Raw genomic sequence first — 115,343 nt, 5'->3', positions numbered from 1 at the left:
CGCACCAGAATTTGAACGTGATCTGGTTCGTGCGCATGTGCTGGTGACGGCTTTGCCGAAATTTGCGCCAAAGGTTGAAACAGCATTACGCAGCATCATGGCGGTGCGTACATTGCATTCTGTCAGTGGCCATTTTGATATGATCGTCGTGGTTGAAGCGCCGTCCATTCAGGAACTCGATATCGTACTCGATAAAATCGGTGCGCTCGAAGGCGTTGAGCGCACCATGTCTTCGATCATTCTTTCGACAAGAATTGATCGGTAATCAGTCCTTTGAACTGCCTTCCCAGCCAGCATAAAAAACACCGTGCTGCGCTTCCATAAAATGCGCGACGGTGTCGATTTCTTCCGGCTCGATCGAGGTGCTGACAAGCGTTGCGAGTATTTCAACAGTCTCGGCGTTGCGATCCGTGAGCTCGACATCGCTGACCGGATACTTTGCCTCTTCGAGCTTTTCGACGAGCAATTCACGCATTTCCTCCATAACTGAATGCGAGGCAATCACGCGGACCTCATAAGTCTGTTCGAGTGCCTGTTCGCTGATGGGAATGCGATTGATGAGATTAACCAGTGGTCGTAGCAATGTATTGCCGAGCAAGACATAGACGGTTAGCAATGCCGCTTCCGCCAACATATCCGTACCTGCACAAGCACCGACCGCAGCCGAGCACCAGAGGGTTGCAGCCGTATTGAGGCCGCGAACATTCATGCCCTCTTTCATGATGACGCCAGCGCCAAGAAAACCAACCCCGGAAACCACATAGGCGATCACACGCAGCGATTCTGCACTGCCGGCTAGACGTGCAGCCAGATCAACGAAAGCGGCAGCGCCCAATGCTACGAGCGCATTGGTTCGCAGGCCTGCTGTTCGCTGACGGTACTGACGTTCAGCGCCGATCATGGTGCCAAAGATGAAGGCGGCGGTGAAACTCACCGCCGTATCGAGAAATGGGTAAAGATCAAAAGTGTTCAAAAACTGCATGGTATAAAATCCGATTTTTACCAGCGAGTTAGCAGTTCAACTTGAACCCTTTATGACAGTCGCATCGGTCCGATTAGTTCCCAACGAATTCAAACTTGTCGACATCGACAAGTCCGCGATCAGTGATCTTCAAATGAGGAATGACGGGTAGCGCCACAAAGGCCAGCTGCAGGAAAGGCTCTTCCAATACCGAACCGAGTTCTTCAGCCGCATGACGCAATTTGCGAAGCTGTTCCCGTACGGTTTCATAAGGTTCGATACTCATCAGTCCGGCAATTGGCAGCGGCATTTCGGCCAATATTTTACCATCACGAACTACGACAAAACCGCCCTCGATCTCGCCAAGACGGTTGGCGGCGGTAGCTATATCTTCGTCCGAAACGCCGACGACACAGATATTATGACTGTCATGGCTGACTGTTGAGGCTATTGCGCCCGCTTTCAAGCCAAATCCATGCACGAAGCCGGTGGCGATATTGCCATTCTTGCCATGCCGTTCAACGACTGCGATTTTGACGACGTCGCGTTCAAGGTCTGGCTCGACGCCATGCGGCCCCACTTTCAAATCGAACTCGAGGCTTTCGGTGATGATCTTGCCCGGAATGATGCCGATGGCGCGTGTTCTGCCGCTATTGGATTGCGATCTGAAACTGGATGCGCTGACTTTCGACGCTTTAACGCTGTTGCGACCAACTTCGGCTACCAACCGGCGACTTGAGAACAGCTCTTCCGAAACCACCCTGCCCGCCGAAAGCACGATTTCAGCATGACAGCCCTCAAGACTGTCGATGATGGCAAGATCGGCGCGTTGTCCTGGTGCGACCAGCCCGCGATCAAACAGGCCAAAAGCGCGCGCCGCCGAAACACTCGCCGCACGATAAATAGCGAGCGGCTCCACACCACCGGCGATTGCCGTGCGGATGAGATAATCAAGATGCCCCTGATCGGCAATGTCGAGCGGGTTGCGATCATCCGTACAAAGAGCGAGGAACTGTGAATGGCGTTCTGTGATGATTGGCATTAACGCATGAAGATCTTTTGAAACTGAGCCTTCGCGTACAAGTACGTGCATACCTTTGCGCAGCTTTTCAAGCGCTTCCTCAGCACTTGTCGCTTCGTGTTCAGTGCGAATGCCGGCAGCAATATAGCCATTCAGATCGAGGCCTCGCAAAAGCGGCGCATGACCATCGATATGGCGGCCCTGAAATGCTTTGAGCTTCGCAATGCATTCAGGATCTTTGGACAGAACGCCCGGAAAATTCATGAACTCGGCCAGTCCGATCACCTTGGGATGATCGGCAAAAGGCAACAGATCATCGATCAGAAGTTCGGCACCAGAGGTTTCCATATGGGTGGCAGGCACACAGCTTGAGAGCTGCACGCGAATATCCATGATGGTTTCGAGCGAACTATCGAGGAAATATTGCAAGCCTTCGATGCCGAGAACATTGGCAATCTCATGTGGATCACAAATCACCGTAGTTACGCCTTGCGGCAATACACAGCGATCAAACTCGTGCGGGGTCACATTGGATGATTCAATATGCAGATGCGTATCGATAAAGCCAGGCACAACGATGCGTCCGGAAATGTCGATCTCATGCTTGCCCTGATAGGTGCCAAAGGTGCCCACGATGCGATCGCCACAAATCGCAATATCACTTGAAACGAGTTCACCTGTAATCAGATCGAAAAAGCGGCCGCCTTTCAGCACGATATCGGCGGGTTCACGACCAGCACCTTGATCGATCATCTGTTCAAGCATTGGCTCACTCCATTCAAATCATTTTCGGAATCAATTTCCCGAAAATAACACAATGAAGCGCGTTCAACGCTGATATTCAATCATGCGGCTGCGACTAAGAACCAGTTCAAGACGATCTCTATTGAGCATATGGATACAGATACGCTTGCTCCATGGCCCGTCACGTAACGTGAACAGAGCACGCCCATTACCCAGATCTTCCAATGGCATGACCTGTCGTGTCGGGCCAATTCCCATAATGATATGGCCATTGTCGATGGTAAAGGAGGCACCATAAAGCGAAGCGCTCCAGTGACCGTCAAACTCCTTGCCTGCAGGTCGTGCCGTCACAGATTTCAGTTCGCGTGCTACATGACCAATTTCGCCTTGCAACACATCACCGGTCCAACACAACTTAATGGGTGATGATGGAGATAGCGATGAAAACCAGCCTTTGCCAATGTCGTAAAGGCGATCTTCAGCGCCAAGGTAATTGGCGACGCCTTTCCGCATCTCAATCCAGTATGGCCCTGTCTCAGATACATATAATCCATCCGGGATTGCGCAATTTGTATCGGGGAGTTCCGATCCATTGAGCGCTGCCATGCAGTCGCGCGCGATTTTGTAAGTATCAGTGTCTTCGCGATTGCTCACAACGATTATGCCGGTTTTCTCAGCGGGATCGAGCAGGAAATAGCTTTTGTAACCCGGATGCGATCCGCCATGACCAATGAAAGGCTTGCCGCCAATTTCATTCCAGCGCAAACCAAGACCATAGCGCGTTGGTCGACCATCATTGAGAAAGCGCTCTGCTGAAAGCATCGAAAGCAGTCCGCTAAATGGCCCCTTGTCCTCAAATAGCGCCTGTGCCCATTTTGTAAGGGCCATGCCACTGCCAGCCAGACTGCCTGAAGCAGAGAGTTGAAGCCCGGCGGCACTTTCCTGCCATTTTTGTTCAGATTTCCAGTAACCCGGTGCCAGACCCTTTACCGGATCGGCCCAGGCATCCGGAACTTCAATGAAGGTATCGAGCGGATCACTGATTTCTGATTTTACGAAGTCTTTGAAAAACAGACCTTTGCGTTCAAGCGCCGCTTCAACAAGCCTATAGCCCGTATTGGAATAGGAAACTTCGCTACCGGCACCAAAGTTCAGCCGGTTCATTGTTGAAAGAAACTCGAGAAGGCTTTCCGCATCGGTATGTGTATAAACAGACAGCCCCAGCAGCGTCAGGCATTCGCGCGCATCCGGCAAGCCTGATGTCATATCAAGGGCACGCCCGACAGAAACATCAGTCAGCGGGCTTTGCAATTCCGGTAGGTGATCACCAAGCCGGTCGTTAAGGCTGATCACATCAGCATGACGCAGCACCATGGCACAGAAGATATGTTTGGTTATGGATGCGTAGCGGACAACTGTGTTTGCTGTGAAAGGCACACCAGTCGCAAGGCTTTCCAGACCGCCGGCATAAGCAAACTTCACGCCTTGCGGATCAAAGCCGATAATGACGCCGCCGGGCTCATTCTTACCCCATGTTCTGGAATGGAGCTTTGCAGATAACGAGGCTGCATTCCAATCAGCGTGCCAATCAGCGTGAATGGGCATAAAAACTCCGTCATGCGGTTTTCGGAACAGTAACCTGCTCCATATATGCAATTACTCTCATGTATGCCTGCACGGATTGTCTATATGATGAGTACGACGAGCGGCAATCCCTTCAGGTTGGGAGCCACATAATTGGGATTCTCGTAGTCACGCAAGCCCCTGAGATTACTGAATTATACAGGATGTGCTCAATGATTGCCGGAAGGTTGCTCCAATTGCGCGGAGCATGTGTCGAATGCGGGGGCAATTTGTGAGGTGGCTAAAGGGTTAATGCCTGTTGTTGTTTGACTAAAGTGATCGCTTGGCAAGCTATCCACATCTTCTCCCCAATATTATCGATTCTTTTTCGCTTTTTTTCCTTTCAAGCATTAACATTTTCGGATTTATTCTATTATTGGGAATAGGAATTTGGTTCATAGCTAAATCGCAGTCATATAAGTGTAATAACTATAATGCAGTTTCCGGCATCCTGAGCGGAGAGTTCCACTCCTGATGTTAACGCAAACGCATTTCCGAGGAGGAAATATGCTTACCCGTCTGATCACGACTTCGGCGCTGACTGGCGCCCTTGCCCTTTCCATTGGTTCTCAGGCTTTCGCGCAGACGGAGCTTAGCTGGTGGCACGGTATGACCGGCGCGAACAACGAAATGGTCAATGAACTTTCCAAAGAGTTCAATGAAAGCCAGAGCGAATTCAAGATTGTTCCGGTCTATAAGGGCAGCTATCCAGAAACGTTGAATGCAGGCATTGCCGCGTTCCGTTCGAAGCAGCCGCCAGCAATCATTCAGGTTTTCGATGCCGGTAGCGGCGTCATGATGGCAGCTGAGGGCGCAATGGTCCCAGCCGCTGAAGTGCTCGAAAAGGGTGGCTTCAAATTCGATAAGTCGCAGTATCTGCCGGGTATCGTTGCTTATTATTCGAAGCCAGACGGCACCATGCTGTCCTTCCCGTATAATTCATCATCGCCGATCCTGTATTACAACAAGGACACCTTCAAGAAGGCTGGCCTTGATGAAAATACACCGCCAAAGACCTGGCCTGAAGTTTTTGCAGCAGCCAAAAAGATCAAAGCAAGTGGTGCTTCGCCTTGCGGTTTCACTTCGACATGGCTGACATGGATTCAGACCGAAAACTTTGCTGCCTGGAACAATGTTGCCTATGGCACCAACGAAAATGGTCTTGCCGGTACCAACGTTGAACTCAAGATCAACGAGCCGCTTTTCGTTGAACATTTCCAGGCAATTGCTGATCTCGCCAAGGATGGAACTTTCCGTTATGGCGGACGTGTTTCTGAAGCTAAGCAGCTCTTCACCTCGGGTGAATGCGCGATGCTGACGGAATCTTCGGGTGGTCTCGGCGATGTCATCAAGTCGGGCATGAACTACGGCATTGGTCAGCTTCCTTACTATGAAGGCCATGGCCCACAGAACACCATTCCGGGCGGCGCCAGCCTCTGGGTCTTTGCGGGCCTCAGCGATGACCAGTACAAGGGCATTGCTCAGTTCTTCAACTTCCTCTCGCAGACCAAAATTCAGCAGAAGCTGCATGAAAAGTCCGGCTATCTGCCTGTGACGATGGCTGCTTATGAAGCAACGAAGAACTCGGATTTCTATGAAAAGAATCCGGGCCGCGAAACACCGATCCTTCAGATGATGGGCAAGGCGCCAACGGAAAATTCCAAGGGTGTGCGTCTCATCAATCTCCCGCAGGTTCGCGATATCCTCAATGAGGAATTCGAAGCGATGCTCGGTGGTAAGCAGGATGCAAAAACTGCGCTTGATAACGCTGTAAAACGCGCAAACGAAGCGATTGCAGCAGCACAATAATCTGATGAATTAGAGCGTGCCGCCTGCCCTTGAAAGGGTGTGGCGGCATTGCTATCCGCAAGGAAACTTCCCGTGCAGAATGTCACGTTTCCAAACAAGATTTTACCCTACTTTCTGCTGGCCCCGCAGATCATTTTGACGGCGATCTTCTTCTTCTGGCCAGCAAGTCAGGCAATTTATCAGTCCTTCATGCGTGAAGACGCATTCGGATTGAAGTCCACATTCGTTGGGTTAGCCAATTTCACCACGGTGCTGGCTGATCCCAATTATCTGCATTCCTTCAAGGTAACGATTGTCTTCAATCTTCTGACCGCATTTGTAGCTATGGGCGCAGCATTGTTGCTTGCAACGGCTGCAGACCGTGTCATTCGCGGTAAGACCTTCTATCGTACTTTGCTGATCTGGCCCTATGCAGTGGCACCGGCAGTCGCGGGCATGCTATGGCTTTTCATGTTCAATCCTGCAATGGGCACGCTTGCTTATATCCTGCGTAACAACGGCATTGCATGGGATCCACTGCTGAATGGCAATCAGGCGATGGCCATGATCGTGGGGGCGGCAGCATGGAAACAGATTTCCTACAATTTCCTGTTCTTTGTTGCAGGTCTTCAGGCAATTCCAAAATCGCTTATCGAAGCAGCAGCTATTGATGGCGCACGCGGCGCGCGACGGTTCTGGTCGATTGTTTTCCCGCTATTGGCGCCAACGACGTTCTTCCTGTTGGTGGTCAACACGGTTTACGCGTTCTTCGACACATTCGGCATCATTCATGCCGTCACTGGTGGTGGCCCAGCCAAAGCTACTGAAACCCTGGTCTACAAGGTTTATAACGACGGCTTCGTCAATCTTAACCTCGGCTCCTCATCGGCGCAGTCGGTTATTCTGATGATTATCGTAATCGCCCTGACCGCATTTCAGTTCCGCTTCATTGAGAAGCGCGTGCATTATTCGTGAGTGAGGCGACTATGATTGAAAAACGCCCAGTCTCAAATCTGTTAGGCCATCTGATCCTGATCATCGGGATCATCGTGGTAGCCTTTCCGATCTATTACACCTTTGTCGCTTCGACACTGACTTCAGGCGATATTATTCGCCCGCCAATCCAGCTTGTGCCGGGCGGGCACATGATGGAGAACTATGGCGACGCCATTTTCGGTGGTGTTGAGCGTGTCGTTGGCGTCAGCCTTGAGCGGCTTCTGTGGAATTCGTTCGTGGTGGCTATGCTGATCGCGGTCGGCAAGATCATCATCTCTTTCATGTCGGCATTTGCGATTGTATTCTTTCGCTTTCCGTTCCGCATGTTCTTCTTCTGGATGATCTTTGTCACTCTGATGCTGCCCGTCGAAGTACGTATTCTGCCTACTTATAAGGTCATCGTAGACCTTGGCATGATCGACACTTACGCCGGCCTGACATTACCACTCATGGCATCGGCGACAGCAACCTTCCTCTTCCGGCAGTTCTTCCTCACCATTCCGGGTGAACTGGTGGAGGCTGCACGCATTGACAATGCAGGACCGTTTCGCTTCATGCGCGACATTCTGCTGCCACTGTCGAAGACGAACATCGCTGCCCTCTTCGTCATTCTCTTCATTTATGGCTGGACCCAGTATCTGTGGCCGCTGCTCGTCACCAATGACGCGAAAATGAACACCATCATCATCGGCCTGCGCCGTATGGTGGATTTCGCCGATGCTTCCACACCGTGGAATTACGTCATGGTTACGGCCATTCTGGCTATCATACCGCCGATCCTTGTGGTGGTACTGATGCAGCGCTGGTTCGTCAAAGGTCTCGTTGAAACGGAAAAATAATGAGCAAGATCATTCTTGATAATGTCCGCAAGAGCTATGGCGGCGGTATTGAAGTCATCAAAGGCGTTTCGCTGGAGATTGAAGACGGTGAGTTCGTCGTCCTCGTTGGTCCTTCGGGTTGTGGAAAGTCAACGCTTCTGCGCATGATTGCCGGACTGGAAGGCATCAGTTCCGGCACGATCACCATTGGTGATCGCGTCGTCAATGATGTAGAGCCAGCTGAACGTGATATTGCGATGGTGTTTCAGAACTACGCGCTTTATCCGCATATGTCTGTGCGCGACAACCTCGCTTATGGCCTTAAAAACCGAAAAACACCGAAGGACGAAATCGAGCGTCGTATCGGGAAGGCTGCGAAAGCTCTGGAGATCGAACAGTTCCTCGATCGTAAGCCACGTCAGCTTTCGGGTGGTCAGCGCCAGCGTGTCGCAATGGGCCGTGCAATCGTGCGCGAACCGGCCGCATTCCTTTTCGATGAACCCTTGTCGAACCTTGACGCCAAGCTCCGCGTGCAGATGCGCGTCGAAATCAAGCGCCTTCAGCGTTCGCTCGGCACAACCAGTGTTTATGTGACGCATGACCAGATGGAAGCCATGACCATGGCAGATCGTCTCGTCGTGCTCAACGGCGGCAATATTGAACAGGTTGGCACACCAATCGAACTCTATGAAAAGCCTGCTTCAACTTTTGTCGCGACTTTCATTGGTTCGCCTTCCATGAACCTGCTCGAAAGCGACGAGAAGAATGTCTGGCAGCCTGGCAAAGCTGTTGTGCTGCCTTCCACCCAATATACCTTCGGCGTGCGCCCCGAAGATATTCGCATCATTGAGAATGGCGAACCTGAAGCAGATGGTTTCAATGCAGAAGTTCGTATTGAGGCAATTGAGCTTGTTGGGGCAGAAAGTTATATCCATAGCTCGCTCACAGATGGCAAGCCGCTGATCTTCCGTGTTCAGGGCCGTTCGGCACACTCAGTTGATGAGGTTGTCAAGATAGGTGCCCCGGCCAAAGATATTCATATTTTTGGTGCCGACGGACGTCGCGCAGGCAACTAATTTCATTATCGGGCGTTCAGGATTTTGAGCGCCCGATACATAAGAGTTCACTTGATTTGTTCATTTTCGTTTTCTTTGTTATGCGCTACATCAAATAGAATATTTTTCTCTCCTCGAGGAATGCGCATTCGATGACCCATCAGCAGATACTGTCTTTCGCCGTGATTATTCTCATGATGGGAGCATTTATCTGGGGTAAGTTTCGTTACGATATTGTGGCGCTTTGCTCTCTGCTGCTGGCTGTCGGCGTCGGGGTTGTGCCATTTGATCGGGCTTTTACCGGTTTCAGCGACGATATCGTGATTATCGTTGGCAGCGCACTTATTGTTAGTGCGGGCGTTGCACGTTCCGGTCTGATGCAGGAGGCTGTGCAGCGGTTCCTTCCTGAGATGAACAGTGTGCGTTTGCAACTCGCCGTTCTTGTCGCGATTGTCACGGTATTATCCGCATTCGTGAAAAACGTTGGGGCACTGGCGATAATGATCCCGGTCGCTTTTCAGTTTGCCCGCCGTTCCAATGTTTCCCCATCAACATTCCTGATGCCGATGGCATTCGGTGCGCTTTTGGGTGGCTTGATGACACAGGTTGGCACTTCGCCCAATATCGTGGTTTCGCGCATTCGCGGCGAAATGGTTGGTCAGCCTTTCACCATGTTCGACTTCACGCCGGTTGGCGCTGTACTGGCGGTGGTAGGGCTCATTTATCTTGTCACCTTCTACTGGCTTGTGCCCCAGCGCACCCGCGAAAGCGTATCACTCGATGAAGCAATCAAGATCAAGAATTATGCCTCTGAAGCACGCGTTCTGAAAAACTCATCTATGGTCGGTAAACGCATCACCGATCTGATCAAGCCCGCCGAAGGTGAGGCCATGGTGACAGCAATCATTCGTAAGAAGCAACGGATGACACCTCTCCCCGATACCGTTCTTGTTGAAGGTGACGTGGTTTTGCTCGAAGGCGATCCGAAGGCACTCGACCTCGTCGTTAATTCAGGCAAACTAACTTTAAGCGAAAACCGCAATCCTTCCGACACAAGTGGCTCGACAGATATTGAGGTCGTGGAAGCTGTGATTGGCAAAAACTCCCGCCTCGTCGGACTTACGGCTCAGCGACTTGATCTCTATTCGCGCTATGAGGTCAATTTGCTTGCGGTCAGTCGCCCCGGCGAACGCATCACGGAGCGCCTAAGCGAAGTGATACTTGGTTTTGGCGATGTGATCGTACTGCAAGGAAGACAGGCCGCGCTGTCGGCTTATCTGTCAGAATTTGAACTGTTGCCTCTCGCAAGACGCAAACTTATGCTTGGTAGCGTGAGACGCGGCTTGATCCCCCTGGCAATTCTGATTGCGGCAATTGGAGCAACAGCGCTGAGCATTGTACCCGTGGCCGTTGCCTTCTTTGCGGCGGCAGTAGCCATGCTGCTCTTTAAAGTCATCCCCATTAATGAGGTCTATGACGAAATTGACGGGCCTATCCTTGTGATGCTTGCTGCCCTCATTCCTGTTTCGGATGCATTGCGCACCACAGGCGGCACAGAGCTTATTGCACAATGGTTATCCAGCATCGGCCATCAATTGCCGCCGGCGGGAGCGCTCGCCCTCATTCTGGTCACTGCAATGATGGTGACGCCGTTCCTCAACAATGCCGCAACTGTGCTGGTGATGGCTCCGATTGCAACAAGCTTTGCATCGGGCCTGGGGTTCAGACCTGAAGCGTTTCTAATGGCTGTTGCGATTGGCGCCGGTTGTGATTTTCTCACGCCTATTGGTCATCAGTGCAATACGCTGGTGATGGGACCGGGCGGCTATAGGTTCAGCGATTATCCACGCCTGGGCCTACCGCTTTCAATCATCATCGCGCTCGTAACAATACCGACACTCATGTTCTTCTGGCCGTTAAAGTAGATTATCTGCCTCCACGGTCGACTGGATCCAGTCAAGGCTTTCGGTTACAATTTTCTCAATTGGATCAGCAACATCGGCGTGGAATACAAAAGGCTCCCCGACAGGGCTTTCCAAGGTTGCAAGCTGACTTTCAAGCATTGTCACTGGCATAAAATGGCCGGTGCGGTGGCCCATGTGTTCGTACAACACATCGAAACTTCCATCGAGAAAAACGAATAGTAATCGGCCACCTGATGCATTGCGCAAACGGTCGCGATAGCTCTTTTTCAGTGATGAACAAGAGACAATGATGCCGCTTTCCGCTGCTGTAAGTTGTTCGCCAATTGTATCCAGCCACGGCCAGCGATCCTCATCCTGCAAAGGGATTCCGGAAGCCATCTTATCGACATTGGTCTTTGGATGCAGACTGTCGCCCTCAAGAAAAGGCAGATTAAGCGCTGCGGCCAATTTCTCTCCAACCGTCGACTTTCCGGAGCCGGAAACACCCATTACGATGATGTGCAAGTTCATTTTCCTCAAAATGTTTCGAGATGGAGATTAACGCGGCTTGCCGCACTAACAATGTGGTGCCGCATGACTTCGCGCGCTTTCAAAGGATCACGCAGCGCAATGGCATCTCGGATTGCCATGTGTTCAGCAATGGTGATTTCTACGATCTCTTCAAGCACAGCGCGTGCCCGTGCCGCTCGAATTGCCTGACTTATGCGCTCGGCGATGAAGCCGAGTACGAGCGGAAAATATTCATTATGTGTTGCAGCTGCGAGTACGCGATGAAATGTCAGATCGGCAGAAATCCCCTCGTCCGTCCATTTTTCAGACCCAGTCATCTCAGCCAGAGCGCCATCGATTTTGCGTATGTCCTCAGCCGTATGATGCACAGCGGCCAGGCCTGCTGCTTCAATTTCAAGGGCCATGCGTAATTGGAACAGACTTTGAAAATGATTTCTGTCGGCAAGTGTTTCGGGCTCAATGCGGATAGCATGACGACGATCTGGTTCGGTAACAAAAGCCCCGACGCCCTGCCGGGTTTCGATTAAGCCTTCATTGCGCAACTGTGCAATTGCCTCGCGGATAACAGAACGGCTGACACCAAAGCTCTCCGCGAGATTGTGTTCAGTGGGTAATTTATGCCCAGGTGGAAATCTACCTTCAGTTATCTGGCGCACAATCTCCGAAGCGATGCGGGCGGGCAGCTGCTCGTTGCGTCTGATTTCACCGAACACGGCTTGCTCCTCCCTATATACTCTCTAACACTGATTTGTCGCCAGTTCTGACCCAAGTCAAGCGAAAGCTGGTGTCCCCGGCTCATGATCGCATCTGGATGAATAAGATGCCTAAGCGCTGATTATCGGTTGCGATTCAGGTGCCAAAATCAATCAAATATCCTATTTCATTTCAATTATGTCATTCGCTGCATAAAAGAGTTTTCAACCCTTGCATATCAAGTTATCAGACAACCCAACAATACAATTTTGGAGGAGTTTGATTGTGATGCTTTCAGCTTGGCCCGACACGGCCAGCATTCGATTTAAGCGTCGTGACACCCCTGCGCTGCAAATCCAATCATTCACATTTTGAACTGAACGAACCGGGAGGAATATCCGTGCAAGACAAGCATACTCTGAACTCGTCCACCATCCTGCCAGAAGATAGTGCTTCGGCGGTGCTTATCGGACGGGTGTGGTCTAAGGCTGAAGATGGGCCCTGCCCCGTATTGATCGCGAACGGCCGCGTTCATGATCTTTCCAGTCTCTCTGCAACTGTATCGGGCCTGCTTGAACGCAAAGACTTGGTAGGCGAGCTGAAGGACGTAACTCGTTTTGCCGACCTTGGAGCGCTTGACGACTATCTGTCGGGTGAAAAGGGCGAATTGCTAGCACCGGTCGACCTGCAGTCAATTAAAGCAGCAGGCGTAACCTTTGCCGACAGTATGCTTGAACGCGTCATTGAGGAGCAGGCCAAAGGCGATCCAAGCCGTGCTCGCGAGGTTCGCGACCGGTTGGCACCTGTAATCGGTGACAGCCTGCGCGGCGTTGCTGCTGGTTCAGAAAAGGCAGCACAGGTAAAGGCACTGCTTCAGGAAATGGGCCTTTGGTCACAATATCTGGAAGTGGGTATCGGGCCAGACGCCGAAATTTTCACGAAGTCGCAGCCAATGTCGGCTGTGGGCTGCGGTGCAACTGTCGGCATTCTGCCAATTTCGCAGTGGAACAACCCTGAACCTGAAGTCGTTCTGGCTGTTGCTTCGGATGGTCGTATCGTGGGCGCGACGCTTGGAAACGATGTCAATCTGCGCGATGTGGAAGGACGATCTGCACTGCTGTTGGGCAAAGCCAAAGACAACAATGCATCTTGCGCTATTGGTCCATTCATCCGTCTGTTTGACGGCGACTTCACCATGGACGTTTTGCGCAAGCTCAAGCTTTCGCTGAAAGTAACTGGCACAGATGGCTTTGAAATGACCGGCGAAAGCCCGATGGAAGCAATCAGCCGTGATCCAGAAAATCTCGCCGGACAGATGATGAATCGCAATCATCAATATCCAGATGGCGCTGTTTTGTTCCTCGGAACCATGTTTGCCCCCGTCAAAGACCGTCGCGGTGCTGGCCAGGGCTTTACCCATGAAATTGGTGATCAGGTGGAAATTTCCACGCCAAAGCTTGGGCGTCTGGTCAACTGGGTGGATCGGACCGATAATTGCGCTGAATGGACCTTTGGTATTCGTGCGCTGATCCATAACCTTCAGAAGCGCAATTTGCTCGACAAGGTTTAGAGCGCTGATCTGTATCAATCAGATCGCAACGCGCTCTGAATGAAAAAAAGGCCGCTTATCAGTTCTGATATGCGGCCTTTTGATTCAAATATGTCGTGCTTACCGTATAAATATGACGCGCTTTAGCTCAGTGGTATTGCGTTTCCGTCTTTGGATGACTGGTATGTGCCAGACATTGCATCATATTTGGCGCGAATGGCTTCAAGCCTGTTCTCAAGGCGAGCACGGTCCGGTTCAGGGAGAGACGCAACCATTTTGGGAATTGAATGGCTGTGCCAGAAACTGTTGTCGCGATTATAGCCACCCGGTTCCAGTGTGAAGACCTCCTTGAGGATTTTCAGATCGTGCGGGATTGAAAATGCATCGCGCGAATCTTCATGGCTGAAGAGGTAATAAAAATTATCAAAGCCGCTCCAGGTGATCGCTGACAGACACATTGAGCATGGCTCGTGCGTTGAGAGAAAAACCATGTTCTTCGTATCAGGACGTCCCTGTTCCGGCATTTCATAGAAGCGCTTTAAAGTGTGCACTTCACCGTGCCAGAGTGGATTTTCGGTTTCATTGTTGGTTTCGGCGAGCACCAGAGACAAATCAGACTTGCGCAATAGCGCCGCTCCGAAAACCTTGTTGCCTTCTGCGACGCCCTGCTCCGTCAGAGGAATGATGTCCTGCTCGATGACATCAAAAAGCTTTTCGAGCAATTTCATTTCGTCCGGTGTCATACCCTCTACTCCCAAATAAGGCAGGCTGGTGGATTGACTTTGAGGTTTGAACCTTGACCGACACAAATGCTGTTTCAAACGTCAAACTCGAAAAATCCACTAGATCCATAAACTTGCTAGTGGTCCTTTTGATACCGACATTTGTCCAACGCCTTTAACCGAGGGATGCAAATGTCGGAATCATACCACCAGATAAAGCACAAAGAAAAACGCCGGGGTGTTGCCCCGGCGTTTGTTGTTATTCTGGGAAGAATGCGAAGCGGATCACAAACAGTGCCGCCACGATCCAGGTCGCCAGGTGCACCTCACGAGCCTTGCCGGTTACAGCCTTCAGGACAACATAGGTGATGAAGCCAAAAGCCAGACCGTTTGCAATCGAGTAGGTGAATGGGATTGAAAGCGCAGTAAGAGCTGCTGGTGCTGCTTCCGTGATTTCGTCCCACTTGATTTCGGAAAGCTCGCGCATCATCAAGCAAGCGACGTAAACCAGAGCTGGTGCAGTCGCATAAGCAGGCACAGAGCCCGCCAATGGCGAAATGAAGAGTGCGGCGAGGAACAGCAGCGCAACCACAAGCGCAGTCAAACCTGTGCGGCCGCCAGCCTGAACGCCGGAAGCGCTTTCAACATAAGCGGTCGTGGAAGATGTGCCGAGCAACGAGCCACCAAGAATTGCGGCGCTGTCTGCAAACAAGGCTTTGCCGAGGCGGTTTGGCCTGCCCGGTTCGATCAGGCCACCGCGTTTTGCAACGCCGATCAGTGTGCCGGTCGCATCAAACACTTCAACCAGAACAAAAACCAGAATGACGTGCAGGATGCCAGTGTGCAAAGCGCCCATGATGTCAAGCTGCAAGAAAGTTGGTGCAAGGCTCGGAGGAGCGGAGAACACGCCGCCAAACTGGGTGATACCGAGAGAAATCGATGCAATGGTTACAACAAGGATACCAATCAGGATCGCGCCGCGAATCTTGAGCGCATCAAGAGCTGCAATAATGAAGAAGCCTGCGATTGCAAGAAGGGGACCAGATTCACGCAGGTCACCTAGACCTACGAGGGTCGCAGGATTATCTACGACAACGCCCGCGCTTTTCAGCCCGATCAAGGCCAGGAACATGCCGATACCGGCAGCAATAGCGCTTCGCAAGGAATGCGGAATGCCTTCAACCAGCCAGCGCCGGATACCCGTTACCGTGAGGAACAGGAAGATAATGCCGGAAATGAAGACTGCACCCAGTGCTTGCTGCCATGAAAAGCCCATAGCGCCGACAACCGTGAAGGCGAAGAAGGCATTCAAGCCCATGCCCGGTGCCATACCAATCGGCCAATTGGCGACGAGCGCCATGACGATCGAACCCAATGCTGCCGCAAGACATGTCGCAACGAAGACTGCGTTGCGATCCATGCCCGTTGTGGACAGAATATCAGGATTGACGAAGATAATATAAGACATGGTCAGGAAGGTTGTCACACCAGCGATGACTTCCGTTCTCACCGACGTGCCATGTTCCTGCAATTTGAACAGCTTTTCCAGCATGGTCCCTCCAGGGCAAAAGCTCGCTTTAAAAGGCACCAATGATCAGCCGAGAGCAATTGCTTGCGATCGGCCGGTTAAAATCGGTGCAATCTATTGCGATTGCCGTATTTGTTAGCCGCCGTCGCATTTTGCGAGAGCGGATTTGTTCCCCATACACCCAACGCGATCAAAAACACAGTTCTGCCGCAAGAATGCCTGTTTATTAACGTGATTTAGTTTGGACTGACTTTTGAGCATACGCCAGTCACCTATTCAGGCTTTAATTTTTGAAAGAGCTTCAAAAATGGTAGCTGTCTAAGTTACAGCTATCAAAGCCATCTATCTGATTAAACGAGTTTATTCAGAAGAATAGCGGTCCCATACATGCCAAAGGCGAAAAAGGTATGCGCGACCAGATTGAGGATACGGACATTGCCGGCATTTGGCAAACGCGACGCTGCCCAACCGATTCCCAAACCCGGCTGCAGCAGAAACCAGCCAGCTGACACTGTGAGGATACCGAAGATCCAGGCCGGAAGGAATATGGGATTCGCAAACCATGCAGCACCGCCATAGAGCGCAAAGATGATGCCGTAGAGAACACCAACCGCATAATGGCCGATCCAGCCCAAGGTGACCTCATGCGCATAGGGCTTTGATGCCGCGATATCGTCATGAAAAATCTGGCCGTCTCGTAAATGCCAGAACCAGCGCCCTACAAGGCCCCAGTTTGGACGAGACTGCCCAGGAAACTGTGCGAGAACCAATGCCCAGATATCCATAATGATCGTCGCCCCGAGGCCGATCACAATTCCATTTATGATGAGGTTTAGCATGATCAGGTCCTTGTGCCGTCGGGCAGCCACATAACCGTGTGGCCACCCGACACGCAAGGCATATAATCAGTCTGAGCGAATGCTCGGCAATGAGGCAAGATGTAAATATGCTTCTCATTAACAGTCAAAGTAGCTTTCGGTCATAAAACTCTGGAGCATTTCCAGCAGAAATACGAAGCGATTTCGTATGAGGAAAATGCTTTAAAATGAATAACCAGAGCGGCTCCAAAGATGTAATCTCAACTAGAACCGCTCCAGATAATTTGGCGGCGATGAAGATCGATAAGTTGCCATAGACAACGGTTCAGATACCCATCTTCATCGCCAGCCCCCGCATCACATCAATACTCTGCAAGCCGTCTCACACTCAAGTGGCAGACGTCCCAAATTAAGTATCGTTTTGTCTCATTGGAGGTTGCTTAGCGCAAGCGCGAATAAATCTGTTGCGGATTGCAGATGGTCGGATTTTGAATAAAAGCAAAGGTAATTAAAATAGGGTTACGATAGAATAACTATTGTATATACACAAATAAAACAAAAGCGCCGGGACTGGAGTACCGACGCTTTGCTACATTATTTCAGTTTCACTTTCGGGGCGATCAATTATCAGCCGCGTCATCAGTGATTACTTACCGAAAACTGCGCTCTGGATCTGCGAACGCGATACACCGATATCGGCAAGAAGATGATCGTCCATTGCACCGAGTTCACGCATTGCGCGGCGGCGGGAAACGTACTGCTGGAATTTCTGACGAATGTTCATTTGTTTTCTCCTCGTTGGATGCCTGTTAAATAGTCTTTTGCACAAATTTCCACCACGGATATGATTGCAAATGAGGCATGCGTTTTCGATAGAGCTCAGCTTCTTGAAAGCGCCGCAATCGCCTACGCCATAAGGGATAGCGGCTGGTCATTTTTTTATTTTTTATAAAATTGTCTTTTGCCAAATCGTCTTTAATCGATTAATCCGGTCAACGGAGGAGATTATCTCTAGCCCATTGCGGATACCACCATGCTTTACGGTATTTTACTCGCGTTTGCGTCCTATGCTGCATTCGCTGTAAGCGACGCCTGCGTCAAGTTTCTCGACGGCACACTGTCGCCCTACGAAATCGCCTTTTATGGTGCTGTTCTGGGCTCTCTGGCCATACCCTTCGTCAAGAAACCTGAAGATCAGTGGCTCGATATGTTTCGAACTACAAATATAAAGCTCTGGTTACTTCGCACGCTCACCGCTGCAATGGGTGTGATTGGTAGTGTCGTAGCCTTCACGCATCTTTCTATGGCTGAAGCTTTTGCGCTTATCTTCCTGCTCCCAACATTTGTGACGATACTCTCGGTGATTTTCCTCAAGGAGCAGGTTGGCTGGCGTCGATGGTCGGCGGTCGTCATCGGCTTTATCGGCGTTATGGTTGTTCTGCGCCCCGGCTTTCGTGAATTGTCTATTGGTCATCTGGGTGCACTCGGTGCAGGCTTGGGCGGTGCATTCAGCATCATTATTTTCCGTGCAATGGGCAAAAAGGAAAAGCGCATCTCGCTTTATACGGCCGGGCTTGTCGGACCGATCCTGATCTGTGGCGTGCTCATGATCCCAAGCTATCAGACCCCGTCTGTCGTTCAGTGGGGCTATCTTGCCGGTTATGGCCTGCTTGCGGCGCTGGCCAACATTTTGCTGATGCTTGCAGCGCATCGTGCACCTGCAAGCGCGATCGCCTCGCCACAATATAGCCAGATGCTCTGGGCAATCCTGTTTGGCTATTTCATCTTCCATGACCATATCGATCTGCCGATGCTCATTGGTATCATACTGATCACGATTTCAGGTCTGTTCACTTTCGTGCGCGAACGTCAGCGCGGCGTTAAAGGCCCGGCTGCTGTTGCCACGTCTGATCCGTCTCCTGCTCTGGCGGAAGAAAAATAAACAACCACGCATCTCGTAGTCGTGATTTTTTTGAAGATATGCAGAGCCTGAAACTGGTTTCCAGTTTCAGGCTTCATGCTATAACATGCTCGCAATTCCCTCCCGTACTCGCGCGTCTTCCAGAAAAGTAATCTGATATCGAAAGCGTTGAACGCGGGTCTATGCGGAAGAACGAGATTTAAAAGGACGAAGAGAATGACTGAGAAACGGGCAATGTGGACCTACTACAAGGGTGAATGGCGTGAAGGCGATGTGCGCATACTTGGTGCCGCATCGCATGCAACCTGGCTCGGGTCGCTCGTTTTCGATGGCGCTCGTCTATTTGAAGGCGTCACACCAGATCTCGATCTCCATGCGGCACGCGCCAACGATTCAGCCCGTGCACTCGGACTTGCTCCTACACTTAGCGGCAATGACATCGAAGCGCTGGCCCGCGAAGGCCTGAAGAAATTTGCTCCCGGCACGGACGTCTATATCCGCCCTATGTATTGGGCTGAAGAAGGAGATGCCAGCACAGTTGCAGCTGCTCCTGAATCGACAGACTTCGCACTTTGCCTCGAAGCCATTCCGATGGTTGAACCAAAAGGTTTCACCGTTACAACGACATCTTTCCGTCGCCCGTACCTTGAAGTTATGCCTGTCAATGCCAAGGCTGCATGTCTTTATCCGAACAACGCCCGTATGTTGCGCGAAGCGAAAGCCAAAGGCTTTCACAATGCGCTCGTTACCGATGTTCTCGGTAATGTTGCAGAAACAGCCACCTCGAATGTATTCATGGTTCGTGGTGGTGAAGTTTTCACGCCCGTTCCAAACGGTACATTCCTTAATGGCATCACGCGTCAGCGCGTTATGAAGCTTCTGCGCGAAGCTGGTGTCAGCGTTCATGAAACGACGCTTAAGGTTCAGGACTTCCGCGAAGCCGACGAAATCTTCTCAACCGGCAACATGAGCAAGGTTGTGCCTATCATCGGTTTTGATGAACGCAAGCTGGAATATGGCGCCGTCACCAAGCGCGCACGTGCGCTTTATTGGGAATGGGCCCATAGCTGATAGAAGCGCTGATAAGCCTTTGTTTTCTTTTTATAACGGTAACTGTCTGAATGCTTGAACATACCCCGTTGTTTATGACAGTTGCCGTTATCGCGGCTTTTCTGGTTGGGTTATCGAAAGGCGGATTGCCGTCGGTCGGAACACTTTCAGTCCCGCTGATGGCGTTGGTTATATCGCCTGTTACAGCCGCCGCTCTTCTGCTGCCGATCTATGTTGTCAGCGATATGTTCGGCCTATATCTCTACCGGCATCATTTTTCGGCGCGAAATCTGGCGATCCTTACCCCTGCCGCTATTGTCGGCATCGGTTTGGGTTGGATGTTCAGTTCGCATCTTTCCAGCACGTTCATCGGTATGCTTGTGGGTCTTGTTGGTCTTTTCTTCTGCTTTAACGTCTGGGTTGGTGCTAAATATCGCCGCCAGGCGCGCAAAGCAGATATTCCCGGTGGAACGTTCTGGGGCATTCTGACTGGCCTCACCAGCTTTGTTTCGCATTCAGGTGCCCCGCCTTTCCAGATGTATGTATTGCCGCAACATCTTGAAAAGCTTGTCTTTGCTGGTACGTCGACCATCCTTTTTGCAATAGTCAATGCGGTCAAGCTGGTGCCTTACTGGCAGTTGCAGCAGTTCTCTAATCTCGACTGGTCGCTTGGGCTGTGGCTTTTGCCTGCTGCCATCATCGGGACATTTGTCGGAGCAAAACTCACTCGCATCATGCCTGACGGTCCGTTTTTCCTGTTGGTACAGCTCACTCTTTTCGGACTTTCGATCAAGCTGATCGCTGATTGGGTGCTACCCTTTTTCAGAGTTTAAGAAGGCCTTGCCAGCAGCATTTGCATAAGCCACTCTCCCGACGAGGGAGGATGCGGGTATGAAGAATGCGGATGCGATTATTATCGGTTCAGGTTTAGCTGGGCTTGTTGCCGCTCATGAACTGACGAGCGCAGGACGAAAAGTCATTCTGCTCGAACAGGAAGGCGAAAATTCAGTCGGCGGACAAGCATTCTGGTCGCTTGGTGGTCTGTTCATGGTCGATAGTCCCGAACAGCGTCGTCTCGGCATAAAGGATAGCCTTGATCTGGCGCGACAAGACTGGCTTGGATCAGCACAATTTGATCGCCCGGAAGATTATTGGCCCAAACAATGCGCTGAAGCCTATCTGCAATTTGCGGCTGGTGAGATGCGCTCATGGCTGCATAGTCTCGGTATGCGTTGGTTTCCTGTCGTAGGTTGGGCAGAACGTGGAGGCGCGCAGGCTCATGGACATGGCAATTCCGTTCCGCGTTTTCATGTGACGTGGGGCACTGGCCCCGGTGTTGTTGCTCCCTTCGAGCGCCTGATGCGAGAGGCAATTTCAAATGGCTTGCTGACATTGAAGTGTCGCTACCGTGTGAACGAGATCGTCATGACCAACGGACAGGCAAGCGGGGTCCGGGGTGATATTCTCGTACCCTCTTCAGTTGAGCGCGGACAATCGTCATCACGTGAGGTCGCCGATCAATTTGAACTTTCAGCCAATTGTGTGATTGTAACATCCGGCGGTATTGGCGGTGATCCGGAACGCGTTCGCAAAGCATGGCCGCGCGAAAGGCTCGGCAATCCACCTGAAAACATGGTGCTTGGCGTTCCGGCCCATGTGGATGGTCGCGGTATTGACATCGCCGTTGCAGCGGGCGGGCATGTTATTAATGGCGACCGTATGTGGCACTATACGGAAGGCCTTCGCAACTGGAACCCCATCTGGCCCAATCACGGAATTCGTATTCTGCCGGGACCGTCATCGATGTGGTTCGATGCTGAGGGCAACCGCCTGCCCTCGCCCTGTCTGCCCGGCTTTGATACGCTGGGTACGCTCAGGCATATTCTGGCAACGGGCCATGATTATTCATGGTTTATTCTAACCGAGAAGATCATTCGTAAAGAGTTTTCCCTCTCGGGCTCCGAGCAAAATCCAGACCTTACGGGCAAGAACTGGAAACTTCTGATCAAAAGTCGCCTCGGCAAAACTCCACCGCCACCGGTCAAAGCATTCATCGATCATGGCGAGGATTTCATCACTGCGACCAATCTTGAAGATCTTATTGCCAGGATGAACCAGTTGGCGGGGCAAAAGCTGCTAAATCTCTCTCATATGCGTAATCAGATTGAAGCGCGCGACCGTGAAGTTACCAATCGCTATTCAAAAGATGCACAGATTACCTCTATCCATAATGCACGAGCTTATATTGGCGACCGGCTGACGCGGGCTGTACCACTTCACGCCTTTCTTGATCCGGCAAACGGCCCTCTGATTGCAGTCAAACTCAATATTCTGACCCGGAAAACCCTTGGTGGATTGCATACTGATCTGAATGCAGCTGTTCTCAACGAACAAGGTGAGCCGGTTCCCGGACTTTATGCAGCAGGCGAAGCGGCAGGCTTTGGCGGAGGCGGCTATCACGGGTATAATGCATTGGAAGGAACCTTCCTGGGAGGCTGTATATTCTCAGGCCGTGCTGCGGGCAGAGGTGCTGCACGCTCACTGTAAAAATCCAAAGCGGAACAAGACCTGTCGTCCCGCGTTCGGTTAGTAATGAATGACGTTAACGGAGGCACATCATGGTCGAGCTGGTCAATAATATCGGGAATATCGAATTCATTATCTCCAAAGCGCGTGAATATGACGTTCAGGTGCCCGCAGTTGACGAAGATTCCGGCTCAAATGCCTCTGATGACGGCGATATCGACATACTTGATGCATCTCTTGATAATCCCACGCGTAAAGAACTGGTGGCAGCCATTCGTTCTCTGAATGAAGACGAAAGGATCGAATTGCTGGCTCTGGTATGGGTCGGGCGCGGTGATTTCAGTGCCGAAGAGTGGGATGAAGCTCTCTCTACGGCAAGTGATCGCCACAATGGGCGCGAAGCAAAGTACCTGCTCGGCATTCCACTCTTGGGTGATTACATTGAAGAGGGGCTGGAAACGCTCGGTGTCGAATTTGAAGCTTACGATAATGAATAAGAAAAATTGATACTCCCATCGAACCTTCTGTTTTGACGCAGCCATTGATGGCGGTTAGTCTCCGCGCAAATCAGGGAAACGGGTGGAATTTCGCCCCACAAAGACAGTATTCATGGAGGACTTGATCATGCTTCAGAAAAATCTGGATCAAAAGACGGATTTCTACATCGACGGCGCGTGGCGCTCCCCACTTGAAGCAAAATCGATTGAGGTCATCAACCCTGCAACCGAAAAATCTTATGCGGTAATTTCTGCTGGCTCGGCCGCTGATATTGATCTTGCCGTTGCAGCTGCTCGCAAGGCGTTCCCATCGTGGAGCGAAACGCCTGCTGAAGAACGCATCGGCTATATCCGTCGCATCGTTGAAATTTATGAGCGCCGCCTTGAAGAGATGGCTCAGGCCATTTCCAAGGAAATGGGAGCGCCGATCAAGCTCGCACGTGAATCTCAGGCAGCTGCAGGCCTATCGCATACCAAGGCCTTTATCGCAGCTTTTGAGAATTTCGAGTTTGAAGAAATTCTGTCGCCAAAGCATTCCAATCAGGCCATCGTGCGTGAACCTATTGGCGTTTGTGGTCTGATTACTCCTTGGAACTGGCCGATGAACCAGATCGCGCTCAAGGTCATTCCTGCGATTGCAGTTGGTTGCACTGTCATCCTCAAGCCTTCTGAAATCGCACCGATGTCAGCCATGCTTTTTGCTGAATTTGTCGATGAGGCAGGCTTACCGAAGGGCGTGTTCAATCTCGTTAATGGTGAAGGCCCGGTTGTAGGCGAAGCAATGTCGCAGCATCCGGATATCGACATGATGTCATTCACCGGTTCGACCCGCGCCGGAACAGCTGTTTCGCGCGCAGCTGCTGCAACCGTCAAGCGCGTTTCGCTGGAGCTCGGTGGCAAATCGCCAAACATCGTGTTTGCGGACAGCGACCTTGAAAAAGCCATCGAACGTGGTGTGAACCATTGCTTTGAGAACACTGGGCAGTCCTGCAATGCGCCAACGCGTATGCTGGTTGAGCGTTCAGTTTACGAGAAAGCTGTCGAGTTTGCCAAAAAGGCAGCGGCCAAGACCACCGTCGACGATCCGGCCAAGGACGGCGAACATATCGGTCCACTCTCCTCATCAATCCAGTTTGGCAAGGTTCAGGCGCTGATTCAGAAGGGCATCGATGAAGGTGCCCGTCTGGTTGTCGGCGGCACAGGCCGCCCGGACGGCATTTCGGAAGGCGATTTCGTCAAGCCAACGATCTTTGCTGATGTGAACAATGAGATGACAATCGCGCGCGAAGAAATCTTCGGGCCTGTGCTGGCGATGATCCCCTTCGACACGGAAGAGGAAGCCATCGCTGTTGCCAATGACACACCTTATGGTCTCGCAGCTTATATCCAGACCGGTAGTCCTGAACGTGCGAAGCGTGTAGCACGCAAGCTCCGTGCCGGTATGATCCAGATTAATGGTACGTCGCGCGCGCCGGGAAGCCCGTTTGGTGGATATAAACAGTCGGGTAACGGCCGCGAAGGTGGCAAATGGGGTCTCGAAGACTTTATGGAAGTGAAGCTCATCAGCGGCTGATAGGTCTTATCAAAGTAAGAAAAGCGCCGGTTTCGGCGCTTTTTTTATGTGCAATTTCTGCCAGCTTACATAATGGGCGTACCTGTCAGACTATATGGCTGTACCCCCGGACCTGTTCCTTGATCACTCAGATGCAATCCTGCAATGAACGTCAGGGAACGGGTCCAATCAGAAAGCAGCGGCTCTTAATAAGCCGAACCGAGTTTCAGGCTGGCAAATTCCGGGGAATCCAGCAGATCCTGATGATGGGCGCGCGCAACATCAGGATGCGAGCGCAAGCGGCTCTTTAGGTTGTTCTGGCCTACTTCGCGGAAAAGCGTGTTGAGCGGATCGACTGTTACGCCACGCTCTTTCGTCTTCAGTTCTTCTGGCAAATCGATGACCGGAATTGTCGCGTCGTAGCGCGCACCAAGGAAGAAGGCGACGGAAAAGCGTTCTGTTCCGGCAGGTGGTGCGACAACACCATGAACATCGGCTTTAACGAAGCCGTTGGTTGCCAGCTCGAGAAGCTCGCCAGTATTGATGACAAATGTCCCTGGCACTGGCGGCGCATCAATCCAGACGCCATCCTCGCGCTGCACACGCAAACCCGGCACAACGTCCTGAAGCAGCACTGTCACGAAGCCACCATCCTTATGCGCACCGACGCCCTGCTCGCTTTCAGCGACGTCACGACCCGGATAACGGATGATCTTCAGAAGCTGGGATGGATGTGGGTCGTAAATCTGCGCGAAGAAATCTTCGCTCTGGCCAAGCGCCTGAGCTATTGCCTTAAGCACATCGATACCAACACGTGTGACCTCCGCCTGATAAGCAAGCAATAGCGGCTTCAATTCAGGCAATGCTTCTGGCCACTGATTGGGACCAATCAAACGCTTCCATGCTGGACTGTCGGGACCCAGTTCGGCCGGCTCTGCTTCAGTGTTGATATCAAGCTGCTCGCGCCAATCCTGCTCGCCGCGGGTGCGTTCAAGGCCCGCTCGATTATAACCACGGAAATGCGACGTATTGATCATTTCGATCTTGAGCTTTTCCTCCGTCGGCAAGGCGAAGAAACGCTTGGCTGTGGCTACAACCTCAGAGATAAGTTTGGGGTCCACGCCGTGGCCTGTCAGGTAGAAAAACCCATGATCATGAAGTGTGCGGCGAAGCTCTTCGATGAAGCTCTTCCACTGTTCAGGCGTGCCATTGTAGCGGGATATGTCCAGTAATGGCAGATTGATGGGATGCGTGTGGACGGTCATTATATGTTTCCTCTGATTTTAGCGTGAACGGCGACTGCGCGCCACACGATGATTGACGATCCGGGCGGCATAGTCGCCCGTGACCTGAATGGACTGAACGATGGCAACGAGAATGATAACGACGGCGATCATCACTTCCGGCATAAAACGCTGATAGCCAAAGCGAATTCCGAGATCGCCAAGACCGCCACCTCCGACGGTTCCAGCCATTGCCGAATAGCCAACAAGGCTGACAAGCGTGACGGTTTGGCCTGCAATAATGCCCGGCAAAGCCTCAGGCAGAAGAACCTTGAAAATAATCTGCAACGGTGTTGCCCCCATACTTTCAGCAGCTTCTATAAGACTTTGATCTACTTCACGCATTGCTGTTTCTGCGAGACGCGCATAGAGCGGAATGATTGCAACAGTCAGCGGCACAACGGCTGCATAGGTCCCGACTGTGGTTCCCGCCACAAGGCGTGTGAACGGGATGATAGCTACCATCAGAATGATGAAAGGTGTGGAGCGCGCCAGATTGATGACTGTGCCTGCAACGCGGTTGAAAACTGGTCGTTCAAGAAACTGCCCGGGAGCCGTCACAACCAAAGCGATGCCGAGCGGCAGACCGATCAGCGTCGAAAGAACTGCAGAAGCAGCCACCATCATAATCGTCTGCTTGAGCGACTCTAGCAGGAGATTGACGAGCGCAGGTGAAAGCAGATCAGACAACATGGCCGAGCACCTCTCCATGAAGATCGAGCGAAGTAAGATATGCGAGGACTTCAGCGAGGTCAGGCTCGCCGTTTTCCGCAATCAGCGTCATGATGCCGAGCGGCTTTCCACCAATGTAATCGATGCGGCCATGCAGAATATTCGGGTTGATACCGAAGCGCTGTACAAGTGTCGCAACGATCGGCGAATGCGCAGCCTCGCCTGAAAAGATAATCCGCAATACCGGATTTGACCCCGGAACGGCTTGTGGCAAGAGTTTGTGTGCAACCTCGGGCGGTAAATCATGCGCCACAATGCTGGACAGGAACGAGCGGGCGATACCCGATTTAGGGAATGCAAAGACATCGAATGTCGAACCCGTTTCGACCACGCGCCCACCCTCAAGTACAGTCACATGATCCGCTATCTGGCGCACCACATCCATCTCATGAGTTATCAGTACGATGCTCAAGCCAAGGCGACGGTTGATATCCTTGAGTAGAGCCAGAATTTGCTCAGTTGTTTCTGGGTCAAGCGCAGATGTAGCCTCGTCTGATAAAAGGACACTTGGCTCTAATGCCAAAGCACGTGCAATGCCCACCCGCTGTTTCTGCCCCCCGGACAATTCTGACGGATAAGAGTCGGCCTTTCCGTCCAGCCCGACCAGATCAAGCAGTTCAGAGACGCGCTTGCGGATGGTTTCGCGTGGAACTCCAGCCAGCTCCATAGGAAGAGCTATATTAGCTGCAGCACTTCGTGAGGAAAGAAGACTAAAATGTTGAAATATCATAGATATATCGCGCCTGGACTGACGCAATTGACGTCCTTTAAGCTGGTTTATCTGTCGCCCCGCAACGAAAACCTCGCCACTGGATGGTTGCACAAGCCCATTCAGGCAACGCACCAGTGTGCTCTTGCCAGCACCTGAACGCCCGATGATGCCATGAACAGATCCCTTGCTGATCTGTAACGATACATTGTCTAAAACCGCACCGGCTTTTGGATCGTAGGTCTTGGTCAGCGACTTAACCTCGATGATAGGCGGTGCGGAACCAGCATGGTTCCGCGCTGTTTCAGCTATGCGAACCGAAAGGTTCATCTCACCATCCCGCAATGATATTGCCATCGAACTTCTGTTCGATGAAGGCTTTGACTTCTGGCGACTTGTAAGACTCGATCAGGGTCTGAACCCAGGGCGCATCCTTATTTTTTTCCGCAACTGCGATGAGGCAGAAATAGTCGGACAGCTGGTTTTCAATCAGGATTGCATCGCGGCTTGGAACCAGACCGGCGCTCAGTGCGAAGTGAGATGTGATCACCGAAAAGTCGACGTCCTCCAGTGAACGGGCAAGCTGCGCCGTTTCCATTGGAATGATTTTTACCTTCTTCGGATTTTCAACAATGTCGAGTTCGGTGGCATTGAATGTCACGCCGGGGGTGAGCTTGAGAACGCCGCTCTTTTCAAGCAGCTTAAGCGCACGTCCGGCATTGCTCGGATCGTTCGGGATTGTAATTTGTGCACCTTCCGGCAGATCAGCCAGCGCCTTGAATTTATGTGAATAACCAGCCATCGGCAGCAGAACAGTGTTGCCGCCAACCGCTACAAGATTAAGTCCGCGATCCTTGTTCTGCTGGTTCAGATATGGTGTGTGCTGAAAGCCGTTTGCATCCAGATCACCATCATTCGTCGCTGGATCAATCATCGCGCCGTCGGAAAACTCGACGATTTCGATTTCGAGGCCCTTGGCCTTAGCAATTGGAGCTATCGCTTCAGCAATCTGTGCATGCGGGCCGGAAGTAACACCGAGGCGGATTTTTTCGGCCAGCGCTGGCGAAGCTGCCAACATGCTGAACATGACAGCAGATAGAGCGCCACGAATGAAAGGGGTATATTTCATGCAAATGTTCCTCGAAGAGATTTTTGGGCGACGTATTAAGCCGCTGTTTTTACGCATGTCTTTATCCCAAAGCCGGTTCCCACTTTTGGGAGACATGCTTCAGGAAGCAGCGCGCCAGTTTTGTTTTGCTGACCATTGAGCAAGTCGGTCGACAGCTTCTGAAAGGGTTGCTTGCTTCTTGGCAAAGCAGAAGCGGACGTGGCTTTTTATGTCGCGCGCGCCGTAAAAGGATGAAACCGGTACCGGCGTCACCCCAGCTTCAAGCGTAAGGCGGCGGCTGAAGGCGAGATCATCGCCATCTGGATCAAGCGCACTGATATCGGCCACCGCAAAATAAGTTGCCGGAGCATCCGCGATTTCAAAGCCAGCATTGCGTAATCCGCCGACGAGCAAATCGCGGCGGGTTGCAAGTGTCTCACGCAAATCGATGAAATAGCTGTCGGGTAATGAGAGACCGACAGCCACTGCGGCCTGTAAGGCTGGTGGCGTTGTAAAGGTCACGTATTGATGGGCGCGGGCAATTGGAGCGAGGAGTTTCGCTGAAGCCGTGACATATCCGACCTTCCAGCCTGTAACTGAAAAGCTTTTTCCTGCAGAGCCAATCCGCACAACACGATCCCGAATGCCCGGCACGGCAAAGAGTGAATGAAACGGCCTTCCGTCGAAGATCAGGTGTTCATAGACTTCGTCTGAAACGATTGTCAGATCATGCTTGATCGCAAGGGACGCCAGAAACTCCAACTCTTCAGGATCGAAGATCTTGCCAATGGGGTTCATGGGCGTGTTGACGACAATGAGCCTGGTCCTGGAAGTAATCGCTTTTTCCAGCGCTTCACGTGGCAGTTCCCAATGAGGGGGTGTCAGGCGAAGCGGCACAACTTTGCCGCCTGCCCGGCGGATAAGCGTGGCATAGGCGTCATAGGCGGGTTCAAAGAGGATGACTTCATCATCCCGGTCAAGCAATGCCAAAAATGTATCAGTCAGGGCTTCCGTGGCTCCTGATGTGACAAGAACCTCGCTTTCCCAATCTATATCCAAGCCAAGAAAACGGCGCGCGTTGTCTGCCACTGCTTTGCGCAAAGACGGAAGCCCCAGCATCGGCGGATACTGATGAGGACCATCACGTAAGGCTTGGATTGCCGCTTCAACAAGCTCCTGCGGCTCAAAACCTTCCGGGAACCCCTGCCCTAGATTTATCGATCCTGTATCCGCAGCAAGGCGCGACATGGATTCAAAAATGGATGTGCCTGTTGCACCGAATATAGCATTGACCATCAAATCGCCCCGCTGCGTACTATGTGTTACGGCAGAACGATAGGGCTTATGAAATCAGCAAACAAAGCATCGACTTGCTGTTCTACATCTGCGAGCGGAATGCTTTTTCCTCAAATGGCATAAGTAGAATAGTTTTCGACGCCTGCTTAAAAACTGATCACAAAAACATCGGCATTCAGTGTTGGTGACGAGCCTTCCAAAGTTCTTCGGCCTTTTTGTAGAATTGGCCATAGCTGTCATTATCGGCTGCGAGCACAGTCATCAGCGCCATTGCAGTTGAGGCAATCACCGTCAACTCAGCCCGTTCATCGGTAGCAGCGCCAGACCAGACGGCAAGCCAATATTCAAATGTTGTGAGACTTGCATGTTTATCAGTCCCGGCCTTCGACAGGGTGGGCAACATCAGTTCTGACTTCTGACTGCCAAACCATCTGTGAATTGTATGGGCGTGGTGTGGCACCAGCTCGGCCACATCACGGCTTGTCGAAACGACTGAAACCGATGGGCAATCAAGCAATGCACCGGCATCGCGATGCAACTCGCGATAAGCAGGCTGTGTCACACCAAGGAAAGATGCCGAAAGACCCATGGGGTTGAGCAGATGCGCAAGACTGTTAACGGACGATCTTGAATCAAAAAGCGGATAGAGCGCGAGCAACGCATGAACCTGCGGCGCAAACCCGGCAACCGGCATGAAGCAGATTCCATGGGCTTTCAAAGCACTTTCAGCAAGCGAGAGCGAACTCGCAACTGGCATATTGAGCGCTTCGGAGGCCAGTTCAAGCTTGCCGGAGAGATCGCCAGTACCGCAATTGCCGTGAATCGCAACCGGATAGCCAGCTCGTGCAACAAGAATTGCCGATAGCATGAACCACGGTGCTTGCTGAGAATTCGGTGAAAGATACGCAGGCCAATCAAGCGCAGGTGAGCGAACATTTGCTGATGTCGCGTAATATTTACGTGCTGCGTGCGTCATGCCTGCCAGCTCAGGTGCTGTTTCGCCACGATAATGGATCAGCCGCAGCAAGGCACTGATTTGCATGGGATCTGCTTCCCCGGCAAATATGGTGTTAAAGGCATCTTCCGCTTCATACATTTCCAATGGACGAGTATAGCCAACCTTTCGCCCGGTAATTGCAATATATTTTGCCAGTCGCCTTAACGGATCATTTTCATCCTGAATATTGGCGAACTGCGCTGCAAGTTGTTCCGGTGTTGGGTGATTTTCAAGCTTTACAACTCTGCGGATACCAAGCGGCGGCGGTGCCACGATAGCACTTGTACGCGCCCAGCCATGTCGGCCTTTGCAATGGGCTTTCGACGTGTCATCGCCATTGAAGCTCATCAGCGCTTCAGTTTCATTTGCCAAACGACGCAAACGCCCACGCAAAGCCTCTGCTTTGGGAGTAGCAATCATGTTGCGTCCGGAACGGATGAAAATCGGATCGTCAAATTTCTCGCGTATCTGACCAAGCAGTCGGCTCATCGCGGCCATGCTCAACCCCATCTGCTTGGCAGCGCCACCAACGCTTCCTTCCACAAGAAGTGCGTCAAGCGCTATCAACAGACGCAACTGACCAAGTTTCAGGCTTTCGCCCTCGGCAATTCCCTCCTCATTCAGTGATTTCATGCGCTTGCCAGCCATTGCTGCTTCATCCGTTCAGTTGCGTTTTATGAAACTTGGAATCATTATAAAAGATGACCGTTGACGTCATCTTATTGCCATACATAAGGAGAGCAGAAAACTCAACTTTAAGGGTGACATTAATGACCAGCTTGTTTCGGGGATTGCGCGCCGATAGTACGCAGAACAGGCAATTGGCCAGCAAATCGCTTTTCGCAAAAGCGTTTCTTGCGGGTACCTGCCTTTCGACTGCACTCATTCTGAGCGGGACGGGTTCCCTCGCACAGACGACCTCAGCAGAGGAAGAAGCCGCAAAAAAGAAACAGGCAGAAGTGCAAGCGGCAGAACAAGTGAACGCTGACGGCGGCATTAAGCTCAACCAAATCGTGGTATCTGCAACGGGGTTTGAGCAGAACATCACAGATGCGCCCGCAAGCATTTCGGTCGTGCCCGGTGAAGAACTGGAAAAAGGCGTTTATCGTGATCTGACCGATGCGCTGAAGGGTGTTCAGGGCGTCGCAGTTACGGGACCTGCGGCTGAGCGTGATATCTTCATTCGCGGTTTGCCGGGCAGCTATACGCTCATTCTGGTTGACGGAAAGCGCCAGAGCACACGCGATGCCCGCACCAACGGCAATTCCGGTTTTGAACAAAGCTTCCTACCACCAGCCAATGCGATTGAGCGTATCGAAGTTATCCGCGGGCCGATGTCTTCGCTTTATGGCTCAGACGCGATGGGCGGCGTTATCAACGTCATTACCAAGAAAGTCGCTGATAAGTGGAGCGGCTCGATCAGCGTTGACACGACTCTTGAGCAACATTCAAAATTCGGCAATTCACTTCAAGGCTCTTATTATCTGACAGGCCCTCTTGTGCCGAACCTTGTTGGTGTTCAGGTGTGGGGGCGCGGCCTCAAGCGTCAGGAAGATCAGATCACCAGCGGCACGCCTGAACAGCGTGATGTCGATATTACCGGTCGTGTCACCATCACGCCGAATGAAGACCACGACATCATGCTCGAAATGGGCAAGACAAAGCTGCGTCGCGATTCCACAGTTGGCAATACTGCTTCATCGGGAACAGATGCCTATAATCTGAATGATCGTACACATTGGTCGATCAGTCATACGGGTCGCTGGGGACCGACAACTTCAGATTTTTCTTTCATGCAGGAAACTGCCGAGCGCACAAACTTCAATTGGAATGCTGCTCGCGCCACTTATGATGAAAATCTTCGTTCTCCCCATATCCGCAATTCCATTCTCGATGGAAAATTCACGACGCCATTCGAGCTTTACGGCAACCACACGCTGGTTACGGGCGGTCAGTTCATCGAGTCGGTCCTGACCGATCAGAATCCGGGTAATCGTACCGGTCTCGATGAGGAGTTTTCTGTCAAGCAATGGGCACTTTTTGCTGAAGATGAGTGGTGGCTGACGTCTGATTTTGCCCTAACGGGTGGTCTGCGTATGGACCATCACGAAATCTATGGCGCTCATTGGAGCCCGCGTGGCTATGCTGTCTGGCATGCCACTGAACAGCTTACTTTCAAAGGCGGCATTTCCACCGGTTTCCGTGCACCAGAAATTCGCACGATCGCGCCGGGCTATGCTTACACAACCGGTGGTGCGGGATGTAGTTATGGTCCAACCGGCACCTGCGGTGTCATTCTTGGTGCACCTGGGTTGCAGCCGGAAAAGAGCACGAGCTATGAAGCAAGTGTGCTCTGGGATAATCAGTCCGGTCTGCGCCTTGGCGCAACTTACTTTTATACGGACTTCAAAGACAAGATCGCAAATGAACTCGTGACCGATCCTGCAACTGGTCTTCCAGCACGTTGGGAACAGGATCCAAACTACCGCTTGTGGCGCAGTTTCAATATTGATGATGCGGTTATGCAGGGCGTAGAGCTTACTGCCGATTGGGAAGTCACCGATACGATCACTCTGCGGGGTAACTATACTTATACCGACTCCGAGCAGAAAACAGGTACATATGCCGGGCTGCCACTCGCTCGTACACCTAAGCATATGGCCAGCCTTCGTGGTGACTGGGAAACCCCGGTTGATGGCCTCAAAGCCTGGGCTGCCGGTAATTACCACGGCGAAGAAACCAATGCAGGGGCACGTATTGGCACTGCAGGTACGCCAGTCTACGCGGCTGACGGAAGGACCGTAATTGCGCGCAAATACAAGGGCTACGCAACGTTTGACCTTGGTGGATCTTACGACTTCAGCGAGCACGTGACGCTCAATGCGGCCGTTTACAATCTCTTCGATAAGAAGATCGGCGTTGACGAATTCAACAATGTTGTTGAAGGCCGTCGTCTCTGGCTCGGTATGACCTCGCGCTTCTAAGACTACTTATGACGCCGGCTGCTTTTGGCCGGCGTCATTTTTATGGAATGGATGCTCTCGTGAGCAAGACAAAAAATATACTTTTGAAGGCTTGCCTCATGATTGGAAGCATTCTTCTGAGCGCCACCGCGCAGGCAGAGAAACCGCAAGTCGGTTCTTTTGACATGCGGGCAAATGGTATCGACTATCGGATTTTTGTGGCTGCACCGGCCGAAAAAGCGCCTGCTGAGGGCTTTCCAGTCGTTTATATGACTGACGGTAATCGTATGCTTCCGATTGCTGCCAGGTTGATGGAAGAAAATCCGAAATTCAATGCCGTTTTTGTTGGCGTTGGCTATCCGACCGAAGACAAGGATGAGATCGTCCGTCTTCGCTATTTCGATCTCACACCGCCCACACCCGATGATTTGATCCCGGTCAAGTTCAATGTACCCAAGACCGGTGGGCGCGATGCCTTTTTTGATTTTTTAGACCACCAGGTTAAAGCGGAAATTGAGGGCCGCTTTCCTATCGATCCAACCAAACAAGCTCTGTTTGGCCATTCGCTTGGCGGTCTTTTTACGCTCTATGCGCTATTTAATCACACAGATTCTTTTCAGTCCTATAGCGCCGGTGATCCGTCAATTTGGTGGAACGATCGCGCTATTCTTGCTGATAAGGATCAGTTTGTGGAAGCTTTCAAGGCTGATCCAAAGCCTCTCCGTCTCCTGATAGAATCCTCTGGTAAACAAGGCGAACGCTCCGGCCAATCGCAAGAGGAAACAGATCGGTTGAAGACGTTGCGCGGTGGACCATCTGGTGCCGACATTCAGGAAGAGCTCAAGAAATTGCCCGGCTTTGATGTCACATATCGTCGTTTCGACAATGAAAGCCACGGCTCAATGATCCCGCTAGCCGTCGAAGACAGTCTGAAGTTCATACTGCTGCATCAGGCTCCAGACACGCAAAACAACTGAACCATGACCTTCCGGTTTCGACTGGAAGAAAACCAGACTATAAAGCACAAGATTGACGAAAGGATTGAACACCATGCTGAAATTCAGCCAGCACTTCTCCCGTCTTTGCGGGGCAGCACTTGTTGTTACCGCCCTCGCCTCTGGTGCCCATGCGGCCGACGTGACGATCAAACATGCGCAGGGCGAAACAGCGGTTGCGGCCAATCCTGAAAAAGTCGTGGTGTTTGATTTTGCAACACTTGATAATCTGGACCGTCTCGGGGTCAAGATTATCGGCGTTCCCGGTAGCATCGCATTCCCCGAATATCTCAAGAAGTATGATGGTGCGGATTACGCCAAAGTCGGTACGCTTTTCGAGCCTGATTACGAAGCCGTCAACGCCGCTGAGCCAAACCTCATTATCGTAGGCGGGCGCTCGGCTGCAAAATATGGTGAACTTGCGAAGATCGCCCCAACGATTGACCTGACCGTGCCAGCGAAAGAATTCATTTCCGGCACCGAAGCCAATGTCGAAAAGCTTGGCCAGATTTTCGGCAAGGAAACAGAAGCGAAGGCAGAAGTTGAAAAGCTCAACGCTGAACTAGCCGCGCTGAAAGAAAAGGCTAAGGGCAAAGGCAAGGGCCTGATGATTTTGACATCAGGCGGCAAAATGAGCGCTTACGGTCCCGGTTCGCGTTTCGGTGTTATCCACGACAGCTTTGGTGTTGAACCTGCGGCCCCTGATCTGTCTATCGGTAATCATGGTCAGCCTATCAGCTCCGAATTCATCCTCGAAACCAATCCAGATTGGCTTTTCGTGATCGACCGCGATGCAGCCATTGGGCGCGAAGGTAACTCCGCCAAGCAGGTTCTCGACAATGATCTCGTGCGTCAGACAACCGCCTGGAAGAAAAACCAGGTTGTCTATCTCAATGCGCAGAACTGGTATCTCGTCGGTGGCGGCCTCGGTGCGTTGCACAACACCATCCAGCAGCTTTCAGCAGCCTTTGATAAAGCGAACTAAAGCACGATCCCGAAAAGTGTGAAACGCATTTCGGATCAAAACCACTCTGATGTATACCGACCCAGTCTTTTTCGGGCCACTGATTGAAGTGGCCCGTTTTAATGACAAGGCAAGAGTTTAGGAATGAAGCGTGAAGGCACTCGCCGCAGCTATAATGATTGTCGTCATACTGGCTTTCATCAGCCTGTTTATCGGCGTCAGTGATGTATCGCTCAGCACGCTTTTCGGTGCAGGCAGCACCGACCGCGCCACTGAAGTTCTAATCATTAGTCGTATCCCGCGCACACTCGCAATCATTCTTGCCGGAATGTCGATGGCAGTTGCGGGCATGATAATGCAAATGCTCACACGCAATCGCTTTGTAGAGCCTTCCACGGCTGGTACGGTTGAATCGGCAAGCCTTGGCATCCTGCTTGTAATTCTGTTTGCACCTGAGACGCCAGTTTTCGGTAAGATGCTTGTGGCTTCAGTTACAGCTCTTGCAGGCACAGCTCTCTTTATACGCATCCTGCGCAGCATTCCGCTGCGATCCGTTCTTGTGGTGCCGCTCGTGGGCATCATGTTGGGTGGCGTCATCAGCGCGATCACCACATTCATTGCCTATCGGTTTGATTTGCTGCAGTCACTCAATTCATGGACGACAGGCGACTTTTCAGGCGTCCTGCGAGGGCGTTATGAACTTTTGTGGCTTTCTTTCTTCCTGACCGTCATTGCCTATGTCGCTGCGGACCGTTTTACGGTCGCTGGAATGGGCGAAGATTTCACCACAAATCTCGGCCTCAACTATCGCCGCGTCGTAACGCTTGGCCTTATCATTGTTTCGATGGTCAGCGCGTCTGTCGTCGTGACGGTGGGCATGATCCCGTTTCTTGGCCTGATCGTGCCCAATGTTGTGAGCATGTTTATAGGCGACAATATGCGTCGCGCTGTGCCTTGGGTCGCAGTGCTGGGTGCCGGACTGGTGCTCGTCTGCGATATCGCGGGCCGCCTGATCCGCTTTCCTTATGAGATTCCGATTGGCACGATGATGGGCGTCGTTGGCAGCGCTATTTTCCTCTATCTGCTTTTGCGTAAGGGATCGCGTCTTGCTTAAACGTCCCGGCTTCATCATTGCATTACTCGCAATTCTCGTCCTGGTTTCCTGCATCGCCTTCATGACACTTGGTGCTAAAGGAAGCTGGTCGTTCATCCTGAGCTTTCGTGGCACGAAGCTCGCGGCAATGGTTCTCGTTGCCTATTCGATTGCCGTCTCGACGGTGCTGTTTCAAACAGTCACCAATAACCGCATCCTAACGCCCTCAATTATGGGTTTTGATGCGCTTTACATTCTGATCCAGACCCTCGCGGTCTTCGCCGTTGGTGCAATTCACGTCAATGGGATTGGTCCGAATACCCGTTTCTTTGCTGAAACGACAATCATGGTCGTCTTCGCAAGTACGCTTTATGCGTGGCTATTTTCGGGGGCAGCCCGCAGCCTCCATCTCATAATGCTTGTCGGCATTATATTTGGCGTGTTCTTCCGAAGCCTCTCAAACCTTATGCAACGCATGATCGATCCAAATGAGTTTGCAATCCTCCAGGATCGGTTCTTTGCGAGTTTCAACAGCGTCAATGCTGATATTCTGGTTCTAGCCGCAATCATCGTGGTGGCGGTAACGCTCTATGGAATGCGATTTTTGAGCGTATTTGATGTTTTGTCGCTCGGACGCGATCCCGCGATAAATCTTGGCGTCGATCATCGCCGCGTTGTGCATCGTATTCTTCTGATCGTGACTATTCTGGTTTCGGTCTCGACCGCACTTGTGGGACCTATCACTTTCTTCGGCCTGCTTGTCGCCAATCTGGCTTACATGCTCGCGGGCTCTTCAAAACACCGCGTTGTGCTGCCGATTGCCGTATTGCTGGCAATCCTCTGTATCGTCGGTGGACAAACCATCCTTGAACGCGTCTTCGCGTTTAATACCGCGCTGAGTGTCATCATCGAGTTTCTCGGTGGGCTCGTCTTTATTATCCTTCTCGTCAGGGGGAACGCACGTTGATCGAAATTAGCAAAGTCAGCAAATCCTACAGCGACACAATCGTGGTCGATGATGTAACGCTGCAGTTGCCAGCCGGTGGCATAACCTCAATCATTGGGCCGAATGGCGCTGGTAAATCGACATTGCTTTCCATGGTGAGCCGTCTGCTGCCAATGGATAAAGGCTGTGTCACTGTAGATGGGCTGGATGTTTTAACCACGCCGGGCGACGTGCTGGCAAAACGCCTTTCGATCCTGCGACAGGAAAATGCGATCAATTCACGCCTGACCGTGCGCGATCTGGTGACGTTCGGCCGTTACCCGCACTCCAAGGGCCGCCCAACCCGCGAAGACTTCAATCACGTTGAACAGGCAATCGGTTATCTCGGGCTTGAAGAACTGGGCGAACGCTTTCTGGACGAACTATCAGGCGGGCAGCGTCAGCGCGCATTCGTGGCAATGGTTCTCTGTCAGAACACAGATTATGTTCTGCTGGATGAGCCGCTTAATAATCTGGACATGAAGCATTCAGCTTCCATGATGAAATTGCTGCGGCGTGCGGCGGATGAACTAGGCAAGACTGTGGTTCTTGTCCTGCATGACATCAATTTCGCATCCTGCTATTCCGACCATATCGTTGCCATGCGCAAGGGCAAGGTCGTTCATCAGGGATCGCCGGAAGAAATCATTCACCCGGATATTCTGCGTGATATTTATGAAATGGATATTGCCGTCGAAATGATCGGCGGCAATCGTATTGGCATCTATTACCTTTAGAGCGGCTCCGGTTAAAACTGAATTGTTGAAACCACTACGCACTGTTGCTGGAAATGCTTTAATCAGGCAACAGGTGTGGTCGGCAATAAGAGTTGCAAGGCATCGTAAGCCGAGAGAACGGTTTCCATCTGCGCGGTATGACCTTTCACAAAGGCGTCGCCATAAATGGTTTCGTCCGGATACTCGGTGATCAGCGTCAACGGCACTGTATGGCGGTCATCAATACCGACCATGCAGGGAAACCCGTTGATGATACGAAAGCCAGTCTCACCAGCATGTTGCTCGAAAAGCTTGATCTGGGCATTGTTGTAATCAAGAAGCCCATCGATAGTGCCGAGATGCCGGGTCACATGATCCATAAGCTGCTCGGCTTCTTTTTCCCATGATGCGTGATGGCGGATGATAAGGAAAAATCCTTTTGGCAGCGTCCACATCGCAAAAGAACGTGGAACATAACCCGACAATGGTCGCGCCCATTCATGCGATGGATAGCCATGCAGATTGACATGCAGCTTTGCATTTGTACGAGCTTCCGCCTCTACACGAATAGCCTTCTCATACAGGCCCGCGCCGCTGCGATACTCAAGATCATCGCCCAAAGCTGTGTAGCGGGCCGCATGGTGCATGTGATGTGGTTGCAGCACACAGAGACGCTTGTGGACCTCATAGCCGTCGGGATTTTCCTGCGGCGAGATCGTGAAATGTGCGCCGTTCCGTTCAACAAGACGATTTGCTGCACGCAATGCACCGACAACGCCGGTTGTTTCATTGGCATGTTGACCAGCACTGATCATCATCGGTGCGTCACTGCCTTTAACAAAAGTTGCACGGACAGCGCGCCCTGACCGGGTTTTAGCCTCGAAATGTTCACCACCAAGCTTTGCAATTTCCCGGCGGATCTGATCGGCGGACAGCGGTGCTTGAGCCGTTTCCAGTATCTGCTCGGCAGTCAGGGCATCGGCCGTTGAAAGCGGGCGCGTTTCGATTTTTACTGATGCCTCAGCATCACGAAAGCGCACTTCCGGAATAATCTGCCCCGGCTGCAACCCACGATCACCAACAGGACGACCCGACTTTTTCTGGAAAACCTCGAGCAGCGAGAAGTAAATATCCTCGTGCAGAGCTTCGGTAAGGCTCACCGCCTCTTCGTCATATGGTAAGCGGCGATCGGTGATAGGCAGGCCAACAGCAATGTTCAGCTCGTCAAAATATGGTTCACCCCTGCCCCAGTCATGAGAAGCAATCGTGGAGACCGTGTCATGAAACAGCTTTTCATATGACGTCTCAAAGCGCGCACTTTCGGCCTTGCCTTCGTGCTCGACAATTAGCCATCCGGTGGGAGAAACCAGTGTCTCGCCGATGAAGTCTTCGTGTAACCGATTTGGTGCGAAAACCCTATGGCTCTCCTTGCGGCCATCGGTAAAAGTAAGATCGACTTCATAAAAGAAATCGTCTTTACCTGATGCTGCAAAGCTCACCTCAGTTTGCTGTAACAGAGCCGAAAGGGGATAAGTTTCGAGGAGAAAACGGTTTTCCACGCAGGCATTATGACGCGGATAACGAATTGAAACTGCTTTCAGCGCCGCGCCATCGACTTCTTCAAGAAAGAAATGCAGAAGTGGCTTATAGGCCGAGCGCAGCTTTGCATCGATCCCTGCTTCACGAAGTCGGGCTTCCGCCGCGTAGCGACTTGGTTGATCATCGAACAGCCAAGCCTCGACCGTTGCACCGCGCATTTGCGGCTTTGCGAAGCGTTCAATCAGGGCATTGATCGAACGCGGGTAGGTTTTCTCGAAAATCACGTTCATCGGGATGTCCTGCCGGTTGGGTCGAGACTATCACGCAGCCAGTCACCCAGAAGGTTCAGACCAAGCACGGTGAAGAGAATTGCAAGACCGGGGAAGAGGCTTACCCACCATGCTGTCTGGAGATACGTGCGGCCATCGGCAAGCATGCCACCCCAGCTTGGAATGGTTGAATCGATACCAAATCCAAGGAACGTCAGGCTTGATTCCAATAGAATATTGTTGGCGACATTTAACGTCATCAGAACGATGATTGGCCCCAGCAAATTGGGCAGCAAATGCTGGAAAATGATGCGCCAGTCCTTGACGCCAATCGCACGCGCCGAGAGGATAAACTCACGTTCACGCAGTGACAGTACGGAACCGCGCACCAGTCGGGCATATTGCACGCATTGCGAAACAATCAGCAGAATGATCGTATTGAGCAGCCCACCGCCGAGAATAGCCATGAAGGTGATTGCAAGCAGAATGAACGGCATCGCCAGCTGCACATCGACAAAGCGCATGAGCGCCATGTCCCAGAAGCCGCGATAATAACCTGCCACCAGTCCCATTATCGTTCCGATGACCACGGAACCAATCACTGAAACGAAACCAACGAAGAGCGAAATCTTCCCGCCGATGATTACGCGCGCGAGCACATCGCGCCCAAGCGGATCCGTACCGAAGATATGCGCTGGATTGACGAATGGTGGTGTCAGACGCGCCATCAGATCGATTTTATTCGCACCCGCCGGGAAGAGATAGCCAGAGAATATTACCGCAAGACAGATTGCACCAGTCAGTGCAAAGCCGATGACAAACTCCAGGCTCGCAAATCGCGAAAACATGAGGCTTGATGTTTTGGAAGCCGTTTTCGTCGCCATGGGCTCTACTCCGTCCGAATGCGCGGATCGACAAGGCCATAGGCAATGTCTACCAGAAGATTGACGCCGATAATCAGCATCGACAGAATTGCGATTGTGGCCTGCAAGACCGGATAATCGCGACTTGCGACGGCTTCAAATGCAAGCGTACCCATGCCGGGCCAGTTGAACACGCGTTCAACCACAACGATGCCACCGAGAAGCCCGCCGAACTGGAGTCCGATATAGGTGATAAGCGGAATGGCGCAGTTACGTAGCGCGTGCTTGTAAAGCACTTTATTCTCGCTCAAGCCCTTGGCACGGGCGACCATAATGTATTGCGATTGAAGGGTTTCGAGCATTGAGGTGCGCACGAGACGCACATTGGTTGCTGTCAGAATGATACCCATTGTCATGGCTGGCATTACAAAGCTTGCAATGCCGCTCATACCGCTCGGCGGCAACCATTGCAGATAGATGCCAAACAACAGCACCAGCATGGTGGCCAGCCAGAAATTTGGAAAAGAAAGGCCAACAAGCGAGCAGATACGGATGAGCTGATCTGCCCATTTGCCACGCGAAACCGCAGCCTTGATACCAAGTGGTACCGAAATCACGATAGAAACGAACAGCGAGGCGAAAGCCAACATCAGCGTTGCAGGCAGTGCGCTTCCGATAAGAACTGAAACCTGGGTGCCACCAAGGAAGCTGCGCCCGAAATCAAGCGTGAACAAACCTTTGAGGAACTGCCAGTACTGCACGAAGAATGGCTGATTCAGGCCAAGCCCTTCCCGGATGCGCACAAGATCGGCTTCAGTAATGCTGCCAGCACCTTGCGTCAGCATCAGTGCCGGATCGCCCGTGAGGCGGATCGCAAATGCGACAAGCAGCGTCATCGCTATAAGCACAAACAACGCCTGCAAAATTCGTTTTATGAGAAATCCGGCCACCAGAGCGCCTCCGAAAATGCTGCGGCAAGCCGATGTAACCGGCTTGCCGTATTAGTTACTACTCAACAGTTACGTCGGTCAGACGCAGACGGCTGTCTGGAACGGGAACGAAATTCTTCACGCGCTTGTTGACGCCGAAGATTGCCTTCAGGTTGTACAATGGCATTTCCAGAGCCCGGTCAGCTGCGTAATGTGCGATTTCCTGAAGCAACTTTTCACGCTCGCCACGGTCGAGAACCGAACGCTGTGCTTCCAGCATCTTGTCGAGCTTTTCGTCCTTATCGTACGGGTTCCACTTTTCGCCCGAATGATACATCGAGTAAGCAGTGTTATCGTAATCGAAGGTCCAGCCGCCCCAGGCCTGCTGGAACATTGCGCCGGTCTTGCCCTGCGGAATGATGTCGTTGAGCAGAACGTTGGTGTCATAAGGCTTGATGGTCGCATTGATGCCAACCATCTGCAGGAAGCTTGCGACTGCCTGTGCAACTTCGTTGAAGCTTGCATCCTGACCACGCACGTCAATCTGCACTGTCGCGCCCGGCTGCACGCCTGCTTCTTCCAGCAATTTCTTTGCCTGTTCCGGATCGTAAGGCAGCGGCTTCATGTCTGGATCAAAACCAAACGAAAGCGAACCCTGGAAACTCGCAATGGCTTCAGCCTGTCCTGCGAGGATCGACTGAATGATCGCATCGCGATCCACAGCCATGATGAGCGCCTTGCGGACGCGTTCATCCTTGGTGATACCATCAGCAGTGTTGAAACGCAGAGCGTAAACTGTTGGACCCGAGGTGGTTAGGAGTTCCAGCTTCGGATCGCCTTCAATCGTTGGTATCATGCCAATTGGAATTGTTGGCGGAATAACGAGATCAACGCGGCCAGCCTGCAGTTCGGCGACAGCAGTCGATGGCTCCGTGATGAAGCGATATTCAACTTTCGACAGCTTAGGTGCGCCGCCCCAATGGTCAGCGAAAGCTTCGAGCTTGATGTTTACCTTCGGCTCATAAGAAACGAACTTGAATGGGCCAGTACCAACTGGATGCGTATTGAAATAGTCATCACCCTTTTCGGTGATATATTTCGGCGGAACGATCATCGCGCCATAACCGGCGAGCTTGGTGATCAGGACCGGATCAGGTGTCTTTAAGTGGAAGTCGACAGTCTTGTCGTCGATAACTTCAACCTTTTCGATTGCGAGATAGTTGGAGCGCTGCGGACCTTTCGCGCCATCATCACCGAGCAAACGCTCAAAGGTGAATTTCACAGCTTCTGCATTGAATGGCTCGCCATCATGAAACTTTACACCTTCACGCAAGGTGAAGCGAATGCGCTTGCCTTCGTCGAGCTCTTCCCATGAAGTTGCCAAACCCGGTACGATTTTCAGGTCAGGACCGCGATAAACCAGACCGTCGAAAATATTGGTGGCAACCGACGCCCAGTTAACGAGAAACGTATCAATAGGATCCCAGCTGCCCGGGTCCTGCGGCGATGAAATGGTCAGTTTGCCAGCGGCGAAAGCCGGAGCAGACGCAAACACAGCCGCTGACAGAGCGGAAGCCAGCAGAGCGGCTTTCAGTGTTTTCTTTATCATTATTTTTCCCCTTTGGGTTTGATGGAGCATTTCCGGCAAAAATTTGAAGAGGTTTGCGTGGGATAATGCGACGAAAGTATTTTGGTTGGTCAGGCGCTTTCGGCGACGAAATGCCCGGACGCAACCTCGCGATGATTATAGATTGTCGGCTTGTCATCGATACGACGCGTGGTGCTTGGAATTTCGCCTTCCAATGCAGCGCGCTCAGTCCGAACCGAGGGATCGGCAACAGGAACAGCCGACAACAGACGCTGCGTATAAGGATGCGATGGTGTCTCGAAAACCTGCCTGCGCGAACCGAGTTCCATGATTTGTCCCAGATACAGAACAGCAACGCGGTGGCTCATTTTTTCGACCACAGCCATGTCATGGCTGATGAAGAGATAGGCCAGTCCATGTTCTTTCTGCAGGTCCATGAACAGATTGATGACCTGAGCCTGAATGGAAACGTCGAGTGCGGACAGCGCTTCGTCGGCGATGATCAGTTTGGGCTTCGAGGCCAGAGCACGCGCAATACAGATGCGCTGACGTTGTCCACCAGAGAACTCATGCGGGTAACGCGATGCATATTCTGATCCGAGACCTACGCGCTCAAGCAATTCGTGCACGCGTGCATTAATGGCCTTGCTGTTATCGAGAAGGCCGTGAGTACGGATGGGCTCGGCGATTGAAAATCCGACTGTCTTGCGCGGATCGAGAGATGCGAACGGGTCCTGAAAAATATACTGAACTTCACGGCGCATTGCATAGCGCTCGGAAGAGCTCATCTGAGAATAGGCTTTTCCGTTAAAACGGATATCACCAGCCAGCGGCGACTGAAGCTGCTGGATCGTGCGCCCAATGGTCGACTTGCCTGAACCGGACTCGCCAACGAGCGCCAGCGTTTCGCCGGGATAGATATCGAAACTCACTTTCGATACGGCGTTGCAGACATGGGTGGTTTTACCGAAAAGGTTCTTCTTGATCGGAAAGCGCACATAAAGATCGTCAACAGCCAATAGCGGCTTGTCGCTATAGCTCGCCGTATCCTGAATGCGTTCCTCGCCAGAAAGAACAGGAATGCCATCACGCATCATCATGACTGGCATGCGCTTCGGGAAGGCTTCGCCTGTCATGCTGCCAAGCTTGGGAACGGCAGACAGAAGTGTCTGTGTGTAAGGGTGCTGAGGTGCTTCAAAGATACGGCCCACCGGCCCCTCTTCGACCTTATTGCCTTTCCACATCACGACGACATCATCGGCCATTTCTGCCACCACGCCCATGTCGTGCGTGATGAAAATGACAGCCATTTCAAGCTCTTTCTGCAAGTCCTTAATAATATGCAGAATCTGCGCCTGAATGGTCACGTCAAGCGCCGTTGTCGGCTCATCGGCGATCAGAAGCTTAGGACGACATGCAAGTGCCATCGCAATCATTACGCGCTGGCGCATACCGCCTGAAAGCTGATGCGGATAGCGCTTGAGCAGCCCTTCCGCATCAGGCAACCGCACCATTTCCAGCAATCGTTTGCTTTCGGCCAGAGACGCGCTCTTCGACGTGCCTTCATGCAGCATCAGCACTTCGCAAAGCTGATTGCCGATAGTGAAGACCGGATTGAGCGATGTCATCGGCTCCTGAAAGATCATCGCAATGTCTTTGCCGCGGATACCGCGCATGGCTTTCTGATCGGCTTTCAGAAGGTCCCGTTCGCCATCAGGCCCATTGAAAAGAATGCGCCCGGCAGGAAATTTTGCGCCGCTCATGTCGGCGAGCCGCATGATCGAGAGAGACGTGATCGACTTGCCCGAACCCGATTCACCCACAACTGCCAAAGTGCGTCCGGGCGCGACAGAAAAGCTGAGATCGTCGACCACTCGACTGGAGCCGAATTCGACACTGAGGCCCTCGACCGTCAGCAGAGGTTTTGAAACAGATAAGTTCAACTCGGTTCCGTTCAAAAGCGTAACTCTCTTATAACGTGATGGCAGACCGTGTGGCCTGATTGAATGCACCGGACATGAAACGCAACAGCGCTGCCACTTCAGACAAGGTCTCTTCCGATGGACGAGCATTCGCTGTGGAATCGACGAGGAGACGTTCGCGGATTTGCGCATAGCGGGCGCAGGCTTCCGCACCCTTCTCCGTGATCTTGACCGTCTTTTCCTTGGATGCCTTGCCGGTTGTCAGCAGCCCGGCCTTTTCCAGCTTACGGATAGCGTAAGTTGCGATGTGCGTGTCTTCGATATCCAGCACAAGGCAGATATCTGCGAGCTTCTTCTCGCGTCCGCGATGGCGGATCGAATGCAGGATCAGCACTTCAATGGGAGAAAGCCCTGGCAAACCCGCTGCCGCCATGCAGCGAACCATCCAGCGTGAGAAAGCATGTGATGCCAGAATAAGGCCATATTCTACCTCGGACATACCGGGAGAGCCGCCTTCGGCGAGATGGGCAGACGAAACAATAGGACCGAGAGAAGCAACAGAACGCAGATGCTTTGGCAGAGAAACTTCATCGAAGCCCTGCTCTGGCATTTCTGCCGCTATTTCCGAGTCTCTCTTATTCCCCATTATTGCTGCTCCCTTATTTATGTGAATTTTATGTCACCATCTTATCGACATTTTGTCAATAAAGTGGGAGTATGAAATTCTGAAAAGATTTAGAAATACACTATCTTCATGCACGAGGGAGCCTAGAATGAGCGGAACGGGAAGCGGGGTGTGGGACTTCTGGATCGACCGTGGCGGCACATTCACCGACGTCATTGGACGCGACCCGCAGGGCACTCTTCATGCACGCAAGGTTCTCTCCGAAAATCCATCAGCCTATAAGGATGCAGCCGTTCACGGCATCCGTTTGCATCTTGGTCTCGCAACCGGTGAGCCAGTGCCTGCCGGGCTGATTGGCGAAGTGCGCATGGGAACGACCGTTGCGACTAATGCGCTGCTGGAGCGCAAGGGCGAACGGCTGGCGCTTATCACAACCAAGGGCTTTCGTGACGCTCTGCGCATCGGTTATCAGGAACGCAAAAACATCTTTGCGACCGAAATCATCAAGCCTGAGGCACTCTATGACAGTGTGACCGAGCTAAATGAACGCGTTCGTGCAGATGGCACAGTCGAGAATGCGCTCGATCCTGCTGAGGCTGAAGCTGTTCTGCAATCTCTTAAAGAACAGGGCTATAAGTCGATTGCAATTGCGCTCATGCATGCCTACAAGTTTCCGGCGCATGAGGCTGAAATCGCTCGCATTGCCCGCGAGATTGGTTTTGAACAAGTATCTGTCAGCCACGAAGTCTCGCCGCTTATCAAGCTGGTCGGGCGTGGCGATACCACCGTGGTAGACGCTTATCTTTCACCTGTTCTTCGTCGCTATGTGGCACAGGTTTCCAATGAACTCGACGTTGAACGCACCGGCGCCCGCGTCATGTTCATGATGTCGTCGGGCGGCCTTACCGCTGCCGATCTGTTTCAGGGCAAGGATGCAATTCTGTCCGGTCCGGCCGGCGGTGTTGTTGGCCTTGCTCGTACCGGCGAGACGGCTGGTTTCGGACAGGTCATCGGCTTTGATATGGGCGGCACGTCTACCGACGTCGCCCATTTTGATGGCGAATATGAACGCGCCTTCGAAACAGAAGTCGCAGGCGTGCGCGTCCGCGCTCCGATGATGCTGATTCATACGGTTGCAGCTGGCGGCGGATCGATCCTGCATTATGACGCGGGACGCTTCCGCGTTGGACCAGATTCGGCTGGTGCGAACCCCGGCCCCGCTTGCTATCGCAACGGTGGACCGCTTGCTGTAACAGATGCCAATGTCATGCTCGGTAAACTGATCCCGGATTATTTCCCGGCGATTTTTGGACCTGAACAGAATCAGCCGCTCGATGTCGAACGGGTGCGTGAGCTGTTCACGACCTTGGCCGCTGAAATTGGCGACGGTCGTTCACCGGAGGCTGTTGCAGATGGTTTTATCCGCATTGCAGTGGCCAATATGGTCGAGGCGATCAAGAAAATCTCCGTGCAACGCGGCTATGATGTCACCCGTTATGCGTTGAGCTGCTTTGGTGGTGCTGGCGGCCAGCATGCCTGCCTCGTGGCCGACGCACTTGGCATGAAGAATATTCTTCTTCATCCAATGTCGGGTCTGCTTTCGGCATACGGCATGGGCTTGGCAGATATTCGTGCAACCCGTCAAAAGGCGCTTGGCGTATCGCTGGATGCTTCCGCACCCGCAGCGCTCAATACGCTTGGCGAAGAACTGGCACAGGAATGTGTGGCGGAACTCACGACACAAGGCATCGAAACCGATGCCATCAAGCGGCATCTGCGCGCGCATATCCGCTATGCCGGTACGGATACAGTTCTCTCTATTGAAGCCACTTTCCCTGCTGAAGATAACGCCGAACGTTTGCGTTCTGAGTTTGAAATCGCCCATAAGCGTCGTTTTGGCTTCATAGCTGAAAATAAGGCATTGGTCATCGATGCCGTTGAAGTCGAAGCAGTTGGCGGTGGTGCGGGCGAAACGGAAACGAGCCTGCCTCTCGAAAGCGATCTGGAAGCAGAAACCGCGAAGCGCTCGCGCTTCTTCTCGCATGGCGAATTCCATGAAGCAGGCGTTGTTCTTCGCGAGAAGATCCAGCGTGGCCAGACTGTTACCGGCCCTGCGATCATCATCGAAAAGAACCAGACGATTGTGATTGAAGATGGCTGGCAGGCACGCCTGACCCAGCACGATCATGTCGTTCTGACACGTATCAAGGCGCTCCCTCTGCGCACTGCGATTGGTACAGAAGCCGATCCGGTCATGCTTGAGATTTTCAACAATCTCTTCATGTCGATTGCTGAACAGATGGGCGTAACGCTCCAGAACACGGCTTATTCGGTCAACATCAAGGAACGTCTTGATTTCTCCTGCGCCGTGTTCGATGCAGAAGGCAATCTGGTCGCTAACGCGCCGCATATGCCAGTGCATCTTGGCTCCATGGACGCATCGGTTGCAACGGCTATCCGCGAGAACAGGGATATCAAGCCGGGTGACGTATTCCTGATCAACGCGCCTTACAATGGCGGTACGCATCTTCCCGATCTGACCGTCTGCACGCCGGTGTTCGACGATGAAAATCGTGAAATTCGGTTCTGGGTTGCCAGCCGTGGTCACCATGCCGACATCGGTGGTATTGCGCCCGGTTCAATGTCGCCGCTGGCAGTTAATATTGAGCAGGAAGGCGTCTATATCGACAACTTCAAGCTGGTTGATCGCGGCACTTTCAGCGAAGATGCTCTGTCAACACTTCTGACAGGCGCCACCTACCCTGTGCGCAACCTCACGCAGAACGTCAACGATTTGAAAGCGCAGATTGCTGCCAATGAAAAGGGCGTGGCTGAGCTTAAAAAGATCATTGACCTCTTTGGCGAAGATGTCGTCAAAGCGTATATGGGCCATGTTCAGGACAATGCGGCTGAAAGTGTGCGCCGCGTACTCGATAAGCTACCAGACGGTCATTTCACATACGAAATGGATCAGGGTTGCCAGATCGAAGTTCGCGTCACAATCGATCGCGATAAGCGCGAAGCAACGGTCGATTTCACAGGCACCTCAGAGCAGCGTCCGGACAACTTCAATGCGCCAGAACCCGTAACACGCGCCGCGGTACTTTACGTGTTCCGTGTGCTTGTTGAGGGCGACATTCCGATGAATGCCGGTTGCCTGCGTCCGATCAGGATTATCGTTCCGCAAGGCTCGATGCTTTCGCCGCGTTTCCCGGCAGCAGTTGTTGCAGGCAATGTGGAAGTCAGTCAGGCCGTTACCAACTGTCTGTTTGGTGCGACGAAGGCAATGGCGGCAGCGCAAGGCACCATGAACAATCTGACATTCGGTAATGACGAGTATCAGTATTATGAAACCATCTGCTCGGGTGCTCCCGCTGGTCCGGGCTTCAATGGTGCCGATGCGGTTCATACGCATATGACCAATTCACGCCTCACCGATCCGGAAATTCTGGAAACACGCTTCCCGGTACTGCTTGAAGACTTCCATGTCCGTGAAGGCTCTGGCGGTAAGGGAAAATGGCATGCAGGCGATGGCACAAAGCGCACGATCCGCGCGCTTAAGACACTCGACTTCGCCATCCTGTCCGGTCACCGCCGCGTGGCGCCTTTTGGTCTGGAGGGCGGCGAACCCGGCCAAACCGGACGCAATGAAGTGCGTCGTAAAGATGGCTCTGTTGAAGTGCTTGGCAATTGCGATCAGACAGTACTCGAACCGGGCGAAGCCTTTACTGTGATAACGCCAACCGGCGGCGGTTTTGGTAAAGCCTGATTACTGAGGCAGTTCTACACATATAGCGCCGCCGAAAGGCGGCGTTTTTCATTGTGGTTTAGAACCAGAAATTGCCAAATACCGATATACGGATTCAGATTGCCGTAATTGATAATAAAATAGAAATAATTTCTTCAAGTGAGGCTAAGGCTGTGGTTTTCGACGCTTCATTAGAATGAAATTCCTGTATTTTACGTCTCACCGAATAATTTTACAGGTAGCCTCAAAATGAAGTTCGCAAAAATCCTTGCCACTGTGGGTGTTCTCCAGGCAGCTTTACTCTCTACCGCTCTGGCCGGTGAGAACCTCGATGCCATCAAATCGGCAGGCGTGCTCAAGATCGGCACAGAAGGCACCTATGCGCCATTCACTTTCCACGACAAGGAAAACAAACTTGTCGGTTTTGACGTGGAAATCGGTGAAGCTGTGGCTCAGAAGCTCGGCGTGAAGCCAGAATTCGTTGAAGGCAAGTGGGACGGTCTTATCGCCGGTCTCGACGTCAAGCGCTATGATGCGGTCATCAACCAGGTTGGTATCACTGAAGAACGCCAGAAGAAGTTCGCCTTCTCAAACCCATATATCGTTTCTAAGGTCGTTCTTATCGTCAATGACAAGGACGATACGATCAAGGATTTTGCCGACCTCAAAGACAAGAAGTCTGCTCAGTCTCTGACCAGTAATTATGGCCGTATTGCCAAGGAAGCCGGTGCAGAACTGGTTGCAACCGATGGCTTCGATCAGTCGATCCAGCTGGTTCTGACAGGTCGTGCTGACGCAACACTCAATGACAGCCTTTCCTACCTTGATTTCAAGAAGCATCAGCCAAACGCACCTGTGAAGGTTGTTGCTGAAAAGGAAAATGCGGATGCTTCAGGCATCATCGTTCGCAAGGGTGATGACGACCTGGTAGCTGCAATCAACAAAGCTCTGGATGAAATCAAGGCTGACGGCACTTACGACAAGATTTCGCAGAAATATTTCGGTCAGGATGTTTCCAAGTAATCTGGGACTCAGTTAAGTTTCGGATTATTGCGATTAGAGTATTTCCAGCAAAAGTGCGTAGCGGTTTTGCGTAGAATAATACGAAAAAGCAAATGTTCAGAGCGTTTCTCCTGTTTGAATCAAATTAAGAAACGCACTAAGGGAGCCGGGACATGTTTCCGGCTTCCTTTTGTTGTGCCTATATACCATTCCTAAGCGCATCTATTTCTGGAATCTCCCATTTTAAGGACAGAACACGTGCCCGATTGGCTTCAACTCATGGCGGATTCCTTGCCCACCCTGCTTTGGGCCGGGCTGATGTTCACCATCCCTTTGACAATTCTGTCCTTCATTTTTGGACTGTCCCTCGGACTTCTCACTGCGCTGGTACGCCTGTTCTCGCCAGTATCGGTTTCGCTCATCGCGCGTTTCTACGTGTGGATTTTCCGCGGCACGCCGATGCTGGTGCAGTTGTTCGTAATCTTCTACGGCTTACCGAGCGCGGGCATTTATCTCGATGCCTTCACGGCCGCGGTCATTGGCTTTTCGCTCAATGTCGGCGCCTACAGCTCCGAAGTCATTCGCGCTGTCATTTCCTCAGTGCCAAAAGGACAATGGGAAGCTGCCTATTCGATTGGTATGAGCTGGCGTCAGGCACTGATCCGCACGATCCTGCCACAGGCCACCCGCACCGCTGTACCGCCGCTATCGAACACTTTTATCTCGCTGGTAAAAGACACCTCGCTTGCCGCAGCAATTACGGTGCCAGAGCTTTTCCAGTCCGCACAGCGCATTGTGGCAACCACCTATGAGCCGTTGATTCTCTATATCGAAGCCGCGCTGATTTATCTTGCGCTCAGCACAGTCCTGTCCCATCTTCAGGCCCGGCTCGAAAAGCGCTTCAGACGCTATGGCGGAACATTGGAGACTAACGCATGATCGAGCTCAAAAATATCGTAAAAAGCTTCGATAACGTTGTTATCCTCAATGATATCAATGTGAAGATCGCCGAAGGCACAGTTACGGCACTTGTCGGCCCATCGGGTGGTGGCAAGAGCACCTTGCTTCGTTGCATTAATCTGCTCGAGATTCCAACTTCCGGCACATTGGTTCTTGGTGGTCAAAGCATCACTCTTGATCCGGGCCGGAAACCGAGTTGGCAGGCAATCCAATCGATCCGCCGCCAGACCGGCATGGTGTTTCAGAATTTCCAGCTCTTCCCACACCAGACAGCCATCCAGAACGTAATGGAAGGCCTCATTACAGTCCTGAAATGGCCAAAGGCAAAGGCACAAGAACGGGCAATGGAACTGTTGACAAAGGTCGGAATGGCCCACAAGGCCGATGCTTGGCCTGCTACCCTTTCCGGCGGACAGCAACAGCGTATCGCCATAGCGCGCGCGCTCGCACCTTCACCGCGCGTACTTCTGTGTGACGAGCCGACATCGGCACTTGATCCAGAATTGGCATCTGAAGTTGTAGATGTGTTGAGCAAGCTCGCCAAGGAGGGCACGACAATGGTCATAGCAACGCATGATTTACGCCTTGCTTCCAAGATCGCGCAGAATGTCGTGTTTCTGGAGTCGGGCAATATTATCGAAACGGGCAGTGCGCACGACGTGTTCGTCACTCCGGCACGCGAACGCACCAAGCAGTTCGTGGCCACGATCAACGCGGCACATAGCTACGATATCTAGAGCGCGCTCCGAAAAGTGTGAAACTATACTCGGATAAGATGCGCGTTAAAACAAAACCAGGGGCTTTTGCGACCAACGAAAGCCCTTGGTCATATGGTCCTTAATAAAATCATTAGTAGTTTTATCAATTTTCCAATGACAGTTCCCTGCCTGCCCCTTGGTAAATGCCCAAAGCGCTGTTACATTAAGGGCAACGTAAAAATTGAAGCGCCTTGCTTGCGTCCTTTCAGGTTCGCGCGGCGCCATAAGGATAAAAACCTTGAAGAACCCCGAGGAGCGCCCTGCAGGAATGGCGCAACAAGGGGCGTCCGGTGGACAGACGGGCAATCTACAGACCCGGAATCCGCCCGAGAACGGCAAGCGCAAACCGCGCAAGGAAGCCGTTTCAGAAGTCGGCAAGGCACCCAATGCCTCCGATTCAGGACGCTCAGATACGGAAAGCAAGGGCTCGCAAAGCCAGCGCAAGCGTGCACGCCGTCGCAATCGTGGGAAAGTTTCTCGCGGTGCGGAGGCGCTTACGCAAAAACCAGCCGTTGCTGAAATTCCTGTGGCTGATGCCAAATCTGCCGATGGCAAGCCAGCCGGAAAGATATCGAATCGCCGTCGCCGCGCCCGCAAGAAAAAGCAGGCCCGACAGCAGAGTGGCGTGCCTTCACACCCGGACAATGTAGCGAAGGCCCAAAATGCCACTCCCCGTTCGGACGGCGCTCAGGGACAATCACAGCAACCCAAGCGTAGCCATAGTGGAACGCATCATCCGCGCAGCAATCTCCAGGAAGCACCGCTATATGCGGCGCTGGATCTTGGCACCAACAATTGTCGCCTGCTGATCGCGTCGCCCACACGTCCGGGGCAGTTCCGCGTGGTGGATGCATTTTCGCGTATTGTGCGCCTCGGTGAAGGCCTCAGCGCATCCGGGCGCTTAAGCGAACACGCTATGCAACGTGCAATTGATGCGCTCAAAATCTGCCGCGACAAGCTTGCCGCCCGCAAGATCAGGCGCGCGCGCCTGATCGCAACAGAAGCTTGCCGCTCTGCCGCCAATGGCGAAGAGTTTCTCGCCCGTGTCCTTGAAGAAACAGGGCTTGAGCTGGAAATTGTCGACCGCCAGACAGAAGCACGCCTTGCTGTTTCAGGTTGTGGAACGCTCGTAACACGTGAGACCGATGCGGTTGTACTTTTCGATATTGGTGGCGGGTCGTCAGAAATCGCGCTGATTGACGTATCCCAACGCCGTTCGCCGCGTCTGGCTGAGCATATTACCGCGTGGACTTCCTTGCCTGTCGGTGTTGTGACATTGGCCGAACGCTTCGGCGGACGTAACGTCACACAGGAAAGCTTCGACGCCATGGTCGGCCATGTCACGGAACTGCTTTCCGGTTTTTCCGAGCGTAACTGTCTCGGTCAACTCGCAGCAAGTTCACGTTTTCATCTGCTTGGCACATCGGGTACAGTCACCACACTCGCTGGCATTCATCTCGGACTGGAGCGCTATGATCGACGTCGCGTCGATGGTATGTGGATGGGATCAGACGAGGTGACACAGATGACAAGCCGTCTCCTATCATGGGATTTTGACGCGCGGGTTGCTAATCCTTGTATTGGTGCAGACCGAGCCGATCTCGTGCTTGCGGGTTGTGCTATTCTCGATGCTATACGTAATGTCTGGCCGAGTGAAAAACTTCTTGTTGCTGATCGCGGTCTGCGCGAGGGCATATTGACCGAACTCATGTCGCGTGACGGTGCCTGGCGCCATAACCGCGCCCAAACCGTCAAAACTGGCGGTAAAACAGACCTAAGAAACAGGCATTGAAGATGAGCAAAGCAGGCGGAAACAAAGGCGGCACGAAAACCGGTGGACGCGGCGGTGCTGGCACAAGCAATCTTCGCGTTCGTGTGAAGAAAAAAGCGGGCACGATCAAGGAATCCTCACGTCGCTGGCTGGAACGTCATCTGAACGACCCATATGTGCACAAGTCGAGGAAAGACGGCTATCGCTCGCGCGCGGCTTATAAGCTGATTGAAATCAATGATCGTTATGACCTTCTCAAAAAAGGCCAGAAAATCATTGATCTGGGCGCCGCACCTGGTGGTTGGTCGCAGATTGCAGCCAAGATTGTCGGTTCAACAGATGAAAAACCGCAAGTGGTTGGGATCGACTATTTGCATGTTGATCCGCTGCCCGGCGTCATTCTTCTGGAAATGGACTTTCTCGACGATGCAGCCCCTGAGAAGCTGATGGAAGCACTCGGAGACAAGCCTGATCTGGTGATTTCAGACATGGCGGCACCGACAACCGGCCACCGCCGTACAGACCATTTGCGCACGGTGCATCTTTGTGAAGTGGCGGCCGACTTTGCAGTATCCGTACTGAAACCAGGTGGTCACTTCCTCACCAAGACCTTTCAGGGCGGCACGGAAACCGACCTGTTGGCCATGCTGAAGCAGAAGTTCCGTTCTGTTCATCACATCAAGCCGCCAGCATCACGTGCTGAATCTGTCGAACTCTATCTGCTGGCTCGCGACTTTAAAGGTTGAGCATAAGTTTTCATAAGACGATGAAATGGCGGTCTTCTCGACCGCCTTTTTATTTGCCGTTGGCAGAGTCTGTAGCCTCCAGGGCTGCACGCTCTTTGCTCTTGGATTTGATGGTTGCGGGACCAGAAAGCTCACGGCCTGCATCTGGTGCCAGTTTTGCAAACCAGAAAAAGGCTGTTGCGGAAACTGCTGCGACTACGAAGAAACCAACATGGAAATCTGCAAGCTGTAGCGGAGCTCCTCGTAAAGCCATACTGATTTCAAGAATCCCACCAGCCATCGCGACACCAAGTGCAATAGATACCTGCTGCGCGACAGCTGTAATCGGTGTTGCCTGGCTTGTCTTTGCATCCGGAATTTCTGCAAAAGCCAATGCATTGACGCCGGTAAAGAACATTGATCGGAAAAATCCGCCAATCAGCAAAAAGCCGATGATGAAGCCATAAGGTGTTTCAGGAAAGAAAAGACCATTTGCTGCGATAAATGCAGCAGAAATCAGCGAACCATACATCAGTGTTCTGCGGAAACCAAAGTAGCTGAAGACGCGCTTGGCCCCAAACTTCATGCTGATAGCACCAATGGCGGAAACGAATGTCATCATACCTGATTGAAACGGTGACATGCCGAAGCCAAGCTGGAACATCAAAGGCAGCAAAAACGGAATAGCGCCGATACCCAGTCTAAATACGCTGCCGCCGAACACGGCAGAACGGAAAACCTGATTATCGAAGAGTTTCAGATTGAGCAATGGGTCGCTAACGCGACGGGCATGCAAGATGTAAAGCACTGAACAGACCAGCCCAACGGCTAAAGTCGCAACACCGATCACCGGTGGCAGCGCTGGAAGGCTTACAACTGATAGGCCGAACACCACGCCCGACATCGCGATGCCGGACAAGAAGAAGCCCGGCCAGTCGAGAGGCTTGATGATCCGTTCGTCATTGTCGGGCAAAAATCGGGTCGCAAACCATATCCCGATCACCCCTATGGGCACATTGATCAGGAAAATCCAATGCCATGAGAAGAAAGTAGTTATGAAGCCGCCAACAGGGGGCCCGACCAACGGTCCGACCATCGCGGGAATTGTCAACCACGCCATGGCGGAAACAAGTTCGCTTCTGGGTGTCGAACGTATGAGAACCAACCGCCCGACGGGCGTCATCATCGCGCCGCCCATCCCTTGCAGGAACCGCGCAACAACGAAAGCAGCAAGCGAATTGGAAGCGGCACAGGCAAGCGAGCCAACAACGAAAATTGCGATCGCGGCCCGGAAGACATTCTTGGCACCGAATCGGTCTGCCATCCATCCGCTTACTGGAATAAAAACCGCAAGAGAGACGAGATATGCCGTCAATGCGAGTTTTAATGCAATCGGGCTCGTTCCGATATCAGCAGCAATTGCTGGCAGCGATGTCGAAATAACGTTCGAGTCCATTTGCTCCATGAAAAGAGCAATTGCGAGTACGAGTGGAACGATCCGGTTCAAGATGAAAATCCGAATAAAAGCAGAGAATTAAGGACGACTTTGTCAGTCATTCATCACTGATGTTTTATGTAGCGTCTCTATAGAATTTGCCAGTTAATTTCGCGTCACAATGCGGTGACTGACTTATAGATGAACCAATTGCGCGGACTTTGGTATTTTCTCACGGCCTGTTACAGTCGTTCACATTTATGTAAAATGGGTTGCGCTAGGCGTAACAGGCTGTTACATTTTGTTACAGTTCTCGAGCTTTAGAATCCGATGTGGAGGCGTCGCGGTTCAAGGAGGTAGAAAAATGAGCGATATTACTAGAACAGCGATCGTCTACGGAATGATGATCATTTCGCTGAATACCGCACTGGCAATCGGTCTTCTTGGGTTGGACTTCCTGCGTTAGACGCGGCATCCGCACTATAGAATTTTGCCCTCCAGGCAAGCATGAAAAAGGGTGTTCCTATTTTTGGGAGCACCCTTTTCATTTTCTGAAAGGGGCCGTTCAATATTGAAGCTGGCCAGTCAGAAACTCACTGAGATTCCATCACCCAATTTGCATCGGAATGTTTTGATGTTCATTACCAGATCAAACGTCTTGGGCAAGATTGTTTGCATGGTAACAACCACTGTGTCGTCAGGCATCACAACGTAACGTGTAAAAACGATGAGCGGCGTATAATCCTCAGCGATGACGAAATTGGTGCTTGTAAAGACGATCTGATTGTCTGTGGCTGGTAAGCTAAGCTTTGACCAGACAATCGGTGACTGCAAAATGCCAGACGATTGAAGCGTGAACCCAGATATTTGCCTGCACGCATTCAGATTGAGTTTTGATATTCCCTTATCCGCGAATGCTGAGTGTTCTTTCAGCGCCTGATAACTTGCCCCACTTTCCGCATGGGCAGTACTCGCGATGCCAGTAGCCACCATTGCCCACACGAGAAATCGCCAAGCAATGATGAAAATGTCTCTCTCTTCGCCAACCATGGACTGAAGGCTAAGCTACCTTCCGTATAAAACCAGTCCAAAAGACGGATCGTAATTAATTGCCCCTACAAAATACGGGCCTGGCTCTCAGGATCAAAAAACACCGACTTGTCCAGATTGAAAGCAAGCTGCGACCTTTGTCCTGCAACGATGCGCGCATCTGCACGCAATCGTGCAACAACCTGCTTGCCGCCAATACGCGTTACGGCAAATGTGTCCGAGCCGGCAGGCTCCACAACGTCAATCAGGCACTCGCCTTCGACCACCGAATGGGCATTTCGATCTGCGCCATCAGGATCAGTCAGCGCTTCAGGTCTGATTCCGAAAATCACTTGCTTGCCCACATATTTACTGAGGCTTTGCGGTGCAGCTTTCAGCGGGAGTTTCAACGTTTCACCCTCACCCTGCTCAAGCACCACCGCAAGCTGAGAACCATTGTTCTCAATGGTCGCATGAAGCAGGTTCATCGCAGGCGAGCCCATGAAATCTGCAACGAACATATTGGTCGGATTGTTGTAGATTTCAGCCGGAGTACCAAATTGCTGCAACATGCCGTCCTTCAGAACAGCTATTTTCGTCGCAAGCGTCATAGCTTCAATCTGATCGTGCGTAACATAGACAATTGTTGTCTTCATGCGATGATGCAGACGCTTTATCTCAGTCCGCATATCAACGCGCAGCTTGGCATCAAGGTTCGATAGCGGCTCATCAAACAGAAAGACTTGCGGATTGCGCACCAGAGCGCGCCCCATTGCTACACGCTGACGCTGTCCACCAGAAAGCTGACTTGGTTTGCGGTCCAGCAGATGGCCGATCTGTAGAATATCCGCGACTTCCTGAATGGCTTTCTCGCGCTCAGGCTTTGGTACCTTACGAATTTCCATGCCGAAAGCGATGTTTCCGCCCACGGTCATGTTCGGATAAAGCGCGTAGGACTGGAACACCATCGCGATATCGCGTTGCGAAGGATGCAAGCCAGAAACGGAGCGGTCATTGATCAGAATATCGCCAGACGTAATCGGCTCAAGACCGGCAATCGTATTCAACAAGGTGGACTTGCCGCAGCCCGAAGGGCCGACGAGTACCAGAAAACCGCCTTCTTCGATCTCTATATTGATATCCTTCAAGACCGAGACGTTGCCGTAGGATTTGTAGAGATCAGTAATTTTCAGAAATGACATGTCAGACTTATCCCTTGACGGCACCGGACATTAGTCCGCGCACGAAGTAGCGCCCGGAAACAATGTAGACGATCAGCGTTGGCAAGGCCGCCAGAATAGCAGCTGCGAAGTGAACGTTATATTCCTTGACGCCTGTGGAGGAGGAAACGAGGTTGTTGAGTGCTACCGTCATAGGTGTTGAATTTGCACCAGAGAACGAAGCACCGAAAAGGAAGTCGTTCCAGATATTGGTGAACTGCCAGATGACCGAGACAACGATAATTGGTCCAGAGGATGGCAACAGAATACGCCAGAAAATCTGGAAGAAGCTTGCCCCATCAATCTGCGCCGCGCGTACCAGTTCGGTTGGAAACGCCTCGTAATAATTACGAAAGTAAAGCGTCGTGAAGCCGATACCATATACGACGTGGACAAGGATCAAGCCCCAGATTGTACCCGCAATACCAAGCATTCCCAGAACGCGCGCCATCGGAATCAGTACAATCTGAAAGGGAATGAAGCACGAGAGCAGCAAAAGACCGAAGAAAATATTCGAGCCGCGAAAGCGCCATTTGGTCAGTACATAACCGTTGAGCGCGCCAATGACCGTAGAAATGGCAACGGCAGGAACGACCATCAGGATCGAATTGATGAAAAACGGTTTAAGGCCCGTGGGCTGCACGCCGATTTGTGCTGTAGACCACGCCGAAAGCCAAGGTTCAATCGTCCATTGCTGCGGCAGGCCCAACATGCCGCCCTGACGAATTTCCTCAAGCGGCTTGAATGAATTCACCAGCATCACATAGAGCGGTAGCAGATAGAAAATTGCGAATAGCATCAGCGCAGAATAAATCAAAGCGCGTGTCAGCTTGCCACTGTTGATGGCATTTTCCTGGGTCTGGGCGCTCATGAACGCGACCCTCCGCGAATTTCCGAATAGAGATAGGGAATAATGATCGAAAATATCATCACAAGCATAATGATTGCTGACGATGCACCGATACCCATCTGATTGCGCGTAAATGTATAAGAATACATGAAGGTTGCAGGCAGTTCTGTCGCTTGTCCGGGTCCGCCACCTGTCAGGGCAATGACAAGGTCATAGGCCTTGATTGCAAGATGTGCGAGCACCACAAAAGCCGAAAGGAACACCGGCCGCATTAATGGAATGATGATACGGCGATAGATAGTTCCGGTCGAAGCGCCGTCGATCTGTGCCGCCTTGATAATCTCATTGTCGACGCCGCGCAGACCAGCAAGAAACATGGCCATGACAAAACCTGACGATTGCCAGACAGCAGCAATCACCAGACAGTAAATTGCCATCGTGTTGCTCTTGATCCAGTTGAAGGTGAAACCTTCCCAGCCCCATAGTCGAACTGTGTGCTCAAGACCGATACCCGGATCTAGAAACCATTTCCATGCCGTACCCGTCACGATGAAGGAAAGCGCCATCGGATAAAGGTAAATCGGACGCAGAAAGCCTTCTCCGCGGATCTTCTGATCGAGCAGGATTGCCAGAAACAAACCGATAACTGAACAGATGATGATGTAGAGCGAAGCGAAAATCGCAAGATTTGTTACCGCACGCCACCAGTGTGGCAATGCCCAGAGCTTTTCATAATTTGACAGGCCAACAAAGCCGTAGGACGGCAACATACGGCTGTTTGTGACAGAAAGAACGCCTGTATAGATAATGAATCCATATACAAAGACGAGAACAATCAAGAAGCTCGGCGCGAGAACCAGCTTGGGCACCAGTTCTTGTAGTCGGCTGTTACGCTGCATCTTTGCGCCATCCTGTTTAAGCTACCGCTTCCTGCTGTCGGCTTGTTTAAGAGCGCATTCCGAAAAGTACAAAATTATTTTCGGATCAGATGTGCGTTAAAACAAGATCTTCAAGCGCAGGTATTGTGGGCGGTTTTAAGCCATTATTTTCAATGAATTATAGCGTATGCAATGAGAGCATCCGGGTGTATCCCGGACACTCCCCAGACGATCTCTGTCTGCTTATTTCGCGCCTTCAACGGCGGTAACCAGTTCCTTGACAGCATCTTCAGAAGAAAGCTGGCCATTGAACTGACGGGTTACGACGTCATAGATCGCATTCTTGACTGAAGCCGGGTTTGCATAGCCGTGAGCCATTGAGCCGAGCATCGTGCCCTTCCCTGCAGCTTCCTTAACGTCGGCGATAGCCTTCTTGCCGCAAGCGTCGAAATCGGTGTCAGGCACATCGGTACGTGCAGGAGCCGAACCTTTGACCACGTTGAAGGCCGACTGGAATGCTGGGCTTTCGATGGCCGAAGCCATTTCGAGCTGTGCAGGCACCTTGTCGTCGGCAACCTTAAACATTGCAAACATGTCGGAGTTGAAGGTTACAGAACCCTGCGTTTCCGGGTAACGCATGCAGACAAAATCTTCGCCCGGCTTCTTGCCAGCCTTGATGAATTCGCCCTTTGCCCAGTCACCCATGAACTGTACGCCAGCCTTGCCTTCGATAACCATTGCCGAAGCAAGGTTCCAGTCACGACCGGAGAAGTTGTCGTCCACATAAGAACGCAGCTTGGTCATGCGGTCGAAGGCTTCCTTCATCTTATCACTACCCAGAGTTTCCGGGTCGAGATCAACGAAAGCCTTTTTGTAGAAGTCAGGACCAAACGACAGCACGACAGCATCAAAAATCGTTGCATCCTGCCACGGCTGACCACCGTGAGCGATTGGGGTAATACCCTGTTCCTTGAACTTGTCGAGGAGCGCTACGAGTTCATCCCAATTGGTTGGCTCTTTGCCGCCAGCCTTATCGAGCGCTGCCTTGTTGATCCACATCCAGTTGGTGGAGTGAACGTTTACAGGCGCTGCAATCCAGTGGCCATCATATTTGGCAAATTCCTGCAAAGGTGCAGGGATAACCTTGTCCCAGCCTTCCTTGCTGGCAACATCATCGAGATTGCCAAGCGCGCCCTGCTCTGCCCAGTCGCGAATATCGAAGCCCAGCATCTGAACAGCTGTCGGAGCGTTTCCTGCCGTAACGCGGGCACGCAGAACGGTCATGGCTTCAGTACCGCCGCCGCCTGCAACTGGCATATCCGTCCAGCTGATGCCCTTGCTTTCAAGGTCCTTCTTCAGAACATCAAGTGCAGCAGCTTCGCCGCCTGCTGTCCACCAGTGCAGAACCTCAACATTCTGCTTGTCCTGCGCATTGGCCACAACCGGTGCCATTGCTGCAATCATTGAACAGGCAGCCGTGCCCATCGCGGCCATTTTAAAAAATTTATGCATATGTCTACCTCCCGTAGAACTCTACAAAACAAAATTTCGTCGGATGCTGTTGTCAGGCATCAGGCCCACACACCCAGAAGAGCGTTCAATCTGCTTTGAGACCTCCATCCCACTCTGTTTCTCGCAGCTCCTCTTGCGATTGACAACGTTGTCTTTTTTGAATGAAAATCATCTGCAAGACAAGATGTGTTCTTAGGATAGGCTCAAATACGGGATATGTGTCAATATGGATGGCGTGAGAAAAATTGCGTCATTCAGTTCGGACATCTGAAAAGTAGGAAAAATTCGCCAAATATCCCAGTGAAATTAAATACTTGGTTCGTTCATCATATTTCTGATGACAAAACTTGGCTCAGTTCGGAAAATCAGCAAAATCCTGCGCTTCTCGCTTTTCAAAGCAGTATAAAATTCCCGTGAACAGACTAGACATTGTCCTCCGGAATGCATAATTTCCGTTCGCTCGCACAATGGTGTGCGGGTTTGTTCTCGGGGCGGGGTGAAACTCCCCACCGGCGGTATGAAGAGTGATCTTCGAGCCCGCGAGCGCCTGTAACGGAAAGCCGATTCGGCTGTTTGTTTCAGGGTCAGCAGATCCGGTGAGATGCCGGAGCCGACGGTTAAAGTCCGGATGGAAGAGAGCGAAAGAACGTTTGGCTGCGCTTGAGTTGGCGTGGCTTGTGTTCCTTTGTGCGCCCTGATTCTAGTTTCGTGAGGAACCTATGAACCAGAGCTATCCGAACAAGACATCCTTCAAAATTGCCTTCATTCAGGCTCGCTGGCATGCGGACATCGTTGACGAAGCACGTAAGAGCTTCATCGCCGAACTCGCCGCCAAAACAGGCACCAACGTGGAAGTTGAAGTTTTCGACGTACCCGGTGCTTATGAAATCCCGCTTCATGCAAAGACACTTGCCAAAACTGGCCGCTATGCTGCCATTGTAGGCGCAGCATTTGTGATCGACGGTGGTATTTATCGCCATGATTTCGTTGCAACTGCGGTCATTAACGGCATGATGCAGGTGCAGCTTGAAACCGAAGTTCCGGTGCTGAGCGTATCGCTCACCCCGCATCATTACCATGACAGCAAAGAGCATCACGACTTCTTCTTCAACCATTTCAAGGTAAAGGGTGTCGAAGCAGCACATGCAGCTTTGCAGATTGTTAGCGAACGCGCCCGTATTGCAGCGCTTGTTTAAATAATGACTGGCCGGCCTCGTATCTGACAGGCCGGCTACTCAAATAAGAATACGCTCAGGATGGGTGTAGACGTCGAAATCTTCACCTCTGACGAGCGCCACAAGCGTCAGATTGGCCTCTTCTGCTGTGCAAATGGCAAGAGCTGTCGGGGCGGAAATAGCTGCAAGCAGCGGCGCTCCGAGAATAACGGCCTTCTGCACCATCTCGACTGATACACGGCTCGTAATGGCCACCAATCCATTATTTGCTGGCCTGTTTGCCCGGGCCAGTGCGCCGATGAGCTTATCGAGCGCATTATGTCTGCCCACATCCTCGCGAACTGCAAAAAGCCCCTCACCCGGCACAAAAAAACCAACGCCATGCACTGCATGCGTCTGCGCATTCAATTGCTGTGCGTTCCCCAAGGCATCCATTGCAGCAACAATTGATCCGGCTTTCAACTGAAAGCCATCGGCCTTGATCGCTGATAATGGACGTATTGCCTGATCAATGGAATCGATCCCGCACAAACCACAACCGACCGGCCCGGCCATAAAGCGGCGGCGTGCAACGAGCATTTCATCCCGCTGATCGACAAGCCGCATCTGAATATCGATGCCTTTGCCAAAGACCTCAATGTTCAGATCTTCAATTTCCGAGATGTGTCCTATGATCCCTTCGGTCAGGCTGAAACCCACCGCAAAGTCTTCGAGGTCATTGGGCGTCGCCATCATGACGGCATGTGTCGTGCCATTATAGCTCATGGCCACTGGCACTTCTTCGGGAACATCACGGCTACTCTCGTGAAAACCTGCTTCACGACGGGCAACGTGCGGAACACGTTGGCTGGTCTTCTGCATCGTCATGTCGGTTTTGCTGCCTGTCATTCCTGCCCCGCCCCCGCAAACATTCCCTTACGCTACACCACTTCGCACTATTGAAGGAAATGTTCTAATTCGAACATATTGAGGTTTGGCTAGCCTTGAAAGTACCAAAGCCGCGCCAATCACCAACTCTCAAACCTTAATCAACCATTTGTTTGTCGTCACCGAGCCCAATGCAACAATGCATGTAAAAGACGGAAAAAATGGCGGTATTTCCTTAGAGACCACTCTAGGAAGAGCGGGAATAGCTCACCAATAAGATGCGGTTAAAGCCAGGCATCAGACCGGTGTTTTAAGAATAAGCCATGAAACCCACCCAGATCAGTGGCGAGACAAGCAGCAATGCGATGCCGAGAGCAACGATGCGCCAGACCGTGCGATCCGTCATAATGAAGGTAGAAGCTAGCAGAATTATAGCTGCGGCAACGGTTATATGCCAATAAACGATCATGACGACGATGATCGCTTCCCACCAGGTAAATGTAATCATGCTGGTTTATTATCCAACACCTGGAGAGCAGACAAGCCACGTGCTGAACACTTGCGGATCAACTCGATAACGAGCTATACCCGCTAACCGGAAATGGGCTCAATTCCAAACGAAATGGCCTTTCAGCGGCTTATATTATAGGTGGAAAAAGATGGATATTCGGCAGATCGACGACAATTACTCAGTCACTGGGCAAATCTCACCGGATGACGTGCGTGATATTGCAGCCGAAGGTTTTCAGACAATCATTTGCAATCGTCCGGACGGCGAAGGCGGCGAAGATCAGCCTGGTTTTGCCGAAGTTGCAAGGGTCGCTGAAAAGGCTGGCATCAAGACCTATTATATTCCAGTTGTCGGCGGTCAGCTGACCCAGGAGAATGTCGATGAAATGGCCTCGGCTCTCGCTGAAGCCGAAGGCCCTATTCTGGGCTATTGCCGCTCCGGCACACGCTCAACGAATATTTACGGTATCGTCCAGAACCAAAAGCGCGGATAAAGAACGACCGCAGACTATGTGGACGGTGTTGCCGCAGAGGCATGTTAACAGTCTTTGCAAACATGGCCATCACCGTCCAGAAACACGTGGGCCAGAAACGCGTGCACCTGCAAAACGCGGATTGGTAAACTTGGTACGGCGAACGTTATGCGCCGAATATTGGCGATAATAGTTCAAGCCTGTACGAATAGTTGTTGCGGCAACACCGGCAGCAACCATCAGCCAACCAACAATCATTGGCCAGTTGAAGCTTTCAATTCCGCTGCTCAGAGCGACGATGACAACACCCGCCCAAAGAACTGCCGCTGTTCGGCGCCAGAAAACGGGGTTGAGTTCATCAAAGACCGCCTTCCACAAAGAGTGCACAAGGCAGGCGAAGAAAACGGCGGCAGCCAAACCAATATTCAGCAACTCGACCGGGAGCCATTGTTGCGTATCCAGCATTGTTTTCATCATCCAAGTCATGCCCGGAGTTTTTAAGACCAGCCCGTATGGCTATCGTGTCTAAATCCGAGACGTTGTTTCCATGTGCCCATTCAGCTTTCGCTTTGTGGCTTCAACGTGGTAGAAGCATGGAAACCCCTTCATAATACAGTCACATATTATTGCGTTCACGCGAAATATCGTGTTGAAATCATTGGGGTATCTGGGTCGCAGTACTCACACCAACCCCTCCAAAGCCTTTGATAGAGCTAGACTTTTTCGATTTATGGAACTTCAGTATCGAACGAGCATTGCCATGTTAAAGTCGCGTTACATAACGACTCTGTAACAATTTGATATTGCAGAACTTCCACTATTGAAGCGGTTCCAGCTGTTACTGGATTGTTGGAACAACGCCAACTATCTGGCGTTAAGCATTGCCAAACACAAATCCGTTTCGCACTTTTGCTGGAAATACTTTCAGCTACGTCCGCCGCCGAAGCGGCGTCCAACGCGTGCAAGCAGAATGACCGGCAATATGCCTACTGCAACGATTGCCAATGCTGCAACGGAGGCTTCCTCATAGGTGCCTCGCGCAGCTTCACCATAGAGATGGGTAGCAAAAGTCTCGATATTAAGCGGGCGCAGAAGAAGTGTTGCAGGCAATTCCTTCACACAATCGACAAACACCAAAAGTCCAGCGGCAACGATAGCTGTTTTGGAAAGCGGCAAATGTACCTGCCAGAATGTGGTCGTCACCCCTCGCCCCAGTGTGCGCGAGGCGTGATCGAGAGATTGTGGAATGCGTTCGAGCCCTGCATCGATACCTCCGGCAGAGATCGCCATAAAGCGCGCGACATAGGCGTAGATAATTGCGGCACCCGTGCTAATCAGCAGTAGCCCCGTCGACAAGCCAAAGAAATAACTGAAGATCCCATCGAACAACCGATCAACAGCGCCTGAAACAATCATGATGCCAATTGCTATTACCGTGCCCGGTGCTGCATAGCCCATCGTTGAGAAACGGTAGAACCAACGGGAGGCCGCGCCCGGAAACAGCCGCATTGCATAAGCCACCACCATGCCAAACAGCAGAACCAGAATGGTTGCAACCGAAGCGAGCATCACCGTATTGAACGCTTCCCCGGCAAGACGAGGCGATATGCCCGCAAAGCGCATCCGCTTGACTGCTTCTATGACGAGATAGATCGCCGGCATCAGGAAGCCGATAATAATCGGCACGACACAAAGGATAAACAGCCAGAAACCTTTGATTCCGCTTACCTTGAGCGGCTCAAACCCGCGCGAATGGCGAATATTGGATGAAAAGCGCTGTTTGCGCCGGGCCCAGCGTTCAATTGAAACAATGGCGACGACGAGCAATAAAAGCGCCAGCGCCAGCTGCGCTGCTCCCGGAAGATCAAAGCGCGTGACCCATGTTGTGTAAATCGAAACCGTCAGCGTTCGGACACCAAGAAACTCGGCAGCCCCCACATCGTTGAGCGTTTCCATCAATGCAAGGCTGACACCAACGGCCACGGCGGGACGTGCAAGCGGCAACGCTACGCGCCAGAAAATCCCTTTGCGGCTGACGCCCAACGTCCGTGCAGCCTCAATCAGGCTTGCCGACTGTGTGAGGAACATAGCTCGTGTTGGGATATAGACATAAGGATAAAGCACAAAGCCGAGCAGAATAATGCAACCGGTCATTGATCTTATATCTGGCAAGCGGAACTGACGCGGCGTCTCATAGCCAAGAATAAATCGGATTGCGCTTTGCACTGGCCCAATCGGGTGCAGAATATCGAGATAGGCGTAGGCGATGATGTATGTAGGCACCGCCAGCGGCAGCAGAAGAGCCCATTCAAGCACGCCACGCCCGCGAAAGTCGTAAGCCGTTACCAGCCATGCAGCTGATGTGCCCACCAATGCTGTAATAAAACCGACGCCTGCCAGGAGGATCACCGTATCGGTGAAGGCTGTGGCAAAAATCGTTGAGAAAAGATGGCCCCACAGGCCGGATGATCCACGCAAGGCTTCTATAACTAGTGCGAGGACCGGCAGGCAAACCAGCAGTGCGATTATTCCTGAAAGCCACAACCAGCTTCGCCCCGAGCGGGTGCGGTAAGGCATGGATGACGATGCGGCTTGCATAGGTTCCGGCATGCTTGTTGTCGACCTTCATATTACAACGCCGGCGCAATAGTTTTTGCACCGGCGTCATATCTACAGTGATAATCGACTTTTAGTTATCAAAGCCAACTTTGTCGACCAGTTCGCTGGCCTGCTTGCGATGCTTGACGATTTCCGAAAGTGGAACAGTGTCGATCTTCAGTTCGCCGAAGGATTCGACGATTGGATCAACCGAAGCGCCAGCCTTTACCGGATATTCGTAGTTAGCCTTCGCATAAAGCTGTTGGGCTTCGTCCGAAGCAAGATACTCAAGAAGCTTGACGGCTTCGTCCTTGTTTGGCGCATTTTTGGCAACAGCTGCACCGCTGATATTTACCTGCGTGCCGCCATCCTGGAAGGTTGGAAGAATGACCTTGATGCCGTCGCCCCAAGCCTTCTGCTCGTCGCCGCTCTTGCCCGAACGCATCAGACCGACATAATAAGAGTTAGCGACTGCGATATCGCAGATTCCGCCAACGATATCCTTGGCACCGTCGCGATCACCGCCAGCAGCCTTACGTGCAAGGTTAGCCTTGAGGCCCGTCAGCCACTCTTCTGTCTTTTCGGCGCCGTGATGGGCGATGTAATCGGCGATCAGCGCTGTGTTATATGGATGCTGACCTGCGCGAATGCAGATTTTACCCTTCCACTTTGGATCAGCCAGTTCTTCATAGGTGATCTTGTCGAGTTCGAGATCCTTGTCTGCATAGACGACGCGAGCGCGCATCGACAGACCGAACCAATTGCCGTTGGCATCACGAAGCTGTTCAGGCACGGCATCTTTCAGGGCCTGGGAATCAACCGGCTGGGTAAGGCCTTTGTCGACGAGATCAACAAGATTGCCTGCATCGACAGTCATCAGAATATCTGCAGGAGACTTGTCGCCTTCAGAAGCAACGCGTTCAGCAAGACCATCCTTCAGGAAAACGGTATTTACGGTTGTGCCTGTCTTTTCCTTGTAGGCATCCAGCAGAGGCTGGATCAAGCCAGGTTCACGCGTCGTATAAATGTTCACCTCATTTGCATTCGCTGCACCTGAGAGAAACGTCGCTGCCATAAGAGCCAGTCCAGCACGCGCGATCTTGGGCATTTTACCTCCGGGATAATTTGGTTCATTTGAAACTATGAGTAATGCAACCAGACTATAGGAACTGGTATATTCAGGGTCAATAATTCGCGTCATAAAATATGAGTTATTTACTCATTTTTTGTAAAAACCAGTGCCTTGCTCCAGTCGATCCGGAGACAGACATCCGTCGCATCAGCATCAACATGCTGATCTGTCCGAACGCGAAGGCAGAGATTCTGATGATCGAGCTGAACTGTCAGCTCTTCCGTTTCACCCAAATAGGTGCGGCTTGCTATGCGTCCGCGCAATACATCTTGCGCGGAGGTTTCACTGGAGACGATAGCAATATCGCGTGGGCGCAGATAGACGGCAACATTACTCCCTGATCGCACATCACCTAGCGTTTTCAACATACCAACCTGTGTCTTTACGGCAGCGCCATCCGCCTTGCCATCAAGAGCATTAAAATCACAGAAGAAATCCGCAGCGTAACGCGTTGCAGGCTGGTCATGGAGTGTGCGGGCAGAACCGGCCTGAACGATCTTTCCAGAACGCATCAACACCACACGATCCCCCGTAGACAAAGCTTCCTCAGCCTCATGGGTTACGATTATGACCGGCGTACCCAATGCGCGCAGCAGAGCAATGGTTTCACTTCTCACGCGTGCGCGCAGACCGCGATCAAGATTGGAGAAAGGTTCATCCATAAGCAGAAGATCGGGCTTCGGAGCCAACGCTCTGATAAGAGCGACGCGCTGTTGTTCGCCACCCGAAAGCATATGCGGATAGCGATCTGCCATCGGGGTGAGGCCAACCAGTTCAAGCAGTTCAACGACCCGCGCCGTCGCTTCATCCTTACGCATCTTCCGCAAACCGAACAGCACATTTTCCCTGACTGTCAAATGCGGAAACAGCGCATAGTCCTGAAACACGACCCCAATGTTGCGCTTTTCAGGCTCAACAAAAACCTTTGGCCCCACCAGTGTACGACCACCCATAGTGAGCTGACCTTCATCAGGTGCATCGATACCGGCTATAATCCGCAGAAGGGAGGTCTTGCCACAACCGGAATGTCCGACGAGACAGATGATTTCCCCAGACCGAACATCAAGCGAAATATCATCAACAGCACGCACTGTCCCGAACTGACGACCGATGCCTGATAGCGTCAGCGCCGGAGTCTGATCTTTATCGAGTTTCGTGTCCTGCAGAGTGCGTATGTCCATAGATGAGGCCGAGAGTCCTGTTATCATCAGAGGCATATAAATGCACTTGAACGACTTTGCCAATAAAACCCGACAAAAGGTGTCAGGCATTTGCCGAAATACGCTTGAAGGCGTAATAATTTGCTACACTATCCAGTTGAAAAAGCTCGAAAATCGCGCAATGTTGCTTCCGTCTTAGTTTGATATTCGCATTGCAGGAGTCTGATGATGGGGCCGATCACCGACAAGGTGGCAACCGCCGAGCGTTTGCCACAGGGAACAAAGATCGCCGTTATCGGCGGTGGAGTTATCGGTGTATCAACAGCCCTTTTCCTGGCAGAGCGTGGCATTCCTGTCGCCTTGTTTGAGAAAGGCGAAATTGCAGGCGAACAATCAAGCCGCAATTGGGGTTGGTGCCGCAGAACCGGACGCGACAGTCGAGAAATGCCGCTGATCGTTGAGAGTATGCGCCTCTGGGAAGGTATGAATGAACGTACCGGACGCGAAACTGGCTTTCGTGTTACTGGCATCGCCTACACTGCTGAGAAGGAAGAAGAGGTCGAACGCTACGCTCAATGGATCAAGATCGCGAGTGAACACGACATCAAAACCGAACTCCTTAGTGGTGGGCAGGCAGCGAGCCTTGTCCCTGGCCTCACCCGTCCACTCAAAGGAGGGATGATCACTCCGCTAGACGGACGTGCAGAACCGCAGCAAGCAGTTCCTGCCTTCGCAGCGAAAGCACAGGAACTGGGTGCCACCATTTTGCAAAACTGTGCCGTGCGCGGCATCGAGACAACCAATGGTCGCGTTTCAGCAGTTCTGACCGAAAAAGGCCGCGTGACTTGTGAGGCCGTTGTGGTTGCTGGCGGGGCTTGGTCAAGGTTGATCATATCAGACTTCAATGCACGTCTTCCGCAACTCAAAGTCAAATCTTCTGTATTTCGCACAGCGCCCATCGAGGCAAAAGTTGATCCGGCAATCGCTTTTTCGGATTTTGCAATCCGCAAACGGCTGGACGGCGGTTATACAGTCGCAAGCCTTGGTGGCTCGATTGCTGATATCGTGCCTGACAGTTTCCGTTTTTTCCGTGATTTTATCCCATCGCTTTCAACTGAATGGCGCTCAATACGTTTCCGGTTTGGAGAGCGCTTTTTCCAGGAGGCCTTTCAATGGAAGCTTCGTCCAGCGGATCAGCCTTCGATCTTTGAAACTATTCGCACACTCGACCCGGAGCCGCATCGCGCAGCAAATGCGGCAGTCCTCGCAAAGTTAAAGGCGGCAATTCCTTCCTTCGCTTCTGCAACCATCGCTCAGGAATGGGCAGGCCTCATCGATACCATGCCGGATGTCATTCCGGTTATTTCACCCCTGCCCGGCATTGAAGGTCTTATCGTTGCAACCGGATTCTCAGGGCATGGATTTGGCATTGGCCCCGGTGCTGGAAAGCTGGTTGCTGATATGGTCAGCGGCGAAACGCCAGTTGTCGATCCGTCGCCATTCCATATTTCGCGTTTCTCTGACGGTTCAAAAATCCGCATTGAGAATTGGGGGTAGAGCAATTCCAGAAAAAGCAAATTAAACCGTTCCAACGGCTGCTTTTGACTGGAATTGCCGCGTTTTTATTCGATTAGCCCGCAAGCGAACCGGGCTCCGCCACCACCAAGCGGCTTGGGTTCGTCAGCGTAGTTGTCGCCGCCCATATGGACCATTAGCGCCCGACCTTTGATTTCATCCAACGACTTCAGGCGCGGCGCAACGACCGTTTCACTGACCTTGCCAGATGCATCCGCCTTCAAGAGCGGTAGATCACCCATATGACCATGGCCTTCTGGCCCCATATGGTGTTTGGAACCTTCCGGATCGTAATGGCCACCGGCTGCCTGTGCAGGAACCATCTTTCCGTCCTGTTCTGCAGGCGCGCAGCTGCCTTTTTCATGAACATGGAAGCCGTGTTCACCTTCAGGCAATCCATTCAAATCCGCTTTGAACGAAAGTCCGTCTGCACCCTGGGACACCGTTACGGTTCCCATCTCTTTGCCTTGACCTGTTTCCAGGGCCTCGTACATTTTAACTGTTGCGTCTTGGGCAAAAGCTGGTGCTGCGATAAGCGCTAAAGTTGAAGCTAGAACGAGTGGTCGCATTATCTCCTCCTCTTCATTGGTTTGGGGATAAGCGGTAAACGCACAACAACGCAAATTGTTCGAATTTATAAAACTGCGCGCCAGTTTGAATGGCGCGCAGAATATTTGACGATCAGACCGTTACGAATTGAGCCATCATGCCAACGTCTTCATGTTCCAGCACATGGCAATGAAACATGAATGGATGATCGCGGCTGGCCTCGCGATCGAAATGCACCAGCACTTCCGCCTTGCCATTGATCAGCGCCGTGTCCTTCCAACCTGACTGATGGACTGGCGGTGCCTCGCCATTCAGCGAAAGAATGCGGAATGACGCACCATGGATATGGAACGGATGCGCCATTTCTTTCGTGGTCAATTCCCAGATCTCCCATGATCCGAGTTTAACTTCCGCATCAATACGGCTCATGTCGAAAGGCTTGTCGGCTATGGCCATCTGAACACCAGATGTGAGTGCCTGCAAAACGGGGCCAGTATCGGCATTGCTCCGACCCGAATGCATATCATGATCGCTCATCGCCGGCATATTATGCCCGGCATGAGGATCGCTCGACATGCCGCCCATCATGAGCTTCATGTTTTCAGCCATACGTTCATCGAAGAAGTAAGACCGCTTGCGCACCGAGAGATTCTCGTCCGGTTTCTCCGGGCCATCAAGTGTGGTTGGCAACGTTTTAATCGGGCCATTGATTTTGTCATCCACGATGAACTGCATCAAAGACTGATCATCGCCTCCACTGTCATCGCTGGCTGTAAGCAGATCAAGTGTGCCGTTCATGACTGAGAAATCGACCAGAACCTCATAGCGCTCTCCCGGGCTGATCGTCAGGCGTTTAACCGGATCGAGCTTGCTTATATAGCCGCCATCCGATGCAATCACATGCAAAGGGCTGCCATCGCTCAAACGCACATGGAAGTTGCGCGCATTGGCCCCATTCAGAATACGCAACCGCACAACAGATGCAGGAACATGCGCTTGCGGTGCAATCACGCCATTGACGATCAGTTTATCGCCGCGAAAGCCATGCATCAGATCCATAATATCGGGCTGATAGACCTTGTCGCCATCAATGACCCTGCGATCCTGTAACACGAGCGGGATATCATCGACGCCATAGCCAACAGGCAGACCGCGTTCAGCATCCTTGCCATCACTGACGATCATCAGTCCGGCAATGCCCATATGCGCCTGTCTGGCAGTATCGCCATGCAGATGCGGATGGAACCAGTTAAACGATGCAGGCTGGTTGACCGTAACTTTCGGCGCCCAGCTGTTGCCTGCGGCAATCACATTATGTGGGCCACCGTCCAGAACAGAAGGAACGAAAAGACCGTGCCAATGAAGGGTTGTGTCTTCGTCCATTCCATTTTCAACAGATAGCGTCACCGTCTCCCCGTTTTTCAAACGGACAACAGGACCAAGATACGTGCCGTTAATTCCAGCAGAAGCGGCATTGCTTCCTTCTGTGAAGGAATGGCGGCCTGTCTGAACCTTCAACTTTACGATACCCGCAGCATCCGGCTCGATTAATGTCGGAATGGGTAAAGCCTGTGCTTTGGCTGCACCATGCTGCATATGTTGATGCGCATCCTGCGCAAATGCCTCAAAAGGCCGAACAACAGTTAAAGCAGCCGCGCTTGCACCAAGCGTCAGCAGACGACGGCGAGTCATACTCGTCATGATCGTTCTCCAGATAAGTCTCTATCAACGCGCATTCCGACATCCCTATGGCTTTCGGAACGCGCCAATTGCCACCATGGAACTGGCAGCGTCTGAACAGATTAAAGCTGGGAAGATATCGGAGGACGTAAGACGCCGAATGGATCATTGCTGTTCAGCGTTGCCACGCGTGGCGGAAGACCAAACTCATGATCGGGCGTGAACAAGGCAACATCTGAAGCAAGTTGGATAATACCGCCACAACTCATCATAACACACGCGACGGATGCTTTCTTGCCATGATCAGTCGGAGCTGAATGTCCCATGTCATGCTTAGCGACCTGAACAATCGAATGGCAGTCCGTAACTGCGACCGTCTGTGGAAGATCATGCGCCATTGCATAACAAAGCTGAGTGGAAACCAGGAACAGCATTGAGAACAAAGCAATCAACATGCGTGATGGCATCCGCAAAACAGAATGTTTGCGAAAGTTCATGCCAACCTTACCGTTACCGAAAGTCCACGCAGTCATTGTGATTCCAAGTTGCAGAATTCAGCTTAAGGCTGCCTTAAGGCAATTGAAAGGCCTGTGAACTTATCCTTCAATCTACCTCGTATGTTCATTTTGTTTCGAAAACACCACAATCGAAATCAGAAAATTACGCGAAAGCCCTTTTAAGCTTGCGGTTTCGTATTTTGTGGCACTAAGAAAGCAATATCTCGGGCTTCCCCCAATGCAGAGCCCACAAATATGGATATGAATCAATGACTGTCGCTCAAGCAGTTGTTCCGAAGAAAAACTCCGCGCGCCGCGTATTGGCTGCGAGCATGATCGGCACAACAATCGAATTCTTTGACTTTTATATTTATGCAACAGCCGCGGTAATCGTCTTCCCGCATCTCTTCTTTCCGGCAAGTGACGGCAACTCTGCGCTGCTCCAGTCACTCGCGACTTTCGCGATTGCCTTCTTCGCACGTCCAATCGGCGGCGCGTTGTTCGGTCACTTCGGCGATAAGGTTGGCCGCAAGGCGACACTCGTCGCAGCCCTTATGACGATGGGCATTTCCACCGTCGCAATCGGTTTCCTGCCAACATATGAATCCATCGGCGTATGGGCAGCTCTACTGCTGGCACTCTGCCGTCTGGGTCAGGGTCTTGGTCTTGGTGGCGAATGGGGCGGTGCAGTCTTGCTCGCAACCGAAAATGCGCCTGAAGGCAAGCGTACATGGTACGGCATGTTCCCGCAGCTCGGCGCACCCGTCGGCTTCATCCTCGCAACAGGTATCTTCCTGATCCTTGCTGAGTTTCTGACCGAAGAACAATTCATGTCTTTCGGCTGGCGTATTCCTTTCATCGCCAGTGCTCTTCTGGTTGCTGTTGGCCTCTTCATTCGTCTGAAGATCGCTGAAACGCCAGAATTCCAGAAGGCAATCGACAAGGCCGAACGCGTTGAAGTTCCGGTTGCAACCCTGTTCAAGAAGTACAAGGCGAGCCTGTTCCTTGGCACTATCGGTGCTGTTGCAACTTTCGTCCTGTTCTACCTCATGACCGTGTTTTCGCTTGGTTGGGGTACACGTGCGCTTGGCTATAGCCGCGAACAGTTCCTCATTCTGCAAATGGTTGGTGTGATCTTTTTCGGCCTTACCATCCCGATTGCAGCGCTGCTTTCCGATAAATACGGCATGCGTCCTGTCATGATCGTGGTCACAGTCCTTATCGGTCTGTACGGCTTCATCATGGCTCCACTTTTCCTTAGCGGAACTGCTGGCGTTCTCGCCTTCCTGATCATTGGCTTCGGTCTGATGGGCTTGACCTATGGTCCAATCGGCGCAGCTCTTGCTGAACCATTCCCGACCTCGGTTCGCTACACCGGCGCATCGCTTACCTTTAATCTCGCGGGCATTCTCGGCGCGTCGGTTGCGCCTTACATCGCAACCTGGCTGGCAACGCATTATAGCTTCGACTATGTCGGCTATTATATGTCTGCCGCAGCAGTGGTCTCGTTGATTGGCTTTGCCTTCATCTCGTTTAAACGCGACGAATAGGCAGCGTTGAACACCAATAAAAAAGCCCGCGTGGAGCAATCCACGCGGGCTTTTCTTTTAGTCTCAAATTGACCAAACCTTATTCGGTGTCGGCTGCTTCGAGTGCGATCGCGACTGACTGGATGATCGAGGCAAAACGCGCTGCCGTCTGGATCACTTCAGTCGATGCACCAGCCTTGCGCAGCACGTCTTCATGCGCATCAATGCACATACCACAGCCGTTAATTGCCGAAACCGCCAACGACCAGAGTTCAAAATCAACCTTGTCCACACCCGGATTGCCAATCACGTTCATGCGCAGCTTGGCTGGCATGGTGCGATAATCCTTATTAGTCGCCAGATGCACGAAGCGATAATAGACATTGTTCATACCCATGATCGACGCTGCCGACTTTGCTGCCTGCACAACCGATGCATCAACCTTGCCGTTTGCTTCAGCAACAAACGCCTTGCGTACATCCGCGTTGCGTGAGGCAATACCGCAGGCAACGAACAAGCCATATTTCTGCTGTGGTGTCAGAGTTTCATCGCTCGCCATGGACGAAAGATTGAGACGAACATCCTTGGCAAAATCCGGAATTTTTGACTTCAGATCATCAATGGACATGGAACCCTCTTTATCTGCTATTTTGGGTATTAGATAAAACAAAGGCGGGTCTTAACCCGCCTTGTCTCAAACAATCGAGGACTATTAAGCAGCCTTGAGCGTCTCGCCACCGACTTCGCGGTTGCATGGGCAAAGCTCATCGGTCTGCAGAGCGTCGAGAACGCGCAGCGTGTCCTTAGGAGCGCGGCCAACATTGAGGTTGGTTGCGTAAACGTGCTGGATAGTATTGTCTGGGTCAACAACGAAGGTGTAACGGTAAGCTACGCCATCTGGCGAACGAACGCCGAGGCCGTCAACGAGCGAGCCGTTGGTATCAGCAAACGACCAGATTGGCAGCTTGTCGAGATCCTTGTGATCGCGACGCCATGCGAGCTTCACGAATTCGTTGTCGGTCGAACCACCGAGAACAACTGCGTCACGGTCTTCGAAATCTGAAGCGAGGCGTGCAAATTCAGCGATTTCAGTTGGGCAAACAAAGGTGAAGTCCTTTGGGTAGAAGAAGATAACCTTCCACTTGCCTTCAAAGCTTGCTTCGGTGACTTCTTCAAAAGCCGAAACGCCGTTTTCTTCGTGAAAGTTGAAGCCAGGCTTAACGCCAGTTACTTTGAAAGAAGGAAGCTTGTCACCGATACCGAGCATCTCATACCTGCCTGTAAATTCGTTGTTATGCAGAAAATTCAGAAGTTTCAGAATTAACTGCTTGCGAGTCATATATAGGCACTCTACATCAATCGGTCAAAGCGATTAAAACGATCCAATCCATCGATTTTAACGATGGGGATAAGTTTCAGGCCGAAGACCGTGCTCAATATCAGTGTCCGACAACTTCACTATTTTATAGCCCTCGTCAAAGCGGGTTCTTTCTCGCGTGCAGCGGAAGCTGTGGGCGTTACGCAATCCACTTTAAGTGCAGCCATTCAGACGCTTGAAGCAGAGATTGGCGTTACCTTGATTGATCGCACCGGGCGGCGAATGCAATTGCTGCCAGCCGGCGAAGATTTTCTCAACCGCGCGCGCGAGATTGTAGCCTCGATTGAAGAATTGCCGGAACATGCAAGGCAGGCTGAACGTCCACTAACCACGCGTCTTCGATTAGGTGTCATTCCGTCTATTGCGCCTTTCCTGTTGCCGAAAGTATTGCCGACGACTGCGAAGGCATTTCCAGAACTGAAATTGAGCGTTCGCGAAGGGTTGACCCGGACTCTCTTGGACAGCCTTCGCTCGGGAGCACTTGATGTAGCGCTGGTCGCTCATCCTTACGATCTCGATGACTTTGAAGTTGCCGAGATAGGCAAGGATCCGTTTTTCCTTGCTGTGCGCAGAGATCACGCACTCGCAAATCGCGACAGGATTGATGCAAGTGACTTGCAGGATCAGCCGTTTCTCTTGCTGGAAACAGGTCATTGCCTGCGCGAACACGTGATGGCTGCTATCGGCTCAAAGCCCGCACATACTGGCGGTGATGTGCATGCAACAAGCATCATGACACTGGTACAGCTGGTTGAGTTTGGTATGGGGGTTACGCTGCTACCAGAGGTCGCCATCAAGGCCGGCGTCACACGCGGCAGCGAGATAAGCATCGTGCCCTATGAAGGGCAGAATAATTTCCGCTCCCTCGCTCTCGCCTGGCGTGCAAATGCAGCAAGACGTAACGAGTTTCAGTTATTTGCTACCCATTTGCGCAATCATTGTATGAAGAAATAGGATTATAGAATGCCCCAGGCGCGGAACCGTCCGCGTCCAGTTATTTCCCGAAGATTGAGATCGGAAATCAGCTTCAGCGCGCCCTGCTGCGTAACTTCGAGTTCCTTCTCGACCATCTGACTTGAAACCAGCGGGCTGCGCATCATCATGTCGACCAGTTGCGGCAAACGGGAATTGGAGCGACGGCCTTTAAGCTTGCGCTGCATTTGTTCGCGCACAAGCATGAGGCGATCATGCTCTTTCATGCTCAACTCTGCCGCATCTTCAATCGCTGCAAAAAAAGTCTTGAGCCGGACCAATCTGTTTGTTGAACGCCGCTCATCCGGCCTTTTTGTACGAAGACCAATATTGAGCGCAGGCAGATGATTGGCTGCAATACCCGACTGGCGTAAATATGCGGCGCTTAGCAAGCGCCCTATCCAACTGGATCGTTGCACCACCTCAAGCGAAAACCACGCATCATGCATAAGTGCGGCGCGCAGAAGCGGTGGAAGGTGGGCCGTCTTTGCAACAAGATCACGCCACTCCTGCAAGCGGGTGTCTTCATCCCAATCATCATCGTAAAGAAGCGGATCTGTTTCTACTGACTGCGGTTTGGGCTGTTCTTTGACAATGCCTTTCAGCAGAGCGTCTGTACGCGCGAGCAAGGCATCCACATCGTCGAGCAATGGGTCGTTATCGTCTTCGTCCAGTTGACTGTAGTCACGCGTGTCTTCACTACGAACATCGATGTTCCGGCCCAATAGCTGTTGCATGCCCGCCGGACTAAGTGCCCAACCTGGAGCGCGACTGAAAATCTGTCGTCGCAAACGCAACACCGAATGAGCAATGGTCAACGCGTGACTGGGCGTCCGGCTGTCCATCAGAGCGTCATGCAAAACGATATCTTCAAGGTGTACCAATTCACCCTCAAGCCACATGGATGCGACCGCGTCATGCATATGCATACGCTCCAGCATACCATCGCGGATTGGTGAACGTGCAAGCCGCTCGTCAAGTCTTGTCAGTGCAGCTGTGGCATTGGCCACAGGCACAAAAAACTCTTCGAGCGGCAGCTTGTCGATTTCATAAGCCATGCCCCGCATATCGCAGTCGATTGCAGAGAAAGGCAAATGAAAATGAGTGCTTAAGCCAGAACTTCCGCAACTTTCACAGTACGACCTTCTTTGACGGAAAGAAGAGCTGCTTCAGCGAGCGCCAAAGCCTGCAAACCGTCTTCAGCCGATGGTGTTGGAGCCTTGCCGCTATCAATTGCATCAATGAAAGCTGCAATCTCCGCAGCGTATGCATCGGTATAACGGGTCATGAAGAAATCATGCAGCGGCGGACGCGTATAACCGTCCTTGGAAGCGACCTCGATGGACACAGGGCGCTGATTTTCAGCTGAAACAGCACCTTCCGAACCATGCACTTCGATACGCTGGTCATAACCATAAGAAGCACGGCGCGAATTGGAAATAACGCACTGACGGCCCGATGCAGTGGTCAGGATCACGCTGGCACTGTCATAGTCGCCCAGTTCGCCGATCTTAGGATCGACAAGAACGGAAGCGGCAGCCGACACGGTTTCGATTTCCTCTCCGAGCAGAAACCGCGCCATGTCAAAATCATGGATGGTCATGTCGCGGAAGATGCCGCCTGAGACCTTGATGTATTCCGCAGGCGGTGCACCGGGATCGCGGCTGGTGATCGTGACCATTTCGACCTTGCCGATACGACCATCATTGATCGCCTTGCGAACGGCGACAAAGTGAGGATCGAAACGGCGATTAAAGCCAAGCATGACTTTGCCGCCTGTTTCCTTGATGACACCAAGACAAGCCCGAACACGCTCGATATTCAAATCAATCGGCTTTTCGCAGAACACGGCTTTGCCTGCACGCGAGAACCGTTCGATCAGATCGGCATGCGTGTTGGTTGGCGTGCAGATCAGCACAGCGTCCACATCCGCCGACTTTTCAATCTCGTCGATTGTACGAACTTCCGCACCGGCAGCATCGGCGATAGCACGTGCTGCATCCTGATTAGCATCTGCCACCGCAATCAGTTGCGCACGCCTGTCGGAAGCGATTGCGCCCGCATGTACTTTTCCGATACGACCAGCACCAAGCAGAGCAAGACGTGTAACCATTGCCTTCATCCTCCCAAAACGGTCAATGACGATTGACCGACAAAACAGATTCTCTATTCCGTTCTACGCATTTCCTGATTATGTCACGGATGCAAAGCGCAATGGAATATTTATTCTATTTTGCTAGATTGTGATATATGGGATGTCAAGAGAACGTTTCTGAAAGGATGGCAATGGACACCGAACAAGCTGTTGCTGCACAAGCCAATCTATCCGCCAGTGTGCCAGCGAATGTAAAAGAATTTGAGGCAAGACTGCTCGAAGTCGCGGACCGCCTGCCTAAGCGTCTGAAACAATGCGCTGATTACGTTGCAGCTAATCAGGATCGCATTGCGGTGTCCACAGTGGCCGAAATGGCTGAAGGCGCTGGCGTTCAAAGCTCAGCCTTCATGCGGTTTTGTCAGATACTCGGCTTTTCGGGCTTCTCAGAAATGCAGAAGCTTTTTCGCGAATCCTACGCAGGCGGCTGGCCCGATTATTCGACCCGCCTCGAACACTTACGCGAAACAGCCGCAGGCAGCGCTCCGGCCCTATTGGCCGAATTTGCCGAAGCCGGACGCACATCGCTTGAAGGCCTTTTGAAGACGATTGAACCAGAGGCACTCGAAAAGGCAGTCAGACTGTTGGCGACGGCCGAAACCATCCACATCATCGGTGTTCGCCGCGCATTTCCGGTCGCGAGCTATCTAGCCTATGCACTTGAAAAGATGCAGGTTCCGGCCATGTTGCACAGCACTGTTGGTAAACTTGAAAACCAACATGCAATCCGCAAGGGCGACGTTCTGCTCGCTATTTCCTTTTCGCCTTACTCGCCCGAAACTATTGCCATGGCGGAAAATGCAAGTGAACGCGGCATCGATGTTATCGCCATAACCGACACAATCGTCAGCCCGATGAGTAAATTTGCACAGCAGTCATTGCTCGTCTCGGAAGTGGACTTCGGCGCGTTCCGCTCTCTTTCCGCAACACTTTGCCTTGCCATAACGCTCGCCGTCGCTGTTGGTACCGAACGGCAATCCTAATAATCATTGAGCATTCTATTTTTCAGTTGAAATGGAATAATAAATCCATTTTAATTGGAAATAGAATGACTGCTGCGCATCTTGAATCGGAAGCGGTCTCTCCAAGCTAATAAAAAGACGCATGCACTAAGGGAGAAATGGGATGAAGCGGCTTGATTTGATTACGATTGGCCGATCTTCGGTAGATCTTTACGGCGCGCAGGTCGGTGGTCTTCTCGAAGACATGTCATCCTTCAATAAGTATGTCGGCGGTTCTCCCACCAATATCGCAACCGGAACGGCCCGACTGGGCCTCAAATCTGCACTCATCACCCGCGTCGGCGACGAGCATATGGGGCGTTTTCTGTTGCGCGAACTCGCTCGCGAAGGCGTGGACACACGCGGCATCGTCACCGATCCTCAACGTCTGACGGCACTCGTCATTCTAGGCATTCGCGATCAGGAACATTTCCCGCTGATCTTCTATCGTGAGAACTGTGCTGACATGGCACTGTGTGAAGACGATATTGATCCCGATTTCATCGCTGAGGCTAACTGCGTGCTCGCGACGGGCACTCACCTGTCGCATCCGCGCACCGAAGCTGCAGTTCTAAAAGCACTCAAGCTTGCGCGTGAAAACGATGGCCGTACCGTGCTCGACATCGATTATCGTCCTAACCTCTGGGGGCTTTCCGGACACGGTGATGGCGAGAATCGCTTTATCGAATCCGCAGCCGTAACCACCAAACTGCAATCCACACTGCATCTCTTTGACCTTATCGTGGGCACCGAAGAAGAGTTTCACATCGCCGGTGGATCGACCGATACACTCGAAGCACTGAAAGCCGTTCGCAAAGTCACAAAAGCAGCTCTTGTCTGCAAGCGCGGCTCATTGGGCGCTGTCGTGTTTGATGGCGATATCCCAGACAATCTCGACAAGGGACAATCCGGACAAGGTTTTCCAATTGAAGTATTCAACGTGCTTGGCGCAGGTGATGGCTTCATGTCTGGCCTGTTGCGCGGTTGGCTCAAGGATGAAGACTGGCCAACCAGCCTGAAATTCGCCAATGCATGTGGGGCCTTTGCGGTGTCGCGTCATGGCTGCACACCCGCTTATCCAAGCTGGGAAGAACTGCAATATTTCTTCAAGACTGGCATTCGCGACAAAGCACTGCGCAAGGATCTGGCGCTTGAACAGGTGCACTGGTCAACGAACCGTAATGGTGAATGGCCGCATATGCGCGTCTTCGCTTTTGACCATCGTATCCAGCTTGAAGAGATGGCACAGGAAACTGGTTCCGCAGATGAAAAGATCGGTGAATTCAAGGAATTATGCCTGAATGCTGCATTAGAGGTTTCGGGCGGAAAAAATGGCTATGGCATTCTGTGCGATGGTCGTCTTGGACGCGATGCGCTTTACCGTGCCGCTGGCACAGGCCTGTGGATCGGACGCCCAACCGAGTGGCCCAGCTCGCGCCCTTTGGAGCTTGAACCTGAGCTCGGTCCCGATTGCGGTGGACTTGTTGAATGGCCCGTCGAGAATGTTGTGAAGGTTTTGTGCTTCTATCACCCCGACGACAGCGTCGAAGTGAAAGCACAACAGGAAGCCACAGTGAAGCGGCTTTTCACGGCAGCTCGCCGTAACCGTCTTGAGTTTCTACTGGAAGTCATTCCATCTAAGGTCGCACCCGTCGATGATATGAGTACGGCGGCAGTTATTGAGCGCTTTTATGAAATCGGCGTCTATCCAGACTGGTGGAAACTTGAACCGCTGAAGACAAAAAACGCGTGGCAAAATGCTTGCGACGCAATCAATCGCAACGATCCTTATACACGCGGCATTGTGGTTCTGGGGCTCGACGCCCCTGCAGAAGAGCTCGAAGCGAGCCTCAAGATTGCTGCGGACTTTGATCTGGTGAAAGGCTTTGCCATCGGACGCACCATTTTGGGCGACGTTGCCCGCCAATGGCTCGCAGGCAAGATGAGTGACGCCGACGCAGTTGCTGAAATGGCAAAACGTTATCGCGATTTCTGCGATCTTTGGGATAGGCTGCGACAGAAATAAACGCATCTCTGGCACAGGTGGAGGCCTGTCCTTTGAGTTTGTGAGAATGCGGATTTCCGCCGGGAGGAAAGATGAAGACCGTTCGACTGACAGCGGCACAGGCTCTTGTGCGCTACATCGCCAACCAGATGACGCCCGAGGGCGAACCGTTCATCGCTGGTGTCTGGGCTATTTTCGGTCATGGCAATGTGGCAGGACTTGGCGAAGCACTGCATGGCATTCGCGATCAGCTCGTTACCTGGCGCGGGCATAACGAACAAACCATGGCGCATGCCGCCATTGCATACACGAAACAGCTGGGTCGAAAACGTGCCTGCGCTGTCACCTCCTCAATTGGTCCCGGCGCGACCAATATGGTGACTGCTGCAGCGCTGGCTCATGTCAATCGTTTGCCGGTTTTGTTCATCCCCGGAGACGTCTTTGCCATTCGTGGCCCTGATCCCGTGCTTCAGCAGATCGAGGATTTCAACGACGGCACCATGAGCGTCAATGACTGCTTCCGCCCCATTAGTCGCTATTTTGACCGTATCACCCGACCTGAACAGCTTCTGACTGCGTTGCCGCGCGCCTTCCGCACCATGACTGACCCGGCTGATTGCGGACCTGTGACACTGTCCTTCTGTCAGGATGTGCAGGCGGAAGCGTATGACTGGCCGGAAGAGTTCTTTGCGCCCAAAGTCTGGTACTGGCGGCGTCCGCCAGCGGACGAGCATGAGCTTGCAACTGCAATCGCTGCCATTAAGACAGCGAAGACTCCGGTTATCGTTGCAGGTGGTGGCGTGCATTATTCCGGTGCGCATGAAGCCCTCACACAGTTTGCAGAAGCACACGGTATTCCAGTCATTGAAACACAAGCAGGCAAGTCCGCTTTGCCATGGGATCATCCGCTGAACTTCGGTCCGGTGGGCGTCACGGGTGCCGATTCAGCAAATGCAATCGCCGCTGATGCCGATTTGGTTATAGGTGTCGGCACACGTTTTCAGGACTTTACGACTGGTTCATGGGCGCTGTTCAAGCATCCGGACCGGAAGCTCCTGTCGCTCAATGTTCAGCCTTATGACAGCCACAAACACGGCTCTATCTCGCTCGTGGCAGACGCAAAGGTTGGACTTAATGCGCTTTCTGCGGGATTGAGCGGATATAAACGTCAGTCGGTCGATAGTGACCTCAAGTCAAAATGGTTTGCGGCAGCTGATCGTTTCACTGCCTCTCCCACGGACGGAAATGCACTACCTACCGACATGCAGGTAATTGGCGCTGTGCAGCGACAGGCGAAGGAAAACACAGTCGTCATGTGCGCTGCAGGCACCATGCCGGGCGAGCTGCACCAGCTCTGGAAAGCTGGCCGTCCAATGTCCTATCATATGGAATACGGCTTTTCCTGCATGGGCTACGAGATCGCAGGCGGTCTCGGCATCAAGATGGCAGAACCAGATCGCGACGTGGTCGTGATGATCGGCGACGGATCTTACATGATGGCCAATTCTGAGCTGGCAACCTCTGTGATGATGGGCATCAAGATCACGGTCGTTCTCACAGACAATCGTGGCTATGGCTGCATCAACCGTTTGCAGATGGCGACCGGCGGTGCCGAATTCAACAATCTGCTCGATCACACGACGCATGTGAATGCATCCAATATTGACTTCGCAGCCCATGCAAATGCGTTGGGTGCAGACAGCAAAAAAGTCAGCTCAATCCGCGAACTCGAGGATGCGCTTACCGCAGCACGTAACAGCCCACGCACGACTGTGATCGTCATCGATACCGATCCTTATCCAACGCCTGAAACCGGCGGCTGGTGGTGGGATGTGGCCGTGCCAGAAGTTTCGGAACGCGAGGAAGTGCGTGCCGCACGCAGAAATTATGAAGCTCAGATCAAAGAAAGAAACTGACCGATGATCCTCTATGGCACCAACCCGATTGCCTGGTCGAACGATGATGATCGCAGCCTCGGCGCGCATATAAGCCTTGATCAATGCCTCGACGAAACCTCAAGAATCGGCTTCGACGGAATAGAAAAAGGTCATAAATTTCCGCAGGTTGCAGAGGAACTTAAAGCAGTACTCGAACCACGAAATCTGCGCTTTGTTTCCGGCTGGCATTCACTCAATCTGTTGACCAATTCGGTCGAAGATGAGAAGGTTGCAATGCAGCCAGCGCTTGATCTTCTGAAAGCCATGGGCTGCAAAGTCATCATTGTTTGCGAAACGTCGAATGCTATTCACGGAGACGACGACAAGCCTCTCTCCGAGCGCCCCGTTCTGGAAGAAGCGCGTTGGGAAGAGTTTGGCGCAGGTGTTGAAGCGCTTGCCGAACATGCCGCCACGCAAGGTATAGCGCTCGTCTATCACCACCACATGGGAACCATTGTCCAGACAGAAGACGAGATTGATCTTCTCATGAAGCATACTGGCCCACATGCGAAATTACTACTCGACACAGGCCATTGCCTGTTTGGCGGCGGCAATCCGGAACGCGTTGCAAAAAACCACATGGCACGCGTTCGTCACATCCATGCCAAGAATGTCCGCCCGGAGATAGCTGCGGAAGTGCGCAACCAGAGCCTGTCTTTTCTGGAGGGCGTGCGTCGTGGTGTTTTCACCGTTCCCGGCGATCATGAAGGCGGCGTCGACTTTGTGCCGGTGCTCAAGGTTGCGGCCGAACATGGTTATCAGGGCTGGCTGGTCATCGAAGCCGAGCAGGACCCGGGCGTTCGTAATCCATTCGAGTATCAATCGCTGGGACTGAAGTCTTTGAAGGCGTTTGCGCGCGAAGCAGGACTCGACAAAGGAGACTGAGCAATGGCCAATCTGTTACGCAAGCCGAACGGCACGCATGGCAAGGTGCATGACATCACCCCAGAAAGCGCCAATTGGGGTTATGTTGGCTTTGGCCTCTATCGCCTGAAAGCAGGTGAAACGGCAACGGAGAAAACCGACGACCGGGAAGTCATTCTGGTTCTGGTCGAGGGCAAGGCAAAGCTCAAAGCTTCGGGAGAAGATTTCGGCGAAATGGGCGAGCGGATGAGCGTGTTTGAAAAACTCGCTCCGCATTGCCTCTATGTACCAGCCGAAAGCGATTGGGATGCCGCAGCAACAACGGATTGCGTGCTTGCTGTTTGCACCGCTCCGGGCAAACCGGGTCGTAATGCCCAAAAGCTCGGACCGGAAGGATTGACTTTCGACACGCGTGGACAAGGTGCCAACACCCGCAACATCTTCAACATCGCAATGGAAGGCCGCGATGTGGCAGACAGCCTTCTGGTGACTGAAGTTTTCACGCCGCAGGGTAACTGGTCATCCTATCCGCCGCACCGGCACGATGAAGATAATTTCCCCGATATGACCTATCTGGAAGAAACCTATTATCACCGTCTCAACCCGTCACAAGGCTATGGCATCCAACGGGTTTTCACAGAAGATGGCAGTCTTGATGAAACCATGGCTGTCTCTGATGGCGATGTGGTTCTGGTGCCAAAGGGGCATCACCCTTGCGGTGCGCCTTATGGCTATGAGATGTATTATCTCAACGTCATGGCCGGACCGATCCGCAAATGGCGGTTCAAGAACCACCCGGATCACGACTGGATTTACAAACGCGACAATCCATCTGCATAAAAAAATGCCCCGGATTGCCGGGGCATTTTAATTAAATTCTGGCCACTTTTTTCAAGTCATCGATTGCACCGGGTGCCGCTACAAACACCTTGTTGCCTTTAGTTAGCTTCTCACCTTCAGTAGGAAAAGGATGCGCATAGCCGCCTGATTCCGTGACGAGGCAGAAACCGGCCATGCAGTCCCATGCGTGCATGTAAGGCTCATAATAGCCAACCAGACGACCCGCCGCGACATAGGCGATCATAAGCGCACCTGAGCCGTTGCGGATGAATGTACCGCCTGCTTCAAGCAGATCTTCAACGATTTTGGCGACGACTTGCGGCGTTACATAATTATTCGCGCCTATGCCTGTTACCGAGTTGCGAATGTTGCGGGATGGGTCAAGCGTGAGCTTCTTGCCATTAAGCGTTGCACCCTGCCCCTTAGCCGATGCGTAAAGCTCATCAAAGCAAGGTGCCTGAATAACACCGATAACCGGCTCGCCATCCTTCAGAACCGCAATGGAAACGCACCAGTTCGGCATTCCATTGACGAAAGGGCTGGTGCCATCGATCGGATCGACCACCCATGTAAAGCCTGAACTACCTGCATTCAGTCCGTATTCTTCCCCCAGAAAGCCGTCATCGCTGAAGGCTGCCAAAACGCGCTCATTGATCAGCTGCTCCACATTACGGTCGGCTATGGACACCACATCCTGCGGATCGCGTTTGATTTCGATAACAAGCGTTTCCCGACGATTGAAATAATCGAGCGCCATTGCGCCTGCCTCACGCGCAATTTCCTGCGCAAGCTTAAACCGTGTTTCAAGCTCTTTTGAAATGTCCGATGTCATGCTTGGTTTCCAGTCAGAGGGAATAAAGGCGCATGGTTCATGCGCTCAATTGTTGATGATGGCAAGGCCGCGTGGTTTGAAATGGATTGCCACGTCAGTTTGTGGTGGCAGCGCCTCTTCCACCGCTGGATCGACGATGAAAAGCTTGCCGTGCTCGGTCTCGATTTCATACTCAATATGGTCGCCAAGATAGGCCGAATGAGCGACGCGACCCGGAAAATCGCCACCGGCCTTTGCCTGTAGGCTCACCGCATTCGGGCGAACGGCCAGTTGTGCCGGCCCCGGGCGCGCATTCCGGGATGCCAAACGATGCTCAAGCTTTCCGATACGGATAACAGCTTCTCCATTTAATGCACTGACGACTTCGCAGGGCACGACATTCGCCTCACCCATGAAGTCTGCGATGAAGGCAGATGCGGGAGACTCGTAGAGATCGCGCGGGCTACCTTGCTGGGCTATATCGCCATCTTTCATGACAATAATTGTATCGGATACTGCCAAAGCTTCATCCTGATCGTGGGTAACGTAAACTGCAGTGAAACCAAGTCTTTGCTGCAGTTCCCTGATCTCGGTTCTAACGCGACGACGCAACCGCGCATCGAGATTGGACAGTGGCTCATCAAGCAGCAAAACCTGCGGCTCCAGCACAAGAGCACGTGCAACTGCAACGCGTTGTTGCTGGCCACCGGACAGCTCTGCTGGCAGGCGGTGCCCCATTCCTGCAAGACCCACCAGTTTCAGCCCTTCCTCCGCCCGCTCGCGTGCTTCCTTCTTCTTAAGGCCCGAGGATTCCAGCCCGTAAGCAACATTATCCAGTGAACTCATATGCGGGAACAGCGCGTAGGATTGAAACACCATCGATACATCGCGTTCATTGGCGGGAAGCATCGTTACATCCTTGCCGCCGATGAGAATGCGACCCGATGTCGGATGCTCCAGCCCTGCCAGAAGTCGCAAGGTTGTGGTCTTGCCGCAGCCGGACGGCCCTAGCAGCGTAACCAGTGTGCCCGGTTCGACCGTAAGCGACAGATCAGGCAGAGCGGTGAAATTCCCGAACTTCTTGGTCACATTTTGAAAAGTAACGGAGCCAGGACGGATTGTAGTCATACGGCTTTCTCCTGTTGAACGGTTTTAATCGGCGTGAGTGTTGCCACGCGGTTTTCACGCCGCAGCCTGCGTTCACCGACAAGAAGCTGGAAGACGGCAATCACGATGACCATCACCAGAATGAGTGCCGAAGAATAGGCAATCGCCACACCGAACTCGCCATTCTCGACAAGACCGACGATGTAAGAGGTTGCCATGTTGTATTCCGCCGAAACAAGGAAGATGACGGCGCTGATCGATGTGATGGCACGCACGAAGGAATAGACGAGCGCTGCCGTAATTGCCGGACGCAAAAGCGGCAGGATGACCTTGCGGATCGTGCGGAAACTGCCTGCACGCAAGGTGAGTGAGGCTTCATCAAGGCTTTTGTCGAGCTGGCTCATCGCCGCGATGCCACCGCGTACGCCAACAGGCATATTGCGGAACACAAAGCAGGCAATCAGGATCAACGCCGTTCCAGTCATTTCAAGCGGCGGCAGATTGAAAGCCATGATGTAGCTGACACCGATCACCGTGCCCGGAATGGCGAAGCTCAGCATCAGTGCAAACTCAAACACACTACGCCCGAAGAAACGCTGTCGCACAATCAGATAGGCAGTGAGCAATCCTACAGCTGCCGTCAGTGGCGCAGAGATCAGCGATATCTCCATCGTTGTCCAGAAGGAGTTCCACGCAACGCCTGTCCAGGCAAAGCCGCTATCTGTCCAAACGACAGAAAAGGCGCGACGGTAATGATCCAAGGTCAGTGAGTTATCGAGACCCCATGTCCGCACGAAACCACCGATAAGGATCATCAGGTACACAACAACTGTGAAGATCATCCATGGAATAACAAGCGCATAGACGCCAATCTTCAATCCGTTTGGCAGTCCGGCATGAATGCCGGAATCGCCTTTTCCGGTGACGGTCGCGAAGTTCTTGCCCGACAACCACAGACGCTGGATGAGGAATGCTGACAGCGTGAAGCAGAGCAGCACGATTGCCAGAACTGCCGCACGCGATGGGTCATTCTGCGCGCCCACAACGGCAAAGAATATCTCTGTCGAAAGTACACCATGGCTGCCACCAAGCACCATCGGATTGCCGAAATCGGCCATGCTTTCGATAAATGCAATCAGAAACGCATTGGCAAGGCCCGGTGCCATAAGCGGCAAAGAAACACGATTGAACGTGCGCCAGCGATCAGCACGCAAAGTTTGCGATGCTTCTTCCATAGAAGGCGATACGCCTTCGACAACACCGATCAGAACCAGAAAGGTGATCGGTGTGAATGACAGCACCTGAGCAATCCAGATACCAGTGAGACCATAAAGCCAGCGGCCCGGTTCAACACCAAACAGATTGGAAATCTGTTCTGTCACCACACCTGCACGTCCGAACAGCAATGTGAGTGCCAGCCCTATTACAAAGGGTGGCGTGATGATCGGCAGGACCGTGAGAATGCGCAGGCCTTTTTTGAAGGGAAAACCCGTACGCGTTGCAACGAGCGCAAACGAAAGCCCGAGCACGGTGGAACCTGTGGCGGTCATCAGCGCCAGCCAAAGTGTGCGCCAGGCAACGCCGCAACGTCCGTCGCCAATCACACAGGCAAGGCTCCAGATTGAGGAATCCTGAATGTTGCCGATGAAGCCATCGGGATTAAAAGAGCCGTCAAAGTCCTGAACCGAACCCGCAAACATGCTGATGATCGGATAGAATACAAAGACGCTGACCAGTGCGACCAGCAACGTGATGGAAGAGACGACAAATGCATCACCTTTCATCACACCGCGTTCAGCAAGGGCGAACGAAAAGATCAGGAGGAAACACAAGCCTGTCAGAACAGCGCCTGCACCGAATGCAGGTTGCCCATCTGCAAGTTGTCCGAAAAGGGTTTCGGCTAAGCTCCAGTTCCAGCCGGTAAAGCCGATTGCCAGCCCTTGCAATGCAAGAAAGCCAGCGCCCAACAAACTTGCGCCAATCAATAAGGACGTGCGCTTTTCAGCTGGCATTGCAAATCGTGCGAACGCACAGAGAAGCATCAACACTGCTGCTACGACGAGCCAAGGCCGTCCAAATGTGAATATCTGCAGAATACCGGGAGCGTTTTCGGCTTGACTGAAAAAACCTTCAATCCAACTGAATCGGAAGAAGCCTTGCTCAATACGATACCAGGGCAAGATGAGGAACGCGAACAGAGCCAGCGCCAAAACCAGATCAAGCCGTCGATTGTGTTGTGTCATATTCTATCCGCTTTTCTGCCAGCGCATCGGCGCAAAAATCGGATTCGATTTTTGTAAAGCACTATGCGTAGAATCAAAGAGTTAGAGCACCCTTTGCGCATCCAGAAGGACACCCGGCGCTCTAATAGCCTGTAAAGTGGATGCAATTATCCGTCCCCCGCCAGATCAATGGCGGGAGTATTGATATCGAAAAGTGGTCGCTAACCGCGAACGCAGCTATGTATTAGTTAGCTTTGGCACCAATTTGCTTATCCCAGCGTTCTAGGATTTCTTTGCGCTTTGTTGGTTCGCCATAGGTCTTGAAGTCATAATCGATCAGCTTGATATCCTCGAAGCGCGGTGACTCTTTCGGCACCTCAGCATTCTTGTTGGAAGGAAGCTGGAAGGATTTGGCATCCTTCATTTTCGACTGCACATCTGCGGTCAATGCCCAATCATACCACTTCTTCGCATTTTCAAGGTTTCTCGCACCCTTGATAATCGACATGGAGCCAATTTCGTAACCCGTGCCTTCGCACGGTGCGATTGACTTGATCGGAAAACCTTCAGCGGTCATCGCCACAGCATCGTGCATGAACACGATACCAATACCGTTTTCGCCACGCGCTGCTGATTTCACAGGAGCAGAACCGGACTTAGTATATTGCGAGACATTGGCGTTAAGTTTTGCCAGATATTCAAATGCCTTTTCCTCACCCATCAACTGTATGAGCGTGGCAAGCGCCGTATAGGCGGTACCGGAAGAGTTCGGGTTCGCCATCTGGATTTCACCCTTATAGGACGGATCGAGCAGATCGGCCCAGCAGGCTGGTTCCTTCAGGTTCTTTTTCTTGAAAATGTCTGTGTTATAGCCCCAGCCCAGCGCACCGGCGTAAACGCCCACGGTACGAAACTCAGAACTTTCCGCCTGCTTTTTAGCCCAATCCTGCAGCTGGTCGAGCATTGGTGATTTATATTCGAGCGTCAAACCTTCTGATGCAGCTTGCAGATGCGGGTCGCCAGTACCGGCCCACCATATATCAGTCTTCGGATTGCGCGCTTCGGCGCGTACTTTCGCATAGGTTTCGCCAGAAGACAGGCGCACCATATTGACTTTGATATCCGTTTCTTTCTCGAAATTATTCTTCATTTGCTCGCAGATCACGACGTCTGCCGAACAGATGAGATTGAGATTACCTGAAGCCTGTGCCGAAACCGCAAATGAAGAAACACCAGCGGCAAATGCCGCGGCCATAAGTGCCCAACGCATCATTATTCCTCCCTATGATCAGCGCCTCCACGCTGTGGCTTTTTGCAAGCCTGTGCACAGTCTTTGCCTTTTACACTTATGTGTCAATCTGCTTTTGTAAATTTCATTCTGAAAAATATAGAAACGATCTAATAATTCTGTTTCTGCACAGCCTTGCAATGATGTGCAAATACAAAAAAGGCGACCCGGAGGTCGCCTCTTTCAAATCAATGGAACCGGATATTAGCCGATTGCCATCAAGCTAGCATTGCCGCCCGCAGCGGTCGTATTGATCGAGGTCGAAACCTCTTCGAGCAACCAGCTCAGGCAATAGCAATCTGCGTTCTCGGCGAGCTGAGCTGAGGTAGCCGCCTGTGTCAGCACAAGCGGGCCAGGAAGTGCAGCCAGCTTCTTGTTGATGTCGGTCAGGCGTTCACCCTCACCTTCCACAAGTGCACCGGCAAACGGTGCATCAGACTGCCAATCCTTTGTCCAGACTGCGCGCGCTGCCACACTTGCTGGCAGGTCCTTCAAGACATTGCGCAGACCGGAGGCCTCATCGATCACGGCTGTGTTGCCGGTGGCGAGCACTGCCGTGAGCTGGCGATAGAGACCTGTTTCCGTCTGTGGTGCCAGGAGGATACGGCCGCGTGGGTGAAGCGCATAAAGATTACGCTCGCCGACAGGACCCGGAAGTTCGATATTGAGACCAAGTGCCGAGACACTGCCGGTTTCGCGTGCTGCATGCGCCAGATCGTTCATACCGCGATTACCCAACCATTTTGCAAAATCATTGAGTGCTGCATCGGTATGAACCGAAGCCATACGCGGCGGGATGGGAGCTGTTTCGACCAGACGACCGAGATAAAGCGGACCGCCAGCCTTCGGGCCCGTTCCGGACAGACCACGACCGCCGAAAGGCTGGACGCCCACAATCGCACCGATGACGTTACGATTGATATAGATGTTACCAACCCGAATACGATCGGCAACGTGAGCGATGGTTTCATCAAGGCGTGTATGCAGACCGAAGGTCAGACCGTAACCGGTTGCGTTGATGTCGTCGATCAGGCGATCCATGTCATCGCGCTTGTAGCGCACGACATGCAGAACCGGACCAAACACTTCGCGCTTCAGGTCGCGGAGACTATCAATCTCAACGATGGTTGGTGCTACGAAAGTACCCTTCTCTGTTCCCGTTCCCAGTGGAAGCTGCTCGACCTTGCGGCCCATATCACGCATCGCCTGAACATGCGTCTCGATGATATCCTTGGCATCTTGCGTAATGACTGCGCCGATATCGACCTTGAGCTGGTCGGTGCGGCCAATGGAAAGCTCTTTCAGCGCACCCTTCAGCATTGTCAGAATGCGGTCAGCAACATCTTCCTGCAGGCACAGTACACGAAGCGCCGAGCAACGTTGTCCAGCACTGTCGAAGGCCGAGCCGATAACGTCGAACACAACCTGCTCTGCAAGCGCAGACGAATCTACGATCATTGCATTCTGGCCGCCGGTTTCAGCAATCAACGGAATCGGCTTGCCATTGGGCAGCAGACGCGAAGCAAGCTGAGCCTGAATGAGACGGGCGACTTCTGTAGAGCCCGTGAACATCACACCGCAAGTTTCAGGTGCTGCAACAAGGGCTGCACCAATGCGACCATCGCCGGGCAGAAGCTGCAATGCATCGGCAGGGATACCAGCTTCATGTAGAATGCGAATACCTTGCGCGGCGATAAGCGGAGTTTCTTCGGCAGGCTTTGCCAGAACCGGATTGCCTGCAACAAGAGCTGCAGCAATCTGGCCGGTGAAGATAGCCAGCGGGAAGTTCCATGGGCTGATACAGACAATCGGACCAAGCGGCTTGTGAGCGACGCCCAGTGTGCGGCGGGTCTGTTCTGCATAATAACGCAGGAAGTCGATGGCTTCGCGCACTTCTGAAATCGCGTTTGGCATGGACTTGCCAGCTTCACGCATGATCAGACCAAGCAGTTCCGGCATTTCGCGCTGCATGATGTCAGCTGCGCGGTCGAGGCAAGCTGCACGATCTGAAGGCGATACGGCAGACCAGCTTGCAACGGCCTTCTGGGCAGCTTTCATCGCTGTTGCGACATCGGCTTCTGCGATTTCAGCAACAGTGCCAACAACGTCCGAATGATCGCCAGGGTTCAGAACCGGACGGCTCTCACCCTTAACCTTGGCACCTGCAACCTGTGGCTCCGCAGTCCATGAACGCGATGCATTGGCCTTCAGTGTTTCGCTAAGCGCTGCCAGCTGCTCTTCGTTGGAAAGGTCGAAACCTGCCGAGTTCTTGCGAATGCCATAAAGACCCTCAGGCAGATTGATCTGGTCGTGACGAGCGCCGACCACTGCCATCGAACGCACGACTTCTGCCGGATCGGCAATCAATTCATCAACCGACACGCTCTTGTCGCCAATACGATTGACGAACGACGAGTTCGCACCGTTTTCAAGCAAACGACGCACAAGATAAGCGAGAAGCGTTTCATGCGTACCGACTGGCGCATAAATACGCGCAGGACGACCGAGCTTCGATGCCCCAACAACTTCATCATAAAGCGGCTCACCCATACCATGCAGGCATTGAAATTCATAAGAGCCGGTTTTGAAATCCAGGCCTGCCAGATGATAAATCGTGGCGAGCGTCTGCGCATTATGTGTCGCGAATTGCGGGAAGATCACATCACGCGCGCCAAGCAGCTTGCGGGCGCAGGCAATATAGGAAACGTCGGTGTGCACCTTGCGGGTATAGACGGGGAAGTCTTCAAGGCCATCAACCTGTGCACGCTTGATCTCAGCGTCCCAGTAAGCACCCTTGACAAGACGTACCATCACACGACGATTTGTGCGGCGGGCAAGATCGATAATGAAATCAAGTACAAACGGGCATCGCTTGCCATAGGCCTGCACGACGAAGCCGATGCCATCCCAATCGCCCAGATCAGGATCTTCGCAGAGGCTCTGCAAAAGATCGAGCGAAAGCTCAAGACGGTCTGCTTCTTCAGCATCGATATTGAGGCCGATATTGTACTTCTTGGAAAGAGCTGCGAGCGCCTTTACCTTTGGCAGAAGTTCGCTCATGACGCGTTCGCTCTGCGCACGCACGTAACGTGGATGCAAAGCCGACAACTTGATGGAAATACCGGGACCATCATAGATGCCGCGACCAGCCGAAGCGCGACCAATCGCGTGAATCGCGACTTCATAATCCCTATAATAGCGTTCAGCATCGGCTGCCGTTGTCGCCGCTTCGCCGAGCATGTCATAAGAGTAACGGAAGCCGCGCTCTTCAAGCGACTTAGCACGCTTCAACGCTTCATCGATAGTTTCACCGGTCACGAACTGCTCGCCCATCATCCGCATGGCCATATCCACACCACGGCGGATAACCGGCTCGCCGCATCGGGCAATAAGGCGCGTGAGTGCAGCCGAAAGGCCGCTGTCATTGACAGTGTTGGTAAGCTTGCCGGTGACAACAAGGCCCCAGGTTGCGGCATTCACGAACAGCGAACGACCGCCACCAACATGCGACTTCCAATCGCCATTCGAAATCTTGTCGCGGATCAGCGCGTCGCGCGTCGCCATATCCGGAATACGCAGCAGAGCTTCGGCAAGGCACATCAGCGCCACACCTTCCTGGCTCGACAGCGAATATTCATGCACCAGACCTTCGACGCCCGTCCCCTTATGCTTGGCACGCAGCGCTTCAATCAGTTTGCGGGCCGTTGCGCGAACCTGCTTCACCGTTTCTTCAGGCAGGGTTGCCTGCTGAACGAGTGCTGTCACGCATTCCGCTTCAGGCCGGCGATAGGCATCGGTGATTGCCTTGCGCAATGGGCTTTGCTCGCGGATCGGCGGCGCGAAATTCTGGAAAACAGGAGTGGAGGGAGCGGATATCTTATCAGTCATGGTGCAATGCTCGCGAAAACAGGCTCAGGCCCAGTTTAACTATGCTTTTATGTGGTGGCACACTATCATTGGCGCAAATTGCATTCTGTCTTCATTTGATCCATATAAAGGAAATTCGATCTTATTATTGCGACTTCAAGAGGCAAAGTGAATGCGAAAGATAGACTCTGTAGACGATCTGGATCAGTTCGATCGCCGCATTCTTGAGGTGCTCAGCGACGATGGTCGCATCGCAATGACAGAGTTGTCAAAGAAAGTGGGTCTTTCCAAGACGCCATGCCAGGCGCGCGTCAAACGGCTTGTCGATGAAGGCTATATTATCGGCTTTCGCGCTGCCATAGATCCCGAAAAACTCGGCCTTGATCATATCGCTTTCACGACAGTAAAACTATCGGACACACGTGAGGCGGCGCTCACCGCTTTCAACGTTGCAGTGCGCAAGCTTCGTGAAGTCGAAGAATGCCACATGATCGCAAGTTCCTTCGATTATCTTCTGAAAGTACGAACGTCCAACATCCGGCGTTACCGTGAAGTATTGGGCGAAAAAATTTCGAGCCTGCCGAATGTCGCAAGCACCTCCACGTTTGTGGTGATGGAATCGGTCAAGGACAACCGCCCGGTAAGGGTTTATCCCGGCGCTCTATAATTATCGTTTTACAATAATTATTTTCTGTGTAACTTGATGCTATTGATTAAGCAATAAAGGTCACACGAAATGAATAAATCTCCGCTCAACACTACGGGTCAACGGCTCTACTGGTTATGCGCGGCTTTGGTTCCGGTCCTTCCACTGTTGCTATTTGCATTTTGGATGACAGCGGACCTTGGCGCTCTTCTTTCATTTGTACACGGAACTGACTGGCACATATCAGCGATCAGCTTCGGGCAGCGCATTGTGGGCTTTATGATTTCGCTACTCGCTATTTCACCAATTATTTTTGCGCTTTTCCGGTTAGGGCGGCTCTTTTCGCTCTATGCACGGGGCATTCTGTTTTCGCGTGAAAACATTGTAGCCTTGCGGGACACAGGGCTCAGTTTTCTCGTGTATGCAGCAATCGACCTTCTGACCACTCCGCTGTTTGCATTTGCTCTGACTTATAATAACCCTGCAGGACAACGTATGATAACACTGGGCATCGGCTCATCTACTTTCGGATCGATATGTCTCGGATTGATAATTCTGGCAATTGCCAAGGCGATGAACGAGGCAAAGCTTATGAATGACGAACTTGCGTTGACGGTTTAAAACCATGGCAATTGTGGTCCGGCTGGATGTAGTGCTGGCAAAACGCAAAGTGCGTTCAAAAGAACTGGCCAAGGCTATAGGGATTACCGAAGCCAATCTGTCTCTTTTGAAATCGGGGAAAGTAAAGGCAATTCGCTTCAGCACGCTTGAAGCTATTTGCTCTTATCTGAAATGCCAGCCCGGTGACATTCTCGAATATAGCGAAGAGCCCGAGAATAAGCTCTAATACCCGGCATCTTAAATTGAAAACAGGGAGGCCGAGCAATCTCACCCTCCCTTGTACCTTATAATTCTTTAGAGGGCTTCGCCCGCCACATACCGCTCAAGCGTCTTGGCAGTTCCATCCTGCCAGATACGCTTAAGCGCTGCTGAGAACGCTGCGAGATAGACCGGATTAGACGCGAGTGAACCGAAAATATCCGTCATTTCGAGCCAGCGTGCCGGATCATCCTTTGCAAGCACTGCTTGTTTCACCAAACGATCCCATGAAGGATCGTTTGGTTCGATTACAGCTCCACTATCCGTAGTTCCGTAACAGTAACGGCACCAAAGTGCCGAAACCAACGCAAGGCCCGTCACTGAATGGCCTTTGGCCAGACGATCCGACACGGTCGGCAGAATGAATTTCGGCTGGCGGTTCGAACCATCGAGACACAGACGGCGGATCGTATCGCCGATCTTCGGATTGGCGAAACGCTTGTCGATGAGCAGACGATAGTCTTCCAGAACCGTATTCGGTACTGGTGGTACTTCTGGAATGATTTCCTCTTTCGTGAGCTTTTCCAGATACTTCCGGATCAGCATATTCTCCATAGCTTCATGAACGAAATGGATATCGAGAAGTCCACCCGGATAGGCAATTGCCGCATGCCCGCCATTAAGGATGCGAATTTTCATCAGTTCATAGGCATCGACCTGATCGGAAAATGTAACGCCGACTTTATGTAATCGTGGGCGGCCAGTTGGGAAATTATCCTCAACGACCCATTGTTTGAAGCCTTCGCAGAAAACCGGCCAGCCATCCTCGACTTCAAACTCTTTCAATGCAATTTCGCGTTCACGTGCGCCGGTTGCAGGCGTAATGCGGTCCACCATGGAATTAGGAAATGCAACATTTGCCGCAATCCAATCCGCGAAATCCGGATCGCTGAGTTTCGCCAGTCCGACTACTGCGTCTTCTGTTACATGCCCGTTGCCCGGAATATTGTCACACGACATGACGGTGAAAGGCTCAACTTCCGCTGCGCGGCGCAGTTTCAGCGCCTGCACGATAAGACCGAATACGGTATTCGGTTTATCCGGATAAGCACCATCCGCAACGATATCCGGATGAGCCGCATCAAAATGCTGGCTTGCGGGGTCGATGTAGTAACCGCCTTCGGTGATCGTCATCGACACAATACGAATATCAGGCGATGTGAGGTAGGCCATCAGGGCCTTACGTCCCTCGTCCGTCGAAATAGTCACGTAATCCACCATGGAAGCTGTAATCCGTGCTTCCGAATGCTCCGCTTCCTGATCGACAACCGTAGTCAACCAGTCCTGGGCTTTCAGAGTATCACGCATGGCGTCATCGCTCGCCCTCACGCCGGCACCAACCAAAGCCCAGTCATGATCCAGACCAAGTCCGAAAAGATCATCCAGATAGACTGCCTGATGGGCACGATGGAAATTACCAACGCCAAAATGCACTATGCCGGGTACAAGGTCCGTCGGATCATAACCAGGTTTGTGAATTTTGTTGAAGCTCTTGAGCGTTGCTCGCGACAGCTTGGCCATAACCATATTCCTCCTCGATCAAACCGGACAAACATAACTTTCATGGGGGCTGATTCAACGCCGATGCCAATAGCAGCTGCGTTTCCTCCAAGGCAGATGTAACGAAACTAGTGGCTCGCGAAGCCATGGACAATACGTCTTTGCAAACATTCGCCAAAAGTTCCGTTCATAAAAATGGCGGGCCAAGCCCGCCATTTTCTTTTGTCATTAAAGCCGATCAGTTCAGACCCAGCGTGCCTCGCAGCGTCGAAAGATCTTCTGCAAGCGTCGTGATTGCGCCTGCCATGACCTTACGGTCTTCTTCCGTCAGCTTATCGTATAACTCATAACCATCACCCTTCTTGTATTTTGCAAGAATATCATTGACGGTTTTGAAATTCGCGTCGGACTTCTTGAGAAGTTCAGGGTTTTCCTTTTCGATCAGCGGGCGGAAGAGTTCAACGATCTTCTGCGACCCGTCCACATTGGCCTGGAAGTCCCATATGTCCGTATGGCTGTAACGGTCTTCTTCGCCTGAAATCTTGGTCGCAGCGACCTCTTCCATCAGTGCGGCAGCGCCACCGACAACCTTTTCAGGAGGGAAGGTCATGTCCTTGATGCGCTTCTGGAGCTCGACGACGTCTGCATAAAGCTTATCTGCGTATTTCTCGAGGCCTTCGGTCGAGTTCTGCGCGAAAAGACCATATTCGAGGCGATGGAAGCCCGTGAAGTCTTCCGACTTTTCCGCATCTTCATGATCGTCTGCACGGCTGTCAATGGAAGCGTCAAGGTCTGCAAAAAGCTCAGCAATCGGCTCGATCTTTTCGTAAGAAACACGCGAGGACGGATAAAGCTCCTTCGCCTTTTCCAGATCACCAGCCTTGATCGCATCAGTGAAAGCCTTCGTATCTTTCACGAGAATATCAAGGTTGTCCTGTATGTAGATCTTGTAGTCAGCAATTGGCTGAACAAGATCAAGTGGGGAGACTTCGGCCTTGGCGGCACCGAAGCTGAGAGACAGAGCGACGACGCAAGCCGACGCAAGCAGTGGCAGACGATATTTCATGTTACCTCTCCGTGGTGATAAGACCCCTACCCACGCGCATTCTGCGGCCCACCAGTGGCCCGATACTGACGTTTGCCTATCGCTGGGATAACCGCAAAGCAAATGTCAGTATCGAATGGGCCACGGCTAACTTTTAAAACGAGTAGAACTTTTGAATTTGACGTTTGAACCAGCATTTGCAGTCAGCCTTTATCAAACGTCAAATTCGCTCCACTCGCCTGCAGGAGTGCTCGTGCGTAAAAGTCATCCTGATTTTTCACGCCAGGTAGCGTGAAGAAATAACCGCCGCCGATCGGCTTGATATACTCTTCCAGAGGTTCGCCATCGAGGCGCTTCTGAACAGTAATGAAGCCTTTTTCCAGGTCGGCCTGATAAGCGATGAACAGCAGCCCCATATCGAGCTGTCCAGACTTCGTGACCCCATTGGAATAGTTGAATGGCCGCCGCAAAATCAGATGCTGTTCGGCATTGGCATCGCGTGGATTGGCCAGCCGAATATGAGCATCCATTGGGGTAACTTTGCCTTCCGGGTCCTTGGAATAGTCAGGCACATCAGCCTCAGTTTTGCCGTCGAATGGCGCACCGCTATCCTTGTGACGACCGAAGATCGTCTGTTGTTCCTGTAGCGGTGTGCGATCCCAGCGCTCGACAAAATTTCGGATGAGACGAACAACCATGTAGCTGCCTTGGGCCACCCATTCTGGTTCGTCTTTCTCTGGCTGAACCCAGAGGACCCTTTCCATCAAGCCCTTGTCGGCTGCATCCGGGTTGGCCGAGCCATCGCGGAAGCCGAGGAAATTGCGTGCGCTTTCCTTGGCTTTTGGCGAATGCGGCGGCTGCACGGGCACAGAGCCTTCCTGCTTCCAGCGCACCATCAGGAGATCAGGCATGTTCTTCATGATGTCGCGCAGAGCGTGGATATTGGTGTCGGCTGTATTGGAGCAAAACTGAATGACCAGATCGCCGTGACAGAGATCCTTTTGCAACGCGTCGTTGGGGAAACCCGTCATGCGCTGCAATTGCTTTGGCTTAAGGGGCTTCAGCCCAAAGCGATCATCGAAAAGAGAATTGCCAACACCAACAGTGATGGTCAAATTGTCAGGCGTGACTGTAGGCCCCATAATTCCGGAATCAGAAGGTGGAAACTTTGGATCAAGTGCTGGCGGTTCTCCGCCCTTCATGAGAAAGGCTGCTCGTTCAGTCAAAAGCTTGAACATCCGTTCAAGACCAGCCCGGTCCCGTGCCAGCACATCAAATGACGCCACTAAGCCTGCGGCTGGGCGCGGTGTTACGATACCAGGCTGATGCACCCCATAAAACGGCTGATTTTCATGGAGTTTGCCGCTTTCAGGAGCATTCGTCACACTTTCCGTTGAAAGAGTGTTGGCCGATGAAAGCGCACTTGCTGTTTGCGGCGCAAGTACACTTGCAACCCCTGTAGCAACACCCGCTGCACCTGCACCAAGCAAAAGAGCGCGACGCGTAGGAGAAACTGGTTGATCTTTATCAGCACTATCGTTTTTCAAAAATTTTTTGGTCATTAATCCACTCCAAGTTGATCGCGGAGTTTTGAAAACTGGTCGGCGAGAGCAGTCGCGCCGTCCTTGATTTTCGCCTTCTCGTCAGGGGAAAGCGTATTATATGCTTTGTCATTACCCGCTGCGAGCAACGCCTTTACAGCAGTTACTTGCGCGTCAATTCCCTCAAAAGCTTTGGGATCAACCTTGACGACAATCGGACGCAATACATCCGCTGTCTTTGCAGAACCATCAACAAGTCCCGCGAATACCTGCAAATCCGTATGCGCGTAACGATCATCCCCGACGTCGCCAGCGGTTGATGCAAAGCGGTTAAGCGCTGATGACGTACCCGCCAGCATACGATCCGGTGATATCCGCAAGGCACGGATACGATCTTTGAGACCAGCTGCATCCTGTACGAGCTTCGCCGCAACAGGCTGAAGACCATCCAGAGAATTCTGTTCGAACACCCCATATTCTATGCGATGCAAACCACCAAATGCCGGATCCTGTTCCCGCTTTTCAAAGAAATCGGCGCGCGCATTGATAGCCGTGTCGAGATCGGAAAATGCTTCCGAAACCGGAGCAATGCGAGCGTAAGCAGCGCGAGCTGGTGCATAAGCCGCCCGAACAGCGTCGATATTACCGCTAGAAACAGCATCGGAGAGTGTTGCAACGGCTTTCTGGAACTCGGCCACTTCAGTCGCGAGATAGATCTGATACTCAGCCAAAGCACCGAGGAAAGCCGTCAAAGGCAGCTTGCCTTTTTCAGCTTCGCTGCTTGCAGATGGTGTTACGATCAGCTTGCCACGCGGATTGGACAGGAGGCCGCAAGTAATCTGATATTCGCCAGGCGACAGTTTTGCGGAAAGCGTCTGTTTGAAGCCCGGTGCAATATTCTCACGTTCCTCAAGAACCATGACGCCATCAAGGATTTCCCATTCAACAGAACGGTCAGATTTGTTGACAATCTCAAAGACCGTGCGTCCAGCCGGAACTGTTAATTCGTTAGGATCACAGCTCTTTGCATTAACAACGATCTGCACTTTGCCATCACCATCAGCGTGGCGCGATTTATCTGAAACGCGCGATGCATAATAGAATGCAGCACCGGCGCCAAGTACCAGCACGATGGCCAGAACCAAAACCGCACGAACGAGATTACGGGAAAATGGTGCAGTCGGCTTTGGTTTTTGCGGCTTGGCCATGGAAAATCTCTTTGATTAAACGTTGTGCTTGAGCTGACCCTTCTGCGCTGGCGCAGAAGGTGGCATCAGGAAGAGAATGAGCGCGGGTACCAGAAAAGCCAGATAGGCGACGACTTCACTAACCGTTGGCGTGGCGATATAGCCAAAGATGCCGGCCAGAACCGAGCCGAGCGTGCTGTCAAGCGGCAGGATTTCACTGGTGTCGAACACAACCGTCTGGAAATGGTTCCAGATGCCCGCTTCATGGAACGCCATGACAGAGTTCGCGAGAATGCCGGCTGCGATGATCAGAATGAAAACGCCGGTCCAGCGGAAGAAGCGCCGTAAATTGAGTTTCAAGCCGCCACGATAAATGGCGTAACCGACTGCTGCAGCCAATAGCACGCCGAGCAAAGCGCCAAGCGGAGCCGCAGCACCCTCGCTTTGCTGAAAAGCCGCAAGCAGGAAGAAGACCGATTCAAGTCCTTCACGCGCCACAGCGAAGAACACCATCAGAATGAGCCCGAAGCCCTTATGGGTTGGCGTTTCAAAGGCGGCATCAATGGAATGATGAAGCTCTGCCTTTATGGAACGCGCAGCTTTACGCATCCAGAAAACCATCGAAGTCAGCACAAAAACAGCGATGAGACCGATAATCGCCTCAAACAGTTCCTGTGCTTTCTGAGGAAATTCAGCGCTCAATAATTGCAGAATTGCGCCAACCGCGAGCGACATTGCGAGCGCCAGCAGAATACCGATCCAAACAACCGGCATCCAGGCGCTGCGTCCAGTCTGATGGAGATAGCTCGCGATGATGCCAACAATCAGCGCAGCTTCCACGCCTTCGCGAAACATTATGAGAAATGGTACGAGCATTCGAATTCATCCAAAAGACAGAGATAATCAATCCGCCCCTTGATTGACTCTCTTCACAACCGGCACAAGCCTTCGTCAATTGGTCATCTTTCTATATCTACGCGGCTGTCGCTGCAAGCTAAATGAAGTTGACTACGATGGGAATGTTTTAGAATTATTCTAATTATTTCATGATCTTAGGAATCTGCATATTAGTGGACAATCAAACTCTCCCACCTTTGAAACCAACAAAATACATCTTTGTCGAATGCGCCAAAATAAATAGGAGGTGGCCGATTTCGCCCACCACAGTGACAAATGGACATTGATAGAAATCAATCGCAGGCTGTATATGCTTAACCGCTATACTTCTCCGGCAGGCCGGGTTTACCTGCCTCGGAAGGATTGAGCCGTACGTAATCTGCCTTCAGGTCTTCGGATGTTTTGCGGCTCCTGTCATGGCTCCATCCCGGCGGGGCGATCATATATAGAAGACGCTGGCGCAAGGTCAGGCCCGGCGAGAACACGTCCTTCAACATGCCGAACCATTCATGGAAAGCCACGCGCACGGGATTGAACGTGCCGACATTCTTCACAATACCGTAGCGCGGCATGTCTTCCGGCAATTCTTCGACAAATGTACCAAACATCCGATCCCAGATGATGAGAGTGCCAGCATAATTTGCATCCAGATAACGTGGGTTCGTGGCATGGTGCACGCGATGATGCGACGGCGTATTGAAGATATACTCAATGGGCCGGGGTAGCTTGCCGATGGCTTCTGTATGAATCCAGAACTGATAAATCAGATTAAAACCGTAAACAAATGCAATCACCGCTGGATGAAATCCGAGTAGAACCAAGGGTACTTGCAAGACGAACATGCCGGTCATCTGTCCAGTCCACGACTGCCGCAAAGCAGTCGTTAGATTATAATGCTGGCTTGAATGATGATTGACGTGCTCGGCCCATACCCAGCGCACGCGGTGCGCAATACGATGATAGCAATAATAGCGCAGATCGTCGAAAATAAAGGCGACAACGAAAACCCACCAGTGCAGACCTAAGTCGAAGAACCTGAACTGCCATACCCACAGCAATGCAACGACGGAAACGAAACCAAGCAGCAATCCGGCTGCAACATTCCCTGCCCCCATCAGCAGGCTTGTCAGCGCATCTCGCGTTTCGAACTCCCCCTTCCGCTTCCAATAGCGGATCGCAACCAGCTCGATTAGAATCCCGAGTACATAAAGCGGAATTGCGACGCGAGTCACATCTAAGAATACCGGATTGTTATCCATGCGGCTTCCCCTCCCAGGATGGAACCGATAGCCAATTTGTCACTTTCTTCCGATCAGCGGCATCACTGAAAACCAACCTGGCCTTGGGCCATGTGAAGTCTTTCATGTGCAATACCAGTTCAGCATTGCCCTTCTCCTCAACGGCAACAATGTCTGATGCAGCCATGCAGCGCGTCAAAAAGCGATCTCCAACGCTATGAACCAGTCCTGTTCCCAATCCTTTTAGCGGAAAAAATGCAGCGCTATGATCGTCAGTGTAGCAAATCTCTCCAATTTCGATTTCAGGATAATCAAGATGAAAGCGCGCTTTGACCATTTGATCGTCTGCAAGAATGCTGCGCTTTGTTCCTCCACCCAAAAAATGAATTGCCAGAACGCCGAATCCTATTCCGGCGATAACCATAAGTAGAAGCAGCCGCAAATCCATGAACTCTCCCATTCGCAGCGACGCCAGACAATTCCCGATTATATCCTAGACATCAGGCCGTGCGAATACACCCGCAAAACTTTGGGGCTTGATTGCAGAGTCGCCGTCGCATCAGCTTTACAACAGGAGATTGTTTCGATTTGGAGCACCCTGAGCCAGCATAAGAGCTCAAAAATTGACCAATCAACAATCTGAATTTGTTAAAACCACGAAAAGTTTCAGAATTTTCCGAAATGGTCAAAAATTTCGCGTTTCAGGGGTTGAAGAATGGCGCTAACTGATCCATATGACAGGTACTTACCGCTTGCGCCTCCTCCCATTGCGCGCGGTAAGTGTTCCCCTCTGGAGGTTTGCCCTTGTGGCACCTTCATAACTTAGCCGGACTTTTTAGTCCGGCTCTTTTTTTGCCTAAATTTCAAAGACTTCGGTGAAAAATAAAAAGCGCTGCGTTACCGCAGCGCTCTTAAAATAACACGAATACTCATTCCGAAAATTGGCATCGGAGCACAGTGTTTTCAGCGCCAGACTCGCTTGAAAAACCAGTATCCGGAACTTCGTCGACGAACAAAATCCCCCGGCGAAACCAAGAAATTTTATTACGGTCGGAGCAATAGAGTACCGCTCCGACCTGTCACTTTACAAAGTGTTAAAATACCACCTGCCAGTGATATCAGCCGTAGGCTGCAACCGGTGGGCAGGAGCAGATAAGGTTTCTGTCACCACCCACATTATCGACGCGGCTGACAGGCGGCCAATATTTTGCCGTCGTGTCAAAATCGCCACCGAGAGCGATTGCCGGAAACACAGCTTCCTCACGCGTATATGGGTGAGTCCATTCTGTTGCCAGCGTATCGCCTGCCGTATGTGGTGCGTTGGTCAACGGATTATCATCCTTTGGCCAGACACCGTCAGCAACCTTTTTGGCCTCGCCTGCAATGGCGATCATCGCATCGCAAAGACGATCGATTTCCAACTTGGGCTCAGACTCTGTCGGCTCGATCATCAGCGTTCCGGCAACCGGCCAAGACATAGTCGGGGCATGGAAACCGTAATCGATGAGGCGCTTAGCGACATCTTCTACGGTGATGCCTGCACTGTCTTTAAGAACACGCGTATCCACGATGCACTCATGTGCCACGCGGTCATGCGCACCGGTGTAAAGGATCGGATATGCATCCTTCAGGCGATGCGCGATGTAGTTGGCGTTGAGGATTGCAGCCTCGGTTGCCTTCTTGAGACCTGCACCACCCATCATGCGGATGTACATCCACGTGATGACCAGAATGGATGCACTGCCAAACGGTGCAGCCGAAACAGCATGTTCGGAACCCAGATCCACGTGACCCGGAAGATAAGGCACCAGGTGCTTAGCTACACCAATAGGACCAACACCCGGACCACCACCGCCATGCGGAATGCAAAAGGTCTTGTGCAGGTTCATATGGCAGACATCGGCACCGATATCGCAAGGACGCCCCAGACCAACCAATGCATTGAGGTTCGCGCCATCAAAATAGACCTGACCGCCATTGTCATGGACGATTTCACAGAAAGCCTTGATGCCTTCTTCAAATACGCCATAGGTGGACGGATAGGTGATCATGAACGCGGCAAGATTATCGCGATGTTTTTCAGCCTTGGCTTTCAGATCATCCATATCGATATCGCCGTCAGGACGGCAATTGACCACGACAACGCTCATACCAGCCATCGAAGCACTGGCTGGATTGGTGCCATGGGCTGATGATGGAATAAGGCAGATATTGCGATGCCCTTCGCCACGCGACTGGTGATAGTGGCGGATTGCGAGAAGACCCGCATATTCGCCCTGGCTACCCGCATTTGGCTGTAGCGAAACGCCAGCAAAGCCGGTGATTTCGCAAAGCCATGCTTCGACATCAGACGTCATCTTGGCATAGCCAGTCGTCTGCGCCTCTGGTGCAAATGGATGCAGATTAGCAACCGTATTCCAGCTGACCGGCATCATTTCTGCTGCAGCATTGAGCTTCATCGTGCACGAGCCAAGCGGGATCATCGCACGGTCAAGCGCCAGATCCTTGTCAGCCAGACGACGCAGGAAGCGCATCATTTCGGTCTCGGAACGGTGCGAATGGAAAACTTCCTGTGTCAGGAAGCCTTGATCGCGTCCATTACCCGGAACGAGCAATTCGTCGTTACCTACTGACTTAGCACCAAACAGCACGGCAAGCGCTGCAACATCATCTTCGGTCGAGGTTTCGTCAAAAGTTACGCCAACTGTATCTGCATCGATGATACGGACCAGACGACCGCCCTTGTCGGCTTCGTCGGCGAGGTTTTGAGCTTTGCCGGCAACCCTGATCGCAACTGTATCGAACAGGCTGTCACCTGCAATCTCGATACCAGCAGCCTTAAGGCCGGCAGCAAAGCGCGAGGCAAGACCAGCCACACGCGTTGCAATTGCCTGCAAGCCTGACGGGCCATGCCAGATAGCAAAGGATGCAGCCATATTAGCAAGCAGTGCCTGTGCGGTGCAGATGTTCGAAGTCGCCTTGTCACGACGGATATGCTGCTCACGCGTCTGAAGCGCCAGACGATAGGCGGCGCGGCCATGTGCATCAACCGACTGACCAACAATACGACCGGGAATGATGCGGGTCAGTGGCTCGGACACTGCCAGATAAGCAGCATGTGGACCACCAAAGCCCATTGGCACGCCATAGCGCTGCATTGAGCCGACAGCCATGTCCGCGCCCCACTTGGCAGGCGCTTCCAAAATGGTCAGCGCCAGCGGATCAGCAACAGCGATCACCAGAGCGCCCTTTGCCTTCGCATCCGCAATCACGGCGGTAAAGTCGCCATAAATGCCACGCGTATCCGGCCAAGGCACAACGACAGCAGCTGTGTTGTCGTCAACCGTGCTTCCGGCTTCAACCTGCCAGCCAAGCGGCTCGGCACGGGTGTTGATCACATCAACAGTCTGTGGATGCAAATCGCCTGCAAGCAGAACGCGCTCACGCTTGTCGCGATGATGACGAACGGCAACGCCAACAGCTTCAGCCACGGCAGTTGCTTCATCCAGCAGTGATGCACAGGCCACCGGAAGACCGGAAAGCTCAGCAACAAGTGTCTGGAAATGGAACAGCAGCTCCAGACGGCCCTGACTGATTTCCGACTGGTACGGCGTATAGGCCGTGTACCATGCCGGATTTTCAAACAGGTTGCGCTGGATCACAGGGGGGGTATGGACACCATGATAACCCGCACCGATGAAGCTCTTCTTCACCACATTGCGACCCATGATCTCATTGAGTTCCGCGAGAGCTTCGGATTCACTCAGCGGAGCTGGCAGGTCAAGCGCGCGGTTAAGCCGGATTGATGCCGGAACAGCCTGCGTGATCAGCGTTTCCATGGAAGGAAGACCGAGCGCTGCAAGCATTGCGCGCTCGTCTTCCACACGTGGCCCGATATGACGGGCGACAAAAGGAAGAACCTGTTGCGTCATAATTTTATCCTACCAGTGCTTCGTAGCCGGCTTTATCGAGAAGACCCGAAAGCTGGCCTTCGTCCGACAGCTTCAGTTTGAACAGCCAGCCAGCGGCTTCTGCGGCCTGATTGATGAGAGCTGGATCACTCGCCACTGCATCGTTGACTTCTACGACTTCGCCATCGACAGGCGCATAGACGTCGGAAGCAGCCTTGACGGACTCTACAACGACGATGCCTTCGCCTTTGGAAACAGTGCGACCGACTTCCGGCAGATCAACGAATACGAGGTCGCCGAGCTGTTCCTGTGCGTGGATCGTAATGCCGACAGTGGCAACGCCAGCTTCGACGCTGATCCACTCATGATCTTCGGTGAACAGGATATTGGCCATGGAAATCATCCTTTGCGATAGCGATGGGGTGTGAAGGGAAGTGCTGAGACATCGACGGGAACCTTGTTACCGCGTACCTCAGCGAAAATGCGGGTGCCGGGCTTTGCGAGGCTAAGCTCGACAAAGCCCATGGCGACCGGGAAACCGGCGGACGGACCAAAACCGCCCGAAGTGACAGTGCCGACCTGACGGCCGCTCTCGTCAAAAAGATCAACACCTGCGCGCACTGGCTGGCGGCCTTCTGCCTTAAGGCCAACGCGCTTTGCGTCCACGCCCTGCTCAAGTCTTGCGAGCACAGCTGGTGCACCGTTGAAGACTGCTTTCTCACGCACTGGCTTGGAGATAGCCCAGGTGAGGCCAGCGGAAACCGGATCTGTCTCCGGCGTAATGTCCTGACCATGCAGGCAAAGTCCTGCTTCAAGGCGTAAGCTGTCGCGAGCTGCAAGACCAATCCACTCAACGCGTTCATCAGCCAGAAGCTTCTTCACCAGCTCGCGCGCTTCGTCGGCAGGCAGACCGACTTCAAAGCCGTCTTCGCCGGTATAGCCAGAGCGGGTCATGAACCAGCCAGCTTTTGGCTCAAAACCGTTCATGAAAGAGAGATCGGAACCGGCAAGTCCCAAATCCTTAATGACATCTTCAGCTTCCGGCCCCTGAATGGCGATAAACACACGGTCAAGCGGATTGACCTTTACGTCCTTGCCAGCGGCTTCTTCCTGAAGATGCTCAATATCGGCTTCCGCATTGCCTGCATTGGCAACAACCATGAAACGATCATCACCAAGGCGCGTGACGATCAGATCATCAAGGATGCCGCCTTTTTCATTGAGGAAGAACGTATATTTTGACTGACCAGTACCCAAGACCGACGGATCAAGGGGGCACGCCTGTGCGAGAAGCTCTACGGCGTCGGGGCCGGATACTTCGATCAGCTTCATATGAGAAATGTCGAAGAGACCAACATGCGCACGGGTATGAAGGTGCTCCTTCATCACGCCGAGCGGATAAGTGATCGGCATATTCCATCCGGCAAAGCCGCCAAAGCGAGCGCCAGCTTCTTCATGCAGATCATGTAAAGGCAGAGTATTCAAAAATTCGGTATCGCCCATAACAACTCCAGAGTCGCACGTATGCCTCCGCGAAATGCGGTTGCTTCGTGCCCCTCTGTCTCAGGCCTGAGAGACTCGCATGGCTATATAAAGAGCCATACTTACACCTTCGGCGCGGAGTTTCCTCCGACTTTCCAGAGTTGCCTTACCCGTCTGCGGTTCCTTGTACCTGAGAGATTTCGGGCGATTTCCCCTTCGGCGGCTTTAAAAGCGCTCTCCCGCAGACAGACAGTACAAGAATGTGATTGCTTAAGAGTCACACGCTTGCACACGACGTATCACCCTTTAAAGCAATACGATTTGGGTGTCATGCGGATTATTGTCTTCAGCCGACAAATTCCCGAACTTTTGCGACAAAATCTTCGCCCAGTCGAGCGTTACGAGGAAACTCTCTATCACGCGACATCAAGATAGTGGATCTCACTGTCCTGTCATGATTCATTAATGATTAGAGCAGCGAAATGCCTTGAGTATGGTGATTTGCCTATGTGGATTGGCAATTGTGATCACATAATGACCAAGCTGCGCAAAAGACGTGCAATCGACAGGCTAAATTGCACAGCAGCTATGCAAATCTGTCTCTGCAACTTTCAGAGCAACCCACCTATATGCTGTTGGCAACAAAGAGATTTGATTTTTTGACTAGGTGAGAGAAATGAACCTGATCCGCTCGTACAACAACTGGCGCCGTTACCGTAATACAGTAAACGAACTGAGCCGCCTGAGCCCACGTGAACTGAACGACCTCGGCATCATGCCTTCGGAAATTCCGTTCGTAGCACGCAAGGCTGCTGCTCGCTGATAGCGAATTCCGAAAAGCGTAAAGCGGTTTTAGGACAAGCTGCGTTTATTTCGGAAGGCAAGCGCCAACTACCTGGCTTCGTAAGAAAGCCTTTTTTTGGACCGCGCCCCCACAAACTGTGCGGTCCTCACAGTTTCTCAGATATCGCCGGGGCATCCCTCCTCCCATTAGCCTCGGTGATTATAAAGACCGGAACTCCTCCTCCCAATCCGGTCTTACCCTAAACGACACCCGTCGCCTCCCCTGCGACGGGTGTTGTTTTTTGTGCACTTCATTGCGTTGCTAGTGCCGCCTTTTCCCGCCCAGCACGATCCAAAACGATCGACAACGCGAACACGCCGAGGCCCGCAACAGCCAGGAATGCACCAACAGTTCCGGTCGATGTCCAGCCAAAGCCCCACGCGACAGCAAGTCCGCCGAGCCATGCGCCAATTGCATTTGCGAGATTGAGCGCAGAATGATTGAGCGCTGCGGCCAGTGTCTGTGCGTCTGCAGCCACATCCATCAAACGCGTCTGTAGAGCTGGGACGAGCGCAAAACCACCACCCACGAGCAGAATATTCAAAAACGCTGTGGCCGGATGCTGCATAAGCAATGGAAATAGCAGCATGACCGCCATGTCATAGAGCAACACCATTCCCACCGTCCCCATAACAGAACGGTCGGTTAGTTTTGAGCCAACGACGTTGCCGAGCACCATACCCAAACCGAACGTAGCGAAAACAATTGGCATCCACTTTGCATCGATGTGCGAAACTTCCGTCACCGTGGCAGCAATATAGGTAAAGACAGAAAACAGCCCACCTGTGCCAATGGCGCCGATACCAAGCGTCAGCCAGACCTGCTTGCGGCGAAATGCACCCAGTTCCCGCAAGGGAGATGCGCCTTCATCCGCAGGCTGCTTTGGCACATAAATCATGACCAGCACCATTGTGAGAATGGCGATCAAGCCCACGGCTGCAAACATCGCACGCCAACCAGCTGCTTGTCCCAGCCATGTCGCCAAAGGCGTTCCGCACAATGTGGCAATGGTGAGCCCCATCATAACACGGCCAACGGCTTGCGCCCGCTTGCCAGGCTCTGCCAATGAGGCCGCAACCAACGAGGCCACGCCGAAATAGGCACCATGCGGAAAACCCGCAACAAAACGCATTATGTAAAGACCGGTATAGTCATGCATAAATGCGCTGGCGAGATTGCCGAAAGCAAAAAGCCCCATAAGTAAAAACAACAGTTTGCGACGGTCGAGTTTTGCACCCAGAACGGCCAGCACAGGCGCACCAATCAGAACGCCCAAAGCATAGGAACTGATAAGGTGCCCGGCGCTCGGAATAGTTACATTCAGATCTCGCGCAATATCGGGCAGAAGCGCCATGATCGCGAATTCTCCGGTGCCAATACCGAAGCCGCCGATGGCGAGCGCAAATTCTGCCAACCTTGCAGATGCACGCGGCGATGTTTCTCGCGGCGCAGCGGAGGACTTTAACTGAGACATGAATGAGCCTGAAGGGAGTGGAGGATGTCGGACAACCCTACCATTCCTTTCAGACAAAGGCGATACGCATTGTTGTGATGCGGTATCGTATCAGCGTGCCGCGATGGCCTCGATTTCAACCTTGAATTCTTCCCGCGTAAAGCCGGAAACGATCATCAATGTTGAGGCTGGTGCTGGCTGCGGAAATAACCGGTCACGCACATCCATGTAGGGGCGCATATAAGCGCGATCTGTTACATAGGCGTTGATGCGCACGACATCGGAGAGTGTCATACCGGCATCGCGCAGAATACGACGTATATTTTCAAAGCAGAACTCAGCCTGCGCGCCTGCATCTTCCGGCACAGTGCCATCGGCCGCAATTCCAAGCTGACCGGAACAGAATACCAGATCGGCTCCGGTATTCACTTTCACACCATGACTATAGGCAGCAAAGGGTGCGGCCATATCGGCAGGCAACAGATGTTTTAAAACGGTCATTGTGAATCCTTAAACCTTTGGTGCGGAAGCAAGCAATTCCTTCAGGCGCGCTGCACCTGCTGCAATGTCTTCTTCTGTCGGGTTGATTCCTGCAGCTAAAAGACGCCGAGCAATCATGTGATCCGCTGGACGATTAATTGAGTCGACCGCAACAAGTCTGTCGCCAGCGAAATGGAATACCGAAAAGGCATTATCCTCCAGATTGCCCGACAAAATATGACGATCAGCATCAAATGAAAGACCTGCTGTCTGCAACTTCATGTCACCCTGATCAGACCAGAACCATGCGACATCGCGAAACGGAGTCCCTCGACCAACAATCGAACGCGCAACATGCTTGGCCTGATCAGTGGCGTTCTGAACCGATTCCAAACGCACGCGGCGTCCGGCATGGAAGTGATCGTAGCTGACGCAATCCCCAATCGCATAAACATGTTCGACGGATGTGCGCAAATGCTCATCAACCACGATACCATTATCGATCGAAAGTCCGGCTTGGATTGCCAGTTCAACGTTTGGAACAGCGCCCGTGCCAAGCACCACCATATCCGCAGGATAAACTGTGCCGTCTGCCGCCGTTACGCCTGTCACGCGCCCATTTTTACCCTCGATAGAAGTGACCCCAAGCCCGGTCAGAAGCGTAATATCCGCAGCGCGGCTGCGCGCTTCGACATGTGCAGAAATATGTGTAGCAACAGACCGACCCAGCACGCGCGGAGCAGCCTCGATCAACACTGTTTTCTTGCCGAGCGCTATCGCGCTATGCGCCATTTCAAGCCCGATAAAACCACCGCCGATAATCACGACATTCTGCACATTCGGCATCATTTCTGCCATATGGCGGGCGTCACTCAGTCGACGCAGCGTGACAACACCGTCAAGATCGACGCCGGACACATCTGGAATACGCGCCCTTGCACCCGTTGCAAAAACCAGTTCTGACCAGGCAAGGACGGTGCCCTCGTCAAGGGTGATGGTCTTGTCAGTCAGCGAAACGCCATCCACGTGACGTCCGAAAAGCATCTCAATATTATTGTCGCGATAGGTGTTTTCCGGGCGAAGTACCAGGATGCCGCTTTCGGGAGCTTTCAGATAGGATTTGGATAAAGGCGGCTTGTGATAGGGAATGTCCTGCTCATCGTTGATAAGCACGATTTCGCCAACATAGCCTTCCTGCCTCAAGCTGATTGCAGCCTGCGAACCAGCATGACCCGCACCGATAATAATGCATCTGTTGTCCATAGGACCTCCGGAAAATTCCCGCGCATCATAATCATGTGTCGGGCTGTCGCGTGGCTAATTCGTCACGGATTCACACCTTAATTGCACGCATCTTTGAAATTTTAAACATTTAGTTTGACCGATCGGTCAGATTGTTTAGTAAGTTCTGTGCTTCAGCATGCAGCCCATCGCCAGCAGCCAGCCCAAAAGCAAGCCTCAAAGCAAGCAAGGAGCGCCACCTTGAAACGATATTGGTCCGATTATACGAGTGAAGCGTTCTCACGCCTCGATCGTGAGAAACTCGTGGCAGTTCTGCCTGTGGGGGCGATTGAACAGCATGGGCCTCATCTACCGGTCGCTGTCGATGCGGCAATCGTTGATGGTATGGTCAAGGAAACCATCGCGCGTCTGCCTGATGAAAGCCACGCGCTGTTTCTCCCAACTCAGGCCATTGGCAAGAGCAATGAGCATAGCCTCTATCCCGGCACGCTGACCTTCTCTGCTGAAACGATCATCCGTATGTGGTGCGAGATTGGCGATTGTGTAGCCGCGAGCGGCGTGCGCAAGATGGTGCTGCTCAACAGTCACGGTGGCCAGATCAGTGTCATGGATATCGTCGCGAGAGAGCTGCGCATCAAGCACAATATGATGGTGGTCAGTGTCAACTGGTTTGCGCTCGGCATGCCTGAAGGTATCTACAGTGAACACGATCTCAAGCACGGCATTCATGCCGGTGACATGGAGACCTCTGTGATGCTGGAATTGCATCCAGATCTGGTTGATATGTCGAAAGCGCAGGATTTCCGCACACTTACGGAAACTTTAGCAAACGAATACAAGCATCTTTCGCTGAGTGGCGGCGCGAAGCCCGCTTGGCAGATACAGGATATCAATCCGTATGGTGCGGCGGGTGATGCAACACTTGCCACAGCCGAAAAGGGCCGCAAGACCATTGATTTCGCCGCCAAGCGGTTGGTCGAAGTGCTGGATGAAATCGAACGTGCACCACTTTCGTGGCTTGCCAACAAACCTGCGTGGTAAGGAGGAT

Annotated in this window: 99 protein-coding genes and 2 riboswitches (2 of these 101 cut by a window edge); of the genes, 41 read left to right on the top strand and 58 right to left on the bottom strand. The window is 52.3% G+C overall.

All coding sequences use genetic code 11. The features are described 5' to 3' along the window. A protein-coding gene (locus CEV32_RS03960) for an Lrp/AsnC family transcriptional regulator (RefSeq protein WP_039860826.1) crosses the window boundary here: on the top strand, nucleotides 1–265 show its 3' portion. Its footprint begins 164 nt before the window's first position; the window shows 265 of its 429 coding nt (coding positions 165–429); its start codon lies off the left edge, out of view; the stop codon is at nucleotides 263–265. Here CEV32_RS03960 and CEV32_RS03955 read toward each other — a convergent pair whose 3' ends face one another. The 3 genes from CEV32_RS03955 to CEV32_RS03945 all read right to left on the bottom strand — a co-directional run bounded on the left by CEV32_RS03955 (nucleotide 266) and on the right by CEV32_RS03945 (nucleotide 4,331). Further along, nucleotides 266–982, bottom strand: coding sequence for an MgtC/SapB family protein (locus CEV32_RS03955; RefSeq protein WP_094574367.1), 717 nt, complete (start codon nucleotides 980–982; stop codon nucleotides 266–268). A 73-nt stretch (nucleotides 983–1,055) separates the two neighbouring features. Beyond that, a complete protein-coding gene (gene ade / locus CEV32_RS03950; RefSeq protein WP_094574365.1) occupies nucleotides 1,056–2,747 on the bottom strand; it encodes an adenine deaminase in 1,692 nt (563 codons plus the stop codon). A 63-nt stretch (nucleotides 2,748–2,810) separates the two neighbouring features. Beyond that, nucleotides 2,811–4,331: a serine hydrolase domain-containing protein gene (locus CEV32_RS03945; RefSeq protein WP_094574363.1), complete on the bottom strand. Its 1,521-nt coding sequence runs from the start codon at nucleotides 4,329–4,331 to the stop codon at nucleotides 2,811–2,813. Between the two features lie 525 nt (nucleotides 4,332–4,856). Between CEV32_RS03945 and ugpB the strand changes: the two genes are divergently transcribed. The 5 genes from ugpB to CEV32_RS03920 all read left to right on the top strand — a co-directional run bounded on the left by ugpB (nucleotide 4,857) and on the right by CEV32_RS03920 (nucleotide 10,931). Next, nucleotides 4,857–6,158 carry a sn-glycerol-3-phosphate ABC transporter substrate-binding protein UgpB gene (gene ugpB / locus CEV32_RS03940; RefSeq protein ID WP_094574361.1) on the top strand — a complete coding sequence of 434 codons (1,302 nt, stop codon included), beginning with the start codon at nucleotides 4,857–4,859 and terminating at the stop codon, nucleotides 6,156–6,158. A gap of 72 nt (nucleotides 6,159–6,230) precedes the next feature. Then, nucleotides 6,231–7,112 (top strand): sn-glycerol-3-phosphate ABC transporter permease UgpA, encoded by an 882-nt coding sequence (gene ugpA, locus CEV32_RS03935; protein ID WP_094574359.1) that lies wholly within the window; start codon nucleotides 6,231–6,233, stop codon nucleotides 7,110–7,112. 11 nt (nucleotides 7,113–7,123) lie between these two features. Further along, nucleotides 7,124–7,972 (top strand): sn-glycerol-3-phosphate ABC transporter permease UgpE, encoded by an 849-nt coding sequence (gene ugpE, locus CEV32_RS03930; RefSeq protein ID WP_094574358.1) that lies wholly within the window; start codon nucleotides 7,124–7,126, stop codon nucleotides 7,970–7,972. Further along, nucleotides 7,972–9,027: a sn-glycerol-3-phosphate import ATP-binding protein UgpC gene (locus CEV32_RS03925; RefSeq protein WP_094574357.1), complete on the top strand. Its 1,056-nt coding sequence runs from the start codon at nucleotides 7,972–7,974 to the stop codon at nucleotides 9,025–9,027. Before ugpE ends, CEV32_RS03925 begins: the two co-directional genes overlap by 1 nt. A 131-nt stretch (nucleotides 9,028–9,158) precedes the next feature. After that, a complete protein-coding gene (locus CEV32_RS03920) occupies nucleotides 9,159–10,931 on the top strand; it encodes an SLC13 family permease (protein WP_094574354.1) in 1,773 nt (590 codons plus the stop codon). Here CEV32_RS03920 and CEV32_RS03915 read toward each other — a convergent pair. Then, nucleotides 10,923–11,441: a gluconokinase gene (locus tag CEV32_RS03915; RefSeq protein WP_094574352.1), complete on the bottom strand. Its 519-nt coding sequence runs from the start codon at nucleotides 11,439–11,441 to the stop codon at nucleotides 10,923–10,925. The genes CEV32_RS03920 and CEV32_RS03915 overlap by 9 nt on opposite strands. 5 nt (nucleotides 11,442–11,446) lie before the next feature. Beyond that, the gene (locus CEV32_RS03910) at nucleotides 11,447–12,154 is read right to left on the bottom strand and encodes a FadR/GntR family transcriptional regulator (RefSeq protein ID WP_094574350.1); all 708 of its coding nucleotides are present in this window, start codon (nucleotides 12,152–12,154) and stop codon (nucleotides 11,447–11,449) included. Between the two features lie 380 nt (nucleotides 12,155–12,534). Here CEV32_RS03910 and CEV32_RS03905 point away from each other — a divergent pair, with 380 nt between their 5' ends. Further along, on the top strand, nucleotides 12,535–13,704 hold the full coding sequence (locus tag CEV32_RS03905) for a fumarylacetoacetate hydrolase family protein (RefSeq protein WP_094574348.1): 1,170 nt from the start codon (nucleotides 12,535–12,537) through the stop codon (nucleotides 13,702–13,704). Nucleotides 13,705–13,826: 122 nt separating this feature from the next. Here the strand turns inward: CEV32_RS03905 and CEV32_RS03900 are convergent, their stop codons facing one another. The 4 genes from CEV32_RS03900 to CEV32_RS03885 all read right to left on the bottom strand — a co-directional run bounded on the left by CEV32_RS03900 (nucleotide 13,827) and on the right by CEV32_RS03885 (nucleotide 17,535). Continuing rightward, a complete protein-coding gene (locus tag CEV32_RS03900) occupies nucleotides 13,827–14,426 on the bottom strand; it encodes a deaminase (protein WP_094574346.1) in 600 nt (199 codons plus the stop codon). 238 nt (nucleotides 14,427–14,664) lie between these two features. After that, on the bottom strand, nucleotides 14,665–15,957 hold the full coding sequence (locus tag CEV32_RS03895) for an NCS2 family permease (RefSeq protein WP_094574344.1): 1,293 nt from the start codon (nucleotides 15,955–15,957) through the stop codon (nucleotides 14,665–14,667). Between the two features lie 326 nt (nucleotides 15,958–16,283). Beyond that, complete coding sequence (locus CEV32_RS03890) at nucleotides 16,284–16,772, bottom strand: DUF2938 domain-containing protein (protein ID WP_094574342.1); 489 nt, start codon at nucleotides 16,770–16,772, stop codon at nucleotides 16,284–16,286. Between the two features lie 625 nt (nucleotides 16,773–17,397). Continuing rightward, complete coding sequence (locus CEV32_RS03885; protein ID WP_084486677.1) at nucleotides 17,398–17,535, bottom strand: DUF1127 domain-containing protein; 138 nt, start codon at nucleotides 17,533–17,535, stop codon at nucleotides 17,398–17,400. Between the two features lie 249 nt (nucleotides 17,536–17,784). Here CEV32_RS03885 and CEV32_RS03880 point away from each other — a divergent pair, with 249 nt between their 5' ends. The 6 genes from CEV32_RS03880 to CEV32_RS03855 all read left to right on the top strand — a co-directional run bounded on the left by CEV32_RS03880 (nucleotide 17,785) and on the right by CEV32_RS03855 (nucleotide 24,318). Further along, nucleotides 17,785–18,693: a DMT family transporter gene (locus CEV32_RS03880; RefSeq protein ID WP_094574340.1), complete on the top strand. Its 909-nt coding sequence runs from the start codon at nucleotides 17,785–17,787 to the stop codon at nucleotides 18,691–18,693. A gap of 195 nt (nucleotides 18,694–18,888) precedes the next feature. Next, nucleotides 18,889–19,743 (top strand): branched-chain amino acid aminotransferase, encoded by an 855-nt coding sequence (locus CEV32_RS03875; protein ID WP_094574338.1) that lies wholly within the window; start codon nucleotides 18,889–18,891, stop codon nucleotides 19,741–19,743. A 50-nt stretch (nucleotides 19,744–19,793) separates the two neighbouring features. After that, complete coding sequence (locus tag CEV32_RS03870) at nucleotides 19,794–20,555, top strand: sulfite exporter TauE/SafE family protein (RefSeq protein ID WP_094574336.1); 762 nt, start codon at nucleotides 19,794–19,796, stop codon at nucleotides 20,553–20,555. 58 nt (nucleotides 20,556–20,613) lie between these two features. Continuing rightward, the gene (locus CEV32_RS03865; RefSeq protein ID WP_094574334.1) at nucleotides 20,614–22,269 is read left to right on the top strand and encodes an FAD-binding dehydrogenase; all 1,656 of its coding nucleotides are present in this window, start codon (nucleotides 20,614–20,616) and stop codon (nucleotides 22,267–22,269) included. 71 nt (nucleotides 22,270–22,340) lie between these two features. Then, the gene (locus CEV32_RS03860; RefSeq protein WP_094574332.1) at nucleotides 22,341–22,745 is read left to right on the top strand and encodes a DUF3775 domain-containing protein; all 405 of its coding nucleotides are present in this window, start codon (nucleotides 22,341–22,343) and stop codon (nucleotides 22,743–22,745) included. A gap of 127 nt (nucleotides 22,746–22,872) precedes the next feature. Next, complete coding sequence (locus CEV32_RS03855; protein WP_094574330.1) at nucleotides 22,873–24,318, top strand: aldehyde dehydrogenase family protein; 1,446 nt, start codon at nucleotides 22,873–22,875, stop codon at nucleotides 24,316–24,318. A gap of 185 nt (nucleotides 24,319–24,503) precedes the next feature. On the opposite strand, the gene CEV32_RS03850 is transcribed toward CEV32_RS03855, so the two are convergent. The 6 genes from CEV32_RS03850 to CEV32_RS03825 all read right to left on the bottom strand — a co-directional run bounded on the left by CEV32_RS03850 (nucleotide 24,504) and on the right by CEV32_RS03825 (nucleotide 31,070). Next, nucleotides 24,504–25,562, bottom strand: a complete 1,059-nt coding sequence (locus CEV32_RS03850) for an isopenicillin N synthase family dioxygenase (protein ID WP_094574328.1) — start codon at nucleotides 25,560–25,562, stop codon at nucleotides 24,504–24,506. A gap of 18 nt (nucleotides 25,563–25,580) precedes the next feature. After that, the gene (locus tag CEV32_RS03845; RefSeq protein WP_094574326.1) at nucleotides 25,581–26,273 is read right to left on the bottom strand and encodes a methionine ABC transporter permease; all 693 of its coding nucleotides are present in this window, start codon (nucleotides 26,271–26,273) and stop codon (nucleotides 25,581–25,583) included. Beyond that, nucleotides 26,263–27,351, bottom strand: a complete 1,089-nt coding sequence (locus tag CEV32_RS03840; protein WP_094574324.1) for a methionine ABC transporter ATP-binding protein — start codon at nucleotides 27,349–27,351, stop codon at nucleotides 26,263–26,265. The genes CEV32_RS03845 and CEV32_RS03840 overlap by 11 nt, the downstream gene beginning before the upstream one ends. A 1-nt stretch (nucleotide 27,352) precedes the next feature. Then, entirely contained in the window at nucleotides 27,353–28,150 is a 798-nt protein-coding gene (locus tag CEV32_RS03835) for a MetQ/NlpA family ABC transporter substrate-binding protein (RefSeq protein WP_094574322.1), read from the bottom strand. A gap of 99 nt (nucleotides 28,151–28,249) precedes the next feature. Beyond that, nucleotides 28,250–29,425, bottom strand: coding sequence for an aminotransferase (locus CEV32_RS03830; RefSeq protein WP_094574320.1), 1,176 nt, complete (start codon nucleotides 29,423–29,425; stop codon nucleotides 28,250–28,252). 175 nt (nucleotides 29,426–29,600) lie between these two features. Then, nucleotides 29,601–31,070: a glycosyl transferase family protein gene (locus CEV32_RS03825; protein ID WP_094574317.1), complete on the bottom strand. Its 1,470-nt coding sequence runs from the start codon at nucleotides 31,068–31,070 to the stop codon at nucleotides 29,601–29,603. 122 nt (nucleotides 31,071–31,192) lie between these two features. Here CEV32_RS03825 and CEV32_RS03820 point away from each other — a divergent pair, with 122 nt between their 5' ends. From CEV32_RS03820 to CEV32_RS03795, 6 genes are all read left to right on the top strand, one after another. Beyond that, nucleotides 31,193–33,406, top strand: coding sequence for a TonB-dependent receptor domain-containing protein (locus tag CEV32_RS03820; RefSeq protein ID WP_094574315.1), 2,214 nt, complete (start codon nucleotides 31,193–31,195; stop codon nucleotides 33,404–33,406). 59 nt (nucleotides 33,407–33,465) lie between these two features. Beyond that, nucleotides 33,466–34,362: an alpha/beta hydrolase gene (locus tag CEV32_RS03815; protein WP_094574496.1), complete on the top strand. Its 897-nt coding sequence runs from the start codon at nucleotides 33,466–33,468 to the stop codon at nucleotides 34,360–34,362. A gap of 73 nt (nucleotides 34,363–34,435) precedes the next feature. Next, nucleotides 34,436–35,365, top strand: a complete 930-nt coding sequence (locus tag CEV32_RS03810) for a siderophore ABC transporter substrate-binding protein (RefSeq protein WP_094574313.1) — start codon at nucleotides 34,436–34,438, stop codon at nucleotides 35,363–35,365. A gap of 130 nt (nucleotides 35,366–35,495) precedes the next feature. Next, complete coding sequence (locus CEV32_RS03805; protein ID WP_094574311.1) at nucleotides 35,496–36,458, top strand: ABC transporter permease; 963 nt, start codon at nucleotides 35,496–35,498, stop codon at nucleotides 36,456–36,458. Beyond that, entirely contained in the window at nucleotides 36,451–37,404 is a 954-nt protein-coding gene (locus CEV32_RS03800) for an iron chelate uptake ABC transporter family permease subunit (RefSeq protein ID WP_094574309.1), read from the top strand. Before CEV32_RS03805 ends, CEV32_RS03800 begins: the two co-directional genes overlap by 8 nt. Beyond that, nucleotides 37,401–38,159: an iron ABC transporter ATP-binding protein gene (locus CEV32_RS03795; RefSeq protein WP_094574307.1), complete on the top strand. Its 759-nt coding sequence runs from the start codon at nucleotides 37,401–37,403 to the stop codon at nucleotides 38,157–38,159. Before CEV32_RS03800 ends, CEV32_RS03795 begins: the two co-directional genes overlap by 4 nt. Before the next feature lie 62 nt (nucleotides 38,160–38,221). Here CEV32_RS03795 and CEV32_RS03790 read toward each other — a convergent pair whose 3' ends face one another. The 6 genes from CEV32_RS03790 to CEV32_RS03765 form a co-directional block, all read right to left on the bottom strand. Continuing rightward, the gene (locus CEV32_RS03790) at nucleotides 38,222–39,967 is read right to left on the bottom strand and encodes a M14 family metallopeptidase (RefSeq protein ID WP_094574305.1); all 1,746 of its coding nucleotides are present in this window, start codon (nucleotides 39,965–39,967) and stop codon (nucleotides 38,222–38,224) included. Next, nucleotides 39,964–40,830 (bottom strand): ABC transporter permease, encoded by an 867-nt coding sequence (locus tag CEV32_RS03785; RefSeq protein ID WP_094574302.1) that lies wholly within the window; start codon nucleotides 40,828–40,830, stop codon nucleotides 39,964–39,966. Before CEV32_RS03785 ends, CEV32_RS03790 begins: the two co-directional genes overlap by 4 nt. A 5-nt stretch (nucleotides 40,831–40,835) precedes the next feature. Next, complete coding sequence (locus CEV32_RS03780; RefSeq protein ID WP_094574300.1) at nucleotides 40,836–41,759, bottom strand: ABC transporter permease; 924 nt, start codon at nucleotides 41,757–41,759, stop codon at nucleotides 40,836–40,838. A 58-nt stretch (nucleotides 41,760–41,817) separates the two neighbouring features. After that, on the bottom strand, nucleotides 41,818–43,347 hold the full coding sequence (locus tag CEV32_RS03775; RefSeq protein WP_094574297.1) for an ABC transporter substrate-binding protein: 1,530 nt from the start codon (nucleotides 43,345–43,347) through the stop codon (nucleotides 41,818–41,820). A gap of 89 nt (nucleotides 43,348–43,436) precedes the next feature. Then, a complete protein-coding gene (locus CEV32_RS03770; protein ID WP_094574295.1) occupies nucleotides 43,437–45,284 on the bottom strand; it encodes an ABC transporter ATP-binding protein in 1,848 nt (615 codons plus the stop codon). A 13-nt stretch (nucleotides 45,285–45,297) separates the two neighbouring features. Beyond that, nucleotides 45,298–45,894, bottom strand: coding sequence for a winged helix DNA-binding protein (locus CEV32_RS03765; RefSeq protein ID WP_167382733.1), 597 nt, complete (start codon nucleotides 45,892–45,894; stop codon nucleotides 45,298–45,300). A gap of 127 nt (nucleotides 45,895–46,021) precedes the next feature. Between CEV32_RS03765 and CEV32_RS03760 the strand changes: the two genes are divergently transcribed. From CEV32_RS03760 to CEV32_RS03730, 6 genes are all read left to right on the top strand, one after another. After that, a complete protein-coding gene (locus tag CEV32_RS03760; protein ID WP_094574291.1) occupies nucleotides 46,022–49,642 on the top strand; it encodes a hydantoinase B/oxoprolinase family protein in 3,621 nt (1,206 codons plus the stop codon). Nucleotides 49,643–49,870: 228 nt separating this feature from the next. Continuing rightward, complete coding sequence (locus tag CEV32_RS03755) at nucleotides 49,871–50,644, top strand: amino acid ABC transporter substrate-binding protein (protein WP_094574288.1); 774 nt, start codon at nucleotides 49,871–49,873, stop codon at nucleotides 50,642–50,644. Nucleotides 50,645–50,881: 237 nt separating this feature from the next. Then, nucleotides 50,882–51,562, top strand: a complete 681-nt coding sequence (locus CEV32_RS03750; RefSeq protein WP_094574286.1) for an amino acid ABC transporter permease — start codon at nucleotides 50,882–50,884, stop codon at nucleotides 51,560–51,562. Further along, nucleotides 51,559–52,320, top strand: coding sequence for an amino acid ABC transporter ATP-binding protein (locus CEV32_RS03745; protein WP_094574283.1), 762 nt, complete (start codon nucleotides 51,559–51,561; stop codon nucleotides 52,318–52,320). Before CEV32_RS03750 ends, CEV32_RS03745 begins: the two co-directional genes overlap by 4 nt. Nucleotides 52,321–52,579: 259 nt before the next feature. After that, nucleotides 52,580–54,133 (top strand): Ppx/GppA phosphatase family protein, encoded by a 1,554-nt coding sequence (locus tag CEV32_RS03735; protein WP_094574279.1) that lies wholly within the window; start codon nucleotides 52,580–52,582, stop codon nucleotides 54,131–54,133. Nucleotides 54,134–54,135: 2 nt separating this feature from the next. After that, entirely contained in the window at nucleotides 54,136–54,858 is a 723-nt protein-coding gene (locus tag CEV32_RS03730; RefSeq protein ID WP_094574277.1) for an RlmE family RNA methyltransferase, read from the top strand. Between the two features lie 49 nt (nucleotides 54,859–54,907). Here CEV32_RS03730 and CEV32_RS03725 read toward each other — a convergent pair whose 3' ends face one another. The 6 genes from CEV32_RS03725 to CEV32_RS03700 form a co-directional block, all read right to left on the bottom strand. Continuing rightward, on the bottom strand, nucleotides 54,908–56,344 hold the full coding sequence (locus CEV32_RS03725) for an MFS transporter (RefSeq protein WP_094574275.1): 1,437 nt from the start codon (nucleotides 56,342–56,344) through the stop codon (nucleotides 54,908–54,910). A 513-nt stretch (nucleotides 56,345–56,857) separates the two neighbouring features. Further along, nucleotides 56,858–57,322, bottom strand: coding sequence for a hypothetical protein (locus CEV32_RS03720; RefSeq protein WP_094574273.1), 465 nt, complete (start codon nucleotides 57,320–57,322; stop codon nucleotides 56,858–56,860). Nucleotides 57,323–57,387: 65 nt separating this feature from the next. After that, complete coding sequence (locus CEV32_RS03715) at nucleotides 57,388–58,503, bottom strand: ABC transporter ATP-binding protein (protein ID WP_094574271.1); 1,116 nt, start codon at nucleotides 58,501–58,503, stop codon at nucleotides 57,388–57,390. 7 nt (nucleotides 58,504–58,510) lie between these two features. Next, nucleotides 58,511–59,392: a carbohydrate ABC transporter permease gene (locus CEV32_RS03710; RefSeq protein WP_094574269.1), complete on the bottom strand. Its 882-nt coding sequence runs from the start codon at nucleotides 59,390–59,392 to the stop codon at nucleotides 58,511–58,513. Then, nucleotides 59,389–60,270, bottom strand: a complete 882-nt coding sequence (locus tag CEV32_RS03705; protein ID WP_024896313.1) for a carbohydrate ABC transporter permease — start codon at nucleotides 60,268–60,270, stop codon at nucleotides 59,389–59,391. The genes CEV32_RS03710 and CEV32_RS03705 overlap by 4 nt, the downstream gene beginning before the upstream one ends. Nucleotides 60,271–60,492: 222 nt before the next feature. After that, a complete protein-coding gene (locus CEV32_RS03700) occupies nucleotides 60,493–61,761 on the bottom strand; it encodes an ABC transporter substrate-binding protein (protein ID WP_094574267.1) in 1,269 nt (422 codons plus the stop codon). 478 nt (nucleotides 61,762–62,239) lie between these two features. Beyond that, nucleotides 62,240–62,405, top strand: a riboswitch (FMN riboswitch). Nucleotides 62,406–62,480: 75 nt separating this feature from the next. Here CEV32_RS03700 and CEV32_RS03695 point away from each other — a divergent pair. Beyond that, nucleotides 62,481–62,957 (top strand): 6,7-dimethyl-8-ribityllumazine synthase, encoded by a 477-nt coding sequence (locus tag CEV32_RS03695; protein WP_094574265.1) that lies wholly within the window; start codon nucleotides 62,481–62,483, stop codon nucleotides 62,955–62,957. Nucleotides 62,958–62,996: 39 nt separating this feature from the next. Here CEV32_RS03695 and fdhD read toward each other — a convergent pair whose 3' ends face one another. Next, nucleotides 62,997–63,803, bottom strand: a complete 807-nt coding sequence (gene fdhD, locus CEV32_RS03690) for a formate dehydrogenase accessory sulfurtransferase FdhD (RefSeq protein WP_094574494.1) — start codon at nucleotides 63,801–63,803, stop codon at nucleotides 62,997–62,999. A gap of 310 nt (nucleotides 63,804–64,113) precedes the next feature. After that, on the bottom strand, nucleotides 64,114–64,311 hold the full coding sequence (locus CEV32_RS03685) for a hypothetical protein (protein WP_094574263.1): 198 nt from the start codon (nucleotides 64,309–64,311) through the stop codon (nucleotides 64,114–64,116). A gap of 151 nt (nucleotides 64,312–64,462) precedes the next feature. On the opposite strand from CEV32_RS03685, the gene CEV32_RS03680 reads away from it, so the two are divergent. Further along, entirely contained in the window at nucleotides 64,463–64,807 is a 345-nt protein-coding gene (locus CEV32_RS03680; protein WP_094574261.1) for a TIGR01244 family sulfur transferase, read from the top strand. Nucleotides 64,808–64,876: 69 nt separating this feature from the next. Here CEV32_RS03680 and CEV32_RS03675 read toward each other — a convergent pair whose 3' ends face one another. The 4 genes from CEV32_RS03675 to CEV32_RS03660 all read right to left on the bottom strand — a co-directional run bounded on the left by CEV32_RS03675 (nucleotide 64,877) and on the right by CEV32_RS03660 (nucleotide 69,697). After that, nucleotides 64,877–65,260, bottom strand: coding sequence for a hypothetical protein (locus CEV32_RS03675; protein ID WP_376857788.1), 384 nt, complete (start codon nucleotides 65,258–65,260; stop codon nucleotides 64,877–64,879). Between the two features lie 450 nt (nucleotides 65,261–65,710). Further along, nucleotides 65,711–67,396: an ABC transporter permease gene (locus CEV32_RS03670; protein WP_235818701.1), complete on the bottom strand. Its 1,686-nt coding sequence runs from the start codon at nucleotides 67,394–67,396 to the stop codon at nucleotides 65,711–65,713. Nucleotides 67,397–67,475: 79 nt separating this feature from the next. Further along, nucleotides 67,476–68,492 (bottom strand): Fe(3+) ABC transporter substrate-binding protein, encoded by a 1,017-nt coding sequence (locus CEV32_RS03665; RefSeq protein ID WP_094574257.1) that lies wholly within the window; start codon nucleotides 68,490–68,492, stop codon nucleotides 67,476–67,478. Nucleotides 68,493–68,599: 107 nt separating this feature from the next. Further along, complete coding sequence (locus tag CEV32_RS03660; protein WP_094574255.1) at nucleotides 68,600–69,697, bottom strand: ABC transporter ATP-binding protein; 1,098 nt, start codon at nucleotides 69,695–69,697, stop codon at nucleotides 68,600–68,602. A gap of 207 nt (nucleotides 69,698–69,904) precedes the next feature. Between CEV32_RS03660 and CEV32_RS03655 the strand changes: the two genes are divergently transcribed. After that, nucleotides 69,905–71,233 carry an NAD(P)/FAD-dependent oxidoreductase gene (locus CEV32_RS03655; protein ID WP_094574490.1) on the top strand — a complete coding sequence of 443 codons (1,329 nt, stop codon included), beginning with the start codon at nucleotides 69,905–69,907 and terminating at the stop codon, nucleotides 71,231–71,233. Nucleotides 71,234–71,298: 65 nt separating this feature from the next. On the opposite strand, the gene sodC is transcribed toward CEV32_RS03655, so the two are convergent. From sodC to CEV32_RS03640, 3 genes are all read right to left on the bottom strand, one after another. Continuing rightward, a complete protein-coding gene (gene sodC / locus CEV32_RS03650) occupies nucleotides 71,299–71,820 on the bottom strand; it encodes a superoxide dismutase family protein (protein ID WP_094574253.1) in 522 nt (173 codons plus the stop codon). A gap of 112 nt (nucleotides 71,821–71,932) precedes the next feature. After that, nucleotides 71,933–73,501, bottom strand: coding sequence for a multicopper oxidase CueO (cueO, locus tag CEV32_RS03645; protein ID WP_094574251.1), 1,569 nt, complete (start codon nucleotides 73,499–73,501; stop codon nucleotides 71,933–71,935). 101 nt (nucleotides 73,502–73,602) lie between these two features. Further along, a complete protein-coding gene (locus tag CEV32_RS03640) occupies nucleotides 73,603–74,013 on the bottom strand; it encodes a hypothetical protein (protein ID WP_235818700.1) in 411 nt (136 codons plus the stop codon). A 233-nt stretch (nucleotides 74,014–74,246) separates the two neighbouring features. Between CEV32_RS03640 and CEV32_RS03635 the strand changes: the two genes are divergently transcribed. After that, complete coding sequence (locus CEV32_RS03635) at nucleotides 74,247–75,527, top strand: MFS transporter (RefSeq protein ID WP_094574249.1); 1,281 nt, start codon at nucleotides 74,247–74,249, stop codon at nucleotides 75,525–75,527. 79 nt (nucleotides 75,528–75,606) lie between these two features. Here CEV32_RS03635 and CEV32_RS03630 read toward each other — a convergent pair whose 3' ends face one another. Together CEV32_RS03630 and CEV32_RS03625 are read right to left on the bottom strand one after the other, a co-directional pair. Then, the gene (locus tag CEV32_RS03630; protein ID WP_094574246.1) at nucleotides 75,607–76,134 is read right to left on the bottom strand and encodes a carboxymuconolactone decarboxylase family protein; all 528 of its coding nucleotides are present in this window, start codon (nucleotides 76,132–76,134) and stop codon (nucleotides 75,607–75,609) included. Nucleotides 76,135–76,218: 84 nt separating this feature from the next. Further along, nucleotides 76,219–76,773, bottom strand: coding sequence for a peroxiredoxin (locus CEV32_RS03625; protein WP_024896329.1), 555 nt, complete (start codon nucleotides 76,771–76,773; stop codon nucleotides 76,219–76,221). A gap of 162 nt (nucleotides 76,774–76,935) precedes the next feature. Here CEV32_RS03625 and CEV32_RS03620 point away from each other — a divergent pair, with 162 nt between their 5' ends. Continuing rightward, nucleotides 76,936–77,838: a hydrogen peroxide-inducible genes activator gene (locus tag CEV32_RS03620; RefSeq protein ID WP_094574486.1), complete on the top strand. Its 903-nt coding sequence runs from the start codon at nucleotides 76,936–76,938 to the stop codon at nucleotides 77,836–77,838. 2 nt (nucleotides 77,839–77,840) lie between these two features. Here the strand turns inward: CEV32_RS03620 and CEV32_RS03615 are convergent, their stop codons facing one another. Together CEV32_RS03615 and iolG are read right to left on the bottom strand one after the other, a co-directional pair. After that, the gene (locus CEV32_RS03615; RefSeq protein WP_094574484.1) at nucleotides 77,841–78,914 is read right to left on the bottom strand and encodes an RHE_PE00001 family protein; all 1,074 of its coding nucleotides are present in this window, start codon (nucleotides 78,912–78,914) and stop codon (nucleotides 77,841–77,843) included. A 50-nt stretch (nucleotides 78,915–78,964) separates the two neighbouring features. Then, on the bottom strand, nucleotides 78,965–79,969 hold the full coding sequence (iolG, locus tag CEV32_RS03610; RefSeq protein ID WP_094574244.1) for an inositol 2-dehydrogenase: 1,005 nt from the start codon (nucleotides 79,967–79,969) through the stop codon (nucleotides 78,965–78,967). 173 nt (nucleotides 79,970–80,142) lie between these two features. Between iolG and CEV32_RS03605 the strand changes: the two genes are divergently transcribed. The 5 genes from CEV32_RS03605 to iolB all read left to right on the top strand — a co-directional run bounded on the left by CEV32_RS03605 (nucleotide 80,143) and on the right by iolB (nucleotide 86,655). Further along, nucleotides 80,143–80,991, top strand: a complete 849-nt coding sequence (locus CEV32_RS03605; RefSeq protein ID WP_094574242.1) for a MurR/RpiR family transcriptional regulator — start codon at nucleotides 80,143–80,145, stop codon at nucleotides 80,989–80,991. 142 nt (nucleotides 80,992–81,133) lie between these two features. Then, nucleotides 81,134–83,035 carry a bifunctional 5-dehydro-2-deoxygluconokinase/5-dehydro-2-deoxyphosphogluconate aldolase gene (locus CEV32_RS03600; RefSeq protein ID WP_094574239.1) on the top strand — a complete coding sequence of 634 codons (1,902 nt, stop codon included), beginning with the start codon at nucleotides 81,134–81,136 and terminating at the stop codon, nucleotides 83,033–83,035. Between the two features lie 71 nt (nucleotides 83,036–83,106). Next, nucleotides 83,107–84,930 carry a 3D-(3,5/4)-trihydroxycyclohexane-1,2-dione acylhydrolase (decyclizing) gene (gene iolD, locus CEV32_RS03595; RefSeq protein ID WP_094574237.1) on the top strand — a complete coding sequence of 608 codons (1,824 nt, stop codon included), beginning with the start codon at nucleotides 83,107–83,109 and terminating at the stop codon, nucleotides 84,928–84,930. A 3-nt stretch (nucleotides 84,931–84,933) separates the two neighbouring features. After that, nucleotides 84,934–85,836 (top strand): myo-inosose-2 dehydratase, encoded by a 903-nt coding sequence (iolE, locus tag CEV32_RS03590; RefSeq protein WP_094574235.1) that lies wholly within the window; start codon nucleotides 84,934–84,936, stop codon nucleotides 85,834–85,836. A 3-nt stretch (nucleotides 85,837–85,839) separates the two neighbouring features. Further along, the gene (gene iolB / locus CEV32_RS03585) at nucleotides 85,840–86,655 is read left to right on the top strand and encodes a 5-deoxy-glucuronate isomerase (protein ID WP_094574233.1); all 816 of its coding nucleotides are present in this window, start codon (nucleotides 85,840–85,842) and stop codon (nucleotides 86,653–86,655) included. A gap of 31 nt (nucleotides 86,656–86,686) precedes the next feature. Here iolB and CEV32_RS03580 read toward each other — a convergent pair whose 3' ends face one another. The 5 genes from CEV32_RS03580 to putA form a co-directional block, all read right to left on the bottom strand. Then, on the bottom strand, nucleotides 86,687–87,487 hold the full coding sequence (locus CEV32_RS03580) for an inositol monophosphatase family protein (protein ID WP_094574231.1): 801 nt from the start codon (nucleotides 87,485–87,487) through the stop codon (nucleotides 86,687–86,689). A 45-nt stretch (nucleotides 87,488–87,532) separates the two neighbouring features. Next, nucleotides 87,533–88,594, bottom strand: a complete 1,062-nt coding sequence (locus CEV32_RS03575; protein WP_094574228.1) for an ABC transporter ATP-binding protein — start codon at nucleotides 88,592–88,594, stop codon at nucleotides 87,533–87,535. Continuing rightward, nucleotides 88,591–90,816 (bottom strand): ABC transporter permease, encoded by a 2,226-nt coding sequence (locus tag CEV32_RS03570; protein ID WP_094574226.1) that lies wholly within the window; start codon nucleotides 90,814–90,816, stop codon nucleotides 88,591–88,593. Before CEV32_RS03570 ends, CEV32_RS03575 begins: the two co-directional genes overlap by 4 nt. A gap of 223 nt (nucleotides 90,817–91,039) precedes the next feature. Continuing rightward, nucleotides 91,040–92,065 (bottom strand): ABC transporter substrate-binding protein, encoded by a 1,026-nt coding sequence (locus tag CEV32_RS03565; protein ID WP_094574482.1) that lies wholly within the window; start codon nucleotides 92,063–92,065, stop codon nucleotides 91,040–91,042. Between the two features lie 222 nt (nucleotides 92,066–92,287). Beyond that, the gene (gene putA, locus CEV32_RS03560; RefSeq protein WP_094574224.1) at nucleotides 92,288–95,971 is read right to left on the bottom strand and encodes a trifunctional transcriptional regulator/proline dehydrogenase/L-glutamate gamma-semialdehyde dehydrogenase; all 3,684 of its coding nucleotides are present in this window, start codon (nucleotides 95,969–95,971) and stop codon (nucleotides 92,288–92,290) included. A 151-nt stretch (nucleotides 95,972–96,122) separates the two neighbouring features. Here putA and CEV32_RS03555 point away from each other — a divergent pair, with 151 nt between their 5' ends. From CEV32_RS03555 to CEV32_RS03545, 3 genes are all read left to right on the top strand, one after another. Then, nucleotides 96,123–96,617 (top strand): Lrp/AsnC ligand binding domain-containing protein, encoded by a 495-nt coding sequence (locus CEV32_RS03555; RefSeq protein WP_094574222.1) that lies wholly within the window; start codon nucleotides 96,123–96,125, stop codon nucleotides 96,615–96,617. Between the two features lie 69 nt (nucleotides 96,618–96,686). Beyond that, complete coding sequence (locus CEV32_RS03550; protein ID WP_094574220.1) at nucleotides 96,687–97,217, top strand: DUF2975 domain-containing protein; 531 nt, start codon at nucleotides 96,687–96,689, stop codon at nucleotides 97,215–97,217. 4 nt (nucleotides 97,218–97,221) lie between these two features. Beyond that, nucleotides 97,222–97,443, top strand: a complete 222-nt coding sequence (locus CEV32_RS03545) for a helix-turn-helix domain-containing protein (RefSeq protein WP_094574218.1) — start codon at nucleotides 97,222–97,224, stop codon at nucleotides 97,441–97,443. Between the two features lie 68 nt (nucleotides 97,444–97,511). Here the strand turns inward: CEV32_RS03545 and CEV32_RS03540 are convergent, their stop codons facing one another. The 10 genes from CEV32_RS03540 to gcvT all read right to left on the bottom strand — a co-directional run bounded on the left by CEV32_RS03540 (nucleotide 97,512) and on the right by gcvT (nucleotide 110,297). Beyond that, complete coding sequence (locus CEV32_RS03540; RefSeq protein WP_094574216.1) at nucleotides 97,512–98,996, bottom strand: mannitol dehydrogenase family protein; 1,485 nt, start codon at nucleotides 98,994–98,996, stop codon at nucleotides 97,512–97,514. 217 nt (nucleotides 98,997–99,213) lie between these two features. After that, nucleotides 99,214–100,041 (bottom strand): iron uptake system protein EfeO, encoded by an 828-nt coding sequence (gene efeO / locus CEV32_RS03535; RefSeq protein WP_094574213.1) that lies wholly within the window; start codon nucleotides 100,039–100,041, stop codon nucleotides 99,214–99,216. A gap of 182 nt (nucleotides 100,042–100,223) precedes the next feature. Further along, nucleotides 100,224–101,582 (bottom strand): iron uptake transporter deferrochelatase/peroxidase subunit, encoded by a 1,359-nt coding sequence (efeB, locus tag CEV32_RS03530; RefSeq protein WP_094574211.1) that lies wholly within the window; start codon nucleotides 101,580–101,582, stop codon nucleotides 100,224–100,226. Then, nucleotides 101,582–102,769, bottom strand: a complete 1,188-nt coding sequence (efeO, locus tag CEV32_RS03525; RefSeq protein ID WP_094574209.1) for an iron uptake system protein EfeO — start codon at nucleotides 102,767–102,769, stop codon at nucleotides 101,582–101,584. Before efeO (CEV32_RS03525) ends, efeB begins: the two co-directional genes overlap by 1 nt. 15 nt (nucleotides 102,770–102,784) lie before the next feature. After that, a complete protein-coding gene (gene efeU, locus CEV32_RS03520) occupies nucleotides 102,785–103,624 on the bottom strand; it encodes an iron uptake transporter permease EfeU (RefSeq protein ID WP_094574207.1) in 840 nt (279 codons plus the stop codon). 335 nt (nucleotides 103,625–103,959) lie between these two features. After that, a complete protein-coding gene (locus tag CEV32_RS03515; protein ID WP_094574204.1) occupies nucleotides 103,960–104,904 on the bottom strand; it encodes a sterol desaturase family protein in 945 nt (314 codons plus the stop codon). Then, entirely contained in the window at nucleotides 104,897–105,331 is a 435-nt protein-coding gene (locus tag CEV32_RS03510; protein ID WP_094574202.1) for a hypothetical protein, read from the bottom strand. Before CEV32_RS03510 ends, CEV32_RS03515 begins: the two co-directional genes overlap by 8 nt. Before the next feature lie 670 nt (nucleotides 105,332–106,001). Further along, complete coding sequence (gcvP, locus tag CEV32_RS03505; protein ID WP_094574200.1) at nucleotides 106,002–108,815, bottom strand: aminomethyl-transferring glycine dehydrogenase; 2,814 nt, start codon at nucleotides 108,813–108,815, stop codon at nucleotides 106,002–106,004. Nucleotides 108,816–108,819: 4 nt separating this feature from the next. Then, nucleotides 108,820–109,188: a glycine cleavage system protein GcvH gene (gcvH, locus tag CEV32_RS03500; RefSeq protein ID WP_094574480.1), complete on the bottom strand. Its 369-nt coding sequence runs from the start codon at nucleotides 109,186–109,188 to the stop codon at nucleotides 108,820–108,822. Between the two features lie 5 nt (nucleotides 109,189–109,193). Beyond that, a complete protein-coding gene (gcvT, locus tag CEV32_RS03495) occupies nucleotides 109,194–110,297 on the bottom strand; it encodes a glycine cleavage system aminomethyltransferase GcvT (RefSeq protein WP_094574198.1) in 1,104 nt (367 codons plus the stop codon). Between the two features lie 146 nt (nucleotides 110,298–110,443). After that, a riboswitch (glycine riboswitch) is annotated at nucleotides 110,444–110,528 on the bottom strand. 424 nt (nucleotides 110,529–110,952) lie between these two features. Here gcvT and CEV32_RS03490 point away from each other — a divergent pair. Continuing rightward, nucleotides 110,953–111,099 carry a DUF1127 domain-containing protein gene (locus CEV32_RS03490; protein ID WP_084486680.1) on the top strand — a complete coding sequence of 49 codons (147 nt, stop codon included), beginning with the start codon at nucleotides 110,953–110,955 and terminating at the stop codon, nucleotides 111,097–111,099. A 271-nt stretch (nucleotides 111,100–111,370) separates the two neighbouring features. Here the strand turns inward: CEV32_RS03490 and CEV32_RS03485 are convergent, their stop codons facing one another. The 3 genes from CEV32_RS03485 to CEV32_RS03475 all read right to left on the bottom strand — a co-directional run bounded on the left by CEV32_RS03485 (nucleotide 111,371) and on the right by CEV32_RS03475 (nucleotide 114,316). Beyond that, nucleotides 111,371–112,594, bottom strand: a complete 1,224-nt coding sequence (locus CEV32_RS03485) for an MFS transporter (RefSeq protein ID WP_094574196.1) — start codon at nucleotides 112,592–112,594, stop codon at nucleotides 111,371–111,373. A 90-nt stretch (nucleotides 112,595–112,684) separates the two neighbouring features. Continuing rightward, nucleotides 112,685–113,074, bottom strand: coding sequence for a RidA family protein (locus tag CEV32_RS03480; protein WP_094574194.1), 390 nt, complete (start codon nucleotides 113,072–113,074; stop codon nucleotides 112,685–112,687). 9 nt (nucleotides 113,075–113,083) lie between these two features. After that, on the bottom strand, nucleotides 113,084–114,316 hold the full coding sequence (locus CEV32_RS03475; RefSeq protein ID WP_094574192.1) for an NAD(P)/FAD-dependent oxidoreductase: 1,233 nt from the start codon (nucleotides 114,314–114,316) through the stop codon (nucleotides 113,084–113,086). Nucleotides 114,317–114,535: 219 nt separating this feature from the next. On the opposite strand from CEV32_RS03475, the gene CEV32_RS03470 reads away from it, so the two are divergent. Further along, nucleotides 114,536–115,336 (top strand): creatininase family protein, encoded by an 801-nt coding sequence (locus CEV32_RS03470; RefSeq protein ID WP_094574190.1) that lies wholly within the window; start codon nucleotides 114,536–114,538, stop codon nucleotides 115,334–115,336. 5 nt (nucleotides 115,337–115,341) lie between these two features. After that, a protein-coding gene (locus tag CEV32_RS03465; protein ID WP_094574188.1) for an ABC transporter ATP-binding protein crosses the window boundary here: on the top strand, nucleotides 115,342–115,343 show a 2-nt sliver of it. Its footprint extends 808 nt past the window's final position; just 2 of its 810 coding nucleotides fall inside the window; the start codon is cut by the window's right edge — 2 of its three bases fall inside, at nucleotides 115,342–115,343; its stop codon lies off the right edge, out of view.

Origin of the sequence: Brucella rhizosphaerae (assembly GCF_002252475.1) — a bacterium.
Taxonomy (GTDB): domain Bacteria; phylum Pseudomonadota; class Alphaproteobacteria; order Rhizobiales; family Rhizobiaceae; genus Brucella; species Brucella rhizosphaerae.
Note: the sequence above shows the minus strand (reverse complement) of the source record. Positions and strands in the feature narration are given on the sequence as shown.

Bases quoted from the DNA above. Each gene is read 5' to 3' on its own strand.
- CEV32_RS03955 (WP_094574367.1), bottom strand. From the start codon at position 982: ATGCAGTTTTTGAACACTTTTGATCTTTACCCATTTCTCGATACGGCG.
- ade (WP_094574365.1), bottom strand. From the start codon at position 2,747: ATGCTTGAACAGATGATCGATCAAGGTGCTGGTCGTGAACCCGCCGAT.
- CEV32_RS03945 (WP_094574363.1), bottom strand. From the start codon at position 4,331: ATGCCCATTCACGCTGATTGGCACGCTGATTGGAATGCAGCCTCGTTA.
- ugpB (WP_094574361.1), top strand. From the start codon at position 4,857: ATGCTTACCCGTCTGATCACGACTTCGGCGCTGACTGGCGCCCTTGCC.
- ugpE (WP_094574358.1), top strand. From the start codon at position 7,124: ATGATTGAAAAACGCCCAGTCTCAAATCTGTTAGGCCATCTGATCCTG.
- CEV32_RS03925 (WP_094574357.1), top strand. From the start codon at position 7,972: ATGAGCAAGATCATTCTTGATAATGTCCGCAAGAGCTATGGCGGCGGT.
- CEV32_RS03920 (WP_094574354.1), top strand. From the start codon at position 9,159: ATGACCCATCAGCAGATACTGTCTTTCGCCGTGATTATTCTCATGATG.
- CEV32_RS03915 (WP_094574352.1), bottom strand. From the start codon at position 11,441: ATGAACTTGCACATCATCGTAATGGGTGTTTCCGGCTCCGGAAAGTCG.
- CEV32_RS03900 (WP_094574346.1), bottom strand. From the start codon at position 14,426: ATGACACCGGACGAAATGAAATTGCTCGAAAAGCTTTTTGATGTCATC.
- CEV32_RS03895 (WP_094574344.1), bottom strand. From the start codon at position 15,957: ATGCTGGAAAAGCTGTTCAAATTGCAGGAACATGGCACGTCGGTGAGA.
- CEV32_RS03890 (WP_094574342.1), bottom strand. From the start codon at position 16,772: ATGCTAAACCTCATCATAAATGGAATTGTGATCGGCCTCGGGGCGACG.
- CEV32_RS03885 (WP_084486677.1), bottom strand. From the start codon at position 17,535: ATGAACATTCGTCAGAAATTCCAGCAGTACGTTTCCCGCCGCCGCGCA.
- CEV32_RS03880 (WP_094574340.1), top strand. From the start codon at position 17,785: ATGCTTTACGGTATTTTACTCGCGTTTGCGTCCTATGCTGCATTCGCT.
- CEV32_RS03875 (WP_094574338.1), top strand. From the start codon at position 18,889: ATGACTGAGAAACGGGCAATGTGGACCTACTACAAGGGTGAATGGCGT.
- CEV32_RS03870 (WP_094574336.1), top strand. From the start codon at position 19,794: ATGCTTGAACATACCCCGTTGTTTATGACAGTTGCCGTTATCGCGGCT.
- CEV32_RS03865 (WP_094574334.1), top strand. From the start codon at position 20,614: ATGAAGAATGCGGATGCGATTATTATCGGTTCAGGTTTAGCTGGGCTT.
- CEV32_RS03860 (WP_094574332.1), top strand. From the start codon at position 22,341: ATGGTCGAGCTGGTCAATAATATCGGGAATATCGAATTCATTATCTCC.
- CEV32_RS03855 (WP_094574330.1), top strand. From the start codon at position 22,873: ATGCTTCAGAAAAATCTGGATCAAAAGACGGATTTCTACATCGACGGC.
- CEV32_RS03850 (WP_094574328.1), bottom strand. From the start codon at position 25,562: ATGACCGTCCACACGCATCCCATCAATCTGCCATTACTGGACATATCC.
- CEV32_RS03845 (WP_094574326.1), bottom strand. From the start codon at position 26,273: ATGTTGTCTGATCTGCTTTCACCTGCGCTCGTCAATCTCCTGCTAGAG.
- CEV32_RS03840 (WP_094574324.1), bottom strand. From the start codon at position 27,351: ATGAACCTTTCGGTTCGCATAGCTGAAACAGCGCGGAACCATGCTGGT.
- CEV32_RS03835 (WP_094574322.1), bottom strand. From the start codon at position 28,150: ATGAAATATACCCCTTTCATTCGTGGCGCTCTATCTGCTGTCATGTTC.
- CEV32_RS03830 (WP_094574320.1), bottom strand. From the start codon at position 29,425: ATGGTCAATGCTATATTCGGTGCAACAGGCACATCCATTTTTGAATCC.
- CEV32_RS03825 (WP_094574317.1), bottom strand. From the start codon at position 31,070: ATGGCTGGCAAGCGCATGAAATCACTGAATGAGGAGGGAATTGCCGAG.
- CEV32_RS03820 (WP_094574315.1), top strand. From the start codon at position 31,193: ATGACCAGCTTGTTTCGGGGATTGCGCGCCGATAGTACGCAGAACAGG.
- CEV32_RS03810 (WP_094574313.1), top strand. From the start codon at position 34,436: ATGCTGAAATTCAGCCAGCACTTCTCCCGTCTTTGCGGGGCAGCACTT.
- CEV32_RS03790 (WP_094574305.1), bottom strand. From the start codon at position 39,967: ATGAACGTGATTTTCGAGAAAACCTACCCGCGTTCGATCAATGCCCTG.
- CEV32_RS03785 (WP_094574302.1), bottom strand. From the start codon at position 40,830: ATGGCGACGAAAACGGCTTCCAAAACATCAAGCCTCATGTTTTCGCGA.
- CEV32_RS03775 (WP_094574297.1), bottom strand. From the start codon at position 43,347: ATGATAAAGAAAACACTGAAAGCCGCTCTGCTGGCTTCCGCTCTGTCA.
- CEV32_RS03765 (WP_167382733.1), bottom strand. From the start codon at position 45,894: ATGGGGAATAAGAGAGACTCGGAAATAGCGGCAGAAATGCCAGAGCAG.
- CEV32_RS03760 (WP_094574291.1), top strand. From the start codon at position 46,022: ATGAGCGGAACGGGAAGCGGGGTGTGGGACTTCTGGATCGACCGTGGC.
- CEV32_RS03755 (WP_094574288.1), top strand. From the start codon at position 49,871: ATGAAGTTCGCAAAAATCCTTGCCACTGTGGGTGTTCTCCAGGCAGCT.
- CEV32_RS03745 (WP_094574283.1), top strand. From the start codon at position 51,559: ATGATCGAGCTCAAAAATATCGTAAAAAGCTTCGATAACGTTGTTATC.
- CEV32_RS03730 (WP_094574277.1), top strand. From the start codon at position 54,136: ATGAGCAAAGCAGGCGGAAACAAAGGCGGCACGAAAACCGGTGGACGC.
- CEV32_RS03720 (WP_094574273.1), bottom strand. From the start codon at position 57,322: ATGGTTGGCGAAGAGAGAGACATTTTCATCATTGCTTGGCGATTTCTC.
- CEV32_RS03715 (WP_094574271.1), bottom strand. From the start codon at position 58,503: ATGTCATTTCTGAAAATTACTGATCTCTACAAATCCTACGGCAACGTC.
- CEV32_RS03710 (WP_094574269.1), bottom strand. From the start codon at position 59,392: ATGAGCGCCCAGACCCAGGAAAATGCCATCAACAGTGGCAAGCTGACA.
- CEV32_RS03705 (WP_024896313.1), bottom strand. From the start codon at position 60,270: ATGCAGCGTAACAGCCGACTACAAGAACTGGTGCCCAAGCTGGTTCTC.
- CEV32_RS03700 (WP_094574267.1), bottom strand. From the start codon at position 61,761: ATGCATAAATTTTTTAAAATGGCCGCGATGGGCACGGCTGCCTGTTCA.
- CEV32_RS03695 (WP_094574265.1), top strand. From the start codon at position 62,481: ATGAACCAGAGCTATCCGAACAAGACATCCTTCAAAATTGCCTTCATT.
- fdhD (WP_094574494.1), bottom strand. From the start codon at position 63,803: ATGACGATGCAGAAGACCAGCCAACGTGTTCCGCACGTTGCCCGTCGT.
- CEV32_RS03685 (WP_094574263.1), bottom strand. From the start codon at position 64,311: ATGATTACATTTACCTGGTGGGAAGCGATCATCGTCGTCATGATCGTT.
- CEV32_RS03680 (WP_094574261.1), top strand. From the start codon at position 64,463: ATGGATATTCGGCAGATCGACGACAATTACTCAGTCACTGGGCAAATC.
- CEV32_RS03675 (WP_376857788.1), bottom strand. From the start codon at position 65,260: ATGAAAACAATGCTGGATACGCAACAATGGCTCCCGGTCGAGTTGCTG.
- CEV32_RS03670 (WP_235818701.1), bottom strand. From the start codon at position 67,396: ATGCCGGAACCTATGCAAGCCGCATCGTCATCCATGCCTTACCGCACC.
- CEV32_RS03665 (WP_094574257.1), bottom strand. From the start codon at position 68,492: ATGCCCAAGATCGCGCGTGCTGGACTGGCTCTTATGGCAGCGACGTTT.
- CEV32_RS03660 (WP_094574255.1), bottom strand. From the start codon at position 69,697: ATGGACATACGCACTCTGCAGGACACGAAACTCGATAAAGATCAGACT.
- CEV32_RS03655 (WP_094574490.1), top strand. From the start codon at position 69,905: ATGGGGCCGATCACCGACAAGGTGGCAACCGCCGAGCGTTTGCCACAG.
- sodC (WP_094574253.1), bottom strand. From the start codon at position 71,820: ATGCGACCACTCGTTCTAGCTTCAACTTTAGCGCTTATCGCAGCACCA.
- cueO (WP_094574251.1), bottom strand. From the start codon at position 73,501: ATGACGAGTATGACTCGCCGTCGTCTGCTGACGCTTGGTGCAAGCGCG.
- CEV32_RS03640 (WP_235818700.1), bottom strand. From the start codon at position 74,013: ATGACTGCGTGGACTTTCGGTAACGGTAAGGTTGGCATGAACTTTCGC.
- CEV32_RS03635 (WP_094574249.1), top strand. From the start codon at position 74,247: ATGACTGTCGCTCAAGCAGTTGTTCCGAAGAAAAACTCCGCGCGCCGC.
- CEV32_RS03630 (WP_094574246.1), bottom strand. From the start codon at position 76,134: ATGTCCATTGATGATCTGAAGTCAAAAATTCCGGATTTTGCCAAGGAT.
- CEV32_RS03625 (WP_024896329.1), bottom strand. From the start codon at position 76,773: ATGCTCGGTATCGGTGACAAGCTTCCTTCTTTCAAAGTAACTGGCGTT.
- CEV32_RS03615 (WP_094574484.1), bottom strand. From the start codon at position 78,914: ATGGCTTATGAAATCGACAAGCTGCCGCTCGAAGAGTTTTTTGTGCCT.
- iolG (WP_094574244.1), bottom strand. From the start codon at position 79,969: ATGGTTACACGTCTTGCTCTGCTTGGTGCTGGTCGTATCGGAAAAGTA.
- CEV32_RS03605 (WP_094574242.1), top strand. From the start codon at position 80,143: ATGGACACCGAACAAGCTGTTGCTGCACAAGCCAATCTATCCGCCAGT.
- CEV32_RS03600 (WP_094574239.1), top strand. From the start codon at position 81,134: ATGAAGCGGCTTGATTTGATTACGATTGGCCGATCTTCGGTAGATCTT.
- iolD (WP_094574237.1), top strand. From the start codon at position 83,107: ATGAAGACCGTTCGACTGACAGCGGCACAGGCTCTTGTGCGCTACATC.
- iolE (WP_094574235.1), top strand. From the start codon at position 84,934: ATGATCCTCTATGGCACCAACCCGATTGCCTGGTCGAACGATGATGAT.
- iolB (WP_094574233.1), top strand. From the start codon at position 85,840: ATGGCCAATCTGTTACGCAAGCCGAACGGCACGCATGGCAAGGTGCAT.
- CEV32_RS03580 (WP_094574231.1), bottom strand. From the start codon at position 87,487: ATGACATCGGACATTTCAAAAGAGCTTGAAACACGGTTTAAGCTTGCG.
- CEV32_RS03575 (WP_094574228.1), bottom strand. From the start codon at position 88,594: ATGACTACAATCCGTCCTGGCTCCGTTACTTTTCAAAATGTGACCAAG.
- CEV32_RS03570 (WP_094574226.1), bottom strand. From the start codon at position 90,816: ATGACACAACACAATCGACGGCTTGATCTGGTTTTGGCGCTGGCTCTG.
- CEV32_RS03565 (WP_094574482.1), bottom strand. From the start codon at position 92,065: ATGCGTTGGGCACTTATGGCCGCGGCATTTGCCGCTGGTGTTTCTTCA.
- putA (WP_094574224.1), bottom strand. From the start codon at position 95,971: ATGACTGATAAGATATCCGCTCCCTCCACTCCTGTTTTCCAGAATTTC.
- CEV32_RS03555 (WP_094574222.1), top strand. From the start codon at position 96,123: ATGCGAAAGATAGACTCTGTAGACGATCTGGATCAGTTCGATCGCCGC.
- CEV32_RS03550 (WP_094574220.1), top strand. From the start codon at position 96,687: ATGAATAAATCTCCGCTCAACACTACGGGTCAACGGCTCTACTGGTTA.
- CEV32_RS03545 (WP_094574218.1), top strand. From the start codon at position 97,222: ATGGCAATTGTGGTCCGGCTGGATGTAGTGCTGGCAAAACGCAAAGTG.
- CEV32_RS03540 (WP_094574216.1), bottom strand. From the start codon at position 98,996: ATGGCCAAGCTGTCGCGAGCAACGCTCAAGAGCTTCAACAAAATTCAC.
- efeO (WP_094574213.1), bottom strand. From the start codon at position 100,041: ATGAAATATCGTCTGCCACTGCTTGCGTCGGCTTGCGTCGTCGCTCTG.
- efeB (WP_094574211.1), bottom strand. From the start codon at position 101,582: ATGACCAAAAAATTTTTGAAAAACGATAGTGCTGATAAAGATCAACCA.
- efeO (WP_094574209.1), bottom strand. From the start codon at position 102,769: ATGGCCAAGCCGCAAAAACCAAAGCCGACTGCACCATTTTCCCGTAAT.
- efeU (WP_094574207.1), bottom strand. From the start codon at position 103,624: ATGCTCGTACCATTTCTCATAATGTTTCGCGAAGGCGTGGAAGCTGCG.
- CEV32_RS03515 (WP_094574204.1), bottom strand. From the start codon at position 104,904: ATGGATAACAATCCGGTATTCTTAGATGTGACTCGCGTCGCAATTCCG.
- CEV32_RS03510 (WP_094574202.1), bottom strand. From the start codon at position 105,331: ATGGATTTGCGGCTGCTTCTACTTATGGTTATCGCCGGAATAGGATTC.
- gcvP (WP_094574200.1), bottom strand. From the start codon at position 108,815: ATGACGCAACAGGTTCTTCCTTTTGTCGCCCGTCATATCGGGCCACGT.
- gcvH (WP_094574480.1), bottom strand. From the start codon at position 109,188: ATGGCCAATATCCTGTTCACCGAAGATCATGAGTGGATCAGCGTCGAA.
- gcvT (WP_094574198.1), bottom strand. From the start codon at position 110,297: ATGGGCGATACCGAATTTTTGAATACTCTGCCTTTACATGATCTGCAT.
- CEV32_RS03490 (WP_084486680.1), top strand. From the start codon at position 110,953: ATGAACCTGATCCGCTCGTACAACAACTGGCGCCGTTACCGTAATACA.
- CEV32_RS03485 (WP_094574196.1), bottom strand. From the start codon at position 112,594: ATGTCTCAGTTAAAGTCCTCCGCTGCGCCGCGAGAAACATCGCCGCGT.
- CEV32_RS03480 (WP_094574194.1), bottom strand. From the start codon at position 113,074: ATGACCGTTTTAAAACATCTGTTGCCTGCCGATATGGCCGCACCCTTT.
- CEV32_RS03475 (WP_094574192.1), bottom strand. From the start codon at position 114,316: ATGGACAACAGATGCATTATTATCGGTGCGGGTCATGCTGGTTCGCAG.